The organism is Pseudomonas sp. BSw22131, assembly GCF_026810445.1.
GTDB lineage: Bacteria > Pseudomonadota > Gammaproteobacteria > Pseudomonadales > Pseudomonadaceae > Aquipseudomonas > Aquipseudomonas huanghezhanensis.
This window is the reverse complement of the sequence record NZ_CP113949.1, coordinates 5,539,531-5,625,000: the sequence shown is the minus strand read 5'-3', so window position 1 is coordinate 5,625,000 and position 85,470 is coordinate 5,539,531. Positions and strand designations below refer to the sequence as shown.

Sequence of the window (85,470 nt, the reverse complement as noted above, 5' to 3'; positions counted from 1 at the left end):
AGAGTTTAGAAATGAGCATTCCGCTGATGAGGCGGTGAATGTTGATTTCTAGTCTTTGATTAGATCGTTCTTTAAAAATTTGGGTATGTGATAGAAAGATAGACTGGATGGCACTTTCACTGGTGTTCATTCAGGCTAAGGTAAAGTTTGTGAAATGCAAACTTTCGGCGAATGTCGTCTTCACAGTATAACCAGATTGCTTGGGGTTATATGGTCAAGTGAAGAAGCGCATACGGTGGATGCCTTGGCAGTCAGAGGCGATGAAAGACGTGGTAGCCTGCGAAAAGCTTCGGGGAGTCGGCAAACAGACTGTGATCCGGAGATGTCTGAATGGGGGAACCCAGCCATCATAAGATGGTTACCTTACACTGAATACATAGGTGTATGGAGCGAACCAGGGGAACTGAAACATCTAAGTACCCTGAGGAAAAGAAATCAACCGAGATTCCCTTAGTAGTGGCGAGCGAACGGGGACCAGCCCTTAAGTTGTATTGAGATTAGCGGAACGCTCTGGAAAGTGCGGCCATAGTGGGTGATAGCCCTGTACGCGAAAATCTCTTTGCAATGAAATCGAGTAGGACGGGGCACGAGAAACCTTGTCTGAACATGGGGGGACCATCCTCCAAGGCTAAATACTACTGACTGACCGATAGTGAACCAGTACCGTGAGGGAAAGGCGAAAAGAACCCGGAGAGGGGAGTGAAATAGATCCTGAAACCGTATGCGTACAAGCAGTGGGAGCCCACTTTGTTGGGTGACTGCGTACCTTTTGTATAATGGGTCAGCGACTTATTTTCAGTGGCGAGCTTAACCGAATAGGGGAGGCGTAGCGAAAGCGAGTCTTAATAGGGCGTCTAGTCGCTGGGAATAGACCCGAAACCGGGCGATCTATCCATGGGCAGGTTGAAGGTTGGGTAACACTAACTGGAGGACCGAACCGACTACCGTTGAAAAGTTAGCGGATGACCTGTGGATCGGAGTGAAAGGCTAATCAAGCTCGGAGATAGCTGGTTCTCCTCGAAAGCTATTTAGGTAGCGCCTCATGTATCACTGTAGGGGGTAGAGCACTGTTTCGGCTAGGGGTCATCCCGACTTACCAAACCGATGCAAACTCCGAATACCTACAAGTGCCGAGCATGGGAGACACACGGCGGGTGCTAACGTCCGTCGTGAAAAGGGAAACAACCCAGACCGTCAGCTAAGGTCCAAAGTCATGGTTAAGTGGGAAACGATGTGGGAAGGCTTAGACAGCTAGGAGGTTGGCTTAGAAGCAGCCACCCTTTAAAGAAAGCGTAATAGCTCACTAGTCGAGTCGGCCTGCGCGGAAGATGTAACGGGGCTCAAACCATGCACCGAAGCTACGGGTATCATCTTATGATGATGCGGTAGAGGAGCGTTCTGTAAGCCTGTGAAGGTGAGTTGAGAAGCTTGCTGGAGGTATCAGAAGTGCGAATGCTGACATGAGTAACGACAATGGGTGTGAAAAACCCACGCCGAAAGACCAAGGTTTCCTGCGCAACGTTAATCGACGCAGGGTTAGTCGGTCCCTAAGGCGAGGCTGAAAAGCGTAGTCGATGGAAAACAGGTTAATATTCCTGTACTTCTGGTTATTGCGATGGAGGGACGGAGAAGGCTAGGCCAGCCTGGCGTTGGTTGTCCAGGTTTAAGGTGGTAGGCTGGAATCTTAGGTAAATCCGGGATTCTAAGGCCGAGAGCTGATGACGAGTGTCCCTAGGACACGAAGTGGTTGATGCCATGCTTCCAAGAAAAGCTTCTAAGCTTCAGGTAACCAGGAACCGTACCCCAAACCGACACAGGTGGTTGGGTAGAGAATACCAAGGCGCTTGAGAGAACTCGGGTGAAGGAACTAGGCAAAATGGCACCGTAACTTCGGGAGAAGGTGCGCCGGTGAGGGTGAAGGACTTGCTCCGTAAGCTCATGCCGGTCGAAGATACCAGGCCGCTGCGACTGTTTATTAAAAACACAGCACTCTGCAAACACGAAAGTGGACGTATAGGGTGTGACGCCTGCCCGGTGCCGGAAGGTTAATTGATGGGGTTAGCTAACGCGAAGCTCTTGATCGAAGCCCCGGTAAACGGCGGCCGTAACTATAACGGTCCTAAGGTAGCGAAATTCCTTGTCGGGTAAGTTCCGACCTGCACGAATGGCGTAACGATGGCGGCGCTGTCTCCACCCGAGACTCAGTGAAATTGAAATCGCTGTGAAGATGCAGTGTATCCGCGGCTAGACGGAAAGACCCCGTGAACCTTTACTATAGCTTTGCACTGGACTTTGAATTTGCTTGTGTAGGATAGGTGGGAGGCTTTGAAGCGTGGACGCCAGTTCGCGTGGAGCCAACCTTGAAATACCACCCTGGCAACTTTGAGGTTCTAACTCAGGTCCGTTATCCGGATCGAGGACAGTGTATGGTGGGTAGTTTGACTGGGGCGGTCTCCTCCTAAAGAGTAACGGAGGAGTACGAAGGTGCGCTCAGACCGGTCGGAAATCGGTCGTAGAGTATAAAGGCAAAAGCGCGCTTGACTGCGAGACAGACACGTCGAGCAGGTACGAAAGTAGGTCTTAGTGATCCGGTGGTTCTGTATGGAAGGGCCATCGCTCAACGGATAAAAGGTACTCCGGGGATAACAGGCTGATACCGCCCAAGAGTTCATATCGACGGCGGTGTTTGGCACCTCGATGTCGGCTCATCACATCCTGGGGCTGAAGCCGGTCCCAAGGGTATGGCTGTTCGCCATTTAAAGTGGTACGCGAGCTGGGTTTAGAACGTCGTGAGACAGTTCGGTCCCTATCTGCCGTGGACGTTTGAGATTTGAGAGGGGCTGCTCCTAGTACGAGAGGACCGGAGTGGACGAACCTCTGGTGTTCCGGTTGTCACGCCAGTGGCATTGCCGGGTAGCTATGTTCGGAAAAGATAACCGCTGAAAGCATCTAAGCGGGAAACTTGCCTCAAGATGAGATCTCACTGGAACCTTGAGTTCCCTGAAGGGCCGTCGAAGACTACGACGTTGATAGGTTGGGTGTGTAAGCGCTGTGAGGCGTTGAGCTAACCAATACTAATTGCCCGTGAGGCTTGACCATATAACACCCAAGCAATCTAGCGACCCGAGAGGGCACAGATTGCGGTGACTGTGAAGATGACAGACGCTGAAAGTTTGCAGTACACGAACCAAACTACCTGATCACATACCCGATTTGCCGAAGCGAGGCCCTGGCGACAGGTGCAGCGATTTGGTACCCGAATTTCTTGACGACCATAGAGCATTGGAACCACCTGATCCCATCCCGAACTCAGCAGTGAAACGATGCATCGCCGATGGTAGTGTGGGGTTTCCCCATGTGAGAGTAGGTCATCGTCAAGATTAAATTCCGAAACCCCATCTGCTTACGCAGATGGGGTTTTGTTTTAGTGAAAGCTTAAGAAAATTTCGCTGACACGTCGCTTGACGACGAATCAGCAACTGAATTTCTTGACGACCATAGAGCGCTGGAACCACCTGATCCCATCCCGAACTCAGCAGTGAAACGGTGCATCGCCGATGGTAGTGTGGGGTTTCCCCATGTGAGAGTAGGTCATCGTCAAGATTAAATTCCGAAACCCCTGTCTACCCACGTAGACAGGGGTTTTGTTGTTCTGGCTTGCGATAAACCCGCCACCCATTCAAGCATCCTGGCTGTTGCATGGATCGGGTAAGCCGTCGACGTACAAGTTACGGCTGGGTAGCGCTGTGCTTGCTACGTGATGTCGCTGATTTAGAAAGTTCGACTGGACGACTTTTCAAGTAAGTGTTGATCGCCTCAACCCCTCGATTGAGGTGGTGCTCAAGCGCTGCAACGGTAGCGTCCACAGATCTGGCTTCAGCTAGCTCTAATAGCTCCCAGTGATCACGCTGAGACAACTTACCCAAACCCATGGCTGACAGGTTGAAGCGTAAAAACCGCTCTTCCTCATTCAAGCCGTCTTCTACAAGCTTAAGCAGTCGTTTGTTAGGTGCCTTGGAATAAAGCGCCATATGAAACATGCGGTTTAGCGTGCCCATGACTGCATAATCGACTTCAATTTCCAGCTTCTCGATGCACAGCCGTGCGATGGAGATATCGTCGTCTGTCAGCAATGGAATGGATTGGCGCAACGCTTCGGACTCCAGCAGGATACGCAGCGAGTAAGCGTCAGTGGCGTCCTCACCAATCAATGGCGCAACCACAGCGCCTTTGTGGGTCTCTACACGTAACAGCGACTGAGCCTCAAGCTGACGTAGCGCTTCACGCACTGGCATACGACTCACACCGAACAGCGTTGCCAATTCCTGCTGACGCAATGCAATACCTGCAGGCAGCCGACCATCTAAAATCGCGTTACGTACCTTGGCCTCAATAACGGCCCGTGCCAAATGTGCGGGCGGTTGCTCGTCACCGAGGATATCCCGCAGAAATTGCTGCTTGTCGGTTCTGCCCATTGCCTACTTCTTATTTGGCCGAATATTGGATCCAGTGCAACACTAGAATCAGCCTGAAAGCTTGTCAACTGTGTACCTGCGGCTGCGCAACGGCACAAGGCCGCCGCTTCCGGGGCAGCTTATCGTTGAGCGATGGCTACAAAATGCAGCAACCACGCTCGCACTATCTCCAAGGCCTTCACTCTGGGCGAAACGCACTTTACAGATAGCGCCCGGTCACAAAATGCTGCACATCATTGAAGCCTGGCGTCGACGCATGTCCAGGCGTTACCAAGGAGTCGATGAATGCTTCATCCTCGGTTGTGATCTCCACACTCAAAGCCTTGGTGTAGCTATCCCACTGCGCTTCGGTGCGAGGGCCGACAATGGCGGAAGTCACGGCCTTGTTGTTGAGCACCCAGGCAATAGCAAATTCGACAATGCCCACGCCTTTGTCCTGCGTGTACTGCTGAATTTTCTGAGCGATGCGCAGCGATTCAACGCGCCATTCGGTTTCCAGGATGCGCTTGTCCTGACGGCCAGCTCGCGTGCTGCTGTCTGGAGTCACGTCCGGTGCATATTTGCCACTGAGCACGCCTCTGGCCAGCGGGCTGTATGGCACTACACCAAGTCCATAGAACTGTGCGGCGGTAATCTGCTCAAGCTCGGCCTGGCGGTTGACGATGTTGTACAAGGGCTGGCTGATGACCGGTTTGTCCACACCCAGGCGCTGCGCGACGCTCACCACCTCGGCAATGCGCCAGCCGCGAAAATTGGACACACCCCAGTAACGAATCTTGCCCTGACGAATCAAGTCACCGATGGCCGAAACCGTCACCTCCAGTGGGGTGCTGTGGTCTTCCTTGTGCAGGTAATAGATATCGATGTAGTCCGTATCCAGACGCCGCAAACTCGATTCAAGCTCAGTGAAGATGTGTTTGCGGTTAAGTCCACTGGTGTTCGGCGCTGTATTGCCGGAGCTGCTGCCCACCTTGGTTGCCAGCACCCACTCGCTGCGGCGTGAGGCAATGCCTTCACCGACGATTTCTTCCGAGCGCCCGCCGTTATAGACGTTCGCGGTGTCGATGAAGTTGACGCCCTGATCCCAAGCCTTGTCGATGATGCGCAGCGATTCTTCAGTGCTGGTCTGCACACCGAACATCATTGAGCCCAGGGTCAGCGTCGAAACCTTGAGGCCGGATTGGCCGAGAATACGGTGAGTCATGCTCGATATCCTTTTCGTGAAAGAAGTGGAAATCAGGGCGGTCCGGTCAGGTATGTAGCGCACATCTGAAAACCTGTCAGACCGACGTCTCTAGGCCGGACATACTCGCCTGTTTGCAGCAGATTTGAAAAGTGACAAATTCATGGCCCAGCGATCGTGTTCACTCGACGCCCACTCAAAAAACACAGCGTCCGGCCCATCGCAGTCAGCCCGGCCAATACGTAAAACATCGTCGGTGTCGGCGTGTTAATCAGCAGATAGCCACAGATCACCGGGCTCATTGCGCCGCCAGATGCCGCGAGATTCTGCGCCCCCAAGTAACTGCCACGCAGGTGGTCCGGGGCGAGGGTGTCGACGAACAGGTATTCGGCGGGGTAGATGATCATTTCTCCCCGCGTGAATACAAACATCGCCACCCACCAGGCCACGGTGCTTTGCGCAAGACTAAAGCCAACCAGCCCGATGACGAACAGTGCGCTCCCCAGGCAAACACAGTAGGGCAGCTGCTCACGCTTGAGAAAGCGGCCGATCTCGTACTGAATGAGGATGACAGTGATCGCGTTGCATGCCAGCACGGCGGAGAGAATCTTCAGCGCTTGCGCCGAAGCGGTTTCGGTGATGACAAGCGTAAGCGTGGTGAGGTAAACGTTCTGCGCGAAGGTCAGCAGCGTGAAAACCACGCCGCTGGACAGGATCGCCAGGTTCAGCAGTCTGCGCTTCTCCAGGCGATCAATGATGTAGCCGCCGTAAAGCCCCAGCAGCGTTGCAAGAAACACCGCAACGCCCACCAGCAGAACAATGTCCTGCTGGTCCAGCCCCAGCTTCGTGCTTAGGAACAGTGTTAACACCGCACTGGTCATCGCCCGACTCATGACGATGGTCAACGAGCAGACCATCAGACGGCGGATGACGAGGGAATAAGTGGCCACTGCTCGAGTCACTTACCCTGATTGGTCTCGATTCTAGTAACAGCGCCCTGTTCCAGGTTCCACTTTTTCAGGATTTGCCCGTAGGTGCCGTCGTCGACCATGCTTTGCATCGCGTCAACAATGGCGGCAGCCAGCTCCGGATTGGACTTGCTCACGCCCAGGCCGGTGAACTGCTTGGAGATCGCCAGGCCAATTGGCTTGTAGGCATCTTTTTCCTGCGTCATCAGGTAAGGGATCGTTTCGCTGCCCTGCATCGCAGCGTCGAGACGGCCTTGGCGCAGTTGCGCGCGTGCGTCCGCCGAGCCTTCGGAACCGATCACTTCGATAGCCGGTTTACCCGCTGCCTCGCAGTTTGCCTTGCTCCACGCGGCGATTTCCGCAGGCCAGTTCGTGCGGCGGCTGGTGCCTACCTTTTTGCCGCACAGGTCCGTCCACTCGTTGAGCCCGGTGTTTTTGGTGAGTGTGTAGAGCTGTGGTCCGCTGGTGAAGTAGTCGACAAATGTCACCGATTTCTGCGGCTCGGCCGTGTCCGTCATGCCCGACAAAATGATGTCGAAGCGCTTGGTCACCAAGCCGCTGACCATTTGCTCGAAAGCCGTTTCCTGCCATTTGATCTTCACGTCCAAGCGTTCAGCCAGCGCGTTGCCCAAGTCCACGTCGACACCGGTCAGGGTGTTGGTGGCCGGGTCCTTGAAGTCCATCGGCGGATAATTGGGCACGATGGCGGCATGGATTTCGCCTTTCGCTTTCAGGCTTTCCGGAATCGCAGCGAAAACCGAGGCAGATGCCATCAGGCCGACAAGCATCGTTGGGATAATGAGTTTTTTCATGGTCGTTCTCTTTGGTTTTCGTTTAGGTGCAAACGGCAGAAATGAAGCTTTGAGTTCTTGGGTTTTGTGGACTTATTAGAATGTCTTACGGGCTGTGCCGGCCTCCACAATCTGGCCGCCGTCCATGAACACCATGGGGTTGGAAACTTCGCGCGCGAAGCCCGGCTCATGGGCGGCGTTTTTCAAGGTAGTTGTCGCGTCACCGTCTAACTATGCTGCTCTTTTCTCGACCTGTTGCTCTCGATCCGGATTCAGCAGCACGGTGCCAATCGGCTTCCAGTTACGCGTCCGACCTGACCAACGCTCCGGTTTGTTTTCCTTCGCTCGTTCGTACAGCTCATGTCGCTGGGCCAAGACCTGATGATCCAGTCCTCGATGCCGCTCAGCCGGTGTGACGAACCGGATGCGGCTATGTCGGTGCTCGTTGTTGTACCAGCGCATAAAACCCCTCACCCAAGCCCGAGCAGCATCCAAACTGGCAAAACCATCCTGCGGCCATTGCGGGCAGTATTTCAGGGTTCTAAACAGCGACTCCGAGTACGGATTGTCGTTGCTGACACGCGGTCGGCCACGTGACGGTGATGCCCAGGTCGTACATTTTGCTCAGCAGTGTCACCGACTTCATCGGTGCACCGTTGTCCGAGTGCAGCACCAGCGGTTCGCGTAAACACTGCTCGCCTATCACGCTGCGTTGCAGCAGTGCGGCGGCTTTCTCGCCGCTCTCCACGTCGTAGACCTCCCAGCCCACGGCCTTGCGGCTGTAAATATCCTCGATCAATAGAGGTAGTAATACTTGCCGCGTACCGGCGACGGCAGATACGTGATGTCCCACGACCACACCTGATTGGGTGCGTTGGCTGCGTGTGTTGTCGGTGCTGCGTGTCTTCTGGGCCGCAGGCTACGGCCTCGATGTTGCTGCTGGCCCGCTGCGCGCAAGACGCGATAAAACGTCGACTCCGACGCCAGATAACAGGCTTGGTCGGCCAGTCGCGGCACGATCTGGCTTGGCGGCAAGTGGGCATACTGCGGGCTGTTACACAGCGTCACAATGGCCTGTCGCTCTGCCTCGGTCAGCGCATTTCGTGGCGTTGGCCGTGTGACCGTCGTACGGGCGTCGGTCTGGATAGCGTCTGTTTGAGTCCACCGTTGCAAGGTGCGCAGCGACAGACCAACTTCCCGACAGGCCCTGATTTTTCTGGCTCCCGCCGCGACCGCTTCGCCCAGCCAGGCCACGAGTAACTGCCGCTCTGGCAGAGACGTTAGTTGGCCTCGTCGTCGGTCGCCCAGTAGTCGTTGAGCTTTTTTCGCAGCACCAATAACGCGGCTGTTTCAGCGAGCGCCTTGTCTTTGCGGCGCAGTTCGCGCTCAAGTTCCTGGATGCGTTTCTTGTCTTTGCGCGCCTGGTCTCGTTCTTCTTTTTGCAGGGCCTTTTCCGATTTCTGGCCGGTGATGAAGGCTTGTCGCCAGGCCGTGATTTGCTCGGGTAAAGGCCTTGCGGCGGCAGTATTCACCCAGGTCGATCTCGGACAAACCGGCGGCTTCAAGCACGACAGCAAACTTGGTTTCGGCTGACCAGTTCTCGGTCAACGGCTTGTTTTCGGACACTGCACTTCCTTCAGAACTGAGCTGTTTGCGCCAGTTGGACAAAGACATTTCGCTGACCCCTTCGCGCCGGGAAACCTCGGCCATCGACAGGTTCAGCGGGTGAAGCAGCATCTTGAGTAATGCGGCTCTGCGTTCAGGTGAATAGTACGGCACGACCAGTCTCTTTCCGCCCCCGATATACTTTTTTAGGAAAAACCGGAGAGGCGACAACTATCCTGACACCGGGGGTGGGTCACAACGATCATGGTCAGGCCGCTGTGCGCGAGGTCACGCATCACCGTCACCACTGACAGGTACCAAGTCCCTGCCACAATCAGCAACTCCATGACTCGCGCGTTTGCGTAGTAGATGTTTTGCGCGTTGTGCAGCAGCTCGGAATACTGAATCACGCTCGCCAGGCTGGTCATTTTCACCATGCGGATGAACTCGTTGCTCACGGGTGGGATGATCACCCGCATTGCCTGCGGCAAGATGATCCGGCGTAACGCCTGCAAGCGGGTCATCCCAATGGATTTAGCTGCCTCGTACTGACCCGTATCCACCGACAGCAAACCTGCGCGTACTACCTCGGCGGTGTAGGCGCCCTGGTTGATACTCAGGCCGAGCAGTGCAGCCATGAACGGTGTCATCAGGCTCACGGTGTCTAGGGTGAACACGCCCGGGATGCCTATCACCGGGAACATCAGCGCCAGGTTGAACCACAGCAGCAGTTGCAGGATCAGCGGGGTGCCGCGAAACAGCCAGGTGTAGGTAATGGCGACATAGCGCAGGATCGGGTTCGCCGACATGCGCATGACGGCGATGATCACACCGATGATGACCCCCAGAATCATTGCCAGCAAACGCTCGGCCTGTGGCTGGTTGATGGTGTTTCTACGATAGCCTGTTCGCGGAACGGCCCCTCACATCAGTGGAAATAGGCGGTTCAGATACGAAATCCGTCGTAAGTCTCAGCCCGTTGGTGCTGTGCGGTCAGCGCAGTCTTCAAGCGACCGATCTGCTCACGAACTCGTTCTGGCGCGGTGCCGCCCCAACCACTTCGCGCTGCAATCGCCGGCTCCAGCGTCAGGCATTCGCGCACTTCGGGCGTCAACCGCACGTCAATTTCGGTCAGCATCGCTGGAGTGGCTTCCCACAGTTCAATGTCGTATTTCTCCCATAACTGGACGAGCGCGCCGGTAATCTCATGCGCTTCCTTGAACGGCACGCCGCGTACCGACAGCCAATCCGCTACTTCTGTGGCCAGCGTGAAGCCCAGTGGTGCCTGACGACGTAACTCCTCAACGTTGACCGTCATGGTCGCGACCATTCCGGCCATTGCTGGCAGCACCAGCAGCAAGGTATCGAAGCTATCAAGCACGCTGTTCTTGTCTTCACTGAGGTCCCGGTTGTACGAAAGCGGCAGGGACTCGAGCGTCGACAGCAGTCCGGTGAGATTACCGATCAGGCGCCCAGCCTTGCCGCGAGCCAGCTCAGCGATGTCCGGATTCTTCTTCTGCGGCATGATCGAGCTGCCAGTGGCGTAGGCATCGTCCAGGTACACCCAGCGAAACTGTCGCGAGGACCACAGGCAGAACTCTTCTGCCAAACGAGAGATATTCACGCCCAGCATGCTCGCCACGAACAGGAACTCCGCCGCATGATCGCGACTGGCCACAGCATCTATAGAGTTTTCGCATGGACCGGTGTAGCCCATTTCCCTTGCTGATTGTTCTGGCTGGCGTGCGATGGCGGAGCCCGCCAACGGCGACAACGCAGTGCGTACATCCCGGTCGACCAGGCGCTGCATATCACGCGGCATCGACTGCGCATGGGCAAGCAAATGATGGGCGAAAACGATCGGCGGTGCCTGTTGCAGGTGAGTGAAGCCTGGGCAGATGCTGTCGACGTGCTGCTCGGCTTGCGCCACAACAGCCTCCCGCAGCCCCAGCACTTGCGTGGTAATGAGCCGGGCGTGATCACGTAGAAACAGACGCAAGTCGTTGGCGGTCGGGTCGTTGCGTGAGCGGCCTGCGCAGCTTTCCGCCCAGTGCGGCGAGTCGCTCAGTCAGTACGCGCTCGATAAAGGTGTGCACGTCTTCATCGTCTTGCGTGGGGTGCAGCGTGCTTTTGCGAAAGTCTTCACCAATGCGGTTCAGCGCTTCGACCATGGCCAGCGTTTCGGCCGCGTCCAGCAAGCCGGCGCGCTGCAGTTAGTTGGCATGAGCACGGGAATTCGATACCCGCAAAACTGATCGGAGCGCGCGTCCTGCTCTTAACGAGCGGGCGGGCGTCATCAAGTATTTCGCTGACTTTGGAGGGCAGTTTCGAGTATCAAGTCCTGATCGAAGTATCAGGTTTTAATCATCTTTAAATCAGCGACTTGTCACTGATCGGGGTATGGAATGGAAGGTTGCCAATCGCCATTATCTGTGTTCATTATCGCGGCCCGGCGGTGTTTTTGTTGTGGGTCAAAGCCTGTTGAATATGGCGGGCGAGGTAAATAAGCATTGTGGAAACTCCACTTTCCACTTCTGGAAACTTCCCGCCCAAACCGGGAGCCCGAGCGTCGCTGACATTGAGCGGACAGGACTTCAAGCTGTTGCGAGTGTTTCAGGCGGTGGTTGAAGCAGGAGGCTTCAGTGCCGCTCAGAACGAGTTGAATGTAGGCCTTGCGGCCATTCAACCTCATGTTGCGTGACAGCGCCCCCCGCAGCCGCTTAGTGAAGGCGTTCGCAGCGGCGCTGGGGGTGGATTTGAAGGCGGTCAGCTAGGCGAAAGTGTTTATTGCTTGGCCTGAATTTTGTCGTGATCGATCTCCAGCGTGTGTCCCGCGCCCATGTCCATCAGCACATAAAAGTCGCCGTCCGGCCGCTTGAAGGTGAAGGTGGAGTCGTCTGCAAACTTCCCTGCCATGAGTGTTTTTTCGTCGTAGCCAATGACATCGATGGTAACCCCGCTCGCGCCACTGCCGTGGGCAAAACCGCCTGTGCACTGGACCTGTTTATCAGCGATCTCTCGGCATTCACACAACAGCGTATGGGCGTGCGCTGACACGCTGACTGTCAGCGATGCAACAGCAATCAGAAGTAGGCGAATCATGGTCGGTTTCCCTGGGTCTTCAGCCATTCGACGGTTTTCGGAGATGCCTTGGCCAGCGACATAGTCGTCTGGTGAACCGAGCCGTCCCAGCCTTCCAGCGTTATCCACAATTCCTCATCTGCGGTGGCGGATGCTGAAACCGCTACTTCTGCTCCGAGGCGATAAGGACTGCCCTCGAAGATCGCCCCGGCCGTTCGCAGGCTGCGCGGTTTGCCGATCCGCAAGTAGCCGGCTTTGATCTGCGGGATGCAGGCAGCACACAGTTCGGCATTGAATTCCTTGATGTACACGCCGGGGGCTTCCGATTCCGGGCCAGCTTCATGGGTTTCCGCCAGCGTCAGGCTCCATGGCCCGACCTGCACGTCACCGATGATGCGTTCGCCCAAACCTGTGTCCCCGCGAAAAAAGGCCATGTCCCGAAAGTATTGCGGCATGAAGCCCAGTGGGATCAGCAACAAAAGAATGCTCAGGTGAAATCGCCATTTGAGCCAAAGGCGGCGTGCACGAGAGGGCGGCTTCGTGTGCTTGTCGAGTTGCGTCGCGGCCTTGCTCATGGGCTCACCTGCGCGGTGCTGCGGTTCAAGCGGGCAGGGCGGCGAAGTGCCGCAGCGGTGGCCTGCGCAGTGCGCTTGGTCCAGATCAACAAGCCGCTGAGCACCATCATGCTCAGTAGCAAACCGAAGAACAGCCAGATCATTTTTATCCACAGGCCGCCGAAATCACCGGTGTGCAGCGGGCGCATCGATTGAGTCACGAATTCCAGCTTCGAATAGTCCGACAGCAGGCGCTGCTCGGCAATCTGGCCGGTGTAGGGGTTGATCGAGGCACTCTGAAACATCAACGGATACCAGCCGCGCCCTGACAGCGAAATGTGGTTGTAGGCGGTGCCGGGAAAGGTGACGGCGCTGATCTCAAGCCCCGGAATAGTTTTTTGCGCGGTGTCGATTGCGTTATCCACAGCGGTCAAACGGGGTGGCTGACCATCGGCCGTACGCGGTACTTCCTGGCGCGCAACCATATTGGGCACGCCTTCGGTGGAGATATCGATGTGGTTATCGAACAGGATCGCCTGAATCAGAAACCACAGCCCGGTGATCGAGATGACCGCGATGAACCAGATCGACCAGATGCCCGACAGGCGATGAAAGTCGCCCCAGAAAATTCTAGCGCCTTGATTAAAACGCAGATTTGGCCTGAAAAACCCCCGCCAGAAACGCTTGTACACCACCAGCCCGGTTACCAGCGAAGCCAGCAGCGGCAGGCTCAGTAATGACACCAGATACCAGCCCCAACTGAAGCCACTGGTGAACGGCACCAGCCACCACCCATGCAGCGCGCGCGTAAATTGCTGGAAGTCAAAGTCGGGGTTCTTGCCCTGGATCACGCCGGTGTAGGGGTTGACGAACAATGTTGTCGAGCTGCCATCCGGGTTGCTCACCAAGGCGTTGAGCGCGAAATGCGACTCATCGGGGCGGTTGATTTCATGGATGACCAGTTCAGGCCGCGCCGTGTGAATGGCTTCCACCGCCTGACCGAAGGTCAACAAGGGTGCGTCGTCAGAGGGCTGCGTTGCACGTATTTCTGGCAGCGCCAGCCAGACGATTTCCTGACTCACCACCGCCAGCGTGCCGGTGACGCAGACGATCAGTACGAAAAACCAGATGGGCAGCGCCAGCCAGCTGTGGACGAGAAACCAGATGCGCGAGCGCGACTTCTTGGACATGGATTGAGCGTCTTGTCTGCAATGATGACACCGCCAGGTAACTGCACGCGGTGGGCCAAATGGTTTGGCCGCCTATCATTAACGAATGAGAAGCAAAATCAATAAAGCAAGATGCAAGCAAATGTTTCTGGCAGCTCGGAAAGACACTCTGCAGCGGCCCTGAAACCTCCACTTGGGCTGTGTCAGGCCCACCGCATTGCGCCATCTCTGCAACATCACTCACTGGGATCTGCTCAGGTATAGGCCGGCAGACCCCAATCCTCCAGCGGAAAGTCCGCAAGCGAATCCAGCATCAAATCAGCGTGAGTGTATTGCTCTGCCGGCATGTGCGAGTCCGGCACTGCCACCGCGTACATCCCGGCAGCTTTTGCGGCGGTCACGCCAAATGGGGAGTCCTCGAACACCAGGCAGTCTTTCGGATCGACGCCCAAGCGTCTTGCGGCGACCAGAAAAATGTCCGGCGCTGGCTTGGCGGCGGTGACGTCCGGATCGTCGGCTGTCACTACGTGATGGAACAGCTCGAACCAGGCGCGGTGCAGCGTGGTCTTGGCGTGGAAGTAATGGATCGATGAGCTGGTGCCCACCGCAATCGGAATGTTGTGCTCGGCCAAATGCCGCACCAGTGCTTCAGCGCCATGCATCGGCAGTGCACGCGGAAAGCGGTCATCGAGCATGGGTTGGCGGATGGTCAGGAACTCGTCGGCAGTCATCGGCAGTTGCAGCGCCTCAATCACGTACTCGGCAAAGTCCGTAGCGCCGCGGCCAATCGTGTGCTGCTTAACGTCCCAGCCAAACGTCTTGCCATGACGCTTGGCGATGGTGTCAGTGACTTCGGTGTAGATGCCTTCGGTATCGAGCAGCAAGCCGTCCATGTCGAAAATCACAGCCTTTATCGGGCCTTTTGCGTTCTGCGCTTCGCTCATTTCATCGATCCCGTTTGCAAATTGATGCCCAGCCTAACAACTGGCCGAAGACGATGGCTAGGCGAAACGGAGCAAATCCGCTTCGTCAGTTACACGAATTCGATCCGATGCGTCCTGAGAATGACGCTTTTGATGCAATACGCCTTTGATCAGGGTCCAAATGCACGCGGTCGGGGATGTCGCCACCGCACGCGAGTGCTAATCTGCTCCGGCTCTGGGCAGCGGCCGATGCTGCGTCGGCCTGGCGTGTCCCAACCGCCCAACCTTTCAGGGGTCAGGGAAGACATCAATAATCACCAGAACGGACATCTTCGAGTCGACACATGAATAAATCAGCAAAAATTGCCGTAGGCGTCGTTGTGGTAGCGGGCGCATTGATCACCGCAGGCGCCTGGTACACAGGCACCCAACTGGAAGGCGTGCTTGGCGATGCGCTCGTCGAGGGCAACAAGCAGCTCAAGACCGCCATGGTTGGGCAGCAGGGCGATGCCAGTGTTGAGCTGATTTCGCTCGAGCGGCATGTCTTCACCAGCACCGCGCACTATCGCGTCAACCTGCAAAGTCCTGAGTTTAATCAAGGCCAGCTGGTTGAAGTGCTGGTGGTCGACCATATCGAACACGGCCCGTTTCCATGGTCCCGCGTGAAGTCTCTGAAGCTGATGCCGGTGATGGTCGCCAGCAACGCCGAGCTGGAAAAGAACGCCTTTACCGAGCGCTGGTTTGCCATGACCAATGGTCAGTCGCCGGTGGCTGGGCAGTTCAGCATGGGCTACGACCGCGCTGCGCAAGGCCGTCTGGCGTTTTTGCCGATCCAGTTCGAAGACGAGAAAGGCACGTTCAAGTTCTCCGGTTTCACACTCGATGCCGAGGCCAGCGGCGACGGCGAGAAACTCCAGGCCTCCGGCAATCTGGACACGCTCGACATCAACGCCAAGTCCGAAGAAGGCCCGGTGCGCGTCGCCCTCCAAGGGTTCACCTTTGATACCGGCGGCACCAAGGGCAAGTCCGGTTTCTATCTGGGCCACAGCGATGCGAAAGTGGCCTCGGCGGTCGTGCAGGTGGTCGGCAAGCCGCCGATTGATGTCAAGAACCTCGTCAGCTCAAGCCTGCTCCAGGAAGTGGAAGGCAACCTGAGCGCGCAGGTCAGTTACGACATCGGCATGCTCAGCTACAACGGCAAGGAAATCGGTTCCTCGCAGATGCTCTGGAAGTTTGCCAACTTCGACATCGCCTCCACTCAGACGCTGCTGCAGTTCTACAAGGACAAGATCCAGCCGCAGGCCCAGGCCGCAGCGATGGCGGGTGAGCGATTCATCCCGCGGATCAGCCCTGCCGATCAGGCGATGGTGCAGGCGGAGGTTGCCAAGCTGCTCGCCGCCAAGCCGCACATCGAACTGGAAAAGCTCGCGCTGAAAACCAAAAACGGCGAAAGCCATTTCAGCCTGACCATGGACCTGAACAACCCGACGTCGCTGGACCAACCTGCGCCTGTGCTGCTCAAGCAAACGCTGACGCAGCTGGACGCCAAGTTGTCGCTGTCCAAACCGATGATCCAGGACCTGGCGATATTCCAGGCAAACCAGGCGGGCGTGACTGATCCTGCAACCGTCGCGCAGCAAGCCAAGGACGCGGCTGACACTGCAGGCGCCATGGCGATCATGCTGCAATTGGGCAAGGTCGAAGGCGACACCATCACCTCAAACCTGCACTACGCCAATGATGTGGTCGACTTCAACGGCGAGAAGATGAGCGCCCAGCAGTTTGCTGCAACGATGATGAGCAAAGCGATGATGCTCAAGGGCGGTCAGTAACAGTGTCCGGACCGACACAGCGCCGCATAACGGCGCTGTGTCGTACCCGCTGAGGCCTCATTGTTGGCGGCCTGTCGAATGAGGTACAGAACCGCACGGCCATACGGAGAACGCGCATGAATCGGCCTCAATCCATTGCGCCACTTGAGTGGCAAGCCCGCTGCGAGCTGGCGGCTTTGTACCGCATGCTTGCCCACTTTCGCATGACCGACCTGATCGACACGCACATCAGCCTCCGCGTGCCGGGGCCTGAGCATCACTTCCTGATCAACCGATACGGCGTGCTGTTCGATCACATGCGTGCCAGTGACCTGGTGAAGATCGATCACGAGGGCAAAATCGTCGATCCTCATTACCATGGGCATGAAGTAAACGAAGCCGGTTTCGTTATTCACTCGGCCATCCACATGGCCCGTGCCGACATGAATTGCGTGATTCATACCCACACAGCCGCTGGCATGGGCGTATCCGCGCAAGAGCAGGGACTGCTGCCGATCACTCAGCATGCCCTCAAGTTCTACGGGAAACTGGCGTATCACACCTATGAAGGGGTGGCGTTATGCCTGGATGAGCGCGAGCGTTTGGTGAAAGATCTGGGCAGCCATCGTGCGATGATTTTGCGCAATCACGGCTTGCTGGCCGGCGGCCGCAACGTCGCTGAAGCGTTCCACGAAATCCATTTTCTGGAGCGAGCCTGCCAGGCGCAGATTCAGGCGCTGGCAGGAGGCAGCAGGTTGATCTTCCCCTCTGAGGAAGTGTGCCGCCTGACCGCCAGCCAGTTCACCGATGACGAAGAAGGCCTGCGCCTGATCGAGCTGGCCTGGACCGCGGCGTTGAGGCTGATCGAGCACCAGCGTGAGGATTACACCTCGTGACAGCGCAGTCGCTTCTCCAGCGCCTGCACGCGCTTTAGCTCACCGCGTAAAACTTGCGCACGTACATCGTGCTCGTCCAGGCGCAGGGCGTGCCTTGCGGGACGAACACAGTGTCCCCAGGCTTGACGAGTACACTCTGCCCGTTGTCCATTTTCAGCTCAACTTCGCCTTCAATCAGGTGCATCAATTCATGCACTTTGTGCGGACGTGCGCTACGCGCATACGGCGTCGAATCCCACACACCAATGCGCAGCGTGCTAGCCGTGTCCTCGAACAGATTGTTGGTGCGGCATTGCGGCGTCGGGCCGATCAGAATGCTGGCTTCAGGCGCTGCCGAAGGCGCGAGAACAGCGCGATGATCAATGGGCGCAACGCCTGGTTTGTCGGCGCCGGTGGCGCGAGTCGCAACGCAAAACGCCCACAGACTGCCGCTCTCAGCATTGACCTTTACGTCACTGCCGCGCCCGATTACAGCGCTCCGGCCGGGCTCGATTTCAACGCGGTGTTCACCACTGGTGATGGTCACGCAGCCCTTGTGCACCACTAGCATCTCGGTGAACGGGTAGTTGGCTATCGAGACCGAACCGGTGGTCTCAACCGTCCCCGCTGCGAATCCTGCATCATCGATGAAAGCGGTTTTACGACCTTGGGCGAATGGGTCATCAGCGCTCAGGCGGCCCGCCACGAAAGGCGCGTCTACAGGGCTGTGATCAGCGCGTGCCAACAGCAGAACAACGGGTTGCGACATGGGAATCTCCAAAAAATGATTTAGCCGATGGCCTGAGTGACCAGCGCGAATTGCTGCACGCCCTGAGTCGCTTTTGGTGCAGCGCCAAGGCTCATTTGCGTGACGGCGTCGACTCGCTTGAGGCCTGACTCCTCAAGCCACGGCGCCAGGCCGCAGTCGGCGGGGATGTCGATCCGCACAAAGGCGTAAGGCACCTTGCTGAGCAACTCTTCGATCATGTGTCGGGCCTGATCGACGTCTTGTGCGATCACCGGGCCGATGCACAGCCCGCGCCCGAATGGCCGCAACAGTGCAAAGCCTTGAAGTTGACCGTCGCACTCGATGCCGACGCCGTACTCAATGCTCGGAAGCACATCATCCAGAACCGCGCCACGATCCAGTCCGCTGCCAGCGTTTGCCAGCTTTATAAGGCGAGAGGAGTCGCCATTGTCCAGCCCACGGCAACTGTCGCCCGCTTTGAGCGGCGTCGAGCCGGCGAGGGTCGCCTGGCCCTGACGTTGCTCGATCTGACCGAAATCCTTGAAGCCCATCTTTGCGTACAACGGTGCGCCCGCCAGCGTGGCGTTGAGAATAGCGGTGCGTGGCGCGACCGTTGCCAGCGCCATGTCCATGAGCTTTCGACCGATACCTTTGCCTTGATAGTCGTCGCTGACGATCACCAGGCCGATGGTTGAAAAATCACCTTGGTGGCACGCAAACGCGCTTCCGATCAGCCGGCCGTTGTCTTCGGCAACAAAGCCCTGAGCGATGCGTTGCAACATGGCCCAGTCTTCAAGGCGATGCGGCCATTTCAGGGCGACGGACAGCGCGTGGGCGCTGGCCACATCGGCGGCAGTCATCGGGCGGTAGGCATCAGCGGGACGTTGCGAGTCCGACATGGCGGGTCTCCGTTCAAAGATAAGCACAAGCGTTCATAGACGTTCTGAGGTGCTGTATCCCATCTGTTGAACAGGGTGACAAGGGCCGCTGCACGATTCGGTAGATTCCATGATCCGCAGGGTTTCAGACCACAGTTACTGCTTAAACGGCATGCCGGTCCGGCAGCAAATGCTTGGGCTTTTCACGGGCTCGATGACGCATATTTTGTGTCTCGTAGTCCGTTGCGACGACGCGTGTTCAGGCGCGCGTCAACGACCGCTCAGACGGTCCTTATATAAGGATGCGCTGGCATGGAACGCGGCTGATCGGGAGGGCACCGATTTTGCTCGGACAGAAGCAGGTTCTGCGGCGTAAACGCCTGTTTTTGAGCGACAAGCGCTGAAAAAGATCCATAAGGGCGCATGATTCTGGGCTTTGCCCAAGCCTGGAGCGCCCCGCAAAGTCTGCTGAGGGCGCCCTTCAAAACGGTTGTTTCTATCAAGCAGCCCGCACTTTTAACGCCATCTGCTGATTTCACGGTGTTGTAATGAATGTGTGTTGCAGCATTGCAATCACAGCTCTGGCAACGGTGCGAATGCTCGTCATGCCATGACCTCAACGAACTTTCAGGACCGCACAAAATGAGCTTTCTTCGACCTAAATTCATTACGTTCGACTGCTACGGTACGCTGACCAACTTCCACATGGGCACCATGACCCGCGAGCTCTTCGCTGACCGTGTGCCCGCCGAGCAGATGGACCAATTCGTCAAGGATTTCTCGGCGTACCGTCTCGATCAGGTCATGGGTGACTGGATGCCTTATGACGAGATCCTCAAGACTGCGCTGGCGCGTACCTGCAAACGCTGGGGCGTGGAATACCGTGAAGAAGGCCAGCTGTATTACGACGCCGTGCCGACCTGGGGCCCACACGCCGATGTGCCAGCCGGCCTGTCGAAAATTGCCGACAAGATCCCGCTGGTGATCTTCTCCAACGCCAGCGACAGCCAGATCATGTCCAATGTCGACAAGCTCGGTGCGCCTTTCCACAAGGTCTTCACCGCTGAACAGGCGCAGGCCTACAAGCCGCGTCTGGCTGCTTTCGAATTCATGCTCGACAACCTGGGCTGCGGTCCGGAAGACATCTTGCATGTGTCCTCAAGCTTCCGTTATGACCTGTTCTCGGCGCATGACATGAAGATCAAAAACAAAGCCTTCGTCGCCCGTGGTCACGAAGTCCCGGCCAATGAGTTCTACGGCTACCGTCAGATACCGGACATTGGCGGTCTCGCTGCCCTGGTCGGCCTGTAAGCGCCACAGCAGTAACGAATCCGCCATTTTTCAAGGCGCTCATGCGTGAGCCCGCCACGTGCAGCAAGCAAGGGGAACGAGATGCGCAGTGAATCCTACTGGCTCGACACCGCACCCAATTTCGGTGGGGCACAGGCCGGCGCCGTTGAGGGCGAGGCCGACGTCGTGATCGTAGGCGGTGGGTTTACCGGTCTTGCAGCTGCACGTGCCTTGGCCCTCAAGGGCGCCAGTGTGGTGGTGCTGGAAGCCGGGCAAGTGATCGGCGAAGCGTCAGGGCGTAACGGCGGACAGTGCAACACCGGCGTCGCTCAGGATTACGCGGCGCTGAGCGCAAGCCTTGGGCCCGACCAAGCCCGCGAATACTACAAAGCATACGAAAGCGCCGTGCAAAGCGTTGTCACGCTGGTGGAGCAGGAAGGCATCGCCTGTGACCTCAAGCGCAATGGCAAGCTCAAGTTGGCGGCCAAAGCCATGCACTACGAGGGCATGGCCCGGACATGTGAATTGATTCGTCGTGAAGTGGATGCCGACGTCGAGTTGCTGACGGCCGAGCAAGCGCGCGCCGAGGTTGATTCGGCCGGGTTTCACGGCGGTCTGTTACAGCGCAACGGCGTGCAAATGCATGTCGGCCGTTTCGGTGTGGGTCTTGCCGATGCGGCGGTGCGTCATGGCGCCCGCGTCTACCAGGATGCGGCAGTAAAGGACTGGAAAGCCAATAGCGCAGGTTATCGGGTCAATACCGCCAAGGGCTCGATTCAGGCCAGGCAGATTCTGCTGGCGACCGGCGCCTGCCAGCATGGCGGACCGGGTTGGTATCGCCGCCGCATCGTGCCCGTGGGCAGCTTTGTGGTGGCCACCGAGGTCTTGCCTCAGGCACTGATCCAGCGATTGTTTTCGCAACAGCGCTCTTACGTCACCAGCCGTTTGATCGGCAACTACTTCCGAATTACCCCGGACAACCGACTGCTGTTCGGTGGTCGCGCACGTTTCGCCATGTCCAACAGCACCTCCGACGCCAAGAGCGGCGTGGTGTTGAAGGCGGCGATGACGCAAATGTTTCCCCAACTGTCCAACGTGAAAATCGATTACTGCTGGGGCGGGCTGGTGGACATGACGTCTGACCGTCTGCCGCGAGCGGGCGAACACGACGGCGTTTTTTATTCGATGGGCTACAGCGGCCATGGTGTGCAGATGTCAGTGCACATGGGCAGTGTCATGGCCGATGTCATGGACGGCAATGCGCAGGCTAATCCCTGGCGTGAACTGGACTGGCCGGCAGTTCCGGGCCATTTCGGCAAACCTTGGTTCCTGCCGTTGGTGGGTGCGTATTACCGCTATCAGGACAGCCGGCACTGATTGATCGCCGTCACTGAAGATTGTTGAAAGCTCGGTTTTTGCTTCACCGTCGTTTGCGTTTCAAGGACGCTCCGGTCAACCGTGAGCAACTCGGACACCCCCCATTTTCGACAGGTAGAACTGATATGGCTGACAAGATAGTCGAACCCCAGCTCATCACAGGCCAGGAAAGCCTGCGGGTTTTCGAAGGGCTCAATCGCGGCATGTCGCGCCGTGATGCATTGCGTATGTTGGGGGTTGCCGGTGTTGCCGCCGCGGGGGCGGGGAGTCTGTTCGGCGCGGCCGGTAAAGTGTTTGCCGACGAATCAGCATCACCCGTCAAAGGCAAGCCGGGCGGGCGCATTCGCGTTGCGGGCATGTCCAGCTCCACGGCGGACACCCTGGACCCGGCCAAAGGCGCTTTGTCCACCGACTACGTGCGCCACTTCATGTTCTACAACGGCCTGACCCGTTTCGACAGCCATCTGGTGCCACAACTGGAACTGGCAGAGCGCATCGAAAACGACAAAGCCACGGTCTGGACCATCACCTTGCGCAAGGACGTGACGTTCCACAACGGCAAAGGCCTGACCTCCGCCGACGTCGTGTTCTCGCTGACCCGCCACAAAGACCCGGCCACCGGCTCGAAAGTCATGCCGTTGATGGCACAGTTCGCTGAGATCAAAGCGACCGGCCCGCTGGAAGTGCAGATCACCCTGGCCGCACCGAACGCCGAGCTGCCTTCGATTCTGGCGGTATCACACCTGTTGATCGTGCCTGAGGGCACTACCGATTTCAGCCAGGGCATTGGCACCGGGCCGTTCAAGGTCAAGGAATTCAAACCGGGCGTGCGTTCGGTCAGTGTGCGCAACGCGGGCTACTGGAAGCCGGGCCTGCCCTACCTGGACGAAATCGAATTCATCGCCATCGCCGACGAGCCATCGCGGGTCAACGCGCTGCTCTCCGGCGACGTGCACATGATCAACGAGGTCAACCCGCGCTCGACTCAGCGCATCGCCGCGAGCGCCGGTCACCGCGTCGTGGACGCCCCGTCAGGCAACTACACTGACTTGATCATTCGTCAGGACCAGATGCCTGGTCAGAACGCCGATTTCACCCAGGCCATGAAATACCTGCTGGACCGTGAGCAAGTTAAATCGGCGGTGTTCCGGGGTTACGCCGTGGTCGGCAACGATCACCCCATCGCGCCGGGCTCGCGCTACCACAACGCCGACCTGCCGCAACGTGCATATGACCCGGAGAAGGCCAAGTTCCTGTTGAAGAAAGCAGGCATGGAAAAGATCACCATGCCACTGGTCTGCTCGCCAGCTGCGACCGGTTCTGTCGACATCGCCGTGCTGCTGCAGCAGTCGGCCAAATCCGTAGGCCTGAACCTCAACGTCAACCGCGTGCCGAGCGACGGTTACTGGTCCAACCACTGGATGAAACACCCGCTGAGCTTCGGCAACATCAACCCTCGGCCCAACGCCGATGTGATCTTCTCGCAGTTCTTCCAGTCGACCGCGCCGTGGAACGAATCGGGCTGGAAAAACGAGCAGTTCGATCAGCTGTTGATGCTGGCACGTGGCGAAACGGACGATGCCAAGCGCGCCAAGATGTACGGCGACATGCAGACGCTGGTCAGCGAGAACTGCGGCATCGGCATCCCGGTGTTCATCAGCAACATCGATGGCGTCGACAAGCGCATCAAAAACTACAGCAGCAACCCCTTGGGCGGTTTCATGGGGTACATGTTCAGTGAGCAAGTCTGGCTGGATGCGTGATTGCAGCGTGAATTGATGCAGGAGCAAGACGATGAATAGCAACACACTCTGGCTGATATGTCGGCGCTTTGGCGCTGCGATCGTGACTTTGTTGATCGTGTCCATGGTGGTATTCGCCATTACGGCTGTGCTACCCGGAGACGCGGCGCAACAGTCCCTTGGGCAGTTCGCGACGCCGGAACAGGTGGCGGCACTGCGCCTGAAACTGGGTCTGGATCAGCCGGGTGTGGTGCGTTACCTGCATTGGTTGATGAACCTGATCAGTGGCGACCTGGGCACCTCGGTGTCCAGCGCCATGCCGGTCAGTGAGCTGATGGCCGGTCGTGTTCCCAACACGATGATGCTGGCGGCGGTCACCGCGCTGGTGTCGGTGCCTGTGGCGCTGACATTGGGTATCGGCTCGGCGATGGGCCGGGGCGGGCGTGTCGACAGCGTGCTGAGTTTCATCACTCTGGCGTTGGTTGCAGTGCCAGAGTTTCTGGTGGCGACCCTCGCCGTGTTGGTATTTGCGGTCAACCTCGGCTGGCTCTCGGCGTTGTCCTACGCCAGCGACATCACCTCGCCGTGGCAATTCATGCGCACCTACGCCTTGCCGGTCATGACGCTGTGCTTTGTGATCGTCGCGCAGATGGCACGCATGACGCGGGCGGCAGTGATCGACCAACTGGACAGCCCGTACGTGGAAATGGCACGTCTTAAAGGCGTCAGCTCCATGCGCATTGTTCTGCGTCACGCGTTGCCCAATGCCATAGGTCCCATCGCCAATGCAGTGGCGCTAAGCCTGTCGTACCTGTTGGGCGGCGTGGTCATTGTCGAAACCATTTTCAATTATCCCGGCATCGCCAGTTTGATGGTCGATGCCGTGACCAACCGCGACATGGCGTTGGTGCAGGCATGCACCATGCTGTTTTGCACGGCGTATCTGGGTCTGGTGCTGATGGCTGACCTGTGCGCAATTCTTTCCAACCCGAGGCTGAGAACCCAATGAACAATCTCATTGTGAAATCGACGCCAACGCCCACTGACCTCAAACCCGGAAAGCTTTCTCACGGCACCTCCTGGCTGGGTCTGCTGGGAGGGACCGTATGTGTGTTCTGGCTTCTGGTGGCGATTTTCGGTACCTGGCTTGCGCCTCATCCGGTGGGCGAGGTGGTCTCTGACAACGTGTTCGATGTGATCAGCAAGACGCACCTGTTCGGCACCGATTATCTGGGCCGCGACATGCTCAGCCGCGTGCTGGTGGGCGCACGTTTCACGGTTGGCCTCGCGCTCATTTCAGCGGTGCTCGCCAGCGGGCTGGGTACAACGTGCGCCTTGCTGTCGGTGGTGGCGCCCAAGTGGCTGGACGAGGTGATCAGCCGTTTGATGGACGCTTTCATTTCCATCCCCAGCAAGATGCTGGCGCTGATCATGGTCTCGGCCTTCGGCTCATCTGTCCTGCTGTTGATCTGCACTGCGGTGCTGAGTTTTTCACCGGGCGCGTTTCGGATTGCCCGCAGTCTGGCGGTCAATATCGAAGCGCTTGAGTACGTGCAAGTGGCACGTACCCGCGGCGAGCGCCGGTTGTATATCGCGTGCGTCGAAATTCTGCCGAACATGCTCAATCCGGTGCTCACCGACCTGGGCCTGCGTTTCGGTTTCATCGTGCTTCTGCTCAGTGGCATGAGCTTTCTGGGGCTTGGCGTGCAGCCGCCGGATGCGGACCTGGGCTCTCTGGTGCGCGAGAACATTGGCGGGCTCAACCAAGGCGCGCCTGCGCTGGTGATTCCGGCGTTGGCCATTGGCACGCTGACCATTGGCGTGAACCTGTTCATCGACCGGATTTCATCCCGACGCAGCCGACGCTCAGGAGGTCATTGAAATGAGTGAATTGATTCGAGTCGAGGACTTGCGCGTCGTCGCTTCTGGCGAGCGTGGCGAGGTCGAGATCGTCAAGGGCGTGAGTTTCTCTCTGGAGAAGGGTGAAGTGCTGGCGCTGATCGGCGAGTCAGGCTCTGGCAAGACCACCATCGCGCTGGCGCTGTTGGGCTATGCCCGGCGCGGCTGTCGTCTGGCCAGCGGCGTAATTCAGGTCGGCGAGCACAACATGCTTGGCCTTGCAGAAAGCAAACTGCAAAGCCTGCGCGGCAATCGCGTGTCGTACATTGCGCAGAGCGCAGCGGCAGCGTTCAACCCGGCCAAAAAGCTGATTGATCAAGTGATCGAGGGCGCGTTGATTCACGGCCTGGGCACCCGCGCCGACCTTACGGCCAAAGCCATTGGCCTGTTTCGCGACCTGTCACTGCCAAACCCGGAAAAAATCGGCGAGCGTTATCCGCACCAGGTGTCCGGCGGCCAGTTGCAACGTGTGATGGCGGCCATGGCGCTGATCAGCGATCCGTTGCTGGTGGTGCTCGATGAACCGACCACAGCGTTGGATGTAACGACCCAGATAGACGTGTTGCGCGCGTTCAAACGTGTGGTCCGCGAGCGTGGCGCCACAGCGGTTTACGTGTCCCATGACCTGGCAGTCGTGGCGCAGATGGCCGATCAGATCGTGGTGCTCAATGGCGGCAAAGTCATCGAGTACACCAGCACTGCTGCATTGCTCAAGGGCCCGTCGGAGGAATACACCCGCAGCCTGCTGGCAGCGGCACGCCCCGATAAGACACTGACTCCCGCCAGCGAAGTCGCCAGGGACGTGCCCTTGCTGACCATCAAAGGCATGACAGCCGGGTATGGCAAAAAAAGCCTGCAAGGCATGCCGATGATTCGCGTGCTTGAAGACATCGACCTGACCGTGCGCCGCGGCCAGGCCATTGGCGTGATCGGCGAATCCGGTTCCGGCAAATCCACACTGGCCCGGGTGGTCGCAGGTTTGCTTGATCCTGCGCGTGGTGAGCTGATTTTCGACGGTTCGCCGTTGTCCGGCACCTTGTCTGGCCGCACCGACGATCAGTTCCGGCGCATCCAGATGGTTTTTCAGAACGCCGACACGGCGCTCAACCCGATGCACAGCGTCAGTGCCATTCTGTCGCGTCCGCTGAAAATGTATTTCGGCCTCAAAGGCGCAGCATTGCGCCAGCGCGTCGATGAGCTGCTCGATCTGGTGCGTATGCCTCGGTCCATGGCCGAACGGCGTCCCAGCGAGCTGTCAGGCGGTCAGAAGCAACGCATCAACCTGGCGCGTGCGCTGGCAGCCAAACCCGACCTGATTCTGTGCGATGAAGTCACTTCCGCACTGGATACAGTGGTCGGTGCGGCGATTCTCGAGCTGCTCGGTGACCTGCGCCGCGAACTGGGTGTTTCCTACCTGTTCATCAGCCACGACATCTCTACCGTGCGCGCCCTGTGCGACGACATCGTGGTGATGTACAGCGGGCACAAAATCGAAGAGGGCACGCGTGAAGCGTTCAGCCGTGCGCCGTTCCACCCGTACACCGATTTGCTGGTGCATTCGGTGCCTGAACTGCGTCAGGGCTGGCTGGAAAACTGCGGCACCACGTGCGGCAAGCTTGCGCCCATCAGCGCGCCGGCCAATGTGCCGGAGCTGTGCACCTTTCTCAACCGCTGCCCGGTCCGCGTCGAAGGCCTGTGCAACAAGACCGCACCGGGGCGCCACGACATTCAGGGTGGCAGCGAAATCCTCTGTCACCTCAGCAGCGAAGCGCTGCAAAACACACAAGAGAATTCCAACAGCATGATCGTGGGAGCCTACGCATGAAGGGGCGTTTCGTAAGACTGGGCGAACGGGATCGGCCGAGCGTGAGTCTGGTAGTGGACGGCGCACCGGTTCAGGCCCTGCAGGGTGACACACTGATGGTGGCGCTGTTGACGCAGGGCGGTTCGCTGCGTGATTCGGAGTTCGATTCAGGCCGTCGCGCCGGGTTTTGCCTGATGGGCGCCTGCCAGGACTGTTGGGTCTGGACCCGCAGCGGCGAACGCTTGCGCGCCTGTTCAAATGAGGTACGTGAAGGACTGGACATCGTCACCACACAACCGGAGGCGAAATGGCCACTGCACGGGTAGTTATCGTCGGCGCAGGCCCTGCTGGCACACGCTGCGCCGAAACGTTGCTGGCGGCGGGCATCAAACCGATTCTGCTCGACGAAAACCGTCGCGACGGCGGGCAGATCTATCGTCGTCAGCCAGAAGGTTTCAAGCGCGATTACAACGCGTTGTACGGCACCGAAGCGCACAAGGCCAAGGCGCTGCACCAGAGCTTTGACCGGTTGCGCGCGCAGATCGATTACCGTCCGGACACCTTGGTGTGGAACCTCACGCCGGGGCAGCTGAATTGCGTCAGCAACGGCCGCCATTCGGTGATCGATTACGACGCGTTGATCCTCTGCACCGGCGCCACCGACAGGCTGATGCCAATCACCGGCTGGCAGCTGGCCGGGACCTACAGCCTGGGCGGCTCGCAGATCGCGCTCAAGTCGCAATCGGTGTCCATCGGCCACAGCGTTGTGTTCATGGGCAGCGGCCCGCTGTTGTATCTGGTTGCCAGTCAGTATGTGAAGGCTGGCGCCAACGTGGCAGCAGTGCTCGACACCTCACCTTTCAGCAAGCGTATTGCAGCGCTGCCCAAGTTATTGGCACGCCCGGCGGTGCTGTTCGAGGGCATGAAGCTGCTGGCGCGTTTGTATCTGGCCAAGGTCGCTGTGCACTTGGGCGTACAGCCGGGGCAAGTGTTGGGCGATGAAAAAACAGGCGTCAGCGGCGTGCGCTTCAAGACCGGCTCGGGGCGCGTGATGCAGATCGAATGCGACGCCGTGGCGCTGGGTTATCACCTGCGGCCAGAAACCCAATTGGCAGATCTTGCCGGTTGCCGCCTGCGTTTCGATGACGTTTCCGGTCAGTGGCTACTGGCCGTTGACGAGGATGGACGCACATCCGTGAGCGGCGTTTACGCAGCCGGCGATGGCGCGAAGATTCGGGGTGCCGACGCCGCTGAGCAGGCTGGCCGTGTCGCGGCCATGGCGCTGCTGCAGGACTTGAAGCTACCCGTGAACGCCGCTGCGCAGCAGGCGCAAAAACAGTCGCTGGCGGTCATGGATACATTTCGCGTGGGTTTGTGCGAAGCGTTCCCGTGGCCCGCCGCTCAAGCCAAGGCGCTGCCTGACGAGGCGATTGTCTGCCGCTGCGAGATGATTACCGCCGGTGAATTGCGCGGCGTGGTCCGTGAAAAAGGCGCCTGCGAGGTCAACCGTGCCAAGGCGTTCAGCCGTGTGGGCATGGGCCGCTGTCAGGGCCGGTATTGCTCGCAAGGCGGTGCTGAAGTCATCGCCGCCGAAGCCGGTGTGCCGGTTGAGGAGGTCGGTCGCCAGCGCGGACAGGCACCGGTCAAACCGCTGTCGATGAAGATGGAAGAGGTGATTTCATGACCCCGCAAAAAAGCGACGTGCTGATCGTCGGCGGCGGCTTCATGGGAACGGCGTCGGCGTTTTTCCTGCGCCAGCGCGGGCATTCCGTGACGCTGCTCGAACGCGATCAAGTCGGCCAGTACGCCAGCGGTGTGAACTTCGGCAACGTGCGGCGTCAGGGGCGGCATCTCGGGCAGCTGGATCTGTCGAACCGATCATGGGCGCTGTGGAAACGTTTGCCGGAGCTGATTGGCGAAGACCTCGAATTCTTGCCCAGCGGGCACATGCGCGTGTGCTACGACGAGGCGCACATCGCTGATCTGCATGCGTACGCCGCCGCACCCGAAGCCAGCGAGCTGGACCTCGAAGTGATCACCGGTAAAGCGCTGCATGAGCGTTTTCCCTTTCTCGGACCGGAAGTCAAAGCCGGCTCCTACGCACCGCACGACGGGCACGCCAACCCGCGTCTGGCAGCACCCGCTTTTGCCCGTGCAGCGGTTCGCGCAGGAGCGCGGGTCGAGGAGCGCACTGAAGTGGCGGACGTGCAAAAGGTCGGTGGCGAATTTCACGTCACCACCATCGATGGCCGTCTGTTTACGGCAGACAATCTGCTGATCACCGCCGGTGCCTGGGGTTCGAAGCTCTCCGAGCAGTTCGGTGAGCCCGTGCCATTGGAAACCCACGGACCGCAAATGGCGGTCACCGAGCCGATCCCTTATTCCCTGCCAACCGTGATCGGTGTTTACACCAAGATCCCGGAAGAAGTGATTTATTTCCGGCAGATCCAGCGCGGCAATATCGTCATCGGTGGCGGCTATCGCAGCCGTCCAGACATGGTCAATCGGCGCGCTTATGTGGAACCCCGCAGCATCACCAATCAGATCGAACAGATGCGCCGACTGCTGCCCGCCGCAGTCAATCTGAACATCATCAGGGTGTGGAGCGGCATCGAAAGCTACACGCCGGATTCGCTGCCGGTCATCAGCACCAGCGGCAAGGTTGACGGGCTGTTCTACGCGTTCGGCTTCTGCGGCCACGGTTTCCAGCTGGGCCCTGGCGTGGGCGACGTGATGGCCGAGCTGATCAGCACCGGCCAGACCCGAACCCATATTGCGCCCTTCGACATCCGGCGTTTTTCCGAGCCGTCGGCGCTGTCCATGACGGATCTGACGAGCCTGCAAATCACGAGCAAAGTCTTATGAAACCGCGTGTACTGGATATCCTCAAGCGCCTCATCGCCTTCGACACCGTGTCGTCGGAATCAAACATGGCGCTCATCGAATACGTGCGCGATCTGCTGGCGACCAAAGGCATCGAGTCGCTGATCGTCAAAGACGAAAGCGGTCGCAAAGCCAACCTGTTTGCCAGTACCGGCCCCAAGGAACAACCCGGTATTTTGCTGTCCGGGCACACCGACGTGGTGCCCGTGGCGGGGCAGGCCTGGACGCTGCCGCCGTTCGAGGCGACGCTCAAGGATGGCCGGATTTACGGCCGTGGCACCTGTGACATGAAGGGCTTCATCGCGCTGGCCATCGACGCCATGCTCGATGCCGCCGACGTGCCGCTCACACGTCCCTTGCAATTGGCGCTGTCCCACGACGAGGAAATCGGCTGTGTGGGCGTGCGTCGGTTGCTGGATGTGCTGGATCTTGCGCCCCTGCGGCCATTCTTGTGCGTGATCGGCGAGCCCACGCAGATGCAGTTCGCGGTCGGGCACAAGGGCAAGAGTTCGTACCGCACTTATTGCCGGGGGCAGGAAGCGCATTCCTCGCTGGCGCCGCGTGCGGTCAACGCGATTCACCTGGCCAGCGATTTCATCTCCTTGCTGCGTGAAAGCCAGAAACGCATCGAACAACAGGGCATGCGTGACGAGGGTTATGACATCCCCTACAGCACTGTGCACATCGGCCGTATTGATGGCGGCAAGGCGCTGAATATCGTGCCAAACCTGTGCACGCTGGAGTTCGAGTTCCGCAATCTGCCCGCCGACAATCCCGATCAGTTGCTGAGCGAATTGCGTGAGCGCGCCGAAGCGTTGGTGCGCGAGGCCAAACAGGTGTCCAGCGTGGCGGCCATCGACATCGAAGTGATGAATGAATACCCAGGCCTCGACACGCACCCAAGCGTTGAAGCCGTGCGTTTGTTGCACAGCTTTGCGGCGCCCGACACGCAGCACATCAAGGTCTCGTTCGGTACCGAGGGCGGTTTGTTCGCCAATCGGCTGAACGTGCCAGTGGTGGTGTGCGGCCCGGGATCCATCGAGCAGGCGCATAAGCCGGACGAGTTCATCGATGAAACCCAGATGGTTGCAGGCGAGCGTTTTCTCCAGACGCTGCTCGGATCTCTGAAGCAGTAGAGCCTGCCGTCCGGGTGCGATTTTCAGCATCCGACGCTGCTGCTCTCATGCTTTCAGCATCCTGGACTGAGACGCCTGCTTAGACTGGCAGTTGTCTCGGATCAGGACTCGACCATGCTCAAGCCTCAATTGAAAGACCCCAGCCTTTTGGTAGAACGCGCCTACGTTGATGGGCAGTGGATCAGTGCCGACGACGGCGCGACGCTGAACATCAACGACCCGGCCACCGGCGAATGCCTGGCCCGCGTCCCGGCGCTGGGCGGTGCTGAAACCCGTCGCGCCATTGAAGCCGCCGATCGGGCCTGGCCTGCATGGCGCGCACGACCGGCTGCCGAACGGGCTGCGCTGCTGGAAAGCTGGTATCAGGCGATGCTCGCCAATGTCGATGACCTCGCGCTGATCATGACCCTGGAGCAGGGCAAGCCGCTGAACGAGGCCAAAGGCGAGATTCGTTACGGCGCCAGCTTCGTCAAATGGTTCGCCGAAGAGGCGCGCCGTTCGTACGGCGAAACCATTCCAGCGCCGAGCGCTGATCGTCGCCTGATGACCATCAAGCAGCCGGTTGGCGTCTGTGCGGCTATCACACCGTGGAATTTCCCCAACGCGATGATCACCCGCAAATGCGCCCCGGCGCTGGCTGCGGGTTGCCCGATCATCGTCAAACCGTCCGACCTGACCCCGCTTTCCGCACTGGCGCTGGCCGTGTTGGCAGAGCGTGTCGGCATCCCCGCTGGCGTGTTCAACGTCATCACCGGCCTGCCGACCGGCATTGGCGAGGAGCTGACGGGCAACCCGGTGGTGCGCAAGATTTCCTTTACGGGCTCGACCGCTGTCGGCCGTCTGCTGATGCGTCAGAGCGCCGAGCACATCAAGCGTCTGAGCCTGGAGCTGGGTGGCAACGCGCCGTTTATCGTGTTCGATGATGCGGACCTGGAGCAGGCCATCGCCGGGATTATGCTCAGCAAATTCCGCAATGCCGGGCAGACCTGCGTGTGTGCCAACCGCATTCTGGTGCAGGACGGCATTTACGAGCGTTTCGCCCAGCGTCTGGTGGAGGAGGTCGGCAAGCTCAAGGTCGGCAACGGTCTGGAAGACGGCGTGACCATTGGCCCGCTGATCAATCCAGCCGCCGTCAGCAAGGTCGCCCGGCACATTGATGATGCCCTGAGCCAGGGCGCGAAGCTGTTATGCGGTGCAATCCCTGATGGCGACAGCCAGTTTGTCCAGCCCACCGTATTGGGTGATACCCACGCGGGCATGTTGCTGGCGAATGAAGAAACCTTTGGCCCCGTTGCGCCGTTGATGCGCTTTACTGATGAAGCCCAGGCACTGGCGCTGGCCAACGCTACGCCTTTCGGGCTGGGCGCTTATTACTTCACGCAAGACCTGCGTCGCTCGTGGCGTTTCGGTGAGGCGCTGGAGTTCGGCATGGTCGGGCTTAACACCGGGATCATCTCCATGGAAGTCGCGCCGTTTGGAGGGATCAAGCAGTCCGGTCTTGGCCGCGAAGGGTCGAGCTACGGCCTGGACGAGTACCTTGAGGTCAAGGCGTTTCACGTCGGCGGGCTGTAGGGCGGCGGGTCATGTTGGGTTGATTGCGGATTTTCAGAGGACACAGGTTCATGAGCAATGCATTCAGGATCGCCGCGATTGCAGGCGACGGTATCGGCAAGGAAGTGATGCCCGAAGGGCTGCGCGTGCTGGAAAGAGCTGCGCAGAAATGGGGCCTGAACCTCGATATCGAGGTGTTCGAGTGGGCGAGTTGCGACTACTACCTGGCGCACGGCCAGATGATGCCGGACGACTGGTTCGATCAGCTCAAGGGTTTTGACGCGATCTTCTTCGGCGCTGTGGGCTGGCCTGACAAAGTGCCGGATCACATTTCCCTGTGGGGGTCGTTGCTGAAGTTTCGGCGTGACTTCGATCAGTATGTGAATATCCGTCCGGTGCGGCTGTTTCCAGGTGTGCCGTGCCCATTGGCGGGGCGCAAGCCGGGTGATATCGACTTTGTCGTGGTGCGCGAAAACACCGAGGGCGAGTATTCGTCGGTTGGCGGCAAGATGTTTGAAGGCACTGACCGTGAGTTCGTTTTGCAGGAGTCGGTGTTTACGCGTCACGGCGTCGACCGGATTCTGAAGTTTGCTTTTGAGCTGGCGCAGACCCGTCCACGCAAGTTGCTGACGGCGGCCACCAAGTCCAATGGCATCTCCATCAGCATGCCGTATTGGGACGAGCGCACCGCGCTGATGGCTGAGCAGTACCCGCAGATCAAATGGGATAAACAGCACATCGATATCCTCTGCGCGCGTTTCGTGCTGCAGCCGGATCGATTTGATGTGGTGGTGGCGTCGAATCTGTTCGGCGACATTCTGTCGGACCTGGGCCCTGCGTGCGCGGGGACCATCGGCATCGCGCCTTCGGCCAACCTTGATCCCGAGCGCCGCTTCCCGTCGCTGTTCGAGCCGGTGCACGGCTCCGCGCCGGATATCTACGGACGCAACATCGCCAATCCGGTTGCGATGATCTGGTCGGCCGCGTTGATGCTGGAATTCCTGGGCAACGGCGACGAGCGTTACCGCGCAGCACACGACGGGATTCTCGCTGCCATCGAGCGGGTCATCGCCAACGGGCCCATCACCCCGGACCTGGGCGGCACCGGTTCCACTCAGTCAGTGGGTGAGGTGATTACGGCGGCGTTGTGAGGCCTGCGATCTGTAGGCGCGAATGGATTCGCGTTGCGGCGGGCCTGGTTTAACCCGTGACATCGTCTCGCCAACAAGTTGGGCTCCTACAGGTGCTGCGCGGTGCTTGAGTCTGTAGGCGCGAATTCATTCGCGTGGCGGCGGGATTGGTTTCACCCGTGACATCGTCTCGCCAACAAGTTGGGCTCCTGCAGATGCTGCGCGGTGCTTGAGTCTGTAGGCGCGAATTTATTCGCGTTAGGCCTGTCCACCAACGGAAATTCGTTCGAAACCAAGCTTCGCGCTCTATCAATACCCTTGGCCGCGATCCACTTGCCCGAGCATTTTTTCGCCGCGCTCGAAACGGCGGATATTGTCCAGCAGCCCTGCCATCGCGCTTTCTGGCTGGGTCATGGCCGCAATGTGCGGGGTCAGCAGAATGTTCGGGTGCTTCCAGAACGGATGGTCCGGCGCCGCGGGTTCTTGCTGCAAGACATCCAGCACGGCGGCGCTGATCTGGCCGCTGTCCAGCGCATCAAGCAGGTCTTTTTCGACCAGGTGCCCCCCGCGTCCCATGTTGATCAAAGCCGCACCTGCTGGCAGTTGCTCGAACAGCTCACGATTAAGGATGCCCTCGGTGTGTTCGGTCAACGGCAGCACGCACAGCAGAATGTCGCACCGGGCCAGAAACGCTGGCAACTGATCCATGCCGGCATGGCATTCGACGCCTTCGATCTGGTGCTGGCTGCGCGCCCATCCCGACAGCGTGAAGCCAAAGGGCGCCAGGCTCGACAGAATATGCTGCGCCTGCAATCCCAGCCCCATGACACCGACGCGCCGCTTGGTCGCGGGCACCAGCTGGCGAGCTTGCCACTGCCCGATGGACTGCTGCTGACGATAGCGCAACATGTCCCGGTGCAGGCTCAGCACCGAAAAGCACGCGTATTCGCACATACCCCGGCTGATGCCCGGGTCCAGCAACCGGACCACTGGCAGCGTGGTGGGCAACCGGCTCAAATCAAGTTGATCGACGCCTGCGGACAGTGCAAACAGCACCTTCAGATTCGGCAGCGTCTGCTCTAGATCATCGGGTGCCAACCAGGCGGCGAGGTACGCGATGTCCGCCGGATCGCCGATGTCCGGCCAGGCGCGCCATTCGATATCGGGGGCGTGCTCGGCAAACAGCGCTTTCCACTGTTCGCCACGCACCGGGTCAGCCTTATAGAGCAGCGCCATGAGCAATTCCTGAATTGAAAAAGGTAGCGTCCATCATGCCGGAGCGCTGGAGCAGGATCTGTCGAAAGCGCTGATTCAAGCGCTCCGCAGCGCTGGGAATAGCCCTTGGGCCAGCAGATTCATTGGCCTCGAAAGACGCTGAAGGAATCTGCCGTTTGCGAGGGGTAAAACAGTGGATCTGGACTTCTGAAAGGGCAAGTTCGGCGTAGATGATTTCGCTGAACGATTAACCTGAACACCATCGCAGCCACCTGCCGGTTGCCGGGCTCATTATCGGGAAATGCCATGAACAGCAAAGTCGACGAAGCACCTCATTTACTGCGTCAGCGTGACCAGTTTGTACCGCGCGGCATCGTGACGGCGCATCCACTGGTAATCGACCGCGCCCAAGGCTCTGAACTGTGGGACGTAGACGGCAAGCGCTACCTGGATTTCGTGGGCGGCATCGGCGTGCTGAACATCGGGCACAACCACCCTAACGTGGTCAAAGCCGTGCAGACTCAATTGACCAAAGTGACCCACGCCTGTTTTCAGGTGGCCGCATACAAGCCCTACGTCGAGCTGGCGAAGCGCCTGAGCCAATTGATCGGAGGCGACGTCGCGCACAAAGCGGTGTTGTTCACCTCGGGCGCTGAGGCGGTGGAAAACTCCATTAAGATCGCACGGGCTCACACCAACCGTCCTGCGGTCATCGCGTTCCGTGGTGGCTTCCATGGCCGTACCTTGCTGGGCACCACGCTGACCGGCATGAGTCAGCCGTACAAGCAAAACTTCGGGCCGTTTGCGCCTGACGTATTTCATACCCCGTACCCCAACGAGTACCGTGGTTTTACCGGCGAGATGGCGCTGGCCGCGCTCCACGAGCTGTTGGCGACACAGGTGGCGGCGGATCGTGTGGCGGCCATCCTCATTGAGCCGGTTCAGGGCGACGGCGGTTTCCTGCCCGCGCCGGTCGAGTTCCTCAAGGCGCTGCGTGCCCTGACCGAGAAGCACGGCATTGTGCTGATCCTCGATGAAATCCAGACCGGTTTCGGTCGCACCGGCAAGATGTTCGGCTTCCAGCATGCCGGCATTCAGCCGGACCTCGTCACTGTCGCCAAGAGCCTCGCTGGCGGCTTCCCGCTATCCGGCGTTGTCGGGCGTGCCGAGATCATGGACGCGCCTTTGCCTGGCGGACTGGGCGGCACCTATGGCGGCAACGCACTGGCTTGCGCGGCTGCGTTGGCGGTCCTCGACACCTACGTAGAAGAAAATCTGGTGGAGCGCGGCGTTGTGCTCGGTCAACGCCTGCATGAGGGTTTGCTCAAGCTTCAGGCCAGGCATTCACGTATCGGCGATGTGCGGGCCACCGGTTTCATGGTTGCGATCGAGTTGATCAAAGACGACGCCGAGCGCAGCCCTGACGCAGAGCTCACGCAACAGCTGATCGATCAAGCGCGCGTTGGCGGTTTGCTGGTGATCAAGTGCGGCGTATACCGCAACGTCATGCGCTTCCTGGCACCGCTGGTGACGACCGAAGCGCAGATCGATGAAGCCTTGAGCATTCTCGATGGGGCGCTGGCACGGGTCTTGGGCCCAAAATAAACGTCGTAATCGGGCAGTCGATTGCATCTGCTTCGACTGCCCGCGGCACCAGGCATCTGCACTGGACCAATTGCATCAATGGAGGCTTTGCCTGTCATGGGGCTGACTGATTACCGCGCGTTGTTGATCGATTGCGATGAGGTTCTGGTTGATCGGGATTCGGGCGTCTGGGCAGCGTTGCAGCCATTGCTGGAAAACCGCCCTAACGTGCCGGACAGAAGCCAGATTCTGGCCGAATACAAAGATGTCATTCGCTCGCTGTATCCACGCTTCGATGAGCTGGGTTTCAGCGGGCTTTTGTGTTTTGCCCATCGTCAGATGGCCGAGCGCCTGGGCATCAAGGCCAGTTGGGAGGAGGGCATGAGCTTTGCCCGTTCTGTGCCCAACTGGACGTTGTTCGAGGACGCACCCGGCGCGATGCTTTACCTGCGCAAGTTCTACCACTTGCTCGTGTACGTGGACCGTGATGTCGAGGACCGGGGCGTATTGTGCGAGCGTCTTGGTCTTGCGCCGGAAAATCTTTTATCGCTGGCGGGCAACCGCATGGATCGCACCGACTGGCTGAGCGAGCTCGATATCGACCCCGCCGATACGTTGCTGCTCTCGCGGCCCCCCGCGCAGGCGTTGACGTCGGGCGGGCTTTGCCTGATTCGGCGTGGTCGCGCCGAGCATCGTCAGCCGTGCCCTGCCGACTTTTGCATCAACAGCATGGCCGATCTTGTACGACAGCATCAGCTGTCTTTGCGGCGCTGATTTTGTTAGAAGGGACACTTATATCGAACGGCAATCAAGAGGCGCGTAATGGAAGGTTTGGTCAAACTGGACCGGATTGATATCAATATCTTGGTTGAGCTGCAAAAAGACGGGCGCATGACCAACGTCAGCCTGGCAGACGCTGTAGGTTTGTCTGCGAGCCCTTGTCTGCAACGCGTCAAACGACTTGAATCGGCCGGCTACATTTCAAGCTACAAAGCCCATCTCAATCTGGCGAAGATCACCGACTCGGTGACCGTCTTCACCGAAATTTCCCTCAGCGACCACAAGCGTGAAGACTTCGCCAAATTCGAAGCCAACATCCGGTTGGTGGACGAGGTGCTGGAGTGCCACTTGATCAGCGGCGGCTACGATTACCTCGTGCGCTTCATGACGCGCAGCATTCAGCATTATCAGGAAGTGGTCGAGGAGTTGCTCGACAAGGACATCGGCATTTCCAAGTACTTCAGCTACATCGTCATCAAGTCCCCCGTCATGAAAGACGGCGTGCCTCTGCGCAAGCTGTTGCGCCACTGATTATTCAGCGTTTCCCCCTCTTTAGGAGCCAACGGGTTAGCGAGACGGTTGCCCTCGTGCACCAACCAGATCGCCTCGCGAACAAGTTCGCTTCTACAGGGTTTTGCATTGCTTCGATGTTCAAGGTTAGCGGGTCCGCTTTCGATTCTGGCCGAATCTCCTACAGATCTGCCGCGTGTATCAAATCCTGATTCATCGCAGGGATTGATTGATCGTTTGAACGCGGTTCCTCGCCCTGCACCGCTAACGCACATCCTGCCTCTATCCGTTGATCCCTCGCTCCACCCTGGCGCAGGCCGTATATAACGCCGTTTGCCCCTTCAAAACGGCAGTTTTTCTGCCTGCGTGTCTTGAATATGAAATAAATTTCATCTGGTCGTGGGTTGTAATTCATCTGGAAGACGCGGTGCTTTAGGTCGTTACTGAATGTTATAGTGTAACGAAATAGAGCAAGGATCAACCGATGGGCATGGGTAAGTGCGAATGAATAAGATCACCACGACAGCGCTTTTGGGTTACGGCGCACTGCTGTTGGCCAGTACCGCGCAGGCGCATCAAATATGGTTTGAGCAAACGGCGCAGCAGCCTTTGGCGCTGTATTACGGCGAGTACGACCAGAACATGCTCGAAGTGACGCCGGGCGGGCTGGATCGGTTCAAGGGGCTTGCAGGCTGGTCGGGACAAGCGTCCCAACCGTTAAGCCTGACGCTCAAGCGCGATTATTTTGCGGTTGCGCATCAGCCTTCGCCCCAAGACACATTGCTTGCGGCAGACGCGCAATACCCGATTTTCGATCTCCACGACGAAGGTAAAACCCTCAAAGTCTACTGGACTCCCGCAACGCGCTGGGTGGGTGATCTGCGTGCCCGCGAGCCGCAGCATGATCTGGACATCGTGCCGACGGGGGATGCCAAAGACGGCAAAGCAACGTTCCAGGTGTTCTACCTGCGCAAGCCGCTGCCAGCGCAGAAAGTAGTGCTGGAAACCGCCTCGGGCGAAGCCTTCACCCAAACCGCTGATCAGGACGGCAAGGTCACGTTCGATCTGCCGTGGCAGGGCATCTATGTGGTGGCTGCCGAGCATAACGACTTCACGCCGGGCGAACGAACCAACACCCAGCAGCACGTAGAAAAATATGACGTGAAGAGCTTCAGCTCAACGCTGTCGTTCTCCCAGAGCGCGGGTAAAGCGGCGCTGCCGCGTCCAGCCTCGCAACTCCCGGCCTCGGAAGTGGCCCGGCTCAAGAAGACGGCGGGTTAAAGCGTCTCCCGATAAAGCATTTTCTGCCGCACTGCGACAGGTTTGACCCACGCTTTCCTGCGCTGGCTCAGCCTCTGATCAATGATCAATAACATGAGTAACCGAAATGGCCCTTATTTCTGAAATGACGGGGCAGGCGGGAGCTATTCCCCCTGCGCGAGCCGCTGCGTCCGTGATCGCCAACACGCGCATGCTGGCCATCGACGCACTGCGCGGCTTTGTGATGCTGTTAATGCTGATCGACCATGTGCGTGAAACCTTCCTTTTGCATCGTCAGGTGACTGACCCAATCGATGCGCTCAGCGTCACGCCTGACCTGTATTTCACGCGCATGCTCAGCGAAATCTGCGCGCCGGTGTTCATCCTCCTCACCGGGTTGTCGGCGTATCTGTACAGCCAGAAACACACGCTGAAGGAAACCTCGGTGTTTCTGCTCAAGCGCGGTGTGTTCCTCGTGCTCCTGGAAATCACCTTCGTGTGCTTTGCCTGGAGCGCAGAATTCCCGCCCAAGACGTTGTGGCTGCAAGTGATCTGGTGCATCGGTATCTGCATGATCGTGCTGGCCGGTTTGCTGCATTTCAAACGCAGCTGGCTGATCGTGCTCGGCGTCGCCATCGTCGCCGGGCACAACCTGCTCGATGGCGTGGTGGTCGGGCCAGAGTCGCCGTTCTTCGTCCCGTGGTCGATCCTGCATCAGCGCGTATTCATCGACATCACCGACTTCACCCGGGCGCGTACGACTTACCCGGTATTGCCGTGGATAGGCGTCATTCTGCTCGGCTGGGCCATCGGTCCCTGGTTTGGAAAGGACGTTGATCCTGCAGTGCGCATCTCACGTTTGCTCAAGGTCGGTTTTGGTCTGCTGGTGGCCTTCGTGTTCATCCGCTATCTGAACGTCTACGGCGAAAAACCATGGGTGCAGACCGGCGATTCGTTGCGCACATTCATGAGCTTCATGAGCGCCAAAAAGTATCCGCCGTCACTGATGTTCCTCATGCCGACCATTGGTCTGGGCCTGCTGTTGCTGGCGCTGTTCGAGAAGATGCAAAACCGCTGGTCCATCGCCATCCTCGCGATCTACGGCGGCGCGCCGATGTTTTTCTACTTGCTCCATCTCTACGTGCTCAAAGCGATGTACCTGATTGCGCTGGCGATCTGGGGCGCCAATCAGGGCGCTTACTACGGCTTCGATGGCCTGCCCGGCGTCTGGCTGTTGAGCGTATTACTGGGCGTAATTCTGTTTTTCCCGACGTGTTGGTACGCCAACCTCAAGCAGCGTCGTCGCGACATCGCCTGGCTCAAATACCTCTGATCTCTCCTCCATGACCTCCCTTGGCGGCGCCCCGAATGTGGGTGCGCCGCCAACGCTGGCCGTAGCATTTTCAGGAGCACTACGTGAAGACCATTTCCATGCACGCCTTCCTGTTGGCGTTGGGAGGGCAGTCTCTGCTTGCCCACGCGTCAGAGCAGGACAATGCAAAAGGCTTCATCGAAGACAGCCAGTGGAACCTGCTCAACCGCAGCCTGTATGACCGGCGCGACTATGAGCATGGTTCGCTGAGCAACGGCGCACGCAATGCCTACAAGCCACGTGCCGAGCGCAGTGATCTGGCCGAAGAATGGACTTACGGCCTGATGGGCGATTTCACTTCCGGCTACACCCAAGGCACGGTCGGCTTTGGTCTGGATGCTCATACGTACATCGGTCGGCAACTGGACACCGGTGGTGGTCGAGCCGGCAAAGCGCGATTGCTGGGCATCGACAACGACGGCCATCCCAAGGATGAATTCAGCCGTGGCGGCGCGGCAATGAAGCTGAGGGTGTCATCCACGGAACTGCGCTATGGCGAACAACGGGTGAAAACGCCTGTCTTCGGCTCCTCTGACAGCCGTTTGCTGCCCGAGACCGCGACGGGATGGCTGCTGAGCAGCCGCGAACTGCCGGCGACGACTTTCTACGGCGGGCATTTCAACGAGAGCACCGACCGTAACGCCACCAGCCATGACCGAGGCTTTGCGGTCAATTACTCCAACGGCAAACAAGGCGACAGCTTTGATCTGGTGGGTGTACGCACGACAGCATTCAAAGGGCTGACTGCCAGCCTGTTTGGTGCTGAGTACGAAAACACCTGGCGCCAGCAATACCTTGGCGCGGTATATACCCAGGTGTTGAGCAATACCCAGGATTTGAGTTTCGACCTCAATCTGTATCGCACCCAAGACACGGGCAAAGCGCTGTCCGGCCAGATCGACAACACCAGCTGGAGTTTGCTGTCGACCTACCGTTACAGCGCCCACAGCGTTGGCATCGGTTATCAGAAGATCGATGGCGACACGCCCTACGACTACGTCACCCGGAGCGCGATCTACCTCAGCAACGCCGTTGCGCTGTCGGACTTCAATGGCCCGCAAGAGGCGTCATGGATGGGGCGCTATGACCTGAACATGGTCACGTACGGCGTACCGGGGCTGACCTTTTCCGCCTTGTACGTGCGCGGCAGCGGGATTGACGGCACGCACATGGATCCGCGCGGCGGTTACAGCTGGTTGGGTTATGGCAAGGACGGCAAGCACTGGGAGCGTAATGTGCAGGCCAAATACATCGTGCAGTCGGGGCCTGCCAAAAAGCTCGCGTTCACCCTTCGCCATGCGGTGCATCGGGGTAACAAGGCGCAGGCCGAGCTGGATGCCGATCAGCTGCGCCTCGCCATCGAATACCCGCTGGGCGGCAGTTCCTAAGCCGCGCGATGGTGCCTGATGCGTCTGTAGGGGCGAGGCGGCGACTTTGTTCGCCGCCTGCTTTCAGACAGGGGGTTGACGGGGAATCTCTGTCGGAGGTTCATTGCCGTCACGTTCAGGCTGAACCGTTCGTGAAGACATTTCGGCACGCAGTATCGGCAGGCATTGCGGGTACTGCTTGGCGATGTAGCTGATCAGCCGCTCGCGCATGTGGCAGCGAGCGTCCCAACTGCGCGAGGAGTCCGCCGAGCTCAACAGCACACGCAACTGCATCGCCTTGTCGGTGGTGTCGGTCACCTGCAGCACGCACACGCGGCCGTCCCACAGGTGCGGGATCTCTTTGCAGATTCGCTCGGTTTCTTCGCGCAGCTCCTCGAGCGGCAACGCGTAATCTACCCACAAAAACACCGAGCCAATCAGGCTGGACGTGCTGCGGGTCCAGTTCTGGAATGGCTTCTCGATGAAGTATTGCAGCGGTATCACCATCCGCCGCTCGTCCCAGATCTTCACGACCACGTACGTCCCGCTGATCTCCTCGATACGGCCCCACTCGCCCTCGACGATCACCACATCGTCCAGCCGGATCGGTTGTGAAATCGCGATCTGCAAGCCTGCGATCAGGTTGCCCAGTACCGGCTTTGCCGCGAAACCTGCTGCCAGTCCCGCAAGCCCCGCCGAGGCCAGCAAGCTGGTGCCAATCTGCCGGACCGGCGGAAAACTCATCAGGATCAGACCGGTGCCAAACAGAATCACCAGCACATTCAGGCAGCGCACCAGCACCCGGACCTGGGTCTGGATGCGCCGCGCTTGCAGGTTGTCTTCGATGTCCAGCGGGTTGCGGATCGCTACGGCCTCGCCAACGGCCTTGACGCAACGCAACGCCAGCCAGGTAAAGCAACCCACGACCAGCATGCCGTTCAGATGGCGGACGGTGTTGATCATCATTAAATCGTCGGGCGCTGAGGTCCACACGGTTTGCAGCGCCAATAACGGGATCAACCAAAGCGTGGGCGACTCGCCACGAAGAATCAGCTGCTGAGCGAAGATGAATGACGTCGAGACACGCCTGAGCAGCGCCAGCGCAATCCAGCGAATCAGCAACGAGACACACACTGCAATGGCGGCCGCGACTAGCGTGTTAAGCCAGGGCAAAGGCAAAACGTCCAGCCAGGCGTCCGGGATAAAATGTTCCATAAGGGATGCTCGCGAGGAAGACGGTTTAAAGACAAGGGTGTGAGCCTGCAAACGGCGCAATCGTTCCCCGGCCGCGCTGCAAACCCCAGCGTAGACGTCTTTGGGCATCAGCGGCTGAGCGATCTGGTCAACGGCATAGCAGTCTCGCTGCTGCTTGATGGCCTGGCGCTGAGCCTGATCCACGCTCAGCGCCGGCGCGATGATCAACGGGCGAGTGTCTACGCTGCGCTCAGTCATACGCGAACAACTCATGGTCACAGGCGTAGACCTCACGAATACGTTTGCGCGACGCCGTCGAGCAGGAAGACGCTGTCCCAGCACATGCAGCAGAGGAGCGATTGAGGTGCTTGAGCGGCACGTTTACTTCCAGCACTTCACACAGTGCGTTGAAGTCGACTTCCAGATGCTCCTGGCGGCCGATGAAATCAACCGCAATCTGACCCATGGAGTTTTGTAGAAAGTGGTGTTGCGGCGCGAAATGTATCTGTCTGGAAATATTGTCCGCGTGCAACCCGCCATCGATGAACGTATCGAAGTTTGAATAACGGCTGACCAACTCGTAAGCCGCTCTGTCACGCGGCTGCGGCTTCTCCAGCAAGTAGTGATAAGCGGACAATGCACGGTGTAACGGGTCGCGTACAAAGGCAAATTTAAAATATTCTTCATATCGCTCTTTGAACTGCTTTTCATACCAGTACAACGGAAGATGCCCGGTCGGGTAGTCGCCGAAAATCGACGTGGCGACACTGCTGCCAGCGCACTTGGATACGTGTATGAAAATACATTCAAAATGGTCGAAGGCCTTGGGGAACCTGGGCTTGCGCGACAGCGTCTTGTTCACCACCTGGCGGTCGACAACCGATAACCGCTCCAATAACAGCTCGCGGTGATTCTTGGGAAACAACTTCCACAGTAAATGGTTCATGGGCGTGGGCCTGTAGCGTTGTGCGGATCAGTGTCAAGGCTACAGCGAGTAATAACGGGGCAGGTGGAACTTTGCAAATACTTTACGCTGGGGATTGGCTGTTAGTTTGAATGTATTAATTGTAAGTTTTTTGAGACGTTACTTGTGCGCCTGAATATAGTTAGCCGTCCAGCGCTGAGTTGAGCTGGGCGGCAACTAATACTATTGCTGTTTAACAGGGTGTTGTTCAGACGGTGCCTCGGGCGATTTATCCGGTAAGGCATCACTCAACGTCGGCGACTCACGAACGATAGAGGCCAGTATGGGCGTGTGCGCGGGCATGAAGAACCCCAGCACCACCAGGATCGACACCACCACAAAGCCTGTGAATATCTGACCCCTGCGAGGCTCGATGAAGGCCTTGATAGCCTGGCGTGCCGGCGCGTAAACCTGCGGGTGACGATACGGCGACAAGAATATCCAGGCCAGCATCAACAGCGAGTAGCACGCAAAAGCGCCCAGCCCGACATGCGCCGTGATCCAGCCGGTCAGTATCAACGGCACGCCGTGGCGCATGGCCAAGGCTTGAGACCCCGGCCAATGAATCCACTCAGGCAGGATCAGATCGCTCAGCCATTCGTCTGCCCTTTCAATGGCTAAAGAGACTGGGCGCCAGGCTCTCATGAACAGGTTGCACACCAGCACCATCACCAGTGGATAAATGAGCATCAGCACGGCGGCACCAAGCACATCGAGCTTGCCTTCTGCCGCTTGAGACGGGAGTACGTAGAACGCCGTAAACAGGCACCAACCGATCCACATCCACCTGTCCGGATTGAACGGCGGAACCTGCAGCGACCGCCAGCCTTCCAGGTCCGCCTCAGGGAAGCTCTCGAGGATGTCCGGATGACGATGTTTGAGCTGATTGCACAGGGTTTCGCAGCCGATCCATACATCGTTGCCGCACGAGCGCGCCAGGCGCAGACGCTTCACTTTGCTCGGGGGGGCGAGCACCAGCACGGCGGCTTTTGCTTCAACGGTGTCGGCGTTCCCGTCGACCAACCGTTGCAGATGCTCTGCGTAGGCATTTTCCTCGCAGCGTGCAATCAGCCCGCGCCAGATGAATTCCGGCTCGGGATAGATACCTTTGCGGTCATCCCAGCTGAACAACGTGCAGATCCGGTCAAACAGCGCTGCGGTCCAGTCAGGGTTGTTGTGCAGCACCACCACCAGCCAACTCTGCAACTGTTGACGGCGCTCCAGTGAGGCCAGCCAGGGTTGGCGGCTGAGCGCTTGCAGATCACTGAGGAAATGGCGTTCTTCACCATTTGCCAGATCCCACTCCAGTTGTGTCCGCTCTAACTCCAGCAAACGATGGGTCAGGGTGTGTTCATGTTCGGCGCTCATGCGCAGGGTTTGCCAAGGCGTCAGCCAGCGCAGGTGCGCGATCGCGGCGTTCAGCAGGCTTGCGTTACTGCTGTCGTCGCGAAGGCAGCGCTCCAGCAGACGCTGTTGAAACTGAGGATCACATCCCTGCGCCATCGCCAGTTCGTGCTGGGTTTGCAGGTTGTGGGTGTCAGTGAGTCTGGCGAGTTCATTGCCTGCCTCGCGCGCCAGACCCTCTGCATCGGGTGCTGGTTTGACGACGAAATCAGCCAACGCTTCGGGCGCAGGTTTGAATGCCTCCGATTCGCCGGACTCGCTCTCATCGGCACGTTCGTATTCCTGCTCATCAGCCCGCATGCGCGCGCAGCGCAGCGCCTGTTCATAGGCTTCACGCAAGGCCTGAAACGCTCCGGGATCATCATCCGGGCGCGTCACTTTCAACCGTTTCGCGTACTGGCGCTTGATGCTGCGCTCGTCAGCGTCTTCGTCGAGTTCAAGCAGTGTCCAAGGGCTCATGCTGCTCACCACTGCCCGCGTTCGAAGCGGTCCACTTGCTCCGTCAACTGCTTGCGCACCTCGCTGATCTGCCGGTCATCCTGTGTCTCCAGCACCCGCTGGAACTGGCTGGCCCACGCCCCGACCAATTCTCGCGCCTCGCCCAGATACTCCTGATAAAGACGCTCCAGTCTCGCAGTCAGGTGAGTATTCACTTGCTGCTCGCGGGGATGGATTTTCAGCGATTCCAGCGCTTTCAAACGCTCCTGGATTTCTTCAGGGCTGAGCACGCCAGGATTGTTTTCAATCACCAGCGTGTGCGCTTCTCCGGTGAGCGGGATGCGCACATCGGTTTCAAGAATGCCGTTGTTGTCGTAGGTGAAACGCACATCCAGCTCGACCTCGCCAGCACTGCGCGCTGGCACCGCAATCTCCAGTTCGCCCAGTGCGATGTTGTCGCGCACCATGCGACTCTCTCCCTGAAAAATTTTCAGCTGCACAACGCGCTGGCCGTCCTGCAACGTGTAAACGGTCTTGACCCGGCTCACGGGCACCACGCTGTTGCGCTCGATGATCGGCAAATAGTGCCCGTGCTCGAAACCGTTGCCGACGCGCTTCGAGGTTTCGATGCCTAGCGTGTAAGGGCAAACGTCGGTCAGCACCACCTCGTCCAGCGCCGCATCGCGGGCCTTGAGTGCGGCCTGAATCGCGGCGCCCTGAGCGACCACTTCATCGGGGTTGAGGCTGATAGACGGGAAGCGCCCGAACAGGCTCGCCGCGAGTTTGCGAATCAGCGGCATGCGCGTGGTGCCGCCCACCAGCAGAATTTCGTCGAGGTCGGCAACGCGGATGCGCGCATCACGCAGCGCCCGCTCAATCGGGCCGCGCAGACGGTCCAGCAGCGGCGCGTACAGATCGATCAACTGGTCCTGCGTGATGGTCTTGCGCCATTCTCCGTCGGCGTTGCGCAAGACGAACTCGGCAGTCGGATCCTGTCCCAGCGCCTTGCGCACGCGCTCGGCCTCACGCCTCAGCGCCTGTTTGACGCTCGACACCGAGGGAAAGCCCGCAACACCTTTGTGCAGCGCCACGAAATGGTCGAGCAGCATCTGGTCGAAGTCCTCGCCGCCAAGGAAGTTATCCCCGGCGCTGGCGCGTACTTCCATCACACCGTCGAACAGTTCGAGAATCGACACATCGAACGTGCCGCCGCCCAGGTCAAACACCAGAAACGACGTTTCGCCTTCCTTCTGATGCAAGCCGTAGGCAAGGGCGGCGGCGGTGGGTTCGTTGATCAGCTTCTCGACTTTGAGCCCGGCCAGCTCCCCCGCAATACGCGTGGCCTTGCGCTGCGCATCGCTGAAGTACGCCGGCACACTGATCACCGCTTCGGTCACCGGTTCGCCATACGCCCGCTCGACATCCGCTTTCAGGCTCTTGAGCACCAACGCAGAAAGCTCTTCAGGGCGATAAGTCCGCGAGCCAAGCCGCACTTCCTGCGCGCTGCCCATGTAGCGTTTGAACAACGCCGTCGTGGTGCCGGGATGCGTCTGCAAACGCTCGCGAGCCGCCTTGCCCACCAACACCTGCCCTTGGTCATCGATACCGACAACGCTGGGGGTCAGCGTCTCCCCCAACGCGTTGCTGACCAGATGCGTAGCGCCTTCGCGCCATACGGCAACGAGACTGTTGGTAGTACCCAGATCTATACCGACGATCATGCGAGACATGCTCCTTGCGAGGTCGCTGTGCTGCTGTGTTTATAGGACGTATGTCCGAAAGAGAGGTTATCGGCGGGGATTGGGTGGGCTTTAGCGGTGGGATGGGGCAGAGGGAAGTACGGTTTAATCGGGGTGGGTGAAGTTTTGTGGGTTGGGTGTGTAGGTATATAAGCGCATCGCTGTAGGAATAATCCGATATTAATAGTGGAAGTTAGATCTGGTTAAAGGCTGAGGTTTAGATTTATGCATTTTTATATCTAGCAGCTCCGTGTGATTTAGGTGCCATGTGAAGCGTTTCGACTCTTTTAGATGAATTTCTAAACGATGTCGGTCTGCGACTGTCGGGGTGTGAGCGATTAAAAGTATTGTTGTAAATATAACTATTTGCTCGTCAGCGATTGAACGCTGAGAGTATTCGATTAACAATTTAAAAACTTAAAGGTTGTCACTAACTGTTATCGCGATGAATTGGTTTCATTCGTGATGTTCCGCTATTCAGGCTGTATTGACAGAAGAGCTCGGCAGGATGAATCACTATCGCCTTCATGAAGCAGATCTGGAAGTTCCAGATTCCTGGCAAAACCAAACCCTCAATATTTTCAAACTACCAGCGGCCGCTGGCGCGAAGGAAGCCAGTTTGATCATCAGTCGCGACCCGAGTCAGGGCGACGCGACGTTCATCGATTACGTCGCCGCACAGCTGCGCAGCGCCGAAAGAGATACCCGAACTGGAACATGGCCCAGGCACATGCTGAGATTGGCGTTATCCAGCAGGCTTATGAAGTCGGAATGACACAAGGGAAGCATATGACGATGACTGTGGAGGGGCGGAAAGTCTGTGATTACTGCCTTTCCAATGTGCGCTCAATGGCGAAGGCTGCAGGGCTGGAATCAATAACTATTTATCAAAGAGCTTTGGACAGCACACTCTACTGGGATAAAGGAATGCCGAAGCTCGTAACGGTGAGCAAGTGAAGATGGAATTATCTTGGTCTATTCTGCGCGATGAAGTTTGGAGCGGCGGTACTCAGCGTGTTCAAGGTTGGGATGACGTAATGCAGCACTTGGTCATGCTTCACGATCGTGCCGGAGCGCTGAGTCTTCATATCATGGATGGCCCTGATCCAGGCCCAATGCAAGTCAGTGTGCAAGCTGAACGCGGAAAGTATCTGCTAACCCTCCTTGAAGCCACTGAGGACGGTACTGATGTCAGGTCATACGAGAACGTCACTGCTGCCGCCGATACGGTGGATATCTTGGGTGACAACTGGAGTGCTCGCCAACTCACCGACGACTTCGATCTGGTTGTGATGATGTTCAAAGAGTTCTTTGAAACCGGCTATGTCTCGCGCAAGTTGTTGTATTGAGATTTCCCTCCGAGCTGCTCAGTCCGCCAACGGTGAGCACCGTGTACAAAGCAAGCGCTCACAAAAAAGCCCGCACATCAGCGGGCTTCTCTTGAATCAGGTTCACTCAGAACGCGCTGGGCGACCTGAACTCAAAATATGGTGCACCAGACGGGATTCGAACCCATGACCCCTGCCTTCGGAGTCCTAAAAGTCGACGTTTAGAATCAATACGTTAGCGGGGATTAGCTAGAAAATCAACGAGTTGTGTTAGCTGAGGTTAGCGGGTTTTCGCCCCGGTTAGCGGGGCGAGTGTGGCAAATTTGTGGCATTTGAAGGTCGTCACTGTAATGCAGTAGCAAGGACAGGTGTGATACCTGAAATCGACGATGATTATCAGATACTGATATGCTCGACCGGAATTACATCTCGGGACTGAACATGAAGCGGTGCATCGTTGGTATTCATCGACCAGATGGCGCAGACCATCATCGACCGGGGAGCGAGATGCCGCAGATTTGGTTCAGTTCGTTGGCGTCGCTTGCTGCTGTGCTTTCAGACGATAACCGTCGTTTGCTGCGCTTAATCCATGAGAAGAATCCGAAGTCACTAACAGAGCTGGCTGAACTCAGCGGCCGCAAGGTCCCGAATCTGTCACGCACCTTGCGTCTAATGGCGGATTACGGTCTGGTCTCGTTGCAGCGCAATGTCCGGGACGTCCAACCGACCGTACTGGCTATCGAGTTCTTGGTCGTATTGGATTGATGGGCATGAACATGAGAGGGAACACGATGGCCAGGATGTGGATGGTACGCGGCGAAGGTGGCAGCCTGTACGATGCTTTTCGGGAGCGCGGCGTTGCAGCCGTGGGCTGGAATCAACTGGCGGCACATGCCAAGCCTGGAGTCGGACGTAAACAGTTGATCGCTCTGTACCAGTCCATCGAACCCCAGGCAAAACAAGGGACGGTTATCTCGGGCGCATCTCAAGTCTGGCGGTTCGTCAATGACATACAGGATGGCGATTGGGTCTTAACCTATTCGCCCGCTAATCGACTGTATTCAATCGGCAAGGTCACCGGCCCGGCCGAGCACCATCCCGAGTGGGGCGAGCAAGGCATGCCGCTGGTGCGCAAGGTGCAATGGCAAGAGCAGGACCTGCCGCGCGACAATTTGGGCACCAGCACCAAAAACAGCCTGGGTTCGACCCTGACCCTGTTCGAGGTGCCGTCCAACGCTGCAGCGGAAGTGCTGGCCGCGCTGAAGGGTAAACCGGCGCCAGCAGTGGAAGATGAAACCGAAGAAGTCATCGCCGATCCACTCGCCGATATTGGATCGCAGGCACTGGAGCGTATCAAGGATCGGGTCAATGAACTGGACTGGGACGACATGCAGCAACTGGTCGCTGGCATCCTGCGCGCCATGGGCTACAAGACCCAAGTCTCTCCACCTGGCTCAGACCGTGGCAAAGACATCGTAGCCTCGCCCGACGGTTTTGGTTTCGAGCATCCGCGGATCGTGGTGGAGGTCAAGCACCGAAAGGGGCAGATGGGCAGCCAAGAAGTACGCAGCTTTCTTGGTGGCCGCCACAAGGATGATCGCGGGCTGTACGTCAGTACTGGCGGTTTCACCAAGGACGCTCAATACGAAGCCGACCGCGCCTCCATACCGGTGGCGATGTGGACGCTGGACCATGTGGTCCGCGCACTGATCGAACACTACGACGCCACCGACGCCGAGACCAAACGAGTCGTTCCGTTGAGGCGGCTGTATTGGCCCGCTTGACCCTATACACATAATTTCTTCTGGCGCGTACTCCTATTTGAGCCAGGTCCTTTGAACTAGGAAAACCGTATGACCAGTGCCCAACAACGTAACGCCCTACAACGTCAAATCTGGGCCATCGCCAATGACGTGCGTGGCGCAGTCGACGGCTGGGATTTCAAGCAATACGTGCTCGGCACCTTGTTCTATCGCTTCATCAGCGAGAACTTCGTTGACTACATCAGCGGTGGTGATAGCTCGGTCGATTATGCTGCCATGGAAGATGACAATCCGCTGATTACCGCCGCCAAGGACGACGCAATAAAGACCAAGGGCTATTTCATCGCGCCCAGCCAGTTGTTTAGTAACGTCGCCGCCAAGGCTAACGCCAACGATAGTCTGAACACTGATTTGGCACGCATCTTTGCCGCTATCGAGAGTTCCGCCAGTGGTTACGCCTCCGAGCAGGACATCAAAGGCCTGTTCGCTGACTTCGACACCACTAGCAACCGACTAGGCAATACCGTCGCCGACAAGAACAAACGCTTAGCGGATGTGCTCAAGGGAGTGAGTAAGCTGGAGTTTGGCAGCTTCGATGCCAGTCATATCGACTTGTTCGGCGACGCCTACGAGTACCTCATCTCCAATTACGCAGCCAATGCCGGCAAATCCGGCGGCGAATTCTTTACCCCGCAGCATGTGTCCAAGTTGATCGCCCAGTTGGCGATGCACAAGCAGACCAGCGTCAACAAGATCTACGACCCGGCGTGCGGCTCCGGCTCGCTACTGCTGCAGGCGAAAAAGCATTTCGACGCCCATGTAATCGAGGATGGGTTCTTCGGCCAAGAGGTGAATCACACCACCTACAACCTGGCGCGGATGAACATGTTTCTGCACAACATCAACTATGACAAGTTCAACATCCAGCTCGGCGACACGCTGCGTGTCCCGCACTTTGGTGATGACAAGCCCTTCGATGCAATTGTCTCCAACCCGCCGTACTCGGTGAAATGGATCGGCAGCGACGACCCGACGCTGATCAATGACGACCGTTTTGCCCCGGCCGGCGTGCTAGCGCCTAAGTCCAAGGCGGACTTCGCCTTCGTGCTGCATGCGCTGAGCTACCTCTCGGCCAAGGGCCGTGCGGCCATCGTCTGCTTTCCCGGCATCTTCTACCGCAGTGGCGCTGAGCAGAAGATTCGCCAATACCTAGTGGATAACAACTATGTGGAAACGGTGATCTCGTTGGCGCCCAACCTCTTCTTTGGTACGACCATCGCCGTTAACATCCTGGTGCTGTCCAAGCACAAGCTGGACACCACCACCCAGTTCATTGACGCCAGCGCGCTGTTCAAGAAGGGCACCAACAACAACCTGCTGGAAGACACGCATATCGAGCGGATCATGCGAGTGTTCGATAGCAAGGAGAATGTCGATCACTTTGCCAAGTCGGTACCCTTTGAAAGGATTACGGCCAATGACTACAACCTCTCGGTCAGCAGCTATGTGGAAGCGAAAGACAGTCGCGAAGTGGTGGATATTTCCCTACTCAATGTCGACCTGAAAACCACCGTCGCCCGCATCGACCAACTGCGCAAGGACATTGATGCCATTGTCGCGGAGATTGAGGGCGAGGAGCTGGAGGCATGAGCGGCGCGAACTTCATAGGCAAGCTGCTGGATGGCGTTGCCGTAGAGTGGACGGCATTGGGTGATGAGCGCTTTCTAGAGGTAGCGAACGCTGCAAGGAGGCCGGTAAAGGCTTCGTTACGTGTATCTGGGGAGGTTCCATACTACGGCGCAAATAATATCCAGGACTATGTGGATGGATATACCCATGACGGCGAGTACGTGCTGATTGCAGAGGACGGCTCAGCAAGCCTTGAAAATTACTCTGTGCAATATACGAGTGGGAAGTTCTGGGCAAATAATCACGTGCATGTTGTGCGTGGCAAGCAAGTATTGAATACTAAGTTTCTCTACCACTATTTGTGTGCTGTCGATTTTACTCCTTACTTGCCAAACAAAGATAGGTCGAAATTGACAAAAGGGGAGATGGTCAAGATTCAGATTCCCATCCTCTGCCCAGGCAATCCCAAGAAATCGCTGGAAATACAGGCCGAAATCGTTCGCATATTGGACACGCTCACCGAGCTTACCTCCGAGCTCACCGCCGAGCTCAGCGCCGAGCTCACCGCCCGTAAAAAACAATACAACTACTATCTCGAGCAGTTGTTGAGTTTTGACGGCAGGGAAGTGGAGTGGAAGACTTTGCCCGAGATGTCACTTGATTTTGGGCGGGGTAAATCTAGGCACCGTCCGAGAAATGACCAAAGACTGTATGGGGGTAATATACCGTTTATACAAACGGGTGATATCAGAGGTGCGGCGCGGATTATCACAAGTTACGGTCAAACCTATAGTGAGCTTGGCTTAAAACAAAGCAAGTTGTGGCCCAAGGGGACGCTGTGTATCACAATTGCAGCTAACATAGCCGAAACGTCCATACTAGGATTTGATGCTTGTTTCCCTGACAGTGTCATTGGCTTTGTTGCTGATCCTAGTAAAACTAGCTCTGTATATGTTGAGTTTATCCTTCAGGTAACTAAAGCCAAGCTGGAGAGAAAAGGGAAGGAGAGAAGTAGCGCACAGAGCAATATTAATCTTGGAACTTTTGAGCAGTTGAAACTGCCTTTTCCATCACTCGAAGAACAAGCTCGTATCGTCGCCATCCTCGGTAAATTTTACGCCCTGACCAACTCCATCAGCGAAGACTTGCCACGCGAGATTGAGCTGCGTCGGAAGCAATATGAGTACTGCCGCGACTTACTGCTGAGCTTCCCCGAGCCCGAGCAGGTGGAGGCGTGATATGAGCAAGACGCTGATCGAGATCGCCCGGCAGCTGAAAGACGCCAACAAGAAGGTGCAACTGATCTACGCCTTCAACGGCACGGGTAAGACGCGACTGTCGCGCGAGTTCAAACAGCTGGTCGCACCTAAGGGTGAGGGTGAGGAGGCGGCTGATCCACCAGAGTTGTCGCGCAGCAAAATTCTATACTTCAACGCCTTTACCGAAGACTTGTTCTATTGGGATAACGACTTGGCGCTGGATACGCAGCCCAGATTACGGATCCAGCCCAACTCATTCACGGACTGGCTGCTCGCTATACTCCGGGACCTGGGACAGGACGGCAACATCGTCCGCTATTTCCAGCACTACACTAGTGACAAGCTGACCCCGCATTTCAGCGAGGATTTTTCAGAGGTCACTTTTTCGCTTGAGCGGGGGAATGACGAAACCTCCGGAAACCTCAAGATTTCCAAGGGCGAAGAGAGCAATTTCATCTGGAGCATCTTTTATACGCTACTTGATCAGGTCATTAGCACACGCAATGTGCCAGAGCAGGAAGACCGCGAAACGCGGGAGTTCGATCAGTTGGAATATGTATTCATTGATGACCCGGTGAGTTCGCTGGATGAAAACCATCTCATCGAATTGGCGGTCAATCTATCAGGGCTGATAAAGGCCAGTCCTGCCGATCTGAAGTTCGTCATCACCACCCACAGTCCGCTTTTCTACAACGTGCTGCACAATGAGCTTGACCTCAAAAAAAGTGGCAAGAAAGAGGGCTGCTATTTGCTGAATCGTCTTGAAAACGGCACCTTTGATCTGAGCGTCAAGTATGGCGATTCTAACAAGAGCTTTTCTTATCACCTCCATCTGCGGCAAGTCCTTGACCAAGCGATTGCTTCTGACCAGGTACAACGCTATCACTTCACCCTGCTGCGCAATCTCTACGAGAAAACCGCCAGTTTTCTGGGGTACCCGCAGTGGTCAGAACTTTTGCCTGACGACAAGCTGGCCTACCTGAACCGCATTATTCAATTCACCAGTCACAGCACTCTATCCAACGAGAGCGTCACCGAGCCAACCCTGCAGGAAAAGCAGACGGTCAAATTCCTGCTGGATCACCTGGTGGCCAACTACGGCTATTGGCAACAGGAAGAGGCGCCGGGCGCCTGATCGGGTGACGAGATCTGTTGTCGTGACGTTGGAGAGGAAAAACGCATGAGCGAAATCATCCGCATCAGCGATTACCGACAGGCGCTAGCTACCATCAAGCCGCGCATTCAAAGCTCGCAGAAGGCCGGTGGGTTCAAGCCGGAGAGCATCGGAAAGCTCAATTTCTACCTGTCCGCCGTGGACGACCAGTTGCGTGCCGCAGACTACCAGCCGACCATTGGCCTGATCCTATGCAAAGAAAAGGACAAACTGATGTGAAGTACGCGTTGCGTGATATCCACAAATACATGGGCGTTAGCTCATTCATCACCAAGGACATTCCACTGGTCGTGCAGTCGCAATTGCCCAAAGTGGAAGAAATTGAAAGCGAACTCGCACAGGGACATGTGGAGGCCCCAAGCAATGACTGATTACAAGACCATCGCAGAGTCCAACACCTTCATCGTCCTCGACAGATATGCCAGAGAGTGGAAAGTTGCCGAAAGCTACCAGAGCGAAGGCGATCTGGAGCGCGAGTTCATCCAGGATCTGGTCAACCAGGGCTATGAGCATTCTACCGAGCTGAAGACGATGCCGGCGCTGCTGGCCAATGTGCGCACGCAGCTGCAGGCGCTGAACAGCGTCGAATTTTCCGAATCCGAGTGGGCGCGCTTCGTGGAAAGCTGGCTGGACAAGCCCAGTGACAGCATCCTCGACAAAACCCGCAAGGTTCACGACGACTACGTACATGACTTCGTGTTCGATGACGGGCGCATCCAGAATATCTACCTGCTGGACAAGAAGAACCTGGCCCGCAACAAGATGCAGGTTATCAAGCAGTTCGAGCAAGCGGGTAGCCATGCCAACCGCTACGACGTGACTATTCTGGTCAATGGCCTGCCACTGGTGCAGGTGGAGTTGAAGAAGCGTGGCGTGGCGATCCGCGAAGCCTTCAATCAGGTGCACCGCTACAGCAAGGAGAGCTTCAACACCGAGCATTCGCTGTTCAGGTATCTGCAGCTGTTCGTGATCTCTAATGGCACCGATACGCGCTACTTCGCCAACACCACGCGGCGCAACAAGCACAGTTTCGACTTCACCATGAACTGGGCGCAGGCCGACAACAGTCCGATCAAGGATCTGAAGGACTTCACCGCAACCTTCTTCCAGAAGCGCACCCTGCTCGATGTACTGCTCACCTATTCGGTGTTCGACGTCAGCAACACCCTGCTGGTGATGCGCCCTTACCAGATTGCCGCCACCGAGCGCATTCTGTGGAAGATTCGCAGTGCCAGGCAGGCCAAGCGCTGGAACAGCACCGAGGGCGGCGGTTATATCTGGCACACTACCGGCTCGGGCAAGACGCTGACCAGCTTCAAGGCTGCGCGCCTGGCCACCGAGCTGGAGTTCATCGACAAGGTATTCTTCGTGGTGGATCGCAAGGATCTGGATTACCAGACCATGAAGGAGTACCAGCGTTTTTCACCCGACAGCGTCAATGGCTCGGAGAGCACCGCAGGCCTCAAGCACAACCTGGACAAGGACGACAATAAGATCATCGTCACCACCATCCAGAAGCTCAACAACCTGATGAAGACCGAAGGCGACCTGCCGGTGTACCACCAGCAGGTGGTGTTCATCTTCGACGAGTGCCACCGCAGTCAGTTTGGCGAGGCGCAGAAGAATCTGAAGAAGAAGTTCAAGCGCTTCTATCAGTTCGGCTTCACCGGCACGCCGATCTTCCCAAAAAATGCGCTGGGCGCCGATACAACCGCTAGCGTGTTTGGCCGCGAGCTGCATTCCTATGTGATCACCGATGCCATCCGTGACGAGAAGGTGCTCAAGTTCAAGGTGGACTACAACGATGTCCGTCCACAGTTCAAGGCTCTGGAAGCCGAGCATGACGAGAAGAAGCTCAGCGCTGCGGAGAACCGTCAGGCTTTGCTCCACCCCACGCGCATTCGCGAAATTTCGCAGTACCTGCTCACGCATTTTCGCCAGAAGACCCATCGTTTGCAGGGAGCAAACAAGGGCTTCAACGCCATGTTCGCGGTAAGCAGCGTTGATGCCGCCAAGGCGTACTACGAGATGCTGCAGAAGCTGCAGGAAGGAAGCGACAAGCCTCTGCGCATCGCTACCATCTTCTCATTCGCCCCCAATGAAGAACAGGACGCCATTGGCGACATTGTCGATGAAAGCTTCGAAGTGTCGGCGATGGATAGCACCGCTAAAGAGTTCCTGAGCGCGGCGATTGCTGACTACAACGTGTTGTTCAAAAGTAGTTTCGGCGTGGACAGCAAGGGCTTCCAGAACTATTACCGCGACCTGGCAAAGCGTGTGAAGGATCAGGACATCGACCTGCTGATAGTAGTAGGCATGTTCCTGACCGGCTTCGATGCGCCAACGCTCAACACGCTGTTCGTCGACAAAAACCTGCGCTATCACGGCCTGATCCAGGCCTATTCACGTACCAACCGCATCTTCGATGCCACCAAGACTTTCGGTAATATCGTCACCTTCCGCGATCTGGAGCACGCCACGGTCGACGCCATCACGCTGTTCGGCGACAAGAATACGCGCAACGTGGTGCTGGAAAAAAGTTATAAGGAGTACATGGAGGGCTTCACCGACACGATGACCGGTGAGGCGCGGCGTGGCTTCATGGATGTGGTGACAGAGCTGGAGCAGCGTTTTCCCGACCCGGCCAACATCATCAAGGAATCGGAGAAAAAAGCCTTCGCCAAGTTGTTCGGCGATTACCTGCGCGTGGAAAACGTGCTGCAGAACTACGACGAGTTTGCCGCGCTCAAGGCGCTGCAAACGGTCGATATCAGCGACCCGCAGGCCGTAGAAGCATTTAAGCTTGAACACCACCTGGATGACGAGAAACTTGCCGAGCTGCAGACCATCCGCCTACCTGTCGAGCGCAAGGTTCAGGACTATCGCTCCACCTACAATGACATCCGAGATTGGCTGCGGCGCGAGAAAGCGGGTAACGAAGTAGGCAAGTCCACCATTGACTGGGACGATGTGGTGTTCGAGGTGGACCTGCTCAAGTCCCAGGAAATCAACCTGGATTACATCCTCGAGCTGATCTTTGAGAAGAACAAGAAGGTCAAGGGCAAGGCGGCGCTGGTCGAGGAGATGCGCCGGGTGATTCGCGCCAGCCTGGGGAATCGCGCCAAAGAAAGCCTGGTGGTGGACTTCATCAACCAGACCGAGCTTGATGGGATTGCTGACAAGGCTAGTGTGATCGACGCTTTTTACACTTTTGCCCGATCAGAACAGCTGCGCGAGGCGCAAGAGCTGATCAGCGATGAGGAACTGAATGAGGGGGCAGCTAAACGCTACATCGCCACGTCGCTGAAAAGGGAATTTGCTAGCGATAATGGAACTGAGCTTAATGCCATCTTGCCAAAAATGAGTCCGCTTAATCCGAAGTATCTCCAGAAGAAGCAAGATGTCTTCCAAAAGATCGCCGCTTTTGTTGAAAAATTCAAAGGTGTAGGTGGAAATTTATAATGCAGCAGCAGGGCTAGTATATGTATCGCACCAAGTGCTTTCAGACAGTTTGCCCTGCGCTATGATGCAGCTTGAGTGACAATTCGCCCGAGGCGTTGCTGCCTCGGGATCGACGATGCGTTTATGCCTGCGCTTTTTTAATGGTTGAGTGCGGCCTCGAAAGATTTGGTGAACCCGACAAGGTCACTACCCAAAACCTGACACAGATCACGAAGCTGAACCATATCCAGCCGCCTCACCCCCCTCTCCACATCACTCATGAACGATTGCGGTCTCCCCAGCGCGGCAGAGCACTGGGCCTGGGTCAGGCCTGATTCAACCCTCATGCGCTTTAGCACCTGTAGAAAGATCACATGCTCACGTCGATAGATAGCCTTTGTCATAGCCGTGTCCGGGCAAGGTTCGACTGATCACGCTATATCTGCTTTTGAGATATCTGATTTTCAGTTATTTTGTGCGTGTTCGTTTGGTTTAGGAGGCTGCATGAGACTGGTCTGGGAGTTGTTTCGCGTGGCATGGGCCATCGGGTGTCTGCCGGTGGGTGCGCTTTTGCTAGTCGTGGTGGTTTTTTCTGGCTTCAACCTGCCATTCTTTCTGGGTTTGGCCAGTGGCGAAGAACCTGCAATTCGTTGGCTGTTCTGGGCCTTGGCTCTCTACTTCGTCGGGGGCGGATGGCTGTTCTCCCGTGTCAACCGGAGCTATGCCGCAAAACTGAGGAGAATGGTCGCTGGGTATCAGGCTGAAGGGTTCTTTCCTCAGATCGAGGTGTTCGCGAAGATCAATGACGCCTACGTTGGTGTCGACCTGGAATCGAAAAGATTGCTGGCGTACCCCGTAGGTCAGGACGGACATCTCTTCCGTTTGGATGAGATTCGCTCCTGGCGCATTCTTCCAGTCGGCAAGAGCAACCATCGGTTGGAGCTGTTGACGACCGATTTGGCTATTCCGACGTTCAGCCTCGCGCTTAAAACGGCGGACGTGACCAATACGGAGGCGCGGCTGCATTCAATCTTCAGCACTTAGCTGGATGATGGAGCCTTCACTTAGCTATTCGGAGTGGCCCGATGACCGACGTAACCGCAGGCAGTGTTTGGCAGGTAGATATCGCTCAACCTAACGCCACCATGCGTTTGGCCAATCAAGTGCTGACTTCTGACGATGTTGCCGTCCTATCCACTCTCGGTTTTTCGCTCGCTCACATTCGAGAGCTGAGGCGCAAAGGTGGCTTCAGACCATCTTCCATTGCGCAGAACACACGAATGATCAATTGCCTACAAAAAAGGGAACCTGCACATGCTCATTGACCACATGCCATTGAGAATCGCGTCCGGCGTCCTGGCGACTACGACCATCGAGTCTGTCCTCCGATCCACTTCGTATCATGCATGCGGCTGGCAGATTCTTGACCGCTGGGCGTTTAATTCTCCCGAACAGCTTCGCGCACTTGAAGCGCAGGGAGAGCTACTGCTTTTAGGGCGGTTGCTTGAACAGCAAATCGTCGAGCATGAAGCGCTTATTTCGCCCCTCGGATTGGCGCAGCGGAGGCAAGGGCTTGCAGAGCATGAGGTTCTTGCGCTGTCGGGCATCTCTACCGAGTTGTGAGCCATCGACGGCAGCGCGTTTTACCAAAACTTTCCGGCCATTGGCCGCAGTGGGGTCTCGGGGCTTGCCCTGAGCAGGGACGGTAGGCAAAGCAAAGAAGTGAAACGACTGCCGCGTTGCCGGTTTTACGTACGCCATTCATGGCGGTAGTACAAACCCTACCCTGTCCCAGTTCTTATCCACCAAATGGTTGCAGCCGTTGTGGACGATTTTGGTCAGAAAAGTTGTCTGCACGTAGGTGCTGGATTTCTTAGTCCTTGATCAATCAAAGCATCCTTGGGGAGGGGGCAGAGGAATCGCCCAATGACTCGATAAACACAAGAATCAGACGCCATCGGCCTAACAAAATTGACCATCAAAATATTTTGCGAAGTGAGCGCGGTAATTTTCAGAAAACACCGCAACACGACGCTGTACAAAGCACGGCGTTGGCTGTGATGGTGTCGGTATTGTGAAGTGCGCGTAGTTGCCGTTGGTGACTGTACCTGGATCACTCGGGTAAAGAAGAGAACAACATCTGGGAGCACAGGGAAAGGTAGATCTGGTGATGCTGAGGGAGGCATTCGGTAGGCAAATCTGGATACGTCATCCATATCTGGAGTAAACGCTATGAGTGAAAGCTGGCTGAAGAAAATGTGGTCGCTTGCACTACGACGGAAATCTGTAGACGCGATGAACGGTGGTAAGCCGTTTACCAGGTGCGGAACCCTCATGGTCTATTCGGGAGAGCTCAAGCTGGTACCTGAGCTCATTCCCGAGTCAAAACCTGCCAGACGCTCCACGCTGCCCGATTCAGACTGAGTGCAGCATCTCAGGCGGCTGAACGCATGTCAGCAAAAGTGGAACGCGTTAACTGATACGCACCTTGCATAGCCGGAGCGCAGGGCTAGCGGCTCAGACTACCCTCCTGATCAAACAGAGCTCTGGCAGAAGGGCCATAGGTCGCGATGACATTCTCGATGGTATCCCGGTCGTTGCAGTTCAAGCTGCGGGTCAGGTCAAAGAGGGTGTTACGCTCTGCTTTCCACTGGCTGATTATTTCAACATTCGGTTGGGCTTTCTTCCGCTCGTAGAAAATCGACTCGGAACGGAGCGCTATCAAGCAACCCAAGAGGTCTTGGGCGATTTCCAGTCTATGAGCATCTGATGATTGGATCATCGTTGAGACCTCCTGCTGATCGTTATCATGGCTTGCCGCGTTCCTGGATCTTGTCGGGTCGCGACAAGTAATGGCGTTCCAATTGATATGGTTTTTTCTCTTCTTGTATGAGTGACTCTGTGTCACCTCAAATCAGGTTACGCATGTCACACAGTCACCTGAGATGAGCGCATGCATGCCACCCTGTCACGTGACTGGCGGTCCTGTGTATAACTCATGTTTTGGTCGCCTTACGCTCCCGGATCGAGTTCCGGATAGACAGCAGCTTGGTGTAGATGTCCGGATTGCTCTCGGCCAAATGGTCCAAGTCAGCTTGGCTGATCTGGAAGCCAATGTTGGTCTGGTTCTCGATGATCTGTAGGTTTTCGATGTGAATACCTTGGCCGACTGCCTCCCTGTTGAATAGCATACGTTTCAGCTCCTCAACCGTGCTTTTGATCTGGGCTGGGCGGTACTCCCACTGTGCTTGGCCTCTGGGTCTGCCTTGCGAGTCGCTGATCGCTATTTTTTCCGTGAGCTTATATTCGTTATGTTTACGGGATCGCGTCCTGCTGATGTAGCCTCGGGTTTCAAGCGTTTTGATCTCGCGCATAGCCTGGCGTGGACTGATCCCAGCTTTGCGAGCAATGGTTGGGATTGAAGGAATCGACAGTCCCGTTCTGAGATCGCAGTGGGATTTGATAACGCAGTAAACCGCGAATGCATACGGTCCTAGCTTCGCGAGTTCGTGATCCACCATGGCCTGGAAAATGTGAAACCAATAGGTGTTGGATTTCAATTGATCCTGTGGTTCCTGCCCGGTGGCGACATCAACCGACAATTCAAGCTCACTCATTTCCGAGCCTCCACCTGCGCCTTCTTGGTAGGGCGCCCGACTTTGTGTGGTCCTTCGGTCGAGGCTTGCTTGAGGAGAGGAGCCGATGTGATTGCCCCGGTACGCATCCACTGTCTGAGATCACCTAGCCTCCATCGCAAGCGTGACAGGCCTGGAACTGGCTCAAGCCCCGGCAATTTGCGCTGACGCACGGTCAGAGCGCTGAAGCCTGTCAATGCAGCGACCTCGGCAACGCCAATCAGTACGTCATCTGCTAGCCTCTGAATCTTTTGAATGGTTTCGTAATCGATGCTCATCGTGACTGTCGCTCGGCTGCTATGGAATGCCTCCAGCTTTCGCCATGCGACTACGGATTTACTAGGACACCTTTTTGACAGATGCGCGAATAAGCCAAAGAATGGCTCCATGCAACCACACATTCCCGATGCAGATGTCGACCCAGATGAAGCCTTCCAGCTTGTTTTTCGTGAACTGAAACGTCATGAGGAAACGGGCCGTAGAAACTTTGTTGTTCGCGTCCCCGTGGATCTGCTTGAGTACCTGTTCTCAGCCATTTTGCGCAAGTCAGGGATGTCGCGGGTGGCCCTTGAGCGGCTGCTGACGGAGCTGGGGATTTACGGGTTCAAAGACGCGGACGGCCGGATTCTGCGACGGTATTTGAGCGGCCACACACGTATGGCTTGGCCGACCTATCAGCGTTTGATGCTATGGGCGTTATCAAGCGGCTGGATCAGCATGTGGGCTTTCCGCGATCTGGCTTTCCGGTCGTATGAGCGAGAAGCTGCTCAGCTTTGCGCACGGAAAATAGTGAACACCCTCAAGCGTCGGACGACGCTCCCTGATTTGACCAAGGAGCAGGTTGTCGCGTGCTTCTATGAGGTTTATCAGCTTGGGCAGCGTGAGCGCGATCAGGTTACGGCTACTCGCTTGCGAACCGATTTAGATGCTAGAGAGCTTGTCCTGTCCCTAGATCAGTAATTGCATGGACTTGACCGCCCGCTTGCATTCGATTTGACCAGCATACTTGGTGTCATTGCCCGACTGAATTTGACCCAAAGCTGCCCTTCAGGAAAGTCGGCTGTAGGTCAATTGATGTCGCGCACCGATTCCTGAAAATGGGCAAAAGGTGGCATGGACTCCTTGGTGGCCACGTGCTAGCTTCTCGGCTATTTAGTCCTAAAGTATCGTCAGAAGATAATTCTGATATTCATAAAGAAAGGGAATTTTATGGACAAAATCTGTGGTGTCGAATTGAAGGGTTCCGAAGCAATTATTGTTCTGCTGGAAAAGAATGGCGCAGGGTATCAATATCTTGATATCGAACCTCGTAAAATAAAGCTTGGAGATGACGAGTCTAGTGATCACATTAAGTCATTTTTTGAAACATTTCAAAATTTCGCTAGACAACACGATGTTGACTTAGTGGTGATTAAGAAGCGTGCCCAAAAGGGGACAAGGGCAGGTGGTGCAATCTCCTTTAAGATGGAGTCGCTTATTCAACTCAATGGAATTGCCGAGGTCGGATTTGAAACTGGTCAAGGCATAGCTGCTGCAGAAAGAAAAAAACCATTCAAGCTGCCTGCAGATCTTAATAAATACCAAGAGGATGCATTCAAATCTGCCGTGCTATATATAAGGAAGCTGGGTGCATGAGCGAGATATTGATTGATAATGTCAACGCTCCTCCAAATATTAAGGCGCAACTCAATGCGCTAAGTAAGGACATAAGGTTTACAAGGGAAATAACCAAAGGAGGAAATGGCTATCTTTTCTTCGGTGAAAATAGGATACTTAAAAATGAGATTGCCGTAAAATTTTACTACTGGGGAGGTGATGCAAAATACCACGCAGAACCCAGCACTTTAGCTGCAATTGAGGCGCCTAACATTCTTCAAGTCAAAAATGCTGGGCTGCTTGATGGGGAATGGGCCTACTTCGTGACTCCCCGCTGTCCAAATGGCGACCTTGACGATGTGCTTGAAAAGACAGAGTTCGGCAACCTTCAGGCCGTTGAGCGCACTATGCAGATATTGAACGGCGTAACTCATCTGCACCAACGCCGCTATCTGCACAGAGACTTGAAACCGTCCAACATCTACGCAGGCGAAGATGGTAGATCAATTATCGGTGATTTTGGATCAATTAAGTACATGCCCGAGGGACTTAACTCAATCCCCGCATCTAGCCATGCCGTGCTCTATAGGCCGCCTGAATCTATTGATACGAACTCCTATGGATTTGGGGGGGATATATATCAGTGTGGAATAATTCTTTATCAACTATTGGGTGGTTACTTACCTTATGAGGAAATGGCGTGGCTGAACAAAGCTGAAAAACTCGAATATGGTCGCCAAGCATCCAGAGCCGACAAGTCAATTTTTATTGATACATGTATTCGAGATAAAATCCAAAGAGGAAAAATCTTGGATGTATCCTCACTCCCCTCTTGGGTTCCTGATAATCTTAGAAGAACAATAAGAAAAGCAACTCATATAGATCCAATAAAGAGATATCTATCAGCCTCTTCCTTTCATACACATCTGAATAATATTAAATCTAAGATTCCGGACTGGTCGGTAGTTGGAGGGCAACCGGTGCTTAGAGGCGCCACTTCATTTAGAATATGCAATGACGATGGAAGTCTTTATGTCCAGAAATCCAAGCATGGGGGGGACTGGAGGCGAGACAACTCAATCACAGGTGACAGCATTTCCGAAATCGTTAAGGAAGTTGAAGCGAAGATCTGATCCACTCATATACGACGTCGATGGAACATCCGCTTCTGGCCGAAAGCTGTCTGTCACGAAAGGCGGCTTACGACCCAAAGTTGTCGTTCGTGGCTTAGCGGCAATTGGCTAGTAGGAGTCAGTGAACTAAGCCGCAAATGAGTAGCGTCAAGCTGTCACTGGTTATACGGGCGAACAATCACCGCCATTTAAAAAATCTAAAGTATCACTTGAAATAAATCATATGCAGTTATTAACAACCACGAACTTTACAGCGATTTCTGGACATCGAGAGAGGGGGAGCTGAAGTTTTCTCCATCGCTGCAATTCCAAACGGATGAGCTATCAACTGCCCTTAGACGGCCAGGGGATTGGTAGATGCGAAGGGTATGTCCAGAGAGGCTGGATATCACTAATAATCCGCGCAGCAGATTGCACTGATCCGGGAAACTGGACAACAGTAAGGTTCAATTACACCATAAACACCTGCATTCCTTTAAGTGTTCCAAATTCACTAGGTTGAATTTTTTCGACCATTCGTTCAAGAATGCTAATTAGCTCTTTATTGGTGCTTTTGCTTTCTGGGGAAAGTTTAGAGAGCACGTCATTAAGGTTTCTTGCAAAATCTTCGTGCGACTTTGGAACAGGAAGCTCCCCTTTTGACATTCTAAGAGTAATTTCGTTAATTGACTTTGTTTCGAAGTCAAAAGTTGATTCTGATATTTTATTTTTCTTAAAAAGGTTGTGAAGTTTTCGTCTTGCTTTTTCCCTGCCTCCACTCTTCACACATGCCAAGCACCATTTGTGAAGCAGTCCTGCGTGATATTCGCTATCGATTTTATTGAAGTCAATAAAATTTTCAATAATCTTTATCCGTATTTTTGGAAGAGTGGTGCTCAACAGAGTGGCTCTATCTGGGTGTGAGTTTAGCGGGTTATTTATGAGGTGGTTGATTATTATAAGTGGAAAAAGTTCGAATGCTGCCTGCACTGCTTTTTCTGAGTCGGATTTTGATAGTTTGACGTCAGGGTTATAATGAGAAGCCTTGTCGCCAAGATCTTTAATCATATTCAAGGTGCTAATTATTTTTTCATCAACTTTTCCATTAAGGCTGGAAGTTAAATCCCCAATGGAGAACTTTTTATAGTCGCCTTCAGAAAGCGCCAATTCTTCCGAAAAAAAACTTTAATCATCATTTCGGCAAACCATCTGGCAGTTTGCGTTTTTGCATCATCTGATGAGCTATCAGAAGTTAGATCGTCGGTCCGATGAGTTGCCTGATGAGGGATTAGTCTATCCATTTCAATAACACTCTAAGTGATAACTATAAAAATACACCATAAGCGCACAACTTTCAGGTGGAGAGTGTAACGCTCGAGTTTCTTCTCGCTGCCCTTATTTTTGATAAGTTTCAGTGCTCTGATGAGTATAAGAAAGGCATAGGCCGTGTATGGGCAGCTGCAATTCTTTGATTAACTTTGTAGAAGGCTCCAGTCCAAACACTACCCGATTCATACGGAGCGTGTCTATCGAAAGTGAAGCTCACGGTAATCCGCGGCTCCGCACAGTCACCCGGCCGAGATGCGAGCCGCCCGCCTCAGTGTAGTTCTTTTAAATACAGAGGGCGGGGATCAAACTCAGACTCCGACACTATCTGTACTGATACCGAACGGATTCTAGTGACTACTGCCCTTTACCATAGTCAGCGATGGGGCGAAGGCAGTCATCTGCTACTGACAGCTAATGGCCGACTTCTGACGGTCAAAGACACCCAGTGTGCTGGCCTCATCCTACGCACACGACTGGCCCAGCCGTGTGCAAATGATGCTCCGTCTGTGCGATTGCCAAACCGACCGGTTTGGTCCGATCAGGCCAGCTTCGCAGCCAGCTCCTCCGCAGTAATGTTGTAATACCGCTTCAGCATGTTTACCTCCCGATGCCCCGTCACACTGGCAAGCTCAATCAAATTCGGCAGTTTGGTCGCAAGCCGACAGGTCGCTTCATGCCGCAGATCGTGAAAGCGCAGATTGATCAGGAAGTCTTCCTGAGGCGTGACCTGCGCTACGTCGCAATCTCCCAAGTATTTCAGCCTCGCCCGCTCTAGACCTCGCACAAACGCCTTCTTGAGAGCATCAGCCGTGGTGGGGAAGACTCGCCCGCACAGCGAGCGCGGCAGATCCTTGAGCAACTGAATAGCCTTCGGTGAAAGCGGGACAGTTCTGGGCAGTCCGTTCTTGGTTGCAGGGAGGTGCGCGGTTCTACGTTCCAGGTTCACATGCTTCCAGCGCAGCTCGAAAATCTCGCCACGGCGCATGGCTGTCTCAATCGCCAGTTGGACGATGGGCCGTATCCAAGGATTGTGTGATGCATTGGCGTAGGTCCCATCAGCACGTCGCTCACGAAGCTCTAACGCGCCGAGCATGTATTGCTCTTCTATTGGATCGAGCCGTCGCGAGCGCTCGTCGTTGTAGCTGGGGCGGCTGACCATCCTGACTGGATTCTCGGCCAGAGGAATTCCCCACTCGCGGCGAGCGACCTCAATCACGCATTGAAACAAAGCCAGCTCACGCTTGACCGTGTTGCCCTTACGGATCTTCAGGCGCTCGTCACGGTAGCGGGCAAAATCTGAAGAGGTGAGGGTCGCAACGATGCGTGTCGCCAGCGGATGACGCTTGAGCGCTTCCAGGCGTTTGATTTCCGAATACGCGCCTTTGTGCTTCGGAGCGATCTCGGAGATGTAGCGATCAATGAGTTGATGAAAGGCGGTGCGTTCAGCCTCGACGCGAGAGACAAAAATCCCACGGTCGATTTCGCTTTCGATCATGCGTGCCCAGGCTTGGGCATCGGATTTGGTTTCGAAGGTTTTGCGCTGGGCTGGATAGCCCTTACGGCGAATTTGCGCTTCCCACTGATACTCGCCGCGATTCCTGATTGTTGCCATTTCGACCATTCCCGCCACACTTGAGTGTGGCAAATTTGTGGCAAAAACGACTTTCAGGACTAGGACAGGTTTCTGGCAGTGGAGCTAACCCTTGTAATACAAGGGATAGAAGGTGGTGCACCAGACGGGATTCGAACCCATGACCCCTGCCTTCGGAGGGCAGTACTCTATCCAGCTGAGCTACTGGTGCAGCGCGGGCGCCATGATACTCATCTGGCCCGCGTGCGTCCATGCTGGCGAGCGTCTGTTGTTGATTTCGCACGGTTTTGGCGCTTTAACGCGACGCTGATCAGAATATCTTGCCGTTTGGCAATCGGCCGTTCTTTTTTTCGAACAGACTATTGTCCTTTATAGGTGTAGTCCCTAGGATTCGTTTGAGATTTCAAACGCACCTGTCCGGTCTCCCGCACTTTGGAATTCCAGTGCATTCAGGGCCCCGGTCGATGTTTTCCTGACGCAGCCTCGTTCGAGGCGCCTTTGAACAATCAATAATTCGCTCCGCCGCCGCGCGGTGCTGTTTAGGAGACCGACATGCAGCTCAAAGACTCCACGTTGTTCCGCCAGCAGGCCTATATCAATGGCGCCTGGGCAGATGCCGACGCTGGTCAGACGATCAACGTCAACAACCCGTCGAACAACGAGATTCTGGGCACTGTGCCGAAAATGGGCGCTGCCGAGACGCGCCGAGCCATTGAAGCGGCAGACAAGGCCTTGCCGGCCTGGCGTGCACTGACCGCCAAAGAGCGCTCCAACAAACTGCGCCGCTGGTTTGAACTGATGATCGAGAATCAGGACGACCTCGGCCGCTTGATGACCCTCGAACAAGGCAAGCCGCTGGCTGAGGCCAAAGGCGAGATCACTTACGCTGCATCTTTCATCGAGTGGTTTGCCGAGGAAGCCAAGCGCGTCTACGGCGACGTCATCCCGGGCCACCAGCCAGACAAACGCCTGATCGTGCTCAAGCAACCAATCGGCGTAACCGCAGCGATCACCCCGTGGAACTTCCCTGCCGCGATGATCACCCGCAAGGCTGGCCCGGCGCTGGCTGCCGGCTGCACCATGGTCCTCAAACCGGCTTCGCAAACGCCTTACTCCGCACTCGCTCTGGCTGAACTGGCCCAGCGTGCCGGCATTCCTGCTGGCGTGTTCAACGTTGTGACCGGCAGCGCAGGCGACATTGGTGGCGAGCTGACCAGCAACCCGATCGTGCGCAAATTGTCGTTCACCGGCTCGACCGAAATCGGTCGCCAGTTGATGGCTGAATGCGCCCACGACATCAAAAAGGTTTCGCTGGAGCTGGGCGGCAACGCGCCGTTCATCGTGTTCGACGACGCAGATCTGGATAAGGCCGTCGAAGGGGCCATCATCTCCAAATACCGCAACAACGGTCAGACGTGCGTGTGCGCCAACCGCCTCTATGTTCAGGACTCGGTTTACGACGCGTTCGCTGAAAAACTGAAAGTGGCGGTAGCCAAACTCAAGGTCGGCGATGGTCTGCAAGAAGGCACCACCACAGGTCCGCTGATCGACGAGAAGGCCGTGGCCAAAGTCAAAGAGCACATTGCCGACGCATTGAGCAAAGGCGCTACAGTGCTGAGCGGTGGCAATAGCCTGGAAGGCAACTTCTTCGAGCCGACCATTCTGGTCAACGTCTCCAAAGATGCTGCCGTTGCCAGGGAAGAAACCTTCGGCCCGCTGGCGCCGCTGTTCCGCTTCAAAGATGAAGACGAAGTGATCGCCATGGCCAACGACACCGAGTTTGGTCTGGCATCTTACTTCTATGCTCAGAACATGAGCCGCGTGTTCCGCGTTGCTGAAGCCCTGGAATACGGGATGGTGGGCATCAATACCGGCCTGATCTCCAACGAGGTCGCGCCTTTCGGCGGTATCAAGGCATCCGGGCTGGGCCGTGAAGGCTCCAAGTACGGCATTGAAGATTATCTGGAAATCAAATACCTCTGCCTAAGCGTTTAAGGCACTGGTATTGCAGCCTGCGGGGCGCGAGAGCGACGTCTCGCAGGCTTTTTGCAGCACCCAAACATTTGGTGGCCGGGAGGCCGCGACAGTCGATCATCGTATGCTGCCGCCGTTGACCCCCGCTGCTTCATCCTTGAACCACGCCGCCCGATGAGCGGCGAATGAGGAAATCATGAGCAAAACAAACGCATCCCTGATGAAACGCCGCGAAGCTGCCGTCCCGCGTGGCGTTGGTCAAATTCACCCGATCTTTGCCGACCACGCGAAAAACGCGACCGTGACTGACGTCGAAGGCCGTGAGTTCATCGACTTCGCAGGCGGCATCGCGGTACTCAACACCGGCCACGTGCACCCGAAAATCATCGCCGCCGTGACCGAGCAGCTGAACAAGCTGACTCACACTTGCTTCCAGGTGCTGGCCTACGAGCCGTACGTTGAGCTGTGCGAAAAAATCAACGCCAAGGTACCGGGTGATTTCGACAAGAAAACCCTGCTGGTCACCACCGGTTCCGAAGCGGTAGAAAACGCCGTCAAGATCGCCCGCGCTGCCACTGGCCGTGCCGGCGTGATCGCGTTCACCGGCGCGTACCACGGTCGCACCATGATGACCCTGGGCCTGACCGGCAAAGTCGTGCCGTACTCCGCTGGCATGGGCCTGATGCCAGGCGGCATCTTCCGCGCTATTTACCCGAACGAGCTGCACGGCGTGAGCGTTGACGACTCCATCGCCAGCATCGAGCGCATCTTCAAAAATGACGCCGAGCCACGCGACATCGCGGCAATCATCATCGAGCCGGTCCAGGGCGAAGGCGGCTTCTACGTGGCGCCGAAGGCGTTCATGATTCGTCTGCGTGAACTGTGCGACAAGCACGGCATCCTGTTGATCGCTGACGAAGTACAAACCGGCGCTGGCCGTACCGGCACCTTCTTCGCCATGGAGCAGATGGGCGTCAGCGCTGACCTGACCACCTTCGCCAAATCCATCGCGGGCGGCTTCCCGCTTGCCGGTGTGTGTGGCAAGGCTGAATACATGGACGCCATCGCGCCTGGCGGTTTGGGCGGCACCTACGCGGGCAGCCCGATTGCGTGCGCGGCTGCGTTGGCGGTCATGGAGGTGTTTGAAGAAGAGCACCTGCTGGATCGCTGCAAGGCAGTCGGTGAGCATCTGGTGACCGGCCTGCGCGCCATCCAAGCCAAATACCCGGTGATCGGTGAAGTGCGTGCACTCGGCGCCATGATCGCGCTGGAATGCTTCGAGAACGGCGACACCCACAAGCCAAACGCGGCAGCCGTTGCGCAAGTGGTGGCCAAGGCGCGTGACAAGGGCCTGATCCTGCTGTCGTGCGGTACCTACGGCAACGTATTGCGCGTATTGGTCCCGCTGACCTCGCCCGACGAGCAGTTGGACAAAGGCTTGAAAATCATCGAAGAGTGCTTCGCTGAGATCGCCTGATAACGTCGGGTTGCAATTGATCAAATTGTGACCAAACGGACAAAAAAGACCCGCTTCGGCGGGTTTTTTCGTTTATTGACGTCAGAAACATCGCTTTTGCGTGTTTCCCTGCGTTCTCTTTGACTAAGGTACGCAGAGGAAAGCCGGAGAGTCATGATGACCGTTGCCAAGGCGCTCGATGTAGCCCGAATCCGAATATTGATTGCGGAATCCGACCCCTGGATTCGCGAGATGCTCAGTGAGATGGTCTTGAGTGTGCGTTGCGACGCGCATGTTGAAGTCTGCTCCGACGGCAGCCAGGCCATGCAATGGCTCAAGGGCGCGGTTCCGGACCTGGTCATCGCATCGCGCGAGCTTCCCGGTTTCGATGGCCTGAGTCTGCTGCGCGGGGTTCGGTTTCTGCGCAAACAACCGAATATCCCCTTCATTCTTCTAAGCACCCGCAGCGACAGCACCAGCGTCCGCGAAGCGGTGCAATTGGCGCCGACCGCGTATCTGACCAAGCCGCTGAACATGGACGGCCTGCGCCATCGACTCGAAGGGCTCTTGCTCGAAGGCGGCGCCCAGGTGGCCTGTGAAATCCCGAGCCTGGCACCCGGGACCTTGAATGATTTTCTTGAAAAGCGCCGCGAAGTCGCCGATGGCGCGCCGTTGGTCGTTGACGTGCAGCAGGTGATCAAGAGCAGTCAAGGCGCATGCGGGCTGGACATCAAGCTGCTGGAACAGGCGCTGATGCCTGATCCGCAACTGGTGGCAGGGCTGATTGCAGCGGCGAACAGTGCTGAGCAGCATCTGGGTAAGCCGATTCAGGCGTTGAGCGAGGCGCTGGCCACGCTTGGCGCGACGCAGAGTGCCAACCTGGTTACGGCCATGGCCATGAAGCGCGGGGCAGTGCTTATCGACGCTGCGCTCATCGCGAGGGCTAACGACTTCTGGGGGCTGTCCCAGCGCACCGCCAGTTACGCGCACATGCTCGCAAGCATGCTGGAGCTGGACCGCGAGCGTTGTCACTGCGCGGGCTTGCTGCGCAATCTGGGTGATCTGGCCGTGTTGCGGTGTTTGCAGGAGTGGGCGCTGTCGGGCGGTGTGCTCAATGATGAGCTCATAACCCGTTCGCTCGAAAAATACGCGGCGGCCTTTGGTTCAGCACTGCGCACGCGCTGGCGCTTGCCGCTGGAACTGCGCGAGCTTATCGCCGCGGTGCATCAATACAACACCGGAGTCTTCACCCGCGAAGTGCTGGCCATGAACCTTGCGGGAGAGATGGGGCGGCTGGGTGATGAGCAAAACGCGGTCCAAACGCTGGCAACGTCCAAACCTGCGCGATTATTGAAAGTCGAAGCGTCGGACATTGAGCGGCTTCGCAAGAAGGTAGAGGGGTAGAGCGGGTCGCTGTGCAGCTCAGACCAGCACGATCTGATTCTTGCCTTGGCGCTTGGCTTGATACATCGCAGCATCGGCTCTGGCGAACAGCGCCTCCAGGCTTGGATCGTGGGGGCCCAGATTAGTCAGGCCCTGACTTGCGGTGATCCCGTACGATTTATCTTCGCGCTGGAAACTCAACCGCTGAATCTCTCGCTGCAGGCGTTCGGCGATCTGCTTGGCCATCTCTGGCGCGCATCCTGGAAAAACCGCTGCAAACTCTTCTCCGCCAATACGTCCGAACAGGTCGCCACGGCGCAGCGTACTCCGCCCGCACTCAGCGATTCGTTGCAGCACGATATCGCCTTCCTGATGGCCAAAGGTGTCGTTCACCAGCTTGAAGTCATCCACATCCAGCAGCAGAAATGCCATGGGCGTGCCTTGCAGCCGTGCCTGTTCAAACTCGCGTTGCGCGCATTCGAAGAAGTGACGGCGGTTGCTGCTTTGAGTGAGTACATCGGTGGTGGCGAGCCGCTGCAACTCGTCTTCCAGATGCTTCTTCTCGGTGATGTCTTCGGCGATACCAACCACGATCAAGCGTTGGCCTTGCTCGGCCTGGTGGCTGATGAAGCACTTGTCGCTGAGCCAGCGCACCTGTCCGTCGGCGCGGATGATGCGGTACTCACGGTCCTCGACCGAACCCTTTTCCAGCACTTCGCTCAAACTGCGCTCTGCGTAGTCCAGGTCATCGGGGTAAATGCTGTCGCGCCACTCGCCAAAGTCAGCCAGCAGCAAACCGGCCGAGCGACCGAAGATGCGCTCATAGCCGGGGCTGACGTAGATCATGCGCTGGGTTTGCCAGTCGAACGCCCAAAGCACCGCATTGACGCTCACCAGCAGCGAACTGAACAGCTGTTCGCGTTCGCTAAGGCGTGCCACTTCTGCCTGGGCATGCATGAGCGCCAGCAGCGTTTCGGCTGCTGCGGGGACTTCAATAATGGGGGTCTGGTTGTCCATGAGCACTGCATCTCAATAAAATAAGGTGCGGCGCACAGCCACAACATGCACACAGAATAGTGCGAGAGTGCAGATCAGATCGGACGAATGGGATGAAGTTCCGACCTGCGCGCGCTCCAACAAGCGCGCGCCGATCAACGGCATCAAGCGTGAGACGGACGTAACGAGTAGGTTTTCAGCTGATCGGCAAAGTCGCGCAGCGACTGAATACCGCTTGCTTCGGCCTCATGCACCCAATCCTTGATCGCTGCCAGCATGTCATGCCCGTTGGTGCTGGTCTTGAGCCAGATCTGCTGCAACGCCAAGCGCTTTTCGTAGATCACTGTGAGCGCTTGGCTGTGTTCGAGCATAGTCTGGATACGCAAGTGGTGCTTGGCGTCCAGCAGGCTGGTTTCGCGGGACAACAAGCGTTTGGCGCGATGGAATTGATGACGCACCGACGCATCAGCCTTGGCCAGTTCTTGCGCGACCAGAGGCGCGATTACCAATTTGCGGTATTGGGCCATGATCTGAAAACGGTTATTCAGAATCGCCATCGCGGTGTCCATGTCCACATGGCCTTTGCCCTCGACGCGGTGAGCGATGGGCGCGACCCGCTGTACCTTGGCCAGGCGCAGAAAGCTGAACACCTTGATCCACGCCCAGCCCATGTCGAACTCCCATTTCTTGACCGAAAGCTTGGCCGAGTTGGGGTAGGTGTGGTGATTGTTGTGCAGCTCTTCGCCGCCGATGATGATGCCCCATGGCACCAGATTGGTCGCAGCGTCGCGGCACTCGAAATTGCGATAGCCGACAGCGTGGCCCAGACCATTGACCACACCAGCGGCCCAGAATGGAATCCACATCATCTGGATCGCCCAGACCGTGATGCCGATAACGCCGAACAGCGCCAGATCGATCACACCCATGATCGCGATACCCAGCAGGGGGAAGCGCGAATACAGGTTGCGTTCGATCCAGTCTTCGGGGCAGTTTTTGCCGTAAATACGCAGCGTATCCGGGTTTTCGGCCTCGGCACGGTACAACTCGGCACCTTTGCGCAAGACAGTCGAAAGCCCCTTGATGACCGGGCTGTGCGGGTCATCGACGGTTTCACATTTGGCGTGATGCTTGCGGTGGATAGCGGTCCACTCGCGGGTGTTCTGCGCCGTGGTCAGCCACAGCCAGAAGCGGAAAAAGTGTTTGAGCCCGGCGTTGAGTTCCAGCGAACGGTGGGCTGAGTAGCGATGAAGATAAACCGTGACGCCGATGATGGTGATGTGGGTCATCACCAAAGTAACCGCGACCAGTTGCCAGACAGAAAAGTCGAGCAAACCGTTGTTCCACATAGGCTGAAATACCCTCGATAAAAAGCGCGTAGAGGTGTGGTGGTACAGGGCGCATTATCACTTAGCCACCAGATAAAACCAGTCGCCCTTGTAGATAAAGGTCGCAAGATGTTTCTTGTTAGTCGCCCTATTTGTCTGTAGGCAGATGCTTCGTTTTACCTCAGATAACGCCCGATTTGCATGGCGAATAGCCCACTGCGCGGGCCAAAGTCCCTATTACGGTTGAGCGTTCTGCATTGCTGGACGGCTTGTCACACTGACTATTCTGCTGGCCAGCCCACCAACCAACTGATGAATGGCTGTAACTGGCGCCTCTTGATTTGCGCAAATGCAGCCTGCGATCAGAATCCATCCCTAGTAGCTCGGCAGTGGCTCGTCCATGCTAATGCCATTTAGCTATATCTGCATTCTTAAATAGTATTTTTAAGAATAACTGCGCCTCTCTACTATCGCCTCCACGCCAATATCAGCCGTCTTCAGTCGAGCTGCGGGCAACATCATTCAAGGAGCACGATCATGAGCGCATCACTACGCAGCGTCGACGGTCAGGACGAAGCAAGCATCCTGCGTGAAATCCAGAGCGCTTTGCGCGACCTGCGATTCGGCGCAGTTGAAATCACTGTGCACAACGCACAAGTGGTGCAGATCGAACGCAAAGAAAAATTTCGTTTGCAGAACCCGGGTAACAAACCGAGCTGAAAAGCAAAACCTGTAGCCAACTTGTTGGCGAGGCGTCTGGGTGGCGATCTGTTTCATCAATCCGACCGCTTCTCGAACAAGGTGGATCGCCACCCCGGTCGGCCTACAGACATAAAAACAGAAAAAGCCAACAACGCATTCAGGAGCCTGATTCATGTCCATTCGCCGTTATGCGCTGGCCGCCCTTGCCAGTGCTGTGTTTGCCGGGTCCGCGGTCGCCAAGGATTACGAGCTGTTGAACGTTTCGTACGATCCTACTCGCGAGCTGTACCAGGATTACAACGCTGAATTCATCAGCTTCTGGAAAAAATCCCACCCGGACGACAAGGTCGAAATCAAACAGTCTCACGGCGGTTCGGGCAAGCAAGCGCGTTCGGTGATTGACGGTCTTCCTGCTGACGTCGTGACGCTGGCGCTGGCCGGCGACATCGATGAAGTTGCCAAGCTGGGCAAAAGGCTGCCGGAGAACTGGCAGACTCGTCTCCCCGACGCGAGCACGCCTTACACTTCGACCATCGTATTCCTGGTGCGCAAAGGTAACCCCAAGGGCATCAAGGACTGGGGCGACCTGATCAAGAAAGACGTTTCCGTGATTACGCCGAATCCGAAAACCTCGGGAGGCGCACGCTGGAACTTCCTTGCCGCCTACGGCTATGGCTTGAAGAGCGGTGGCAGTGAAGACAAGGCCCAGGAATACGTGAAAGAGCTGTTCAAGCACGTCCCTGTTCTGGACACAGGCGCTCGCGGTTCGACCATTACGTTCGTCAACAACGGTCAGGGCGATGTGCTGCTGGCGTGGGAAAACGAAGCGTTCCTGGCGCTGAAAGAAGACGGCGGCGCCGACAAGTTCGACATCGTCGTACCTTCGCTGTCGATCCTGGCTGAGCCTCCTGTCGCCGTTGTCGACAAGAACGCTGAGAAGAAAGGCAACGAAGAGATCGCCACCGAGTACCTCAAGCACCTGTACAGCAAGGAAGGCCAGGAAATCGCGGCGAAAAACTTCTATCGTCCACGTGACGCAGAAGTTGCGGCCAAGTACGAGAAGCAATTCCCTAAACTGAACCTGCTGACTATCGACAAGGATTTCGGCGGCTGGAAAACCGCGCAGCCGAAGTTTTTCAACGATGGCGGTGTGTTCGACAAGATCTATCAAGCGCAGTAACCCGTATTTGTAGGAGCGCGCTTGCTGTTGAAATCAGAACCCGCATTCATTTGCGGGTTCGGTGTGTTAACCAAGGACACTTATGTCGCGACGTACCTCCCCCGTCATACCCGGCTTCGGGCTGACGCTGGGTTACACCTTGGTGTACCTCAGTCTGATTGTGTTGATCCCGCTGGCCGCGATGTTCATTCACGCCTCGCAACTGAGTTGGGGTCAGTTCTGGAACATCGTCACCGCGCCGCGCGTGCTGGCCGCTTTGAAGCTGAGCTTCGGCACGGCGTTCTGTGCCGCCGTCATCAACGGGATCATTGGCACCCTGCTCGCCTGGGTGCTGGTGCGCTACACCTTCCCGGGGCGCAAGATCATCGACGCCATGATCGACCTGCCGTTTGCGTTGCCCACCGCTGTGGCGGGTATCGCACTGACCGCGCTGTATGCGCCCAATGGTCTGGTCGGACAGTTTGCCGCCGACCTCGGTTTCAAGATCGCCTACACGCCGCTGGGTATAACCCTGGCACTGACCTTCGTCACGCTGCCGTTCGTGGTGCGCACCGTTCAGCCCGTGCTGGCGGACATCCCGCGTGAGGTGGAAGAGGCCGCAGCCTGCCTCGGTGCCCGCCCGTTGCAAGTGTTTCGTCACATCCTCGTCCCTGCTTTGTTTCCTGCCTGGCTCACCGGCTTTGCACTGGCGTTTGCGCGCGGAGTCGGCGAGTACGGTTCGGTGATCTTCATCGCCGGCAACATGCCGATGAAGACCGAAATCCTGCCGCTGCTGATCATGGTCAAGCTCGATCAATACGATTACACCGGCGCGACCGCTATCGGCGTGATGATGCTGGTGGTGTCGTTCATTCTGTTGCTGCTGATCAACTTGCTGCAGCGACGCATCGAAACCCCATCCTGAGGAGGCGCACTTATGTCTGGTCCATCGCTTATCGCCGCTTCCTCCGCCAACGCTGCCCGTCGTGGCAGTGCGGTGTCGCGGCGCATTCTGATCAGTCTCGGCTGGCTGGTCTTCGCGCTGTTTCTGTTGTTGCCGTTGTTCATTGTGGTGTCACAGGGCTTGAAGTCTGGCCTGGGCGCCTTCTTCACTGCGATCTTCGAGCCGGACGCCTTGTCGGCGCTCAAGCTGACGGTGATTGCGGTACTGATTTCCGTTCCGCTCAACGTCGTGTTTGGCGTCAGCGCTGCCTGGTGCGTAAGCAAGTACTCGTTCCGCGGCAAGAGCTTTCTGGTGACGCTGATCGATCTGCCGTTCTCGGTCTCGCCGGTGATTGCCGGTCTGGTCTATGTGCTGATGTTCGGCGCTCAAGGCCTGTTTGGCCCGTGGTTACAGGATCACGACATCCAGATCGTCTTCGCGCTGCCGGGCATCGTGCTCGCGACGATTTTCGTCACCGTGCCGTTCGTTGCGCGTGAGTTGATCCCGCTGATGCAGGAGCAAGGCACGCAGGAAGAAGAGGCTGCCCGGTTGCTCGGCGCCAATGGCTGGCAGATGTTCTGGTACGTGACCGTGCCCAACATCAAATGGGGTCTGATCTACGGCGTGGTGTTGTGTACGGCGCGGGCAATGGGTGAGTTCGGTGCGGTTTCGGTGGTTTCCGGGCACATCCGCGGCGTCACCAATACCCTGCCGCTGCACGTAGAGATTCTCTACAACGAATACAACCATGTGGCCGCGTTTGCCGTGGCGAGCCTGTTGCTGATCCTTGCGCTGTTCATCCTGCTGCTCAAGCAGTGGAGCGAATCCCGTATTAACCGTCTGCGCCAAAGTGCGGCGGAGGAATAATTCATGTCGATCGAAGTCCGTAACGTCAGCAAGAACTTCAATGCCTTCAAGGCCCTCAACGGCATCAATCTGGACATCCAGAGTGGCGAGCTGGTCGCTTTGCTGGGCCCGTCCGGTTGTGGCAAAACCACGCTGCTGCGCATCATCGCGGGGCTGGAAACGCCCGACCAGGGCAGCATCGTGTTCCACGGCGAAGACGTATCCGGGCACGATGTACGTGATCGAAACGTCGGTTTCGTGTTCCAGCATTACGCGCTGTTTCGCCACATGACGGTGTTCGACAACGTGGCGTTCGGGCTGCGCATGAAGCCGAAAAAGCAGCGCCCGAGCGATAGCCAGATTGCGGCGAAAGTCCATGAGCTGTTGAACATGGTGCAGCTTGACTGGTTGTCGGATCGTTACCCGGAGCAGTTATCCGGTGGTCAGCGTCAACGTATCGCCCTGGCGCGTGCGCTGGCGGTCGAGCCAAAAGTGCTGCTCCTGGATGAGCCGTTCGGGGCGCTCGACGCCAAGGTGCGCAAAGAGCTGCGCCGCTGGCTGGCGCGCCTGCACGAGGACATTAACCTGACGTCGGTATTCGTGACCCATGACCAGGAAGAGGCCATGGAAGTGGCTGACCGGATCGTGGTGATGAACAAGGGTGTGATCGAGCAGATCGGCTCACCGGGCGAGGTGTACGAAAACCCGGCCAGCGACTTCGTTTATCACTTTCTGGGCGACTCGAACCGTTTGCATCTGGGCGAAGACAACCATGTGCTGTTCCGTCCACACGAGGTGTCGCTGTCGCGCCATGAGCTGGAAGACCACCACGCCGCGCAGGTGCGTGATATCCGGCCTCTGGGCGCAACCACCCGCGTAACGCTGAAAGTGGAAGGGCAGAACGAATTGATCGAAGCCGAGGTGGTGAAAGACCACGACAGCCTCACCGGCCTTGAACGCGGCGAGACGCTGTTCTTCAAGCCAAAGGTCTGGCAGAAGGTGGAGAGCATCTGATCAACGCATGACCGCCCTCGCCATACATGAGCTCTTGTTCGGCCTGTAGGCGCGAATCCATTCGCGTGGCGGCGGGGTTGATTAACCCCGTCACGCCGTCACGCTGACAAATCGGCTTCTAGAGACTGAAGCAGACCGAATCCGGACCTGCTCAAATCGTGGCCTTCATGTCTCTTTTGCGCGTAGCCCCGACGCGCTGTTCAATGGCGTGCTGCAAGTCCTTGCGCATGCCCAGCAGAAACGCCAACTCCGCCACCACAAACAGCGGGCCGATGATCAGGCCACTGATGTCGTCGATAAACGCCGGTTTGCGTCCCTCGTAGTAATGCCCGACGAACTGGATCGCCCAGCCCACGATAAACAACCCCAGCCCGGCACTCAGCCAGACCAGAATCGGTTGCTGCGCGAGGAGGGCGCCGCCCCACAGACACAGGCCCAGCAATACGGCCATCAGCACGCCAAACGCAACGTCCAGTCGAAGGTAGAAAACCGTCGAGGCCAGCACCACGAACGTGGCGGGCGAAAGCCAGAAACCGCCCACAAAACCACCGGGTAGGGAAAGGAGTACAGCCACTGCGAACACAATCATCGGGATACCTAGGAAATGGCTGACAACGTTCCGGGTATCCCGATGGTAGGACGCGTATTGGCTCAAATGGTCGGTGAGGTTTTTCATTGTTATTGCTCCCTCGTAGCGTTGATCATGCCGCTGCTTTTGGGGTGCGCACGCGGCGATTCACCCTAGCTTCAAGCAAACAATAGATAACAAAAAGGAGATTCACATGACGAATGGAACGCAATGGCGATCTTGGCTGATCAACGACCAGTGGTTCAATGACCTGCCAGGCAATTTGCAGGACAACCTGCTGGTCTCCATGCAACAGCGGCGTGTGACACCCGGCAAGCTGATCTTCAGGAAGGACTACCCGGTCTGTGGGTTTTACGCGTTGCTCGAAGGTACGTTGCGCGTGGGCCTGCCGTGTCAGCAGCGTCAGTGGCTCACGCCTCTTCCCGTTCGCAGGCCTTACTGGTTCGGAGAGGTATCGCTGTTTGAGGACAAGCCACGCTTGCAGCACATCTACGCCGAAGACCAAGTGATCACACTGCAAATGCCTCAGGATTCGCTGCGTGAACTGTTGCATAAACACCCTGAGTATCGTCGCTACTTTGCTGACTTGCTGAGCCGAAAGCTGGGCTTGAAAATCCCGCCGGCTGGCCAGTTCACGCTGCTGCCGACCCTTGAGCGTGTCGCCTTTCGTTTGTTGATGCTTGCCGAAGGTTATGGCGAGATCAACGGCTCGGTTCGGATCGTGCAACGCAAGGATCTGCCTTCCGAGCAGTGCCTTGGGCTTGCGGCAGAGAGCATCGACCGCACCTTGCAGGCATTGTGTGAGCGCGGGGTCATACGCCGCGATCACGACTTCATCTCCGTTCTGGACACCGACAGACTCAGGCTTTCGGCACGGCATCGGCTGACCGAATGAAAATTTGCGACCGTCGAACATTCAAGGCCCAAGGCCTGTCCGGTATTGGCTGGGCGTCATGCCAGTCCAGCGCTTGAATGCGCGGCTAAAGCTGCTGGTGTCAGCGAAACCCAGCAAATAGGCGATTTCGCTGAGTGAGCTGCCAGGGTCGCGCATGTGTTGCAGCGCCAGGTTCTGCCGACACTGGTTGAGGAGCAAGTCGTAGCTGCAGCCTTCGTCAGCCAGGTGCCGTTGCAAGCTGCGCAAGCTCAGGTGCAGGTTCTGGGCGATGCGCTCGGCGGACGGCTCACCTTCTGGCAGTTGCGTTTCGATCGCCCCACGCACCTTGCGCTCCCAGGTCAACGCGCTCAGCTGTTCAAGCGTGCGATTGAGGACTGCTTCATTGTGTTCGGCCAGCTCCGGATTGGCGTCGTCCAGATGGCTGTCGAAATCAACGCAGTCGAACTCCAGCAGGTTTTCTCCGGCATCGAAATACAGCGGAGCGCGAAACACGTCGTGCCACGGTGTGGGGTCTGCGGGTCGAGGACGAACGAGGTGAACGGCAATTGGCGCGTAGCTGCGACCCAAACGGTTGCGGCAGGTCCGCACATAAATCGCGGCGAAGGCGTCCATGGCTTCATTTGCCGGGGCCGGGCCACCCTCGGGGACGCTGAACCGAAATTCGTAACGGTCGCCTGCGCGCACAAAGCTCAGGCTAAGCGCATCGCTGACCACGGGGTGATAACGCACGATGCGCTCGAACACTTCGCGCAGCGAGCCGCTGGCCACCAACGCGTAGCCAAGGGCGTGGAAGGTGGTCGGGCTGACGAAGCGCGACACGCGCAAGCCCAACGCCGGATCCCCGCTGGCCTCGACCGCCATTTGCCAAAGCCGCGTGGTGATAGACACCGGATAACGCGCGTTGGGATCGCCCATCAGCAGTGGGTCCAGCCCCGCGGCCAGGCTCATGGCGTGACTGTCGAGCCCGATGGCATCGAGTTGCTTGCGCAACGCGCGGGTCCAACTGGCGAGAATACTGGGTTCAGGCATACAGGTTGGCGCCTCCGGTCAACAGGTTGGCGTTTACGGCAGTGCGATGTCGGGCCATACGGGCCAAAGTGAAGGCATTATTTTTTGATCATAGCGTTTGATTGGCCTAGCCAGAGGATGAAAGCATGCACGGCACTTCTGCAAGCCCCGCCGGACTGAATGCACAGCAGCGATCAGCGCATATTCGCGCCGTGGTCATGGCACGCGGAGACGAACTGCGGCGGCGGTATCCGGTACTCAACCATCAGGACACGCTGGGTGCCGCGATTCTGTTGTTCGCGCTGACCGGCATGATCGGCAGCGGGGTGCTTTACGTCGAGGGATACATGGCATGGTGGGCGTGTTTGCTGGTCAACGCGTTTCTCGCATCGTTGACCCATGAGCTTGAGCACGACTTGATTCACAGCATGTATTTCCGCAAAAAGCGGGTGCCGCACAACCTGATGCTGGCGCTGGTGTGGATGGCCAGGCCAAGCACAATCAATCCCTGGATTCGCCGTCATTTGCACCTCAATCACCACAAGGTCTCCGGCACCGAAGCCGACATGGAGGAGCGCGCGATTACCAACGGCGAACCGTGGGGTATGGCGAGGCTGCTGATGGTCGGCGATAACGTGATGTCGTCGCTGATCCGCACGTTGCGCGCCAGGACCTGGGCGCATAAACGCAGCATTCTCAAGCGAACGCTGAAAGTCTATGCGCCGCTGGCGCTGCTGAACTGGGGGGCGTGGTACGTGTTTCTGGGGTTTCATGCGATCAACGGGGTCGCGAGTTTGCTGGGCGCACCTGTCGATTGGGCGAGCGGGACGCTTGCCGTGATGCAGGTGATCGACATTGCCGTCGTGGTAGTGGTGGGTCCAAACGTATTGCGCACCTTTTGCCTGCATTTCGTCAGCTCCAACATGCATTACTACGGCGATGTCGAGGCGGGTAACGTCATGCAGCAAACCCAGGTGCTCAATCCATGGTGGATGTGGCCAATGCAGGCGTTCTGCTTCAACTTCGGCAGCACCCACGGGATTCATCATTTTGTGGTGAAGGAGCCGTTCTACATTCGCCAGATGACTGCGCCGGTCGCGCACAAGGTCATGGCGGAAATGGGGGTGCGGTTCAACGATTTTGGAACGTTTGGCAGGGCCAACCGATTCGAGCGAGCGGATGCAGCGGTCCAGGCGTCGACTGTATCTCGTGCTTGAACGATGCTCATGTAGGAGCGAACTTGTTCGCGAGACGTCGGGCATGGGTTGCTGGGTACTCCGCCTCGCCAACAAGTTGGCTCCTACAGACAGAAATTCTCTGTCGATAAAAATTCTGTAACAACTCCCCCGTACGCTTCACCTGTCCCCGGAAAAAAGGGAAGACAGTTTGCAGGGCCGTTCCTTAAGGCAGGGTGCGGCCCTTTTTTATGTGGCCCGGACGATTTGCCCCGAAAGTCACGGCATATTCTTTTAAGGCATTAATAAATAGCTCCTTATTCCTTAACGAATATATATCCCATCCCTATACTCGCCCCCATGAACGCAACATGCAGGAGGCAAACCCCATGCATAACGAGTCGATCCGCTACCTGATCCTGCCTGGCTGGCAAGGATCTGCCGACGATCATTGGCAAACCCACTGGCAGAACAGCTTGCCCAACAGCATTCGCGTGGAGCAGGCCGACTGGTTCAAGCCGCGGCGCGAAGACTGGATTGGCGAGTTGCAGCGCACGATTGCTGCCGACACCACGCCGGTCATTTTGATTGCCCACAGCCTGGGTTGCGTCACGGTTGCGCATTGGGCGCAATTGGCGCCGCTGGAAACGCTGCGGCAGGTGCGCGGTGCGTTGCTGGTGGCGCCAGCCGACGTGGAACGCCCCAACTGCCCTCCGGCAATCCGCAATTTCGCTCCGATCCCTGAACATTTGTTGCCGTTCCCGACGCAGGTGGTGAGCTCCGACAACGACTCCGCCGTCAGTGCTTCGCGCGCCATGGAAATGGCCCGCAACTGGGGTGCGGAAATCGGCATCATCAGCGGCGGCGGGCACATCAACGTGAAGTCCGGCCATTTTCGCTGGGAGCAAGGCTTCGCTTATCTCTATCGGTTGCAAGGCCGAATGGAGCACATGTCGCGCCGAAGCGCCTGAATCCACTTCGCCCTCAAGTCCATCCTGTACCAGCGTAATTGCGCTGCGTTGCCAGTCATTTTCCGAGCCGGGCCTTGTCGCCCGACGGCCTATTTATGCAACGCTCGGCTCCCGTGAGGGTTCGGGCGGGAGTCTGTCATGAGTCATCCCCCAACCTTCGGGCAGCCATTGCTGACCTTTCCCGACGCTGAAAAAAGCCCGCTGAGCATTCGCGCCAAGGCGCTGTTGTTTTTCGACCCTCGTTCCCGACGTCTACGCGAAGACATGGAGCGGCTGGCGCCTCAAGATATCCCCGTGCTGATTCGGGGCGAGCCCGGCACCGGCAAGGAGTTGCTGGCGCGGCATATTCACCGGGGCAGTGATCGCTCGGGGCTGTTCGTTTCGGTCAATTGCGGCGCGATCAGCCCGACCTATGCCGACGCAGAATTATTCGGTTATGCGGCGGGCGCACACAGCGGCTCCGTCAGCAGCCGTGCCGGGTGGTTCGGTTCGGCAACGGGCGGCACGCTTTATCTGGATGAAATCGCCGACCTGCCTCTGTCGATTCAGATCAAGTTACTCGCGGCGCTGGAAAACCACGAAGTCACGCGAGTGGGCGCGCAACAGCCCAGCCCGGTGGACGTGCGGCTGGTGGCTGCTACCAGTATCGATCTTGGCCTGGCAGTGGCTGCCGGAAAGTTTCATGAGCGCCTTTACCACTATCTGAGCGAAGGGCATCTGGAAATGCCAGCGCTTCGTGATCAGCCGGGCAACATCCTGCCACTGGCCGAGTATTTCCTGGGCATTTACAGTCAGCGTTTCGATTTCCCCATGCCGCTGATCAGCGACGCGGCGCAGCAAGTGCTGGAGCAGCACACCTGGCCAGGCAACACGCGGGAACTGGAGAACGTCATCCACTTTGCGTTGTTGGTGAGCAGCGGCGAAGAGGTGTTGCCAGAGCATTTGAATTTACCCATCAGTATCGACCCACTTACGTTGATCGAGCAGCAATTGGCACGCTGGGGTCAGGATGCAAAGGGTGAGCAACTCTTTGCAGTCAGGCGATTGCTAACGGAAGCAGATTTGCGTCTCGCGCAAGCATCCCAGTAACGCCAACACGCTTTGCTCCTGTGCTGCGACGAGATCGACGTCGCAGCCTCCGATCCTGTACGAAAATTTACCCGACGAAACTTCTTACATTCCATTCCTGATCCGACTACAGGTCCAGCCTCGAAACGACACTTTATCCTGCGCACTTTCTGACTTGATATTTGCCTGGCAGGCAGTTTCGGGCTGACGTTTGTTTCTTTTGGTTTCCCACGCTGGACAGTTATTTTTTTGTACATCAGTCTCACTCCCAAGACGTAAATAATCAGTCCGGTATAACTTGCTTGCCAGTCGCAAATAAGGATCTTTGCTTTCGGCAGAGTTGTAATTCGGTAGTTAATAATCTCGTCTTCGTAAATGGCATTTCTACGATGAGTACCTATGTTGG

70 protein-coding genes, 1 tRNA gene, 3 rRNA genes and 7 pseudogenes are annotated in these 85,470 nt (G+C 57.0%); 52 read left to right on the top strand and 29 right to left on the bottom strand.

Annotated elements, in window-relative coordinates; translation table 11 throughout:
• The first annotated feature begins 212 nt into the window (after positions 1-212).
• The 3 genes from OYW20_RS25430 to rrf (OYW20_RS25420) all read left to right on the top strand — a co-directional run bounded on the left by OYW20_RS25430 (position 213) and on the right by rrf (OYW20_RS25420) (position 3,603).
• Positions 213-3,099 (top strand): 23S ribosomal RNA (locus OYW20_RS25430).
• Between the two features lie 165 nt (positions 3,100-3,264).
• A 5S ribosomal RNA gene (gene rrf, locus OYW20_RS25425) occupies positions 3,265-3,380 on the top strand.
• Positions 3,381-3,487: 107 nt separating this feature from the next.
• A 5S ribosomal RNA gene (gene rrf, locus OYW20_RS25420) occupies positions 3,488-3,603 on the top strand.
• Between the two features lie 125 nt (positions 3,604-3,728).
• Here rrf (OYW20_RS25420) and OYW20_RS25415 read toward each other — a convergent pair.
• The 8 genes and pseudogenes from OYW20_RS25415 to argH form a co-directional block, all read right to left on the bottom strand.
• Positions 3,729-4,475 (bottom strand): GntR family transcriptional regulator, encoded by a 747-nt coding sequence (locus OYW20_RS25415; protein WP_268798607.1) that lies wholly within the window; start codon positions 4,473-4,475, stop codon positions 3,729-3,731.
• 199 nt (positions 4,476-4,674) lie between these two features.
• Complete coding sequence (locus OYW20_RS25410) at positions 4,675-5,679, bottom strand: aldo/keto reductase (protein WP_268798606.1); 1,005 nt, start codon at positions 5,677-5,679, stop codon at positions 4,675-4,677.
• Between the two features lie 140 nt (positions 5,680-5,819).
• Positions 5,820-6,608: an MFS transporter gene (locus tag OYW20_RS25405; RefSeq protein ID WP_268798605.1), complete on the bottom strand. Its 789-nt coding sequence runs from the start codon at positions 6,606-6,608 to the stop codon at positions 5,820-5,822.
• 8 nt (positions 6,609-6,616) lie between these two features.
• Positions 6,617-7,438 (bottom strand): ABC transporter substrate-binding protein, encoded by an 822-nt coding sequence (locus OYW20_RS25400; protein ID WP_268798604.1) that lies wholly within the window; start codon positions 7,436-7,438, stop codon positions 6,617-6,619.
• 22 nt (positions 7,439-7,460) lie between these two features.
• Positions 7,461-7,636: pseudogene (locus tag OYW20_RS25395) on the bottom strand (ectoine/hydroxyectoine ABC transporter ATP-binding protein EhuA); the annotation flags it as partial.
• A gap of 12 nt (positions 7,637-7,648) precedes the next feature.
• Positions 7,649-9,196: pseudogene (locus OYW20_RS25390) on the bottom strand (IS3 family transposase).
• Positions 9,197-9,228: 32 nt separating this feature from the next.
• Positions 9,229-9,885 (bottom strand): annotated as a pseudogene (locus OYW20_RS25385) (ABC transporter permease subunit); the annotation flags it as partial.
• Between the two features lie 83 nt (positions 9,886-9,968).
• Positions 9,969-11,265 (bottom strand): annotated as a pseudogene (gene argH, locus OYW20_RS25380) (argininosuccinate lyase); the annotation flags it as partial.
• Positions 11,266-11,534: 269 nt separating this feature from the next.
• Between argH and OYW20_RS25375 the strand changes: the two are divergent.
• Positions 11,535-11,720, top strand: a pseudogene (locus OYW20_RS25375) (LysR family transcriptional regulator); the annotation flags it as partial.
• Positions 11,721-11,806: 86 nt separating this feature from the next.
• Here OYW20_RS25375 and OYW20_RS25370 read toward each other — a convergent pair.
• The 4 genes from OYW20_RS25370 to OYW20_RS25355 form a co-directional block, all read right to left on the bottom strand.
• Entirely contained in the window at positions 11,807-12,124 is a 318-nt protein-coding gene (locus OYW20_RS25370; protein WP_268798603.1) for a hypothetical protein, read from the bottom strand.
• A complete protein-coding gene (locus OYW20_RS25365) occupies positions 12,121-12,678 on the bottom strand; it encodes a thiamine pyrophosphate-binding protein (protein WP_268798602.1) in 558 nt (185 codons plus the stop codon). The genes OYW20_RS25370 and OYW20_RS25365 overlap by 4 nt, the downstream gene beginning before the upstream one ends.
• Entirely contained in the window at positions 12,675-13,847 is a 1,173-nt protein-coding gene (locus tag OYW20_RS25360) for a PepSY-associated TM helix domain-containing protein (protein WP_268798601.1), read from the bottom strand. Before OYW20_RS25360 ends, OYW20_RS25365 begins: the two co-directional genes overlap by 4 nt.
• Positions 13,848-14,080: 233 nt before the next feature.
• Complete coding sequence (locus OYW20_RS25355) at positions 14,081-14,770, bottom strand: HAD-IA family hydrolase (RefSeq protein ID WP_268798600.1); 690 nt, start codon at positions 14,768-14,770, stop codon at positions 14,081-14,083.
• 323 nt (positions 14,771-15,093) lie between these two features.
• Between OYW20_RS25355 and OYW20_RS25350 the strand changes: the two genes are divergently transcribed.
• Together OYW20_RS25350 and OYW20_RS25345 are read left to right on the top strand one after the other, a co-directional pair.
• On the top strand, positions 15,094-16,581 hold the full coding sequence (locus OYW20_RS25350; RefSeq protein WP_268798599.1) for a YdgA family protein: 1,488 nt from the start codon (positions 15,094-15,096) through the stop codon (positions 16,579-16,581).
• A gap of 116 nt (positions 16,582-16,697) precedes the next feature.
• Positions 16,698-17,456, top strand: coding sequence for a class II aldolase/adducin family protein (locus tag OYW20_RS25345; protein ID WP_268798598.1), 759 nt, complete (start codon positions 16,698-16,700; stop codon positions 17,454-17,456).
• Positions 17,457-17,490: 34 nt separating this feature from the next.
• Here the strand turns inward: OYW20_RS25345 and OYW20_RS25340 are convergent, their stop codons facing one another.
• Both OYW20_RS25340 and OYW20_RS25335 read right to left on the bottom strand, forming a co-directional pair.
• Positions 17,491-18,204 (bottom strand): cupin domain-containing protein, encoded by a 714-nt coding sequence (locus OYW20_RS25340; RefSeq protein ID WP_268798597.1) that lies wholly within the window; start codon positions 18,202-18,204, stop codon positions 17,491-17,493.
• Between the two features lie 20 nt (positions 18,205-18,224).
• The gene (locus tag OYW20_RS25335; RefSeq protein ID WP_268798596.1) at positions 18,225-19,082 is read right to left on the bottom strand and encodes a GNAT family N-acetyltransferase; all 858 of its coding nucleotides are present in this window, start codon (positions 19,080-19,082) and stop codon (positions 18,225-18,227) included.
• 621 nt (positions 19,083-19,703) lie between these two features.
• On the opposite strand from OYW20_RS25335, the gene OYW20_RS25330 reads away from it, so the two are divergent.
• From OYW20_RS25330 to OYW20_RS25275, 12 genes are all read left to right on the top strand, one after another.
• A complete protein-coding gene (locus tag OYW20_RS25330) occupies positions 19,704-20,372 on the top strand; it encodes a haloacid dehalogenase type II (RefSeq protein WP_268798595.1) in 669 nt (222 codons plus the stop codon).
• Between the two features lie 81 nt (positions 20,373-20,453).
• Positions 20,454-21,728 carry an NAD(P)/FAD-dependent oxidoreductase gene (locus OYW20_RS25325; protein WP_268798594.1) on the top strand — a complete coding sequence of 425 codons (1,275 nt, stop codon included), beginning with the start codon at positions 20,454-20,456 and terminating at the stop codon, positions 21,726-21,728.
• Between the two features lie 125 nt (positions 21,729-21,853).
• Entirely contained in the window at positions 21,854-23,491 is a 1,638-nt protein-coding gene (locus OYW20_RS25320) for an ABC transporter substrate-binding protein (protein WP_268798593.1), read from the top strand.
• A gap of 31 nt (positions 23,492-23,522) precedes the next feature.
• On the top strand, positions 23,523-24,479 hold the full coding sequence (locus OYW20_RS25315; protein WP_268798592.1) for an ABC transporter permease: 957 nt from the start codon (positions 23,523-23,525) through the stop codon (positions 24,477-24,479).
• On the top strand, positions 24,476-25,351 hold the full coding sequence (locus OYW20_RS25310; protein ID WP_268798591.1) for an ABC transporter permease: 876 nt from the start codon (positions 24,476-24,478) through the stop codon (positions 25,349-25,351). The genes OYW20_RS25315 and OYW20_RS25310 overlap by 4 nt, the downstream gene beginning before the upstream one ends.
• Position 25,352: 1 nt before the next feature.
• Complete coding sequence (locus tag OYW20_RS25305; RefSeq protein WP_268798590.1) at positions 25,353-27,194, top strand: ABC transporter ATP-binding protein; 1,842 nt, start codon at positions 25,353-25,355, stop codon at positions 27,192-27,194.
• On the top strand, positions 27,191-27,499 hold the full coding sequence (locus OYW20_RS25300; protein WP_268798589.1) for a (2Fe-2S)-binding protein: 309 nt from the start codon (positions 27,191-27,193) through the stop codon (positions 27,497-27,499). The genes OYW20_RS25305 and OYW20_RS25300 overlap by 4 nt, the downstream gene beginning before the upstream one ends.
• The gene (locus tag OYW20_RS25295) at positions 27,481-28,857 is read left to right on the top strand and encodes an FAD/NAD(P)-dependent oxidoreductase (protein WP_268798588.1); all 1,377 of its coding nucleotides are present in this window, start codon (positions 27,481-27,483) and stop codon (positions 28,855-28,857) included. Before OYW20_RS25300 ends, OYW20_RS25295 begins: the two co-directional genes overlap by 19 nt.
• Positions 28,854-30,038 carry an NAD(P)/FAD-dependent oxidoreductase gene (locus OYW20_RS25290; protein ID WP_268798587.1) on the top strand — a complete coding sequence of 395 codons (1,185 nt, stop codon included), beginning with the start codon at positions 28,854-28,856 and terminating at the stop codon, positions 30,036-30,038. Before OYW20_RS25295 ends, OYW20_RS25290 begins: the two co-directional genes overlap by 4 nt.
• Positions 30,035-31,192 (top strand): acetylornithine deacetylase, encoded by a 1,158-nt coding sequence (argE, locus tag OYW20_RS25285; protein ID WP_268798586.1) that lies wholly within the window; start codon positions 30,035-30,037, stop codon positions 31,190-31,192. Before OYW20_RS25290 ends, argE begins: the two co-directional genes overlap by 4 nt.
• A gap of 114 nt (positions 31,193-31,306) precedes the next feature.
• A complete protein-coding gene (locus tag OYW20_RS25280; protein WP_268798585.1) occupies positions 31,307-32,764 on the top strand; it encodes an NAD-dependent succinate-semialdehyde dehydrogenase in 1,458 nt (485 codons plus the stop codon).
• A 50-nt stretch (positions 32,765-32,814) separates the two neighbouring features.
• Entirely contained in the window at positions 32,815-33,894 is a 1,080-nt protein-coding gene (locus OYW20_RS25275) for a tartrate dehydrogenase (RefSeq protein ID WP_268798584.1), read from the top strand.
• 288 nt (positions 33,895-34,182) lie between these two features.
• Here the strand turns inward: OYW20_RS25275 and OYW20_RS25270 are convergent, their stop codons facing one another.
• Complete coding sequence (locus tag OYW20_RS25270; RefSeq protein ID WP_268798583.1) at positions 34,183-35,109, bottom strand: 2-hydroxyacid dehydrogenase; 927 nt, start codon at positions 35,107-35,109, stop codon at positions 34,183-34,185.
• Positions 35,110-35,394: 285 nt separating this feature from the next.
• Between OYW20_RS25270 and gabT (OYW20_RS25265) the strand changes: the two genes are divergently transcribed.
• The 6 genes from gabT (OYW20_RS25265) to OYW20_RS25240 all read left to right on the top strand — a co-directional run bounded on the left by gabT (OYW20_RS25265) (position 35,395) and on the right by OYW20_RS25240 (position 41,982).
• Positions 35,395-36,693 carry a 4-aminobutyrate--2-oxoglutarate transaminase gene (gene gabT, locus OYW20_RS25265; RefSeq protein ID WP_268798582.1) on the top strand — a complete coding sequence of 433 codons (1,299 nt, stop codon included), beginning with the start codon at positions 35,395-35,397 and terminating at the stop codon, positions 36,691-36,693.
• A 96-nt stretch (positions 36,694-36,789) separates the two neighbouring features.
• Positions 36,790-37,446, top strand: coding sequence for an HAD family hydrolase (locus OYW20_RS25260; protein ID WP_268798581.1), 657 nt, complete (start codon positions 36,790-36,792; stop codon positions 37,444-37,446).
• 48 nt (positions 37,447-37,494) lie between these two features.
• Complete coding sequence (locus OYW20_RS25255; protein ID WP_268798580.1) at positions 37,495-37,983, top strand: Lrp/AsnC family transcriptional regulator; 489 nt, start codon at positions 37,495-37,497, stop codon at positions 37,981-37,983.
• Between the two features lie 483 nt (positions 37,984-38,466).
• Entirely contained in the window at positions 38,467-39,243 is a 777-nt protein-coding gene (locus OYW20_RS25250; RefSeq protein WP_268798579.1) for a DUF4198 domain-containing protein, read from the top strand.
• Positions 39,244-39,349: 106 nt separating this feature from the next.
• On the top strand, positions 39,350-40,555 hold the full coding sequence (locus OYW20_RS25245; RefSeq protein WP_268798578.1) for a DUF1624 domain-containing protein: 1,206 nt from the start codon (positions 39,350-39,352) through the stop codon (positions 40,553-40,555).
• A 98-nt stretch (positions 40,556-40,653) separates the two neighbouring features.
• The gene (locus OYW20_RS25240; RefSeq protein WP_408005533.1) at positions 40,654-41,982 is read left to right on the top strand and encodes an OprD family porin; all 1,329 of its coding nucleotides are present in this window, start codon (positions 40,654-40,656) and stop codon (positions 41,980-41,982) included.
• A gap of 63 nt (positions 41,983-42,045) precedes the next feature.
• On the opposite strand, the gene OYW20_RS25235 is transcribed toward OYW20_RS25240, so the two are convergent.
• From OYW20_RS25235 to OYW20_RS25220, 4 genes are all read right to left on the bottom strand, one after another.
• Entirely contained in the window at positions 42,046-43,176 is a 1,131-nt protein-coding gene (locus tag OYW20_RS25235; protein ID WP_268801234.1) for a mechanosensitive ion channel family protein, read from the bottom strand.
• A gap of 229 nt (positions 43,177-43,405) precedes the next feature.
• Positions 43,406-44,101: a sulfotransferase family 2 domain-containing protein gene (locus tag OYW20_RS25230; protein ID WP_268798576.1), complete on the bottom strand. Its 696-nt coding sequence runs from the start codon at positions 44,099-44,101 to the stop codon at positions 43,406-43,408.
• A 201-nt stretch (positions 44,102-44,302) separates the two neighbouring features.
• Positions 44,303-45,982 carry a J domain-containing protein gene (locus OYW20_RS25225; RefSeq protein WP_268798575.1) on the bottom strand — a complete coding sequence of 560 codons (1,680 nt, stop codon included), beginning with the start codon at positions 45,980-45,982 and terminating at the stop codon, positions 44,303-44,305.
• A 5-nt stretch (positions 45,983-45,987) separates the two neighbouring features.
• Positions 45,988-47,682: a molecular chaperone HscC gene (locus OYW20_RS25220; protein ID WP_268798574.1), complete on the bottom strand. Its 1,695-nt coding sequence runs from the start codon at positions 47,680-47,682 to the stop codon at positions 45,988-45,990.
• A 526-nt stretch (positions 47,683-48,208) separates the two neighbouring features.
• Here OYW20_RS25220 and OYW20_RS25215 point away from each other — a divergent pair.
• The 11 genes and pseudogenes from OYW20_RS25215 to OYW20_RS25165 all read left to right on the top strand — a co-directional run.
• Positions 48,209-48,400: pseudogene (locus OYW20_RS25215) on the top strand (DcrB-related protein); the annotation flags it as partial.
• Positions 48,401-48,417: 17 nt separating this feature from the next.
• A complete protein-coding gene (locus OYW20_RS25210) occupies positions 48,418-48,657 on the top strand; it encodes a cytidine deaminase-like fold-containing protein (protein ID WP_268801254.1) in 240 nt (79 codons plus the stop codon).
• A gap of 2 nt (positions 48,658-48,659) precedes the next feature.
• On the top strand, positions 48,660-49,049 hold the full coding sequence (locus tag OYW20_RS25205; RefSeq protein ID WP_268798573.1) for a DUF6911 family protein: 390 nt from the start codon (positions 48,660-48,662) through the stop codon (positions 49,047-49,049).
• A gap of 387 nt (positions 49,050-49,436) precedes the next feature.
• Positions 49,437-49,793: an HVO_A0114 family putative DNA-binding protein gene (locus tag OYW20_RS25200; RefSeq protein WP_268798572.1), complete on the top strand. Its 357-nt coding sequence runs from the start codon at positions 49,437-49,439 to the stop codon at positions 49,791-49,793.
• A 26-nt stretch (positions 49,794-49,819) separates the two neighbouring features.
• A complete protein-coding gene (locus tag OYW20_RS25195) occupies positions 49,820-50,812 on the top strand; it encodes a restriction endonuclease (RefSeq protein ID WP_268801233.1) in 993 nt (330 codons plus the stop codon).
• Between the two features lie 69 nt (positions 50,813-50,881).
• Positions 50,882-52,441, top strand: a complete 1,560-nt coding sequence (locus OYW20_RS25190) for a type I restriction-modification system subunit M (protein WP_268798571.1) — start codon at positions 50,882-50,884, stop codon at positions 52,439-52,441.
• Positions 52,438-53,658, top strand: coding sequence for a restriction endonuclease subunit S (locus tag OYW20_RS25185; protein ID WP_268798570.1), 1,221 nt, complete (start codon positions 52,438-52,440; stop codon positions 53,656-53,658). The genes OYW20_RS25190 and OYW20_RS25185 overlap by 4 nt, the downstream gene beginning before the upstream one ends.
• A 1-nt stretch (position 53,659) precedes the next feature.
• Positions 53,660-54,814 carry an AAA family ATPase gene (locus OYW20_RS25180; protein ID WP_268798569.1) on the top strand — a complete coding sequence of 385 codons (1,155 nt, stop codon included), beginning with the start codon at positions 53,660-53,662 and terminating at the stop codon, positions 54,812-54,814.
• 45 nt (positions 54,815-54,859) lie between these two features.
• Entirely contained in the window at positions 54,860-55,072 is a 213-nt protein-coding gene (locus tag OYW20_RS25175; protein WP_268798568.1) for a PDDEXK nuclease domain-containing protein, read from the top strand.
• Positions 55,069-55,224, top strand: coding sequence for a hypothetical protein (locus tag OYW20_RS25170; protein ID WP_268798567.1), 156 nt, complete (start codon positions 55,069-55,071; stop codon positions 55,222-55,224). Before OYW20_RS25175 ends, OYW20_RS25170 begins: the two co-directional genes overlap by 4 nt.
• A complete protein-coding gene (locus OYW20_RS25165) occupies positions 55,217-58,315 on the top strand; it encodes a type I restriction endonuclease subunit R (RefSeq protein ID WP_268798566.1) in 3,099 nt (1,032 codons plus the stop codon). Before OYW20_RS25170 ends, OYW20_RS25165 begins: the two co-directional genes overlap by 8 nt.
• A 137-nt stretch (positions 58,316-58,452) precedes the next feature.
• On the opposite strand, the gene OYW20_RS25160 is transcribed toward OYW20_RS25165, so the two are convergent.
• Positions 58,453-58,698 carry a helix-turn-helix domain-containing protein gene (locus OYW20_RS25160; protein WP_268798565.1) on the bottom strand — a complete coding sequence of 82 codons (246 nt, stop codon included), beginning with the start codon at positions 58,696-58,698 and terminating at the stop codon, positions 58,453-58,455.
• A 100-nt stretch (positions 58,699-58,798) separates the two neighbouring features.
• On the opposite strand from OYW20_RS25160, the gene OYW20_RS25155 reads away from it, so the two are divergent.
• Positions 58,799-59,338, top strand: coding sequence for a hypothetical protein (locus tag OYW20_RS25155; RefSeq protein WP_268798564.1), 540 nt, complete (start codon positions 58,799-58,801; stop codon positions 59,336-59,338).
• Between the two features lie 270 nt (positions 59,339-59,608).
• Positions 59,609-59,917 carry a hypothetical protein gene (locus tag OYW20_RS25150; RefSeq protein ID WP_268798563.1) on the top strand — a complete coding sequence of 103 codons (309 nt, stop codon included), beginning with the start codon at positions 59,609-59,611 and terminating at the stop codon, positions 59,915-59,917.
• A gap of 886 nt (positions 59,918-60,803) precedes the next feature.
• Here OYW20_RS25150 and OYW20_RS25145 read toward each other — a convergent pair.
• A complete protein-coding gene (locus OYW20_RS25145) occupies positions 60,804-61,076 on the bottom strand; it encodes a hypothetical protein (protein ID WP_268798562.1) in 273 nt (90 codons plus the stop codon).
• Between the two features lie 214 nt (positions 61,077-61,290).
• Positions 61,291-61,911, bottom strand: coding sequence for a helix-turn-helix domain-containing protein (locus OYW20_RS25140; RefSeq protein ID WP_055003292.1), 621 nt, complete (start codon positions 61,909-61,911; stop codon positions 61,291-61,293).
• 405 nt (positions 61,912-62,316) lie between these two features.
• Between OYW20_RS25140 and OYW20_RS25135 the strand changes: the two genes are divergently transcribed.
• The 3 genes from OYW20_RS25135 to OYW20_RS25125 all read left to right on the top strand — a co-directional run bounded on the left by OYW20_RS25135 (position 62,317) and on the right by OYW20_RS25125 (position 64,658).
• Positions 62,317-62,889 carry a hypothetical protein gene (locus OYW20_RS25135; RefSeq protein WP_268798561.1) on the top strand — a complete coding sequence of 191 codons (573 nt, stop codon included), beginning with the start codon at positions 62,317-62,319 and terminating at the stop codon, positions 62,887-62,889.
• Positions 62,890-63,138: 249 nt separating this feature from the next.
• The gene (locus OYW20_RS25130; RefSeq protein WP_268798560.1) at positions 63,139-63,564 is read left to right on the top strand and encodes a DUF3010 family protein; all 426 of its coding nucleotides are present in this window, start codon (positions 63,139-63,141) and stop codon (positions 63,562-63,564) included.
• Positions 63,561-64,658: a serine/threonine protein kinase gene (locus tag OYW20_RS25125; protein WP_268798559.1), complete on the top strand. Its 1,098-nt coding sequence runs from the start codon at positions 63,561-63,563 to the stop codon at positions 64,656-64,658. The genes OYW20_RS25130 and OYW20_RS25125 overlap by 4 nt, the downstream gene beginning before the upstream one ends.
• Positions 64,659-65,108: 450 nt before the next feature.
• Here the strand turns inward: OYW20_RS25125 and OYW20_RS25120 are convergent, their stop codons facing one another.
• The 3 genes from OYW20_RS25120 to OYW20_RS25110 form a co-directional block, all read right to left on the bottom strand.
• The gene (locus tag OYW20_RS25120) at positions 65,109-65,804 is read right to left on the bottom strand and encodes a hypothetical protein (RefSeq protein WP_268798558.1); all 696 of its coding nucleotides are present in this window, start codon (positions 65,802-65,804) and stop codon (positions 65,109-65,111) included.
• Positions 65,805-66,504: 700 nt separating this feature from the next.
• A complete protein-coding gene (locus OYW20_RS25115; RefSeq protein WP_268798556.1) occupies positions 66,505-67,461 on the bottom strand; it encodes a site-specific integrase in 957 nt (318 codons plus the stop codon).
• A 230-nt stretch (positions 67,462-67,691) separates the two neighbouring features.
• Positions 67,692-67,768: transfer RNA gene (locus tag OYW20_RS25110), tRNA-Arg, on the bottom strand.
• Positions 67,769-68,109: 341 nt separating this feature from the next.
• Here OYW20_RS25110 and gabD point away from each other — a divergent pair.
• From gabD to OYW20_RS25095, 3 genes and pseudogenes are all read left to right on the top strand, one after another.
• The gene (gene gabD, locus OYW20_RS25105) at positions 68,110-69,552 is read left to right on the top strand and encodes an NADP-dependent succinate-semialdehyde dehydrogenase (protein WP_268798555.1); all 1,443 of its coding nucleotides are present in this window, start codon (positions 68,110-68,112) and stop codon (positions 69,550-69,552) included.
• Between the two features lie 175 nt (positions 69,553-69,727).
• Complete coding sequence (gene gabT / locus OYW20_RS25100; RefSeq protein ID WP_268798554.1) at positions 69,728-71,008, top strand: 4-aminobutyrate--2-oxoglutarate transaminase; 1,281 nt, start codon at positions 69,728-69,730, stop codon at positions 71,006-71,008.
• A gap of 153 nt (positions 71,009-71,161) precedes the next feature.
• Positions 71,162-72,388 (top strand): annotated as a pseudogene (locus OYW20_RS25095) (HDOD domain-containing protein); the annotation flags it as partial.
• A 21-nt stretch (positions 72,389-72,409) separates the two neighbouring features.
• Here OYW20_RS25095 and OYW20_RS25090 read toward each other — a convergent pair.
• Both OYW20_RS25090 and desA read right to left on the bottom strand, forming a co-directional pair.
• Positions 72,410-73,387 (bottom strand): GGDEF domain-containing protein, encoded by a 978-nt coding sequence (locus OYW20_RS25090; RefSeq protein ID WP_268798551.1) that lies wholly within the window; start codon positions 73,385-73,387, stop codon positions 72,410-72,412.
• Positions 73,388-73,530: 143 nt separating this feature from the next.
• Positions 73,531-74,715, bottom strand: coding sequence for a delta-9 fatty acid desaturase DesA (gene desA, locus OYW20_RS25085; protein ID WP_268798550.1), 1,185 nt, complete (start codon positions 74,713-74,715; stop codon positions 73,531-73,533).
• A gap of 516 nt (positions 74,716-75,231) precedes the next feature.
• On the opposite strand from desA, the gene oscA reads away from it, so the two are divergent.
• The 5 genes from oscA to OYW20_RS25060 all read left to right on the top strand — a co-directional run bounded on the left by oscA (position 75,232) and on the right by OYW20_RS25060 (position 79,358).
• Positions 75,232-75,414: a sulfur starvation response protein OscA gene (gene oscA, locus OYW20_RS25080; RefSeq protein WP_074752461.1), complete on the top strand. Its 183-nt coding sequence runs from the start codon at positions 75,232-75,234 to the stop codon at positions 75,412-75,414.
• A 154-nt stretch (positions 75,415-75,568) separates the two neighbouring features.
• Complete coding sequence (locus tag OYW20_RS25075; RefSeq protein ID WP_268798549.1) at positions 75,569-76,576, top strand: sulfate ABC transporter substrate-binding protein; 1,008 nt, start codon at positions 75,569-75,571, stop codon at positions 76,574-76,576.
• An 82-nt stretch (positions 76,577-76,658) separates the two neighbouring features.
• On the top strand, positions 76,659-77,480 hold the full coding sequence (cysT, locus tag OYW20_RS25070; protein WP_268798547.1) for a sulfate ABC transporter permease subunit CysT: 822 nt from the start codon (positions 76,659-76,661) through the stop codon (positions 77,478-77,480).
• A 12-nt stretch (positions 77,481-77,492) separates the two neighbouring features.
• Entirely contained in the window at positions 77,493-78,365 is an 873-nt protein-coding gene (cysW, locus tag OYW20_RS25065; protein ID WP_268798546.1) for a sulfate ABC transporter permease subunit CysW, read from the top strand.
• A gap of 3 nt (positions 78,366-78,368) precedes the next feature.
• Positions 78,369-79,358 carry a sulfate/molybdate ABC transporter ATP-binding protein gene (locus OYW20_RS25060; RefSeq protein ID WP_268798545.1) on the top strand — a complete coding sequence of 330 codons (990 nt, stop codon included), beginning with the start codon at positions 78,369-78,371 and terminating at the stop codon, positions 79,356-79,358.
• 151 nt (positions 79,359-79,509) lie between these two features.
• On the opposite strand, the gene OYW20_RS25055 is transcribed toward OYW20_RS25060, so the two are convergent.
• Positions 79,510-80,034: an Mpo1 family 2-hydroxy fatty acid dioxygenase gene (locus OYW20_RS25055; protein ID WP_268798544.1), complete on the bottom strand. Its 525-nt coding sequence runs from the start codon at positions 80,032-80,034 to the stop codon at positions 79,510-79,512.
• Between the two features lie 106 nt (positions 80,035-80,140).
• On the opposite strand from OYW20_RS25055, the gene OYW20_RS25050 reads away from it, so the two are divergent.
• Positions 80,141-80,842, top strand: a complete 702-nt coding sequence (locus OYW20_RS25050; protein WP_268798543.1) for a Crp/Fnr family transcriptional regulator — start codon at positions 80,141-80,143, stop codon at positions 80,840-80,842.
• A gap of 21 nt (positions 80,843-80,863) precedes the next feature.
• Here the strand turns inward: OYW20_RS25050 and OYW20_RS25045 are convergent, their stop codons facing one another.
• A complete protein-coding gene (locus OYW20_RS25045; RefSeq protein WP_268798542.1) occupies positions 80,864-81,871 on the bottom strand; it encodes an AraC family transcriptional regulator in 1,008 nt (335 codons plus the stop codon).
• Positions 81,872-81,996: 125 nt separating this feature from the next.
• On the opposite strand from OYW20_RS25045, the gene OYW20_RS25040 reads away from it, so the two are divergent.
• From OYW20_RS25040 to OYW20_RS25030, 3 genes are all read left to right on the top strand, one after another.
• Positions 81,997-83,067 (top strand): fatty acid desaturase, encoded by a 1,071-nt coding sequence (locus OYW20_RS25040; RefSeq protein WP_268798541.1) that lies wholly within the window; start codon positions 81,997-81,999, stop codon positions 83,065-83,067.
• A 347-nt stretch (positions 83,068-83,414) separates the two neighbouring features.
• On the top strand, positions 83,415-83,996 hold the full coding sequence (locus tag OYW20_RS25035) for an alpha/beta hydrolase (RefSeq protein WP_268798540.1): 582 nt from the start codon (positions 83,415-83,417) through the stop codon (positions 83,994-83,996).
• 138 nt (positions 83,997-84,134) lie between these two features.
• Positions 84,135-85,085 (top strand): sigma 54-interacting transcriptional regulator, encoded by a 951-nt coding sequence (locus OYW20_RS25030; protein WP_268798539.1) that lies wholly within the window; start codon positions 84,135-84,137, stop codon positions 85,083-85,085.
• The last annotated feature ends 385 nt before the right edge of the window (positions 85,086-85,470 follow it).

Coding starts and splice junctions, on each gene's coding strand:
- OYW20_RS25270 (WP_268798583.1), bottom strand. CDS start 35,109: ATGGCGCTGCTCTATAAGGCTGACCCGGTGCGTGGCGAACAGTGGAAA.
- OYW20_RS25355 (WP_268798600.1), bottom strand. CDS start 14,770: ATGAGCGAAGCGCAGAACGCAAAAGGCCCGATAAAGGCTGTGATTTTC.
- OYW20_RS25335 (WP_268798596.1), bottom strand. CDS start 19,082: ATGTCGGACTCGCAACGTCCCGCTGATGCCTACCGCCCGATGACTGCC.
- OYW20_RS25160 (WP_268798565.1), bottom strand. CDS start 58,698: ATGACAAAGGCTATCTATCGACGTGAGCATGTGATCTTTCTACAGGTG.
- OYW20_RS25340 (WP_268798597.1), bottom strand. CDS start 18,204: ATGTCGCAACCCGTTGTTCTGCTGTTGGCACGCGCTGATCACAGCCCT.
- OYW20_RS25230 (WP_268798576.1), bottom strand. CDS start 44,101: ATGAACCATTTACTGTGGAAGTTGTTTCCCAAGAATCACCGCGAGCTG.
- OYW20_RS25410 (WP_268798606.1), bottom strand. CDS start 5,679: ATGACTCACCGTATTCTCGGCCAATCCGGCCTCAAGGTTTCGACGCTG.
- OYW20_RS25190 (WP_268798571.1), top strand. CDS start 50,882: ATGACCAGTGCCCAACAACGTAACGCCCTACAACGTCAAATCTGGGCC.
- OYW20_RS25365 (WP_268798602.1), bottom strand. CDS start 12,678: ATGAGCAAGGCCGCGACGCAACTCGACAAGCACACGAAGCCGCCCTCT.
- OYW20_RS25115 (WP_268798556.1), bottom strand. CDS start 67,461: ATGATCGAAAGCGAAATCGACCGTGGGATTTTTGTCTCTCGCGTCGAG.
- OYW20_RS25030 (WP_268798539.1), top strand. CDS start 84,135: ATGAGTCATCCCCCAACCTTCGGGCAGCCATTGCTGACCTTTCCCGAC.
- gabD (WP_268798555.1), top strand. CDS start 68,110: ATGCAGCTCAAAGACTCCACGTTGTTCCGCCAGCAGGCCTATATCAAT.
- cysW (WP_268798546.1), top strand. CDS start 77,493: ATGTCTGGTCCATCGCTTATCGCCGCTTCCTCCGCCAACGCTGCCCGT.
- OYW20_RS25305 (WP_268798590.1), top strand. CDS start 25,353: ATGAGTGAATTGATTCGAGTCGAGGACTTGCGCGTCGTCGCTTCTGGC.
- OYW20_RS25300 (WP_268798589.1), top strand. CDS start 27,191: ATGAAGGGGCGTTTCGTAAGACTGGGCGAACGGGATCGGCCGAGCGTG.
- OYW20_RS25400 (WP_268798604.1), bottom strand. CDS start 7,438: ATGAAAAAACTCATTATCCCAACGATGCTTGTCGGCCTGATGGCATCT.
- OYW20_RS25320 (WP_268798593.1), top strand. CDS start 21,854: ATGGCTGACAAGATAGTCGAACCCCAGCTCATCACAGGCCAGGAAAGC.
- argE (WP_268798586.1), top strand. CDS start 30,035: ATGAAACCGCGTGTACTGGATATCCTCAAGCGCCTCATCGCCTTCGAC.
- OYW20_RS25150 (WP_268798563.1), top strand. CDS start 59,609: ATGCTCATTGACCACATGCCATTGAGAATCGCGTCCGGCGTCCTGGCG.
- OYW20_RS25235 (WP_268801234.1), bottom strand. CDS start 43,176: ATGGAACATTTTATCCCGGACGCCTGGCTGGACGTTTTGCCTTTGCCC.
- OYW20_RS25260 (WP_268798581.1), top strand. CDS start 36,790: ATGGGGCTGACTGATTACCGCGCGTTGTTGATCGATTGCGATGAGGTT.
- cysT (WP_268798547.1), top strand. CDS start 76,659: ATGTCGCGACGTACCTCCCCCGTCATACCCGGCTTCGGGCTGACGCTG.
- OYW20_RS25240 (WP_408005533.1), top strand. CDS start 40,654: ATGCACGCCTTCCTGTTGGCGTTGGGAGGGCAGTCTCTGCTTGCCCAC.
- gabT (WP_268798582.1), top strand. CDS start 35,395: ATGAACAGCAAAGTCGACGAAGCACCTCATTTACTGCGTCAGCGTGAC.
- OYW20_RS25200 (WP_268798572.1), top strand. CDS start 49,437: ATGCTCGACCGGAATTACATCTCGGGACTGAACATGAAGCGGTGCATC.
- OYW20_RS25130 (WP_268798560.1), top strand. CDS start 63,139: ATGGACAAAATCTGTGGTGTCGAATTGAAGGGTTCCGAAGCAATTATT.
- OYW20_RS25370 (WP_268798603.1), bottom strand. CDS start 12,124: ATGATTCGCCTACTTCTGATTGCTGTTGCATCGCTGACAGTCAGCGTG.
- OYW20_RS25210 (WP_268801254.1), top strand. CDS start 48,418: ATGGCCCAGGCACATGCTGAGATTGGCGTTATCCAGCAGGCTTATGAA.
- OYW20_RS25155 (WP_268798564.1), top strand. CDS start 58,799: ATGAGACTGGTCTGGGAGTTGTTTCGCGTGGCATGGGCCATCGGGTGT.
- OYW20_RS25220 (WP_268798574.1), bottom strand. CDS start 47,682: ATGATCGTCGGTATAGATCTGGGTACTACCAACAGTCTCGTTGCCGTA.
- OYW20_RS25280 (WP_268798585.1), top strand. CDS start 31,307: ATGCTCAAGCCTCAATTGAAAGACCCCAGCCTTTTGGTAGAACGCGCC.
- OYW20_RS25045 (WP_268798542.1), bottom strand. CDS start 81,871: ATGCCTGAACCCAGTATTCTCGCCAGTTGGACCCGCGCGTTGCGCAAG.
- OYW20_RS25035 (WP_268798540.1), top strand. CDS start 83,415: ATGCATAACGAGTCGATCCGCTACCTGATCCTGCCTGGCTGGCAAGGA.
- OYW20_RS25060 (WP_268798545.1), top strand. CDS start 78,369: ATGTCGATCGAAGTCCGTAACGTCAGCAAGAACTTCAATGCCTTCAAG.
- OYW20_RS25245 (WP_268798578.1), top strand. CDS start 39,350: ATGGCCCTTATTTCTGAAATGACGGGGCAGGCGGGAGCTATTCCCCCT.
- OYW20_RS25360 (WP_268798601.1), bottom strand. CDS start 13,847: ATGTCCAAGAAGTCGCGCTCGCGCATCTGGTTTCTCGTCCACAGCTGG.
- OYW20_RS25250 (WP_268798579.1), top strand. CDS start 38,467: ATGAATAAGATCACCACGACAGCGCTTTTGGGTTACGGCGCACTGCTG.
- OYW20_RS25050 (WP_268798543.1), top strand. CDS start 80,141: ATGACGAATGGAACGCAATGGCGATCTTGGCTGATCAACGACCAGTGG.
- OYW20_RS25295 (WP_268798588.1), top strand. CDS start 27,481: ATGGCCACTGCACGGGTAGTTATCGTCGGCGCAGGCCCTGCTGGCACA.
- OYW20_RS25180 (WP_268798569.1), top strand. CDS start 53,660: ATGAGCAAGACGCTGATCGAGATCGCCCGGCAGCTGAAAGACGCCAAC.
- OYW20_RS25040 (WP_268798541.1), top strand. CDS start 81,997: ATGCACGGCACTTCTGCAAGCCCCGCCGGACTGAATGCACAGCAGCGA.
- OYW20_RS25350 (WP_268798599.1), top strand. CDS start 15,094: ATGAATAAATCAGCAAAAATTGCCGTAGGCGTCGTTGTGGTAGCGGGC.
- OYW20_RS25125 (WP_268798559.1), top strand. CDS start 63,561: ATGAGCGAGATATTGATTGATAATGTCAACGCTCCTCCAAATATTAAG.
- OYW20_RS25055 (WP_268798544.1), bottom strand. CDS start 80,034: ATGAAAAACCTCACCGACCATTTGAGCCAATACGCGTCCTACCATCGG.
- OYW20_RS25175 (WP_268798568.1), top strand. CDS start 54,860: ATGAGCGAAATCATCCGCATCAGCGATTACCGACAGGCGCTAGCTACC.
- OYW20_RS25140 (WP_055003292.1), bottom strand. CDS start 61,911: ATGAGTGAGCTTGAATTGTCGGTTGATGTCGCCACCGGGCAGGAACCA.
- OYW20_RS25275 (WP_268798584.1), top strand. CDS start 32,815: ATGAGCAATGCATTCAGGATCGCCGCGATTGCAGGCGACGGTATCGGC.
- OYW20_RS25145 (WP_268798562.1), bottom strand. CDS start 61,076: ATGATCCAATCATCAGATGCTCATAGACTGGAAATCGCCCAAGACCTC.
- OYW20_RS25315 (WP_268798592.1), top strand. CDS start 23,523: ATGAATAGCAACACACTCTGGCTGATATGTCGGCGCTTTGGCGCTGCG.
- desA (WP_268798550.1), bottom strand. CDS start 74,715: ATGTGGAACAACGGTTTGCTCGACTTTTCTGTCTGGCAACTGGTCGCG.
- OYW20_RS25345 (WP_268798598.1), top strand. CDS start 16,698: ATGAATCGGCCTCAATCCATTGCGCCACTTGAGTGGCAAGCCCGCTGC.
- oscA (WP_074752461.1), top strand. CDS start 75,232: ATGAGCGCATCACTACGCAGCGTCGACGGTCAGGACGAAGCAAGCATC.
- OYW20_RS25290 (WP_268798587.1), top strand. CDS start 28,854: ATGACCCCGCAAAAAAGCGACGTGCTGATCGTCGGCGGCGGCTTCATG.
- gabT (WP_268798554.1), top strand. CDS start 69,728: ATGAGCAAAACAAACGCATCCCTGATGAAACGCCGCGAAGCTGCCGTC.
- OYW20_RS25415 (WP_268798607.1), bottom strand. CDS start 4,475: ATGGGCAGAACCGACAAGCAGCAATTTCTGCGGGATATCCTCGGTGAC.
- OYW20_RS25185 (WP_268798570.1), top strand. CDS start 52,438: ATGAGCGGCGCGAACTTCATAGGCAAGCTGCTGGATGGCGTTGCCGTA.
- OYW20_RS25135 (WP_268798561.1), top strand. CDS start 62,317: ATGCAACCACACATTCCCGATGCAGATGTCGACCCAGATGAAGCCTTC.
- OYW20_RS25225 (WP_268798575.1), bottom strand. CDS start 45,982: ATGAGCCCTTGGACACTGCTTGAACTCGACGAAGACGCTGACGAGCGC.
- OYW20_RS25075 (WP_268798549.1), top strand. CDS start 75,569: ATGTCCATTCGCCGTTATGCGCTGGCCGCCCTTGCCAGTGCTGTGTTT.
- OYW20_RS25330 (WP_268798595.1), top strand. CDS start 19,704: ATGAGCTTTCTTCGACCTAAATTCATTACGTTCGACTGCTACGGTACG.
- OYW20_RS25255 (WP_268798580.1), top strand. CDS start 37,495: ATGGAAGGTTTGGTCAAACTGGACCGGATTGATATCAATATCTTGGTT.
- OYW20_RS25165 (WP_268798566.1), top strand. CDS start 55,217: ATGACTGATTACAAGACCATCGCAGAGTCCAACACCTTCATCGTCCTC.
- OYW20_RS25205 (WP_268798573.1), top strand. CDS start 48,660: ATGGAATTATCTTGGTCTATTCTGCGCGATGAAGTTTGGAGCGGCGGT.
- OYW20_RS25195 (WP_268801233.1), top strand. CDS start 49,820: ATGGCCAGGATGTGGATGGTACGCGGCGAAGGTGGCAGCCTGTACGAT.
- OYW20_RS25310 (WP_268798591.1), top strand. CDS start 24,476: ATGAACAATCTCATTGTGAAATCGACGCCAACGCCCACTGACCTCAAA.
- OYW20_RS25090 (WP_268798551.1), bottom strand. CDS start 73,387: ATGGACAACCAGACCCCCATTATTGAAGTCCCCGCAGCAGCCGAAACG.
- OYW20_RS25325 (WP_268798594.1), top strand. CDS start 20,454: ATGCGCAGTGAATCCTACTGGCTCGACACCGCACCCAATTTCGGTGGG.